At 69.4% G+C, this 115,343-nt stretch carries 91 protein-coding genes and 1 pseudogene (2 of these 92 cut by a window edge); 35 read left to right on the top strand and 57 right to left on the bottom strand.

Annotated features, from left to right (window positions below):
- The 22 genes from OHA72_RS10515 to OHA72_RS10620 all read right to left on the bottom strand — a co-directional run.
- Positions 1-55: the 5' end (the start) of a hypothetical protein gene (locus OHA72_RS10515; RefSeq protein WP_327007654.1), read on the bottom strand. 1,460 nt of this gene lie to the left of the window's left edge; 55 of the gene's 1,515 nt are visible here — the first part of the coding sequence; it begins with the start codon at positions 53-55; the stop codon falls past the left edge of the window.
- On the bottom strand, positions 52-615 hold the full coding sequence (locus OHA72_RS10520; RefSeq protein WP_327007655.1) for a helix-turn-helix domain-containing protein: 564 nt from the start codon (positions 613-615) through the stop codon (positions 52-54). The genes OHA72_RS10515 and OHA72_RS10520 overlap by 4 nt, the downstream gene beginning before the upstream one ends.
- Entirely contained in the window at positions 612-1,340 is a 729-nt protein-coding gene (locus tag OHA72_RS10525) for a TnsA-like heteromeric transposase endonuclease subunit (protein ID WP_327007656.1), read from the bottom strand. Before OHA72_RS10525 ends, OHA72_RS10520 begins: the two co-directional genes overlap by 4 nt.
- Positions 1,341-1,804: 464 nt before the next feature.
- A complete protein-coding gene (locus tag OHA72_RS10530) occupies positions 1,805-2,911 on the bottom strand; it encodes a M23 family metallopeptidase (RefSeq protein WP_327007657.1) in 1,107 nt (368 codons plus the stop codon).
- A 274-nt stretch (positions 2,912-3,185) separates the two neighbouring features.
- Entirely contained in the window at positions 3,186-4,076 is an 891-nt protein-coding gene (locus OHA72_RS10535; protein ID WP_327007658.1) for a hypothetical protein, read from the bottom strand.
- 141 nt (positions 4,077-4,217) lie between these two features.
- Positions 4,218-5,819 carry a hypothetical protein gene (locus tag OHA72_RS10540; RefSeq protein ID WP_327007659.1) on the bottom strand — a complete coding sequence of 534 codons (1,602 nt, stop codon included), beginning with the start codon at positions 5,817-5,819 and terminating at the stop codon, positions 4,218-4,220.
- Between the two features lie 370 nt (positions 5,820-6,189).
- Positions 6,190-6,663 carry a hypothetical protein gene (locus OHA72_RS10545; protein WP_327007660.1) on the bottom strand — a complete coding sequence of 158 codons (474 nt, stop codon included), beginning with the start codon at positions 6,661-6,663 and terminating at the stop codon, positions 6,190-6,192.
- Entirely contained in the window at positions 6,660-7,361 is a 702-nt protein-coding gene (locus OHA72_RS10550) for a hypothetical protein (RefSeq protein ID WP_327007661.1), read from the bottom strand. Before OHA72_RS10550 ends, OHA72_RS10545 begins: the two co-directional genes overlap by 4 nt.
- A gap of 53 nt (positions 7,362-7,414) precedes the next feature.
- Complete coding sequence (locus OHA72_RS10555; protein WP_327007662.1) at positions 7,415-8,086, bottom strand: GGDEF domain-containing protein; 672 nt, start codon at positions 8,084-8,086, stop codon at positions 7,415-7,417.
- Positions 8,087-8,175: 89 nt separating this feature from the next.
- Entirely contained in the window at positions 8,176-9,195 is a 1,020-nt protein-coding gene (locus OHA72_RS10560) for a winged helix-turn-helix domain-containing protein (RefSeq protein WP_327007663.1), read from the bottom strand.
- Positions 9,196-9,720: 525 nt separating this feature from the next.
- On the bottom strand, positions 9,721-10,098 hold the full coding sequence (locus OHA72_RS10565) for a histone-like nucleoid-structuring protein Lsr2 (RefSeq protein WP_327007664.1): 378 nt from the start codon (positions 10,096-10,098) through the stop codon (positions 9,721-9,723).
- A gap of 100 nt (positions 10,099-10,198) precedes the next feature.
- On the bottom strand, positions 10,199-10,819 hold the full coding sequence (locus OHA72_RS10570) for an RNA polymerase sigma factor (RefSeq protein ID WP_327007665.1): 621 nt from the start codon (positions 10,817-10,819) through the stop codon (positions 10,199-10,201).
- Positions 10,820-11,103: 284 nt separating this feature from the next.
- Positions 11,104-12,285, bottom strand: a complete 1,182-nt coding sequence (locus OHA72_RS10575; protein ID WP_327007666.1) for a hypothetical protein — start codon at positions 12,283-12,285, stop codon at positions 11,104-11,106.
- Between the two features lie 170 nt (positions 12,286-12,455).
- Positions 12,456-12,914, bottom strand: a complete 459-nt coding sequence (locus OHA72_RS10580) for a hypothetical protein (protein ID WP_327007667.1) — start codon at positions 12,912-12,914, stop codon at positions 12,456-12,458.
- 231 nt (positions 12,915-13,145) lie between these two features.
- Complete coding sequence (locus OHA72_RS10585; protein WP_327007668.1) at positions 13,146-13,970, bottom strand: hypothetical protein; 825 nt, start codon at positions 13,968-13,970, stop codon at positions 13,146-13,148.
- Positions 13,971-14,597: 627 nt separating this feature from the next.
- Complete coding sequence (locus tag OHA72_RS10590; RefSeq protein ID WP_327007669.1) at positions 14,598-15,488, bottom strand: replication-relaxation family protein; 891 nt, start codon at positions 15,486-15,488, stop codon at positions 14,598-14,600.
- A 493-nt stretch (positions 15,489-15,981) separates the two neighbouring features.
- On the bottom strand, positions 15,982-18,534 hold the full coding sequence (locus tag OHA72_RS10595; RefSeq protein WP_442788710.1) for a helicase HerA domain-containing protein: 2,553 nt from the start codon (positions 18,532-18,534) through the stop codon (positions 15,982-15,984).
- 71 nt (positions 18,535-18,605) lie between these two features.
- On the bottom strand, positions 18,606-20,402 hold the full coding sequence (locus OHA72_RS10600; protein ID WP_327007670.1) for a VirB4 family type IV secretion system protein: 1,797 nt from the start codon (positions 20,400-20,402) through the stop codon (positions 18,606-18,608).
- The gene (locus OHA72_RS10605) at positions 20,399-21,331 is read right to left on the bottom strand and encodes a PrgI family protein (RefSeq protein WP_327011525.1); all 933 of its coding nucleotides are present in this window, start codon (positions 21,329-21,331) and stop codon (positions 20,399-20,401) included. Before OHA72_RS10605 ends, OHA72_RS10600 begins: the two co-directional genes overlap by 4 nt.
- Positions 21,332-21,363: 32 nt before the next feature.
- Complete coding sequence (locus OHA72_RS10610; RefSeq protein WP_327007671.1) at positions 21,364-22,293, bottom strand: TrbL/VirB6 family protein; 930 nt, start codon at positions 22,291-22,293, stop codon at positions 21,364-21,366.
- A gap of 7 nt (positions 22,294-22,300) precedes the next feature.
- Positions 22,301-22,630 (bottom strand): pilin, encoded by a 330-nt coding sequence (locus tag OHA72_RS10615; protein WP_442788711.1) that lies wholly within the window; start codon positions 22,628-22,630, stop codon positions 22,301-22,303.
- An 865-nt stretch (positions 22,631-23,495) separates the two neighbouring features.
- Positions 23,496-24,551, bottom strand: coding sequence for a hypothetical protein (locus tag OHA72_RS10620; protein WP_327007673.1), 1,056 nt, complete (start codon positions 24,549-24,551; stop codon positions 23,496-23,498).
- Between the two features lie 1,358 nt (positions 24,552-25,909).
- Between OHA72_RS10620 and OHA72_RS10625 the strand changes: the two genes are divergently transcribed.
- The 5 genes from OHA72_RS10625 (at position 25,910) to OHA72_RS64600 (ending at position 29,936) form a co-directional block, all read left to right on the top strand.
- Positions 25,910-26,938, top strand: a complete 1,029-nt coding sequence (locus OHA72_RS10625; RefSeq protein WP_327007674.1) for a hypothetical protein — start codon at positions 25,910-25,912, stop codon at positions 26,936-26,938.
- On the top strand, positions 26,931-28,034 hold the full coding sequence (locus OHA72_RS10630) for a TRM11 family SAM-dependent methyltransferase (protein WP_327007675.1): 1,104 nt from the start codon (positions 26,931-26,933) through the stop codon (positions 28,032-28,034). Before OHA72_RS10625 ends, OHA72_RS10630 begins: the two co-directional genes overlap by 8 nt.
- Positions 28,031-28,783 carry a hypothetical protein gene (locus OHA72_RS10635; RefSeq protein WP_327007676.1) on the top strand — a complete coding sequence of 251 codons (753 nt, stop codon included), beginning with the start codon at positions 28,031-28,033 and terminating at the stop codon, positions 28,781-28,783. Before OHA72_RS10630 ends, OHA72_RS10635 begins: the two co-directional genes overlap by 4 nt.
- A gap of 119 nt (positions 28,784-28,902) precedes the next feature.
- The gene (locus OHA72_RS10640; RefSeq protein ID WP_327007677.1) at positions 28,903-29,346 is read left to right on the top strand and encodes a DNA cytosine methyltransferase; all 444 of its coding nucleotides are present in this window, start codon (positions 28,903-28,905) and stop codon (positions 29,344-29,346) included.
- Positions 29,347-29,753: 407 nt separating this feature from the next.
- On the top strand, positions 29,754-29,936 hold the full coding sequence (locus tag OHA72_RS64600) for an LIM domain-containing protein (RefSeq protein WP_442788555.1): 183 nt from the start codon (positions 29,754-29,756) through the stop codon (positions 29,934-29,936).
- A 1-nt stretch (position 29,937) separates the two neighbouring features.
- Here OHA72_RS64600 and OHA72_RS10645 read toward each other — a convergent pair whose 3' ends face one another.
- The 4 genes from OHA72_RS10645 to OHA72_RS10660 all read right to left on the bottom strand — a co-directional run bounded on the left by OHA72_RS10645 (position 29,938) and on the right by OHA72_RS10660 (position 34,951).
- On the bottom strand, positions 29,938-30,444 hold the full coding sequence (locus tag OHA72_RS10645) for an NUDIX domain-containing protein (RefSeq protein WP_327007678.1): 507 nt from the start codon (positions 30,442-30,444) through the stop codon (positions 29,938-29,940).
- Between the two features lie 70 nt (positions 30,445-30,514).
- A complete protein-coding gene (locus OHA72_RS10650; RefSeq protein ID WP_327007679.1) occupies positions 30,515-31,036 on the bottom strand; it encodes a DUF6262 family protein in 522 nt (173 codons plus the stop codon).
- Between the two features lie 117 nt (positions 31,037-31,153).
- Positions 31,154-33,667, bottom strand: coding sequence for a tyrosine-type recombinase/integrase (locus tag OHA72_RS10655; protein ID WP_327007680.1), 2,514 nt, complete (start codon positions 33,665-33,667; stop codon positions 31,154-31,156).
- A gap of 87 nt (positions 33,668-33,754) precedes the next feature.
- Positions 33,755-34,951: a tyrosine-type recombinase/integrase gene (locus OHA72_RS10660; RefSeq protein ID WP_327007681.1), complete on the bottom strand. Its 1,197-nt coding sequence runs from the start codon at positions 34,949-34,951 to the stop codon at positions 33,755-33,757.
- A 96-nt stretch (positions 34,952-35,047) separates the two neighbouring features.
- Here OHA72_RS10660 and OHA72_RS10665 point away from each other — a divergent pair, with 96 nt between their 5' ends.
- From OHA72_RS10665 to OHA72_RS10720, 12 genes are all read left to right on the top strand, one after another.
- Positions 35,048-35,251, top strand: coding sequence for a DNA cytosine methyltransferase (locus OHA72_RS10665; protein ID WP_327007682.1), 204 nt, complete (start codon positions 35,048-35,050; stop codon positions 35,249-35,251).
- A gap of 88 nt (positions 35,252-35,339) precedes the next feature.
- Positions 35,340-35,975, top strand: coding sequence for a hypothetical protein (locus OHA72_RS10670; RefSeq protein ID WP_327007683.1), 636 nt, complete (start codon positions 35,340-35,342; stop codon positions 35,973-35,975).
- A 157-nt stretch (positions 35,976-36,132) separates the two neighbouring features.
- Complete coding sequence (locus tag OHA72_RS10675) at positions 36,133-37,176, top strand: DNA-methyltransferase (protein WP_327007684.1); 1,044 nt, start codon at positions 36,133-36,135, stop codon at positions 37,174-37,176.
- Positions 37,173-38,339 (top strand): XF1762 family protein, encoded by a 1,167-nt coding sequence (locus tag OHA72_RS10680; protein ID WP_327007685.1) that lies wholly within the window; start codon positions 37,173-37,175, stop codon positions 38,337-38,339. Before OHA72_RS10675 ends, OHA72_RS10680 begins: the two co-directional genes overlap by 4 nt.
- Positions 38,340-38,665: 326 nt before the next feature.
- Complete coding sequence (locus OHA72_RS10685) at positions 38,666-39,985, top strand: NucA/NucB deoxyribonuclease domain-containing protein (RefSeq protein ID WP_327007686.1); 1,320 nt, start codon at positions 38,666-38,668, stop codon at positions 39,983-39,985.
- 503 nt (positions 39,986-40,488) lie between these two features.
- Positions 40,489-40,689 (top strand): hypothetical protein, encoded by a 201-nt coding sequence (locus OHA72_RS10690; RefSeq protein WP_327007687.1) that lies wholly within the window; start codon positions 40,489-40,491, stop codon positions 40,687-40,689.
- A gap of 855 nt (positions 40,690-41,544) precedes the next feature.
- Positions 41,545-41,901, top strand: coding sequence for a hypothetical protein (locus OHA72_RS10695; RefSeq protein WP_327007688.1), 357 nt, complete (start codon positions 41,545-41,547; stop codon positions 41,899-41,901).
- 101 nt (positions 41,902-42,002) lie between these two features.
- On the top strand, positions 42,003-42,527 hold the full coding sequence (locus OHA72_RS10700) for a hypothetical protein (protein WP_327007689.1): 525 nt from the start codon (positions 42,003-42,005) through the stop codon (positions 42,525-42,527).
- Positions 42,528-42,844: 317 nt separating this feature from the next.
- Entirely contained in the window at positions 42,845-43,354 is a 510-nt protein-coding gene (locus tag OHA72_RS10705) for a VUT family protein (protein ID WP_327007690.1), read from the top strand.
- Positions 43,314-44,000 (top strand): hypothetical protein, encoded by a 687-nt coding sequence (locus OHA72_RS10710; protein ID WP_327007691.1) that lies wholly within the window; start codon positions 43,314-43,316, stop codon positions 43,998-44,000. Before OHA72_RS10705 ends, OHA72_RS10710 begins: the two co-directional genes overlap by 41 nt.
- Positions 43,997-44,377: a helix-turn-helix transcriptional regulator gene (locus OHA72_RS10715; protein ID WP_327007692.1), complete on the top strand. Its 381-nt coding sequence runs from the start codon at positions 43,997-43,999 to the stop codon at positions 44,375-44,377. Before OHA72_RS10710 ends, OHA72_RS10715 begins: the two co-directional genes overlap by 4 nt.
- Positions 44,374-45,846, top strand: coding sequence for a tyrosine-type recombinase/integrase (locus OHA72_RS10720; protein ID WP_327007693.1), 1,473 nt, complete (start codon positions 44,374-44,376; stop codon positions 45,844-45,846). Before OHA72_RS10715 ends, OHA72_RS10720 begins: the two co-directional genes overlap by 4 nt.
- Before the next feature lie 368 nt (positions 45,847-46,214).
- Here OHA72_RS10720 and OHA72_RS10725 read toward each other — a convergent pair whose 3' ends face one another.
- Positions 46,215-46,751: a peptidase inhibitor family I36 protein gene (locus tag OHA72_RS10725; protein ID WP_327007694.1), complete on the bottom strand. Its 537-nt coding sequence runs from the start codon at positions 46,749-46,751 to the stop codon at positions 46,215-46,217.
- Between the two features lie 379 nt (positions 46,752-47,130).
- Here OHA72_RS10725 and OHA72_RS10730 point away from each other — a divergent pair, with 379 nt between their 5' ends.
- Both OHA72_RS10730 and OHA72_RS10735 read left to right on the top strand, forming a co-directional pair.
- A complete protein-coding gene (locus OHA72_RS10730; RefSeq protein ID WP_327007695.1) occupies positions 47,131-47,754 on the top strand; it encodes an RNA polymerase sigma factor in 624 nt (207 codons plus the stop codon).
- Complete coding sequence (locus OHA72_RS10735; RefSeq protein WP_327007696.1) at positions 47,751-48,848, top strand: CU044_5270 family protein; 1,098 nt, start codon at positions 47,751-47,753, stop codon at positions 48,846-48,848. Before OHA72_RS10730 ends, OHA72_RS10735 begins: the two co-directional genes overlap by 4 nt.
- Before the next feature lie 2,087 nt (positions 48,849-50,935).
- On the opposite strand, the gene OHA72_RS10740 is transcribed toward OHA72_RS10735, so the two are convergent.
- The 19 genes from OHA72_RS10740 to OHA72_RS10830 form a co-directional block, all read right to left on the bottom strand.
- Positions 50,936-51,619: a hypothetical protein gene (locus tag OHA72_RS10740; protein ID WP_327007697.1), complete on the bottom strand. Its 684-nt coding sequence runs from the start codon at positions 51,617-51,619 to the stop codon at positions 50,936-50,938.
- Positions 51,620-52,430: 811 nt separating this feature from the next.
- Complete coding sequence (locus OHA72_RS10745) at positions 52,431-53,018, bottom strand: hypothetical protein (RefSeq protein WP_327007698.1); 588 nt, start codon at positions 53,016-53,018, stop codon at positions 52,431-52,433.
- On the bottom strand, positions 53,015-53,527 hold the full coding sequence (locus OHA72_RS10750) for an S-adenosylmethionine decarboxylase family protein (RefSeq protein WP_327007699.1): 513 nt from the start codon (positions 53,525-53,527) through the stop codon (positions 53,015-53,017). The genes OHA72_RS10745 and OHA72_RS10750 overlap by 4 nt, the downstream gene beginning before the upstream one ends.
- Entirely contained in the window at positions 53,524-54,174 is a 651-nt protein-coding gene (locus OHA72_RS10755) for a hypothetical protein (protein WP_327007700.1), read from the bottom strand. Before OHA72_RS10755 ends, OHA72_RS10750 begins: the two co-directional genes overlap by 4 nt.
- A complete protein-coding gene (locus OHA72_RS10760) occupies positions 54,171-54,731 on the bottom strand; it encodes a hypothetical protein (RefSeq protein WP_327007701.1) in 561 nt (186 codons plus the stop codon). The genes OHA72_RS10755 and OHA72_RS10760 overlap by 4 nt, the downstream gene beginning before the upstream one ends.
- Positions 54,731-55,198 carry a helix-turn-helix domain-containing protein gene (locus OHA72_RS10765; RefSeq protein WP_327007702.1) on the bottom strand — a complete coding sequence of 156 codons (468 nt, stop codon included), beginning with the start codon at positions 55,196-55,198 and terminating at the stop codon, positions 54,731-54,733. Before OHA72_RS10765 ends, OHA72_RS10760 begins: the two co-directional genes overlap by 1 nt.
- Before the next feature lie 395 nt (positions 55,199-55,593).
- Positions 55,594-56,604 (bottom strand): SAM-dependent methyltransferase, encoded by a 1,011-nt coding sequence (locus OHA72_RS10770; protein ID WP_327007703.1) that lies wholly within the window; start codon positions 56,602-56,604, stop codon positions 55,594-55,596.
- A 406-nt stretch (positions 56,605-57,010) separates the two neighbouring features.
- On the bottom strand, positions 57,011-58,324 hold the full coding sequence (locus OHA72_RS10775) for a fibronectin type III domain-containing protein (RefSeq protein WP_327007704.1): 1,314 nt from the start codon (positions 58,322-58,324) through the stop codon (positions 57,011-57,013).
- The gene (locus tag OHA72_RS10780) at positions 58,312-58,989 is read right to left on the bottom strand and encodes a hypothetical protein (RefSeq protein ID WP_327007705.1); all 678 of its coding nucleotides are present in this window, start codon (positions 58,987-58,989) and stop codon (positions 58,312-58,314) included. Before OHA72_RS10780 ends, OHA72_RS10775 begins: the two co-directional genes overlap by 13 nt.
- 59 nt (positions 58,990-59,048) lie before the next feature.
- Positions 59,049-59,942, bottom strand: coding sequence for a hypothetical protein (locus OHA72_RS10785; RefSeq protein ID WP_327007706.1), 894 nt, complete (start codon positions 59,940-59,942; stop codon positions 59,049-59,051).
- A gap of 89 nt (positions 59,943-60,031) precedes the next feature.
- Positions 60,032-60,691, bottom strand: coding sequence for an ABC transporter ATP-binding protein (locus OHA72_RS10790; protein WP_327007707.1), 660 nt, complete (start codon positions 60,689-60,691; stop codon positions 60,032-60,034).
- Positions 60,685-61,473, bottom strand: coding sequence for an ABC transporter ATP-binding protein (locus tag OHA72_RS10795; RefSeq protein WP_327007708.1), 789 nt, complete (start codon positions 61,471-61,473; stop codon positions 60,685-60,687). Before OHA72_RS10795 ends, OHA72_RS10790 begins: the two co-directional genes overlap by 7 nt.
- Positions 61,470-62,465, bottom strand: a complete 996-nt coding sequence (locus tag OHA72_RS10800; protein ID WP_327007709.1) for a branched-chain amino acid ABC transporter permease — start codon at positions 62,463-62,465, stop codon at positions 61,470-61,472. Before OHA72_RS10800 ends, OHA72_RS10795 begins: the two co-directional genes overlap by 4 nt.
- 131 nt (positions 62,466-62,596) lie before the next feature.
- On the bottom strand, positions 62,597-63,487 hold the full coding sequence (locus OHA72_RS10805; RefSeq protein WP_327007710.1) for an ABC transporter permease subunit: 891 nt from the start codon (positions 63,485-63,487) through the stop codon (positions 62,597-62,599).
- 131 nt (positions 63,488-63,618) lie between these two features.
- On the bottom strand, positions 63,619-64,416 hold the full coding sequence (locus OHA72_RS10810) for a class I SAM-dependent methyltransferase (RefSeq protein ID WP_327007711.1): 798 nt from the start codon (positions 64,414-64,416) through the stop codon (positions 63,619-63,621).
- Between the two features lie 98 nt (positions 64,417-64,514).
- Positions 64,515-65,732: an ABC transporter substrate-binding protein gene (locus OHA72_RS10815; RefSeq protein ID WP_327007712.1), complete on the bottom strand. Its 1,218-nt coding sequence runs from the start codon at positions 65,730-65,732 to the stop codon at positions 64,515-64,517.
- A 59-nt stretch (positions 65,733-65,791) separates the two neighbouring features.
- On the bottom strand, positions 65,792-66,256 hold the full coding sequence (locus OHA72_RS10820; protein WP_327007713.1) for a roadblock/LC7 domain-containing protein: 465 nt from the start codon (positions 66,254-66,256) through the stop codon (positions 65,792-65,794).
- The gene (locus OHA72_RS10825; protein WP_327007714.1) at positions 66,253-68,589 is read right to left on the bottom strand and encodes a sensor histidine kinase; all 2,337 of its coding nucleotides are present in this window, start codon (positions 68,587-68,589) and stop codon (positions 66,253-66,255) included. The genes OHA72_RS10820 and OHA72_RS10825 overlap by 4 nt, the downstream gene beginning before the upstream one ends.
- Before the next feature lie 434 nt (positions 68,590-69,023).
- Positions 69,024-69,227 carry a hypothetical protein gene (locus tag OHA72_RS10830; protein ID WP_327007715.1) on the bottom strand — a complete coding sequence of 68 codons (204 nt, stop codon included), beginning with the start codon at positions 69,225-69,227 and terminating at the stop codon, positions 69,024-69,026.
- 907 nt (positions 69,228-70,134) lie between these two features.
- Between OHA72_RS10830 and OHA72_RS10835 the strand changes: the two genes are divergently transcribed.
- From OHA72_RS10835 to OHA72_RS10845, 3 genes are all read left to right on the top strand, one after another.
- Positions 70,135-71,514 carry a tetratricopeptide repeat protein gene (locus tag OHA72_RS10835; protein ID WP_327007716.1) on the top strand — a complete coding sequence of 460 codons (1,380 nt, stop codon included), beginning with the start codon at positions 70,135-70,137 and terminating at the stop codon, positions 71,512-71,514.
- The gene (locus OHA72_RS10840; RefSeq protein ID WP_327007717.1) at positions 71,514-72,491 is read left to right on the top strand and encodes a phosphotransferase; all 978 of its coding nucleotides are present in this window, start codon (positions 71,514-71,516) and stop codon (positions 72,489-72,491) included. Before OHA72_RS10835 ends, OHA72_RS10840 begins: the two co-directional genes overlap by 1 nt.
- Positions 72,492-72,879: 388 nt before the next feature.
- Positions 72,880-74,277 (top strand): helix-turn-helix domain-containing protein, encoded by a 1,398-nt coding sequence (locus tag OHA72_RS10845; protein WP_327007718.1) that lies wholly within the window; start codon positions 72,880-72,882, stop codon positions 74,275-74,277.
- Positions 74,278-74,281: 4 nt separating this feature from the next.
- Here the strand turns inward: OHA72_RS10845 and cutA are convergent, their stop codons facing one another.
- From cutA to OHA72_RS10865, 4 genes are all read right to left on the bottom strand, one after another.
- Positions 74,282-74,641, bottom strand: coding sequence for a divalent-cation tolerance protein CutA (gene cutA / locus OHA72_RS10850; protein WP_327007719.1), 360 nt, complete (start codon positions 74,639-74,641; stop codon positions 74,282-74,284).
- Between the two features lie 155 nt (positions 74,642-74,796).
- Positions 74,797-75,846: an integrase core domain-containing protein gene (locus OHA72_RS10855; protein WP_327007720.1), complete on the bottom strand. Its 1,050-nt coding sequence runs from the start codon at positions 75,844-75,846 to the stop codon at positions 74,797-74,799.
- 65 nt (positions 75,847-75,911) lie between these two features.
- Positions 75,912-77,149 (bottom strand): IS3 family transposase gene (locus OHA72_RS10860; protein ID WP_442788557.1). Its coding sequence is split into 2 segments (ribosomal slippage): positions 75,912-76,867 and positions 76,867-77,149, totalling 1,239 coding nucleotides; the frame shifts between segments, so codons are not numbered across the junction.
- A 125-nt stretch (positions 77,150-77,274) separates the two neighbouring features.
- Positions 77,275-77,895, bottom strand: a complete 621-nt coding sequence (locus OHA72_RS10865; protein ID WP_327007721.1) for a hypothetical protein — start codon at positions 77,893-77,895, stop codon at positions 77,275-77,277.
- 174 nt (positions 77,896-78,069) lie between these two features.
- On the opposite strand from OHA72_RS10865, the gene OHA72_RS10870 reads away from it, so the two are divergent.
- Both OHA72_RS10870 and OHA72_RS10875 read left to right on the top strand, forming a co-directional pair.
- The gene (locus OHA72_RS10870) at positions 78,070-89,880 is read left to right on the top strand and encodes a LamG-like jellyroll fold domain-containing protein (protein ID WP_327007722.1); all 11,811 of its coding nucleotides are present in this window, start codon (positions 78,070-78,072) and stop codon (positions 89,878-89,880) included.
- A gap of 816 nt (positions 89,881-90,696) precedes the next feature.
- On the top strand, positions 90,697-91,419 hold the full coding sequence (locus tag OHA72_RS10875; protein WP_327011526.1) for a transposase family protein: 723 nt from the start codon (positions 90,697-90,699) through the stop codon (positions 91,417-91,419).
- Here OHA72_RS10875 and OHA72_RS10880 read toward each other — a convergent pair.
- The 3 genes and pseudogenes from OHA72_RS10880 to OHA72_RS10890 form a co-directional block, all read right to left on the bottom strand.
- Positions 91,416-91,844: pseudogene (locus tag OHA72_RS10880) on the bottom strand (transposase); the annotation flags it as partial. The gene OHA72_RS10875 and the pseudogene OHA72_RS10880 sit on opposite strands and share 4 nt — an antisense overlap.
- Positions 91,808-91,981 carry a helix-turn-helix domain-containing protein gene (locus OHA72_RS10885; protein WP_327007723.1) on the bottom strand — a complete coding sequence of 58 codons (174 nt, stop codon included), beginning with the start codon at positions 91,979-91,981 and terminating at the stop codon, positions 91,808-91,810. The pseudogene OHA72_RS10880 and the gene OHA72_RS10885, both read right to left, overlap by 37 nt.
- A gap of 74 nt (positions 91,982-92,055) precedes the next feature.
- Entirely contained in the window at positions 92,056-92,445 is a 390-nt protein-coding gene (locus tag OHA72_RS10890; protein WP_327007724.1) for an integrase core domain-containing protein, read from the bottom strand.
- 177 nt (positions 92,446-92,622) lie between these two features.
- Between OHA72_RS10890 and OHA72_RS10895 the strand changes: the two genes are divergently transcribed.
- Complete coding sequence (locus OHA72_RS10895) at positions 92,623-93,834, top strand: ISAs1 family transposase (protein WP_327007725.1); 1,212 nt, start codon at positions 92,623-92,625, stop codon at positions 93,832-93,834.
- 1,699 nt (positions 93,835-95,533) lie between these two features.
- Here the strand turns inward: OHA72_RS10895 and OHA72_RS10900 are convergent.
- A complete protein-coding gene (locus tag OHA72_RS10900) occupies positions 95,534-96,445 on the bottom strand; it encodes a DUF5677 domain-containing protein (RefSeq protein WP_327007726.1) in 912 nt (303 codons plus the stop codon).
- A 276-nt stretch (positions 96,446-96,721) separates the two neighbouring features.
- Here OHA72_RS10900 and OHA72_RS10905 point away from each other — a divergent pair, with 276 nt between their 5' ends.
- From OHA72_RS10905 to OHA72_RS10915, 3 genes are all read left to right on the top strand, one after another.
- Positions 96,722-97,807 (top strand): integrase core domain-containing protein, encoded by a 1,086-nt coding sequence (locus tag OHA72_RS10905; protein WP_327007727.1) that lies wholly within the window; start codon positions 96,722-96,724, stop codon positions 97,805-97,807.
- A 26-nt stretch (positions 97,808-97,833) separates the two neighbouring features.
- On the top strand, positions 97,834-101,823 hold the full coding sequence (locus OHA72_RS10910; RefSeq protein ID WP_327007728.1) for a LamG-like jellyroll fold domain-containing protein: 3,990 nt from the start codon (positions 97,834-97,836) through the stop codon (positions 101,821-101,823).
- 554 nt (positions 101,824-102,377) lie between these two features.
- Positions 102,378-103,523: a polymorphic toxin-type HINT domain-containing protein gene (locus tag OHA72_RS10915; protein ID WP_327011527.1), complete on the top strand. Its 1,146-nt coding sequence runs from the start codon at positions 102,378-102,380 to the stop codon at positions 103,521-103,523.
- A 483-nt stretch (positions 103,524-104,006) separates the two neighbouring features.
- On the opposite strand, the gene OHA72_RS10920 is transcribed toward OHA72_RS10915, so the two are convergent.
- Complete coding sequence (locus tag OHA72_RS10920; protein ID WP_327006042.1) at positions 104,007-105,095, bottom strand: IS630 family transposase; 1,089 nt, start codon at positions 105,093-105,095, stop codon at positions 104,007-104,009.
- Positions 105,096-105,257: 162 nt separating this feature from the next.
- The gene (locus OHA72_RS10925) at positions 105,258-106,037 is read right to left on the bottom strand and encodes an IS701 family transposase (protein WP_442788558.1); all 780 of its coding nucleotides are present in this window, start codon (positions 106,035-106,037) and stop codon (positions 105,258-105,260) included.
- A gap of 57 nt (positions 106,038-106,094) precedes the next feature.
- On the opposite strand from OHA72_RS10925, the gene OHA72_RS64605 reads away from it, so the two are divergent.
- A complete protein-coding gene (locus OHA72_RS64605; protein ID WP_442788559.1) occupies positions 106,095-107,537 on the top strand; it encodes a hypothetical protein in 1,443 nt (480 codons plus the stop codon).
- Between the two features lie 67 nt (positions 107,538-107,604).
- On the opposite strand, the gene OHA72_RS10945 is transcribed toward OHA72_RS64605, so the two are convergent.
- On the bottom strand, positions 107,605-108,723 hold the full coding sequence (locus OHA72_RS10945; RefSeq protein ID WP_327007732.1) for a hypothetical protein: 1,119 nt from the start codon (positions 108,721-108,723) through the stop codon (positions 107,605-107,607).
- A 56-nt stretch (positions 108,724-108,779) separates the two neighbouring features.
- Between OHA72_RS10945 and OHA72_RS10950 the strand changes: the two genes are divergently transcribed.
- The 6 genes from OHA72_RS10950 to OHA72_RS10970 form a co-directional block, all read left to right on the top strand.
- On the top strand, positions 108,780-108,983 hold the full coding sequence (locus tag OHA72_RS10950) for a hypothetical protein (protein ID WP_327007733.1): 204 nt from the start codon (positions 108,780-108,782) through the stop codon (positions 108,981-108,983).
- 76 nt (positions 108,984-109,059) lie between these two features.
- Positions 109,060-109,785: a hypothetical protein gene (locus tag OHA72_RS10955; RefSeq protein WP_327007734.1), complete on the top strand. Its 726-nt coding sequence runs from the start codon at positions 109,060-109,062 to the stop codon at positions 109,783-109,785.
- An 18-nt stretch (positions 109,786-109,803) separates the two neighbouring features.
- A complete protein-coding gene (locus OHA72_RS10960) occupies positions 109,804-110,460 on the top strand; it encodes a hypothetical protein (RefSeq protein ID WP_327007735.1) in 657 nt (218 codons plus the stop codon).
- Between the two features lie 1,334 nt (positions 110,461-111,794).
- Positions 111,795-113,390: a reverse transcriptase/maturase family protein gene (locus OHA72_RS10965; RefSeq protein ID WP_327007736.1), complete on the top strand. Its 1,596-nt coding sequence runs from the start codon at positions 111,795-111,797 to the stop codon at positions 113,388-113,390.
- A 76-nt stretch (positions 113,391-113,466) separates the two neighbouring features.
- Positions 113,467-113,544, top strand: a complete 78-nt coding sequence (locus OHA72_RS64610; protein WP_442788712.1) for a hypothetical protein — start codon at positions 113,467-113,469, stop codon at positions 113,542-113,544.
- Between the two features lie 319 nt (positions 113,545-113,863).
- A protein-coding gene (locus tag OHA72_RS10970) for a reverse transcriptase/maturase family protein (RefSeq protein WP_327007737.1) crosses the window boundary here: on the top strand, positions 113,864-115,343 show its 5' portion. The gene runs 143 nt beyond the window's last position; 1,480 of the gene's 1,623 nt are visible here — the first part of the coding sequence; it begins with the start codon at positions 113,864-113,866; its stop codon lies off the right edge, out of view.

Below are 115,343 nucleotides of genomic sequence, written 5' to 3' on the forward strand. Positions count from 1 at the left end.
CGTACTCACGGTCGAGGCGAGCCACGATCCGCTGCAGCACCAGCTTCCTGGTCACCGTGGGGCGTCAGTGAGCTCATCGAGCAGCGCCCGCGCCGTGTCCAGCCACCGCGTGTCGACCGCCGGCAACGGGCCGTGCCGTTGCTGTTGGAGCAACGCGGCCTCACCACCGTGCTGATACTGGCGGACCCATTTGCGCACCGCTGACTCCGACACCCCGGCCTCGGCCGCCTTGTGCGCATAGTGGCGCATCATCGCCACGCCCGGCGCATACTCCGGCCGCGGTTCACCAGGCAACGCCAGGTCCTCATGCCCCGACCGGTATCCGGTCAGAACCTCCCGCACGTGCGCCGCCCGCGAGTTCGCATGTTCCAGCGACCCGGCACTGGCCAACGACAGACCGATCGCGGCCGGCTCACGCTCTGGGACCACCCTGGCGTCCAGCAACTGCGTGCGCCGGCGGTCGGTCAGCAACTCGGCCACCGACAGCGAACTGACCCGGCCCGTCCCGTCGCGCAGGACCGCGTGCGTGTCGTTCAGTCCGACAATCTCCACGACGTCGCCATCGACCCGCAACCGGCTGCCGATCCCCAACCGCACCAGCAACGAGTCCGTCACAGCGTCCCCCGCACCAGCGTCGCACCGGCCAACGGACGAGACAGATCCGCAACAATCCTTCCGGACCACAGCAGATGCAGCAGATGCGGACGGACGGTCACCGGCTCCCACCGCGGCGACAGCCTCGACTCCAGCACCGCCAGCGGAACACCATCTGGCCCCGCCGCCGCCAGCAACGCATCGAGAACCGAACTGTCGAAGTGGTTCCGGCGCCGGAAGCCGGCCAGGAACGCGACGTTCGCCCACACCACCGGGTCCGGCTCGGACAGGACCTCGAAGCGCAGACCGTAGCCGGCCACCACACCACGGAAGGAGTCCAAACGCTCGGCAACCGCCGGAGCCGCAGCACGTCGCGCCGGCTTCACCTCAACCAATGTCAGCGATCCATCCGCCTGGACCAGACAGAAGTCTGGTATCCACTGACGCTCAACGCCCGGCGCCCCGGTCACCGACACCCTGAACGGCTGAGCGAACAGCCCGGTGACTTCCGAGTCGAAGTCCGCCAGCAGCAACCGGGACAGTTCAAGCCTCGACTCATACGGGATATGCGCGGCCATGGTTGCCGACCAGTACAACCCGGCATGTGCTTCTGGCCGCGCCACAACCCGAACCGACGAAACGGCACCGCCGCAGCAACCTGAGCCACCGTCACCCGCTCCAACGGCACCACCGAACAGGCCCCATCGGCCCAGCGCAACGAAGCCGCCGCCTCGTGCCCGTACCACTCGTCGGCTTGCACAAGACCACGATCAGCTTCCGCGGCGATCACGAGCCGATTCGATCAACTACACGCATCCCACAGAAGATCGATCACCCTGAGTGAACGTGAGTGATTCCGGAGAAGGTGTACCACTGCCAACCCCGTCCGCGGACGACTGCCAATTGCTACTTGGCTGATATCTCAACCCCGGAATTGATACGGCAACAGCGGAACCTACAGCTGGACCTGGTCGCCGGCCTTCGCCGGCGGTACGGCGGGCGCCGGCGGGTCGTCGCTGGTGTGGTGTTCTGGACGCGGGTTGGGCATGGATGTGTCCTCTCTGGTCTTGTCACGGGTGTGTGGCACGTAGCGCCGGACACGGGTACCGGGTCGGCGCGTGACACTCCGCCGGGCGAGGCGATACGGTGACGCGGCCGGGAGCTGACGCTGTGCGCGCCGAATGCCTCCGTCGCCAATTCGGGTTGTCCGCTATTGCTGGCCGTGCCCGAGCGGGGCGCCGACGGCGGCCATGAACGGCACGGGATCCGTGGCGCTGGCGGAGCTGTGGTCGTGGCCGCCGTCGGCGCTGAGATGCGTTTCGTAGTGGACGTGGGGGCCGGAGGAGTGGCCGCTGCTGCCGGTGACGCCGATGACGTCGCCGGCGGCGACGGGTTGGCCTTCGGTGACGGCGGGGTGGGTGAGCATGTGGCAGTAGCGGGTGACGACGCCGCCGGGGTGGTCGATGTCGACGTACCAGCCGCAGCCGCGGGTCAGTTCGGGGTTGCCGTCGCGGTCGCAGCCCCAGTCGGCGCCGGTGCGCACGTCGACGGCGTTGCACCGCACCCGGCTGACGACACCTGCGGAGGCGGCGTGGATCGGGGTGCCGCGGGCGGTGATGAGGTCGACGCCGTCGTGGGTGGGCCGGTCCGCGGTGCGGAACCCGGACCCGACGTGCGCGGCGACGGGCTGGGTCCAGCCTTCGGCGCTGAGGGTGATGTTGCAGGCGGCGAGCGCGCCGGTGAGACCGGTGAGGGTCTGCACGATGGTGACCGCGTCGGGTTCCCACTTCGCGTACGCGTCGGGGAAGGCGCTGACCTGCACCTTCTGCGCGGCCTCGGTCAACGGCATGCGCTGCCAGCCCTCGATCGTCAGCAGCTTGTCGTAGAACTTCCCGGCGGCGTGGGCGGGGTCCATCAGCTGTTCGACGCTGCCCCAGCCCTGCGACGGGCGCTGCTGGAACAGCCCGACGGAGTCCCGGTCGCCGTAGCGGATGTTGTTCAAGGACGATTCCTGCATCGCCGTGGCGACAGCGATCACCCACGCGCGGGCCGGGAGCTGCCGCTGCACGCCGACGGCGATGATCGCGGCGGCGTTACCGGCCTGGGTGGCGTCCCACTGCCCGATCGGCGGGAACACGCCGCCCGGGGCGGCGACCATGGCCGGCGGCTGAGTGGTACCGCCGTTGCTGCCGTTGGGCGGTGGAGCGCAACTGGCGGCGGCGCCGCCGCCGGTGAACAGCACACCGGTCAGGCCCGCGCAGACGAGGATGACCGCGCAGACGAGGCAGGCGATGAGCGCGAGGACGCGGCTGGTCATGACCGGACCGCCCGGCTCGGCGGGCCGGCGGTACCCCGGATCTGACCGGCCGGGCGGGTGGATGCGGTGTTCGTGTGGTCGAGGCGGTGCATCGCGATGGCGTCCTTCCAGACGGGTGCGGGCGGGGCACGCCGCGGCGCCCGCACCGTCCGGGGCTTCGACCCCTTGGGCCGTGCCCGTGGATGGCTGGGCGCCGCTGGCGTGCTACCGGCCGACGGCCGGTTGTGGTGATCGGGTTGCGGTGACTGGCGCCGGCGGTTGCGGTGCCCCGGGGTCAGTGGGTGAGGGGGTGCCGGCTGACCGGGTGGCCGTCGCCGGTGTGGACGGTGACGGTGCCGGCGCCGGGGTCGAGCAGGTACAGCCACGCGGTGTCGAGTTCGCTGAGGTGCGCCAGGGGAACGACGTCCGCCGGCTCCGGCTCCGGGGCCCTGCCGTCCGGCCCGGTCGCGGCGTAGGCGATGCCGACTCCGGCGATCGCCCGCCGCCCGGTGACGCCACGGCCGCCGGTGGTGGGGTCGAGACGGTCCCAGTCGTGGGCGAGCAGCCGGGCACCGATGTCGGCGCTGTCGTGGCCGGCGGTGGTGAAGATCCGGCGCAGGGTGGGCAGCATGGCGTGCGGGTGCCCGCCGTGTTCGACGGCGCGGACATGGACGAGATGCGGGCGGTGCGCGTCGGTCAGGCCGACGAGGCAGCCGCTGTCGAGATAGTGGACAGCGCCTCCAACGTGCCGGTCCGGGCCGGGTGTGCTCGTGGCGGCACTGTCGAGGGCGTCGATCGCGGCCCGGATCGCGGTGGCGAGGGTCGGCTGGTAGGCGATGTCGCCGTCGATGGTGCGCAGGACGGTGTCGGTGCCGTCGGTGCCACCAGTGGGGTCGGTGATGCCGATGGCCCAACCGTGCCCCGCATGCGGGGCGATCAGCTGCGCCTGCGCGGTCCCTTCCGGCGGAGTGAGCACCAGCAGGTACACGCCGCCGGCGGTGGGGGTGGCGTGCGCGGTCCACCCGGCGGGCAGCAGGTCGGCGGCGAGGTCGGCGGAGGCGATGGCGACCTCACGGGTCTCGTCGCTGATCCGGGTGCGCCGGGTGGTCGCGGTGGCGGCGCAGGCGCTGGTCCGGTGGTCGCTCGGGCGGTGGTGCGGGGCGTCGGTGCGGTTCTCGAACGACATGGAAGGTGTTCCTCCTGTGAGTCGGTTGCAGAGCGTGCCGTGGGTACGGAGTTGTCGGTCGGCGCTGATGACAGATGGGGGCGGCCGGTCCGCGAGGGGCGGGCCGGCCGCCGTCGTGGTGGCCGGTTCGGCAGGTCGCGGTCAGTCCGCGGAAGGCGCTGCGGTGCCGTCGCGGGGTGCGCCGTGACCGGGTCCCGGCGTCGGCTGGTGCCCGGTGTCGGCGGGGTACGCGCCGGCGGACCGGAGGTGCCGCCACGCGGTGCCGGTCCAGTACTGCCAGCTGACGCCGTACGGGTGCGCCGGCTGCTGGCGTAGGAGCTCGCGGACGTCACGGAACGCGGCGGGGCCGGCCGGTCTGGGAGTGACCCGCACGAAGGCGAGGATCGTGCCCGTGTCGTCGAGCAGCCGGACAAGGGTGTTCCCGGCCGCGATCTCGGTGTCGGTGGCGACGGCGAGCCGGTACTCGTCGGCGAGGGCGTCCAGGAGCGCCGCCTCGGTCATCGGCTTTCCGCAGTGACGGGCCGCGCCCACGTACGCCTGCCAATGCGCGCCGTCGAACGGGGCGCCGGTCCCGGCAAGGTGGGTGGGCCACAGCCCGCCGAGGATGGCCGCGATCAGCTCGCCGTTGTAGTGCAGTTCGGCGAAGAACGTCCCGCTCGGGCGGTGCCGCACGGCGGTGACCCGGTACGGGGGTGGCGCGACCATGGTGTACGGGGCGTGGGTGAGCAGCACCCATTCCTGCTGCCGGTCGGGTTCGGGCAGGTCCCCCGCGATGCGGTCGCAGTCGTACGGGTCGACCGCTTCCCAGCACCAGCTCCAGCCCATCACCACGTACCGGCCGTCGTCGGGTGCGATGCGCTCGACGTCGTCGGGGTCGCCGGAGACGCGGGTGGAGTCCACGACGATGACGTCGCCGTCGAACCGGACCTGGGCGAGGCTCTCGTCGACCTGTCGGTCCAGGTCGGCGGCGGCGACCCCGTCGGCGGTGAGGTGGCTGCGGTAGGTGTCGCGGTTCTGCTGCAGGTCCTCGACGATGGCGTCGGCGACGGCCCGGGTGCAGCGGAACACGGCCCACCCGTTCCAGGTGTCGATGAGCGTGCCGACGCAGCCGCGGCTGGTCCGCCATGCACCGTCGCCGTCGGTGTAGGAGCCCCAGTCGCCGGCGAACACGCCGACGCCGCCGAGGGTCAGATGGTCCGGGTGCAGGCCGGTGAGGTCGCGGTCGTCGCCGGTCGGGTGCAGTGTGCGCCGGCACGCCGCGGTGATCGCGTCGGTGACGGCGGTGTCGAACCCGTTCAGGTAGGCGGCCTCGGCCTGCTGCCACTGTTCGCCGGTGAGGCTGGCAGCGGCTGCCGCGTGCTCGCCGCTGCTGGTGCCGCGGTGGCAGGCGGCGAAGCTGGCGGCCCAGCCGGAGTTGGCCCCGGGCAGCGTGTCCTGGACGGCCGGTTCGCCGTCGGTGGTCCCGGCGAGGATCCTGCGGGCGGCCGGCCTGGGGTCGCCGGTGACTCTGCCGCCGATGGTGTCCTGGATCCACCATTTGGCCGCGTCGGCGCCGTCGGTGGCGCCGACGGTGCGCAGGGCGTCGAGCAGCTGCGGCCAGTCGAGCGTCGTGCTGGTCTCGGCTGCCTCGGGGTGATGGCTCCCTCCCGCGTCGGTGTCGGTGTCGGTGCCGGTGTCGTCCGGTGGGGTGTTCGGGCCGGTGGTTGGGGGTTGTATGGCGTGCTGGTCGTCGTGGTCGTGCATCGGTGCTCCACTTTCTGGTTCAGGGTTCGGTCACTGCCGGCCGGCGACCGACTGGCGGTGGTGCGGGCATGGCAAAGACCGCGCCGCCCGAGGTGGGTGGCGCGGCCGGCGTGGTTGGTAGAGGTCGGGTGGCCGGCGGGTCAGCGGGCCAGAACGGCGACCTTTTCGCCGTGCAGGAGCGGGGCGCCGTCGGGGCCTTTGATCTGGTGTCGCCGGTGGAGCGGAAGGTCGGGTCGTGCGGTGACGGTCCGGGTGTGCGTTGGACCGGATCGGGTAGGGGCCGCTGTCCGGTCCGGCGGCCTGGGAGCGGTGTTGTGCGGCCGGTTCCGGACGGCGACGGTGTCGATCGACGCTCGCCTTGCGGCGTAGGTCAAGTCGTCGCGGCGTCGTCCGGGTAGCCGTACCGGGCGGCGGTGTCCAGGGCCTCCTGGGCGTGGAGGAGCGTGGCGCTGCCGCTGATGGCGTCGATGAGCCAGACGGTGATGTTGTAGAGCGGGTTGTCGGTGTCCGGGATGTCCGCCGTGGCCGGCTCCGGCCGTACGAACCGCAGGGTCCGCGCGGCAGTGCACAGGTCGGACAGGGTCGAGTAGGTGGCCTGCCCGGCGGTGATCGCCGCTGCGCAGCGCTGCAGTGTGGCCCGGAGACCTTCGACGGCGCGCAGGCGGGCCTCGCGGTCCGGCACCGCCGCGGTGGACGTGCTGAGGGCGTCGGCCACGGCGGTGAGATCCTCGACGCAGAGACCGAGCCAGAACCCGACGTTGCCCACGGCGCTGTCCCGCGACCGGCGCAGCTGCCAGACGAGCATCCCGGCGGCGAGGTCGGCCGGCACGCGTGGCCTCATCATCCGCCACCGTCCATGGTGGACACGTCGCGCGGGCCGGTGCGGCCGGCGGCGGCGAGCAGCGCGGTCAGGCCTGGCAGTGTGGCCGGGCTGTCGTACGGGTCGGGCTCGTCGTCGACGATCACGGTTGCCGACGCGCCGGGGAGGCAGACGGCCTGGTAGGCGCGCCCGTCGACGTCCACGGCGTCGGCGCGGCGGACCGCGGTGACCGTGAACTGCTCGACGGTGCCGTCCCCGGGAGTGTCTGCGCAGGTTGCGGTGCCGGTGTGGATGTCGTCGTAGAGGACGGCGCAGGCGACCAGCCGCATCCCGGGCCCGGCGGTGGCGAGCAGGTCGGAGACGGCGTCGGAGACGCCGTGCAGGATGTCACCGTGCGGTGCTGTGGCTGCGGGTCGGTGCGGGTGCAGCGCGGCGGCGAGGTCGGGCAGCAGGTCGGGCAGGCCGCCACGGTGGGCGTCGAGCAGGTGTCGGTTGATGGCGACCGGGGCGCCGGTCATGCACCGGCTGTGCGGTCCTACGTCGAAGGCCGGGCCGTCGTGCAGCAGGAGCAGGTTGCAGACCGGTCGGTGGGAGGTACGTGTGCGGTGGTTGCCGGGGTGCGGGCCGGGCCGTCGGGTACGGGGAAGCGCGGGGATGTCAGGGGCTTCGGTGGCGGTGAGGAGCCAGCCGGTGAGGGCGTGGACGGTGTCGGTGGACAGCATGGAACTGCTCCAGAGGGCATCGGTGGTGGTGGGTCGAATCGGGCTGGGACGTGTCAGTGGCGGCGGTCCCGGCTGCGCCGCGGCGCGGCGTGCGGCTGCCCGGCGGTGCCGGCGACGCTGTGGGCGTCGGGAGTGGTGGGGTGGCGGCGCAGACCGCTGGGGTGGGTCTTGGCCCGGTACACGGCCTCGTCGGCCTCCCGCAGCAGCGCGCGGGCGGTGATCCCGAGCCGGCTGGTGGTGTAGCCGACGCTGGCGTGCACCGCGACGGTGGTACCGCCGTCCAGGACGACGGGCTCGGCGCCGACGGCGTCGGCTGCCGCCTGCGCGGCGGTGTGGACCTCGTCGGGGCCGCCGAGGGCGAGGACCGCGAACTCGTCGCCGGACAGCCGCGCGGCCAGCACTGCCGGCGTGGCCACCGCGTTGAGGCGGTGCGCGACGGCGGTGAGCAGGTCGTTGCCGGTCTCGTGGCCGTAGGTGTCGTTGACCGCTTTGAACCCGTCGAGGTCGAGCAGGATGACGCCGAACGGACGGCCCGCGGCGAGAGCGGCCTGCAGCGCGGTGAGGAAGGTCCGGCGGTTGGGCAGGCCGGTGGTGTCGTCATGGCCGGCCTGGAACCGGGCGGTTCGCAGCGCGCGGCGCAGCCGCCACAGCGGCAACGCGGCGAGCGTGAGCCCGGCCACCAGACCACCGGTCATGGCGAGGATGAGGTGCGAAGTCGGGGACACTGGGGAGGCTCCTTGTCGTTGAGGAGCACCGGGGCGGGCACGGTAGGGGGAACTTCCGGTGCCCGCCCCGGGCTGTGCGTCGCCGCCGGTCAGACGGACGTCAGCGCCGGCGGCGATTCGGCCGCAGCGGCGGTGCCGGTGTCGGCGGCGAGTTGGAAGCTCACCGGGTGCTCGGCCGCGAGGACGGCCGAGCCCTGGCGCTCCAGGCGTTGCCCGGACAGGACGACCGCGCCAGCGCTGGCCTTCGGCAGACCGGTCCCTTCATCGGCCTTGTCGATCAGCCGGCACAGTTCGCTGACCTTGAACTTCTGCTCCGGGTGCGCCTGGAGGATGGTCAGGATCGACCGGTCGAGTTCGCCCGGTGCGCGCCGCCGCGGGGGCTGACCCCCGGCCGGCGGAGCCGATTCGGCGGCGGCGGGATCGGCGGGATTGGCGGGTTCGCCGCCGGTGATGGTGTCCGCCTCGGCGTCGCCTGCATCGTTGGCTGCGTCGCCTGCATCGTTGGCTGCGGCTGCGGCTGCGGCTGCGGCTGCCGCAGCGGCTGCGCCGGTGGTCGAGGCCGCAGCGTCAGCGTTCGCGGTCGCCGGCGCGTGGACCGACATCGCGTCGTCAGCGGGCGAGACCTCGCCTGGTTCGCCGCTCGGGTCGTCGAGGGCGCCTTCCGGTGCCGTCGGAGTGGCCTGCCGGGCCTCATCGGTGTCGAAGGCCCGAGGCTCATCGTCCAGGACGTCAGGCCGGAGAACCGACGCCGACGCCGACGCTGGCTCGGGCTCGGGCTTCGCGGCGGTGCCGGCGTTCGTGGCGTCCGGGGCCGGGTTCTGCGTGGCGCGGTCCGTTTCGGTGCGGTCCGCGGCTGCCGCGTCGGTGAGGTACCACACGATCTGGCCATTGGCGGCCTTGCGGGAGTCTGTAAGCCCGGCGCTGTTGAGGTTGCGCAGCTTCTTCGTGGTCGTCGGGTAGGCGATGCCGGTGTGCTCGGCGAGGTTCCCGGCGGTGATGTCGCCGAGCTCGGCGAGGGCGTCCAGGATCTGCCGCGACTTGCTGTCCAGCGGAGGTGTGCCGGTGGTGGCCGGTTCGGTGGAGGTGCTGGGGTTGGTTCGGTTGGGCATGTCGGGCCCCGTTTCTCCTGCCGTGGCAGGGTTTCGTGGTGAGGCGTGCACTGATGCACGCTTGAGCGGCGGGTAAGGGCAAGTCGGTGCGCCCGGACCTCAGAGGCACGCCGACGGGCGCGGGCGGCTGTGCCGACCAGGGATAGATGGCGGTTCCCAGCGACAGATGGCGGGGCACCGGTCGCGGCGACATCAGGGGCTTGATCCCGCGCGACTCCCGCCAACTACCTCTGGGAACTGTCGCCAACTACGGCTGGCAACCGAGGCAAACGCCGAGGTCGACGTCAGCGAGCCGCCATCTACGGCTGGTTGTCACAGCGGCACCGTGCCGTCCACGCCCGCAGATGGATGGGCGGAGCAAGGCAGCAGTGGTAGACGTCGATGGCGGCGATGGTGTGGCCGCCGGAGCGGCCATGCCGCTGGACGCGGGTTGGGGAGGCCGTACGGACGGCCGCAGACGCCGATACCGGCCGGTCCACGGGGTGCGGACCGGCCAGTGTGTGGCGCGTACGTGCCGCGCGGGTGTTACTGCATGCCGGGTCGCGGTTGGGCGTGCCGGTCGGCGGCGTAAGCCCGGCGGACCCGGATCGGGATCGCGCCCCGGTTGCGGTGGGCGGGCAGGTTGAGGTGCTGCCAGTTCTCGGCCCACCAGGCACGCACCGCGGTGGCGTCACCGGTGCTGCTCGCGGCGGCAGCGGCGACGGCGCGGCTGGCGGCGTGCCGTTTCGGCAGCCGGCGGCCGGCGGCGGTGAACGGGGCCAGGGCGGCGCGGAGCCGGTCGATGTTGCCGGGCGTCAGGTCGATCTCGTAGGTGACGTCTTCGAGGGCGAAGGTGTAGTTGGCGACGCCGTCGGTGCTGTTGTCGAGGTCGTCGGTGACGATGTGCCGGATCAGTTTGGCCATGGTGCTGGTACTCCTCTGCGGGTTGCGGGACACGGGGGATGACCCCGCCGCCATGGCTGGCGGCGGGGTGGCGACAGGCGGTTGCGGGGGTGTCGACGGTTCAGGCGGTGCACAGTTCGTGCAGGCGGCGCAGCGCGCGGCCTTCGAGCCAGCGCATCGCGTCGATGGTGCGGCCCATCTGGGCGGCGACGGTCGTGCGTGGCTGCCCGTCGAGATAGCGCAGTTGCACGGCGCGGCGCTGGTCCGGGGTGAGCCGGGCCAGGGCCTGCGGGAACCGGGTGAGGGTGACGGCCGCGATCGTCCGGCCGGCGACCGGTCCGGGCCGGGCGCCGACGGCGGTGCCAGGGCTGGTGACGGTACGGTCGGTGTAGATGGTGCGGGCGGCGCGCAGGTACCGTCGCTGCGACCAGCTGTGGTTCGTCATCGCCCGGACGGCGAGGCGGCGCATCGACCCGCGCAGGTCCGGGTCGATGCGGTGCGGCTCGGTGAGTGCGAGGCAGTACGCCTCCTGCACGAAGTCCTCGATGAGGTCGCGGTCCCGGCGCCAGACCCGGGCGGCGACGAACCGGGTCAGGTCGACCGCAGCGGACTGGTACAGGTCGGTGAAGGCGTCGCGGTCGCCGGCGCGGAGCCGTGCGGCCAGGATGATGTCGGCGGCGGTGACCGGCCGCCGGAACCGGCGGATGTCACGGCCGGTGGCCGGGCTGTGCGTGGTGGCCATGAACGGATTCCTTTCGACAGCGACCCCTTCGGGGCCGGGAAAGCGGAATCCGGGCACGGCCGTACGGCCGTGCCCGGAGGATGCGCGCTGGTGCGCGGGTGGCCGGGCAGCGGCCAGGTCGTGCGGCTGTGCAGTCGTGCGACGGTGCGGGAGTGCAGTGCTGCGGTGATGCCTTCGCCGCGGATGGTCCGGGCGGTGGGCGAGCTGCTGGTGCGGCTCGCGGGATGTGCAGGTTCAGGCCGTCGTGCGCGGCGGCCGGTGAGCCGGCGTCAGGTCAGTCGACGTCAGGGCTGTCGTGGACGCGCCGGGTCGGCAGGGGTGAGGATGCGTACCGCGCTGTACAGCAACTCCTCTGCAACCGCGTAGAGCGGCACACCGTCCGCCGCCTCCGACGGTGTGGCGGCGTGCCAGGACGTCAGTCCCGTGATGGCTGTGACGGAGTGGTCACCGGCGGGGTCGAGCAGTTGCACGACCGCGCTGCTGTGCTCGGGCTGCGGCCCGCGCCACACCCGCACCCGCAGCAGCGACCCGGCCAGGCGGTACGTCCGGACGAGCTCGTAGCCGCTGGTGCCGTGGTCGGTGAACGTCTCGTCGACCAGCGTCGGCGTCTTGGTGTCGGCGTCGACATAGGCGTGGGTGGCGTCCGGCCGGAGCACCCGCCGGATCCAGGCGGGTGTGACCTTGGTCAGCGCGCGGCGGGGCACGCGCGGCCACTGGTAGCCGTCGCCGCCGAGGACCGCGATCGTGTAGTCGTCAAAGACATCGACGACCACCCACAGTTGCGCGCGTTGCTCGTCGTCCCAGCGGTCACCGTGCACGGTGACGATCTCACCCGCGGAGAGCGGGCTGGTGTCGTCGCGGTCGGGCTGGCCCGCGGCGTCGCGTCCGAGGACGGTGTTGGTGAGGTCCACGAGGTGGTTCAGCGCGCGCAGCGCTGCGTGGCCGATGCCGGACAAGGGATCGTCGGCCGTGACCGGCACCGGCATGCCGGGTTCGGTGACCCGGACAGTGCCGGACGGCCGGCTTGCGTCGGTGACCATGTGGTAGCGGTGGCCGTCCACGTCGGCGGCCACCAGGACCCGGGTCGGTGCGCTGGCGACGCCGCCGTCCGGACGGGAGCCAGGGTCGGGGTCGGTGGCGGGCTCGGCCGGGTCGTCGTACATGAGGGTGAAGCCGACGATGGTGAACAGCGGGTTCCGCTGGTGCTCAGGCAGCCATTGGGCGGCGGTGGCCAGCAGCAGGTCGCTGAACTCGGCCATGCCGACCAGGCCGGGCAACTGCCGGGCGCCGTCCCAGTGTCGCCACACCGACTCGTGGATGAGGTCGAACTCGAAGGCCCGCGGCCCGTTGGCCGGGCGGTACTCGCTGATGATCTGGAACTCGGGTGCGGACAGGGGTTTGCGGCTGCTGGTGGCGTACTGCGTGATGCCTGCGCTGAGGTTCGCGACGGTGTCGGGTGTGAGCATCGGCTGGTCCTTTCGTCAGATGGTGGCGGCCCGGCCGCGGGCAGCGGCCAGGCCGGGGGTGCAGTCGGGTGGTCCGCCATGCGGTGAGGTGCTGCGGCAAAGGGGAAAGGGCGGCCACTGCGCGGGCCGGGCTCGCGGGATGCCCCAGCCCGGGGCGCCGGGCGGTGCGGTCACCGGGCCTCGTGCTCCGGCCGGATGCCACCGGCGCCGGCAGCGCTGCCGGGTTGGCGGCATGCCACGCCGAGGATCGCGTGGCTCACGGACAGGTTGAGGGTGAACAGGTCGTGGTCGGTGGCGGCGGCGCGGAGCCGGCGCAGGACGGCGTCCGGGACGGGCACGCCGGTGAGGATCTCCTCGTCCAGGCCGGCGGCGGCGCGGGCGGCGGCCGGTAGGGCGCCGGGGCCGTAGCCGTCGGCGTAGACGACGAGGCTGCCGTGCGCCTGCGGCTGCCAGGCCGCCGCGGCGAGCGGCGGTTGGCCGTTGGACAGCAGGTAGATGCTGTCGGCGGCGGCCAGGAGCAGCGCCGGGCCGGTCGTGTCGCCGAAGTAGGGGTCGGCGTTGGTGTGGGCGGCTGCGGCGTGCTCGGCGAGGACGAGAACCGCGGCGAGCGGGAAGGTCAGTTGGTGCATGGTGGCCTTTCGGCGGTTGTGGAAGGGGGTGGGCCGGACCGACGGGTCGGCGGGTACGCACGTTGGGGTGGACCGCCCAACGTGGCGGTATGCCGTGTGCCGGTGTAGCTGTGGTGTGTGGTGGAGCCGATCGGGCAGCACACACTGCGAGGTCCCCCGGGTACAGGGATGTGGGCAGTGGGCTGTCCCGACCGGTTCCGGTGGGTGGTACTGGTAGTGCTGGTGGTGGGGTTAGAGGGCGACGGCGAGCAGCCGCTGGTCCTCGTCGAGGTTGGCGAGGTAGCGGTTGGCCTGCTCGAGGTAGGTCACCCGGTGGGCGAACGCGTCGCTGGCCGGTGCCAGTCGGGTGCCGTCGGCGGTGATGAGCGTGTCAGCGGTCAGCGCCGTGGTGGCGCTGTAGTGCTGGTAGGCCATCGGGCCGGCCTGGAACATCTCCAGTTCGCGGAGGTTCAGTTGGCCGGCGCCGTAGGTGACGGCGTTGTGCATCCGCATCGCGATGACGCGGGGCTGGTTGTTGTACCGGGCGATCGCGTCGTCCAGGGACAGTTTCGCCGGGTCGGCGATGTGCTGCTGCAGCAGCTGCGGCCACGGGGTGGCGGGGCGGGTGCCCTGCACGACGCGGGACCACATCTGGTAGCGGACACTGGCGCCGACGGCGGCGGCGTGGCGCATGCCGGCCAGGTCGAGCAGCTTCGCTGGGCCTCCGGCGCAGTAGACGGGCTGACCCTTGCGGGGGTCGACCAGCTGGCTGCGCTGCCAAACCCAGATGCTGGGCGTGGCCCAGAAGCGGGGCGACAGGGTGCCGGAGACACCGAAGTGCTTGTCGAGCTGACGGCTGACCAGCGCCTCGGCGGGCAGCTCTGCCGGAACGCAGACGATCATGGTGTGGACCGTCGGGACCAGCTGAGCGGTGCGGGCCGGCGTGGTGCTGGTGGAGCTGGCGTTCGTGGCCGGCGTGGTGCTGGTGGAGCTGGTGCTCGTGGCCGGGCTGGTGCTGGTGCTCGGGTTCGAGCGGTTGGTCTGGTTGGTGACTCGGTTGTTGCGGTTCTTGGCCATGAGGGGTCCTCCTTGGGTGTGGGCGCTTGAGGGCGCGCAGCAGTGACCGGCCCACCGGGTTCGTGGGTCGGCTGGGACGAGGTGTTGGGTTGTGGTGGCGCTCGGGTGCGGCGCCGTGGTGCTGGGAGTTGCGGTGGTGCTGGTGGTCTGGTGCGACCTGGGGTCGCCGCGCGGTGCGGGTACCGACCGGCCGGTGAGGGCGGGTGGGTGGCGGGCACCGGGTGGTGCGGCGGGTTGTCCCTCAGGTGGGACCGAACCGGGTGGAGAAATATGTGGGGGTTGTGTAGTGCCGTGAACGGTAGCGGCTGCCGCTCACAGCGCCCGCTGCCGCCGTGACCGGTGAAAAGCGGGCGTGACCTGCGCTGTGAGCGGGTTGTGAGCGGCTGGCCGCGTGGTGCGTGGTGTCGCGGTGAGACGACACCACGCTCACAAACGATCTTGTGGTGCGGCAGTCACCGACGGTGTCTGCGCCGTGAGCTGCGTTGACAGGTGCGGCAAGGACCTTGCCCGGAGTTGGTGAACGGGCGCCTGACCTGCACTGTGAGCGGATGTCCCGGCGCGGTGAGCGGATTTCGCAGCGGTCTCGGCGGCGTTGTCCGTAGCCGGTGTCCGCTCTGGCCGGGTGTGTCAGGAGTCTGCGGGTCGGCCGGGGTTGGTGCCGGAGTGGGGTCCGTGGTCGGACGGCAGTTCGTGCAGCCGGTAGCGGTGGCCCGGGTTCGACGGCAGGTCGGCGGCGAGGGTCCAGACGCGGCCGGCGGGGTCGGGGCCGTGCACGGCGGTGGCGATCGGCATCGGCGTGCGGACTCCGGTGAGCAGGCGCAGGAGGTTCGCCTCCCGTTCGGCGGTGGGCAGCCACAGCAGGACCGGGTAGCGGGGGCCGAACTCGGCGAGGCGGGCGTAGCCGCGCAGTTTCGCGACCACGCGGGGCAGGTTCTCGGTGCCGCGGTCGTGTTCGACGAAGAACCCGACGGCGGCGCCGTCGGCCTGCCAGATGCCGTGGCCGTCGGGGCGGATACCGGACTGGGCGTAGACGTCGGTGGCGTGCTGTTCGGACCACCAGCGCAGCAGCTGCGGCGGCCGCCCCTGGCTGGGCCGTTCGCCGTCGGCGGAGGCGGCGGGTTGTTCGGCGCTGGGCCGGCGGGCGGCGGCGATGAGGTCGATGAAGAACTGGTTGACGCCGAGCAGGTGTGCTGCGGTCGCGCTGGCGGCGATGCGCCGGGCCCGGTCCAGGGAGCTGCGGGGTGCCTTGGTGTGCCGGTTGTCGGGGTCGTTGTAGACGGTCGGGTACAGCTGCAGCCCGACCGGGCCGAGCGTGTACAGGTACGGCACGGAGGTGTGTGCGGCGTTGGCGTAGGCGAAGCGGTGCAGCACACCGAGCCGGTACAGGGTCGTCAGCCGCCGCTGCGCGGTGCGCCGGCCGTCGAAGAACGCCGCCGCGATCTGCGGTGCCGAGAGCAGGTAGTGCTCGGCGAGCAGGGCGAGGAGCGCGCGGTCGCGGGGCACGATACGCCGGAACACGGCGAGAGAGTCCGGGTCGGAGCCAGCGGAGCTCCCGACAGGGGCAGGACTACCGGGATACGACCGGGCAGCGGACGTCGTAGACCTGGAAGCGGAGGAGCCGGATGAGGCAGGGACAGAGGAGACGACGGACGGGGCGGGAACCGGCAGGCCGGACAGTGAGAGGGACGACAGAGAGGAGGAGGACGAGGAGGACAGGGAGTCGGAGTGAGCGGAGTTGAGCTGATCGGGAAACATGTGGGTCTGGTACTCCTGGGCAGGAAGGGATCCCCTCGTTCGGAGGGGTGTCTGGCGGGTGGAAGGAGCCGGATCGGGCGCTGTCAGGCGCACGTGCTGCACTGACAGCGCAGGTCAGGCATGGTGGCGAGGGTCGTGGCGGGACGTGGGAGCGACACCCGCGACGAGCAGGTCGGCGAGCGCCTCGCCGACGGGTCCTGACAGCGGTCACCGCACACAGCGCCGCGCTCCGGCCGCATACAGCTGTGACCGCCCTTCAGCGCCGGGACTGCCTCGGTCCCGAAGGGCGGCCACCTCGGGCGGCGTCTGACGTGCCGGACGCGGTCTCGGAGGACCTGCCGCCGGATTTGGTGGAGGATTTCGTCTGGGAGAGCCGGTCGACGAGGCTGTCGATGGCGCTGGTGTCCTGTTCGGGCACCGCCTTGGCGGCGGCTTCGCGGATGGCGGTCGCCTCCCCGACGACGGGTTTCGGCGGTCGGGTCTTCATCGTGAACGCCGGGGTCTGCCGCCCGTTCACGACGAGGCGGGCGACGGCGGTGTAGGCGTCCAGGTGGGACAGGTCGTGCTCGTCGAGTTCCGGCAGGGTGTGCCGGCCCAGCACCCGGGCGTCCTCCGGCGCGACCGTGAAGTAGATCTTGTTGCGGGCGTTGGAGCTGGCGGCGGCGAGGAGGTCTTTCGGGAACTGCGCCAGGTCCTGATGGGACAACACCAGGGATAGCCGGTACTTGCGGGCTTCGGCAAGCATGCTGTCGAGGCTGTTGGCGAGGGTCAGGAAGTTCTGCGCCTCGTCGATGATCAGGGTGGCGTCGCGGCGTTTGTCGGGGGCGATGGTGGCGCGGGCGGTCGTTGCCTGCCATACCTGCGCCAGGACGAGGGAGCCGAGCAGCCGGGTGGTGTCCTCTCCCAGCTGTCCTTTGGGGATGCGGACGAGGAGCGCGCCGCCGTCCAGGACCTTGCCCATGTCGAAGCTCGAGCGGGGGTACCGCATGGTGCGTTTGACGAAGTCCCGCAGCAGGAACGCCCGCAGCCGGGCGAGGACCGGGCCGATGACCTGCGAGCGCAGCGCCGGGTTGAGCTCGTCGTACCACTGCCAGAACCCGGACAGGCCGGCCGGGTCGTCAAGGTCGACGGTCATCGCCGAGCGGAACTGCGCGGAGTTCAGCAGCGGCGGGATGTGCTGCAGCGTCACGTTCGCGTGCCGCAGCAGGGTCAGGCAGGCGACCCGCATGACGTCGTCCATGCGTGGTCCCCAGGCTTTGGCGAAGATGTTGGCGAAGATGGAGACGATGTTGTCCACGACGAGGTCCGGGTCGTCGCCCTGCAGGGGGTTCAGCGTGGGTGGGTTCGGCTGGTCCGGGTCGAACAGAACCACCCGGTCGGCGACCGTGGCCGGGAGCCGGTCCAGGATGTCCAGGACCATGTCGCCGTGCGGGTCGATGACCACGGTCCCGCGCCCGGCGATGATGTCATCGACGGCCATGTTGACCAGCAGGGTCGTCTTGCCGGAGCCGGTCGACCCGACCACGTGCAGGTGGTAGCGAGCGTCGGCCACGGACAGGCCGACGCCGTGGCCGCCGACCTCGGCATCGCCGAGGACCTTCACGCCGCGGCCGCCGGACGGGACCGCGACCGGCGCGGGCATCGACTTGGCCCGGGCCCGGTCCAGGCCGGGAACGGCCAGGTCGCGCGGGAGGGCGGCGAGGGCAGCGAGTTCGTCGCCGGCGAGTAGGAACCCGGCGCCGAGCCGCCGTGCGGCGACAATGGCCACCGGCTGCGGCATCCGGGCGCGGTGGGCCAGGGTGTTGCGGGCGGCGTAGACGGCGAAGCTGGAGGCGATCGCGTCGGCGATTCCGCGGAGCCGGCCGGTCGGGTCGGCGCCGGGTCTGGTTCTCGTGGTGGCGAGGGCGTAGCGGATTCCGGCGGTCCACAGCGGTTGCGCGGTCTTGTCCAGGATCGCGCGGACGTCGCGTTCCACCTGTGGGTCGCGGCGCTGCGCTCCGCCGGCAGAGGTGCTGCGCCGGCTGGATGCTCCGGTCTGGAATGCCTCGAGCAGCCACAGGATCGGGCTAGCCGGGTTGATGCTCGGGGTTGCGGTCTTGCCGTCGCGGAGCCGTCCGGCCGCACGTTGGGCGCGACGGGCCCGGCGTGGTGCCGCCGGGCGGGTGAGGACCTGCACGACGGCGTGTTCGCCCGGCCGCAGCTGCGCGCCGGCGGCCATCAGAGCGCGCAGTGGGTCGGCGTCGAAGTCGGTGTTGAACGGCAGCCATTCGGCTGCCTGGGGCAGGAGGCGCCCGCCGACGGCGGGTGCCGCTTGCAGCGGGATCGGTGGTGGGGCGTCCTCCTCGGTGGTGGTCGCGGCGCTGGGCCAGGCGGCGCGGATCGCGGCCTCGACGGCGCCGGGCGGGACCGTGCCGGGCACCCACAGGGAGATCCGTAGTTCCCGGCCGGTCCACGTGTACTGCCACACCACGTGCGGCGCCCCGTGGATCAGCCGGCGCCGGCGGGACGGGGTGAGGGTGCCGTGCAGGTTCGCCCACAGCGCGGCGGCGGCGTGTTCGTCGACCTCCGGCGGAGGTGCGATGGTGACGAGGCGCGCGCCGGTGGCGTGGTGGGTGTGCCGCCACCCGTCCAGGAGGCTCCGGCCGGCGACGTAGCCGATGAGCACGGCGGCTGCGACGGCGAGCAGCCACGGCCGGTCGGCCGCCCAGCGGACGGCGTCGATGAGCCAGACGGCGACCGGTGACGGCGGTGGGGAAACGAAACCGGCGCCCGGCCCGGAGGGGCTGGGCGCCGGTGACAGCGCGGGAATCGGTGATACGGGCGGTGGGTGGCTGGGACCGGCGAGGATCCACGGTGTGGTCCCGCCGGGCTGCGGCGGGTTCACAGCAGGTCCTCCTCGTCGTCGAGGTCGAGCAGGTCCGCGGGTTTCGTGGTGGCGAGCAGGTGTTCGCTCGGAGACGCGATCGACTCGAACCCGGTGCGGTTGGTCCCGCAGATGAGCAGCCCGTGGCCGGTCCGGGCGGCGAGCAGCATCCGCCGCTCCCCAACGGTCAGACCGAATGCGTCACCAACGGCGTCGATCGCTTGCGGGGCCTGTTTGAGCAGGATCTGGGTGGCGGCGTTGGACACCACGGCCATGCCGAGGTCGGTGCCGAGGACGTCCGCGACGTCCTGGGTGATGACGGTCAGGCCGGCGTTGCGTTTCCGGCTCGCCTTGGACATGACGGCCAGGAACCGGGCGCCTTCGCCGTCGCGCATGAGCAGCCACGCCTCGTCGACGACGACGAGGCGCCGCACCGCGAGGCGGCGGCTGCCGGGTGCGTCGACGCTGCGCCAGATCGCGTCGAGGGCGAGGAGGGTGCCGACGGTGCGCAGTTCGTCGGGCAGGTGCCGCAGCGACCACACGACGAGGTGCCCGTCCGGGCGGGTGGTGGTCGGGCCGTTGAACAGGTCGGCGAACGACCCGTCGACCCACGGTGCGAGCCGCGCGGCGAGCTGGGTGGCCGCCGGGTCGTCGTCGCCGCGCAGTGCGGTGGCGAGATCTGCCAGCAGCGGGGCGGGGCGGTGATGGGTGGCCGGGTCGGCGGTGATCCCGGCGGTGCGGTAGGTGGCGAGGATCGCCCGGTCCAGGGCCGCGCGTTCGGTCGGCGGTGGCTGGTGACCGAGCAGGACCGCGATGAGGGTGTGCAGGAACAGACCCCGGCGGGTCAGCACATCGGGGCGGGTGTCCTCGACGGGCAGGTCCAGGGGGTTGATCTTCACGCCGGGTTGGCCGAGCCGTACGACGGTGCCGCCGACGGCGTCGGCAAGGCGCAGGTACTCGTCCTCGGGGTCGACGATGGACACCTGCACGCCCTGATACAGGTTGCGCAGGACGTCGAGTTTCACGAAGTAGCTCTTGCCGGCGCCGCTTCTGGCGAGGACGACGCTGTTGTGGTTCTCCTGCGCCCACCGGTCCCACCACACGATCCCGGAGCTGTCGGGGTTGATGCCGTATAGCACACCGCCGATGGTGGCGGGGTCGCCGGGCAGCGGCGCCGGTAGGTCCGAGGATGCGAGGGGGAACGCTGCGGCGAGTGCGGCGGTGTCCATGGTGCGCAGCATCTGCAGGCTGTCGGTGGCCAGGGGCAGGGTGGTGGTCCAGCCGGGCAGGTGCCGCCACGTCGCCGGCTGCACCTCGATCAGCGTCGACGCGGCGGCGGCCTTCACCTGCGCGCACGCGTCGAGGAGCTCCGGCTCGGTGCGGGCGTGCACGGTCAGGTACAGGCCGACTCTGAACAACTTGGCGGCGCCTCTGGCGAGGCGCTCGGCGAGGTCTGCGGCGTCATCTGCCGCGGCTTCGACGTAGGGGTCGGCGAGTTTGCCCTTCTCCGCATCAGCGCGCCGGGACGACTCGAACCGGGCCCGTTGGGTGCGCAGCCGCTTCGCCGCGATCGGCGCGGGCAGCGGGTCGATGTGCAGGGCGAGGTCGAGGCGGCCGGGCCACGACAGCAGCGGTTCGAGCCAGGCGGCCCCGACTTCGGCCGGGTAGCCGGTGACGACGAGGGTGGCGGCGTAGCCGTCCCCGACGCGCAGCATTCGTGGGGTGACCTCGACCGAGGCCGGGGCGACCGCCGCCGCCAGTCCCGCGGTCGGCGGGACGGCGGCCGGTGCCGTACGACGAGCGAACAGTGTCATGACGGTGGCTTTCTACGAGTTCGGGGCGGTGCCGGCTTCGGCGCCGCGGCGGTGATCACCGCGTCGGGGGCGGCGAGCCCACCGGGACGGGACGGCCGGTACGGGTCCGCGGCCGCGGCGAGGACGGCGGTGACGGCCGGACCGTCCAGGGCGCGGGTGGTGACGCCGTGCCCGGACAGTGCGCGGACGGTGTCATCGGCGCGGCGGCGCGCGGCGTGCTCGCCGCGTTCCCCAGCCCCGGCGCGGGTGACGATGAGGACCTGCCGGCGCAACGGGTCACGCCGCTCGGCGAGATCGGCGAGGAAGTCCGCGTGATCGGCGCACGCCGCGGCGAGGGCCGGGTCCGGCAGCCGGTCCGCGGCGCGGGCCAGGGTGCGGGCGGCGGAGACCAGGTCGACCGGCTGCGCGGACACCACGATCTGCGTCGGCGTCGACAGCGAGTTCAGCCACCGCCCGAACGTGTCGATCAGGGCGGCCTGCTCGTCGGTGGTGCGCAGGGCCAGATTGACGCTGGTAGCGGCGACCATCGCGGCCTTCGCGCCGGCGAGGCTGATCTGTCCGTCGTCGCCGATGGCGTCGGCGGGCAGCCGCAGCGGCGCTGGCAGCATCACCTTGGCGGCCGGTGCCTGCACCCAGTCCGGAACCTTGGCCGTGGTGTCGGTCGTGGACAGCGCCCGCGGGTTGCGGGAGTGCCGCAGCCCGGCGAGCATCCACACGTCCAGGGACAGCCCATCGCGGCGGCCGACGGCCAGGCCGAAGACGAGACCGCCGAGCACAACCGCGGCGCCGATGAGGACCGGGACCGGCAGGAGCGTGTGCAGGGCGTTCCACACGCCGTAGCCGACTACCGCGGCGACGGCGAGAATCGCCAGCTGCCGGAACGTCAGCCCGTAGACGACCTTGTCCGGGGCGTCGACATCGGCCGGCATCCGGGCGCGGACAGTGTCCTCGTCCCGCCGGTTCACCGGGCCACCGCCCGGGTCATCTTGCCCAGACCGGGAACGGCCCGGGACAGCTGCTGGACCACCACGACGCGGATGACGGCGCCGAGGACGTTCGGTTGCTTGCCGCCGCCCTGGGACACGAGGCGGCGCATCAGTCCGGGGACCTTCACGGTGGTCCAGAGCAGGACCATGATGACGAAGAGGTTCATGACGCCGCCGTCGCCGGGCAGCCCGAACGCGAACAGCATGTTGCTCTTGTCGGTGAGCATCCACTGCCCCGCGTAGAGGGTGAAGCCCTGCGCGACCGGTACGGCGAGGACGCCTGCGTAGGCGCGCCACCACATCCGGGCGACCGGGTCGGTCTGCGGCAGCGCGTGGCAGGCCAGGGCGATCGGTGCGACCGCGGTAAGTACCAGGACGACCACGAACCGGGTGATCATGCTCATCGCGGTGGAGCCGAGCAGGATCAGGATGATCACCGCGCAGACGCAGAACAGGATCCCGGACGTCTTGTCCTGCGCCGCGAGGACGTGGGTCTTGATCGCGGAGACCGCGGCCGGGCGGAGCTCGCCGTCGCCGCCGAGGTCGTCCTGGGTGAGGGCGGCGCCCAGCGCGTTGGCGAGTTCGATCATCTTGGCGCACCACAGCTGGCTGAAGTGCGCGGCGACGAACCCGACGATGCACCGGGGGGTGAGGTCCTTGGCGGTGTAGCGGGATCGTTCGTCGCCGCCGGCGGTCATGGTGAGCGCGCCGGCGGCGACGAAGAACAGGACGAAGACGAGGTCGACGACGAGGAGCGATCGGCCGGTCAGGGCCTGCACCTGCGGCAACTCTGTGACGTCAGGGGTGACCAGCAGCGCGTTGGTGATCGCGCCGATCAGGCCGTCGAAGCAGGCCAGGATCTGTTCGGCGAACCAGGTGAGGATGTTGTCCAGGAGTGAGCCCATGATCGTCTCAGCCCCCGACGATGCCCTTGACGACTTCGAGCAGGATCGGTGCGAGCACGGCGAGGCCGTAGCCGGTGAGCGCGTTCTTGAAGTAGCCGTTGGCCTTGTCGACCTGGGCCGGGTCACCGCCGGCGGTCGCCCGGAACAGCCCGCCCAGGACGAGGAACAGGGTGGCGATGGCGGCCAGGATGCCCATCACCCAGGCCTGCAGGTTGGCGATGACGACCGGCAACGCGTTCGCCGCCACGACGACGGGTGCGCCGGGATCGGCGGTTGCGGCCGACGGGACCGCCAGCAGGGCGGCGGTGACCGCTGAGGCGGCCAGTACCTGGGCGATCCGCCGGCCGCGCCGGCGGACAACGGGCGGGGGGTCGCTCGCCGCGGTGGTCGCCCTCGTGCCGGGCTCGAGGCCGGCGGCCGGGTTGGTGATCGGGTCGGTGATGGTGGTGTGCGGGTTGTGGGCACGCAGACGTGCCCGCGGGAAGCGGGACATGGTTGGGGTTCACCTCCGGCCCCGCACCGCGGGGCCGGTACCGGCGCCAAGGGGCGCGCGGTGTCGGCGGGCGGGGCGGGGCGAATGCTCGAGACAGCGGATGTGGCCGCCGCCGGGCGGGACCCCGATGGGCGAGTGCGGTCGCACAGGCCGCGAACGCGCTCGGGAGGAGCTCGTCCTCCCTCTACGGGTCGGCTGTGGGATGAGGTGTCAGCGCATCACGATGGCGCGGCACCCGAGGCGCGCGGCTGGCGCGGCACTCGCAGCGCGGGGTTCGCCCGGCGGCGGGCAGAACCACCCGGCACCCGTGGCCGTTGATAGCCGTAGCGGGAAGGCCGGGAAGTCCTGCATCCCCCTATCCGGGTTTGTGAGCCGTGGCGAACGCCCCCGCCACTCACAGCCACTCACAGCCACTCACAACCACTCACAGCCGCTCGCAGCCGCTCGCAGCCCACACACAACGGTTCACAGCCGCACACAGACCGGCTCACAGCGGCCTGTCCAGCGCACTCGGACCGGGTCGCGCTCACGGCCACCAGGTCGGATGCCGATCACGACCTGCCCGGTGCCTCGGCCCTCGTGTGCCGGCGACCGGCACCGCGAAGGCTGCTGGGACGCAGAGGGCAGCGAAAGGGCCGTGCCTCCGACATCAACGGTGTCGGAGGCACGGCCCTGGACGATGCGGGTCGTGCCGGCGCGTGGTTGTGGCTCAGGCAGCCGCCAGGTGTGGCGTGTGCGTGGTGCGGGCGGCCACTGCGGCGCGGGTCCGCTGCCGGTGGGTGGCCTGTTTCGCCAGTTCCTGTTCGGCTTCGGGTGAGGTGGCGCCGGTGAGCATGCCTTTGGCGAGGGCGGTGGTGATGCGGTCGTCGATGCGGTTCAGTCGCATCCGCAGGGCGTCGACGGTGACGTCGAGGCGGGCGGCGATCGGTTCGATCGCGCGTTTGCCGAGGCGGGTGTCGATGTAGGGCTCCTCGTCGCAGGCGTCGAGGAGGCCGAGCGCGACCGCGCGCTGGACGAGGAGGTCGGGGTGGTTCCACGGCCGGTGTGGGGTGCGGGGGCCGGGCGGGATGGCGTCGAGGTCGTCGACGAGGACGACGTGGCGCTGCTGGGCGACCAGGGCCAGCCCGGCGCGTTGCCCGGCCCGGCACAGCCGGGCGTACGGGGCCGGGCGGGTCACGTCGACGTGGTCGCGAAGCGCGGTGAGGAACCCGGTGAGGACCTCGGCGTCGACGTCGTCGGGGTCGCCGTGCCAGCCGCCAGCGACCAGGGTGGCGGCGTGGCGGACCAGGCCGGGCAGGGCCAGGGCGGTCGCGGCGACGACCCAGGCGGGGCCGTCGAGGCGGGCCCGGACGATCAGCTCCCGCCACACCGTGTCCAACGCGGCCCAGTCTCTTGGGTGTTCGGCCAGCCAGGTGCGTAGCACCGCCACGCTGACCACGCCGTCGGGCAGGCCGAGGTCGGGGTCCAGGCCGGTCAGGTCGATGCTCAGTGGGTCCGGTTCGGTGACCAGAGCGGTGAACGCGGTGTCGACGCACGCGAACGGCGAGGACGGCCACACCTCGTCATCGGCGCCGCTGGCGGCGTCGGCCTGGCCCGGGTCGGTTGGTCCGCGACCGGGTACGGCACGGGCCGTGCTGATGACCGCTGGACGGGGTTCGACAGCGGCGCCGTCCGTGTCCTGAGGCGTGTCACGGGCGGTGTCATCGGTGCCGACACCGGCGTCCGGGCGGTTGGTGGTGTGGTCCAGGGTGATGGACACGGTCATGTCACAAGCTCCTATGACAGCGAAGATCGTGGATGGACATCGCGGGGTTGTCACGGCGATGTCCGCAGTTGTCATTGCGCCACGAGCCGCTCACAGGTCACTGACAGTGCTGGTCAGCGGCGCATCCGGACCGTCGGCGACACCGCCTGCCGCGATATTCTCCGGTCGTGTCACATGATCTGCGGCATCGACTGTGATCGTTGACATCGGTTGGTGTCACAGTCGTTGAGCTGGGCATTGACACCACGGCCACCCAAAGTCGTTGCGGCAGATGGACTGGCGGGCCCGCAACCACGGGCAGTGCCCAGGAGTCCGCTCGCAGCGCTTGTCGCCGCTCACAGCGGGCGCCGCGCGCACTCACAGCAACTCACAGCGCCCATCACGGGACGCCCAAGTGGCTGCGACACCATCATGCGGCACAGATGGCTGTCGATTGACATGCCGCGATGTCACAGAAGATCATCGATTGACATCCAGGCGTTGTCGCAAGATCATCGACCGACACGACAGTTGTGTCACAGAAGATCATCGATTGATATGCGTCGCGTGTCACAGAAGATCATCAATATTCTTCCACCCGCAGTCGGCGATCCCTCCGGATCACCCACACCACACCCACAGCGTCGCCGGCACCGCCTCCGACACCGACACCGGCACGGCCATCGACGGAATACCGCATCGCTGTCCACGCTCGCCGCGCACCCCTGGGCGACGCCGGCGATCACTCTCCCGCCGCGCCGGCACCTCCTTCCGGGTGGGAGCGGAGACCCCGGTCCGGTGAGCGGGCGTGTGGACCTCGACCGCCCGCAGTCGCTCACAGCCGGGGTTCGGCGGCTGGACCCGTCAACTCACGGCCGCTCACGGCGACCGCTGGTGTCCGTTGACACTGAACCTGGCCCACGGTCACCGCGCTGACCCCCCAGGGCGGACCAGATTGGATGGCCCACGTCGGTCCCAGCTGTGGCGGATTGCGTGACGTCCCCTGGTCTCGGGCATCAGCCGACTGGAGCCCTTGACCGGCGGTGGAGCATCTTCGGTGGCACAGACGGGCTTTGGGTCATCTTCGATGACAAGCGGGCCAGCATCGGTGTCAACGGACAGCTGGGGGCGGCTGTGAGCGGCTGTGAGCGGTTGTGAGCCGCTGTGAGTGGCCGGGTCTTGACTGCGGGTGCCGCTGCTGTGAGCGACCGACGCTCCCGCTCGGTGACGGTCCGTTGCTGTGAGCGTGCCGTGTGTGGCTGTGAGCGGTGTTCGGGGTGCTGTGAGCGGCTGTGAGCGGTGGGGGCGTTCGCCACGGCTCACAAACCCGGATAGGAGGGTGTCAGCGCTTCCCGGCGCGGCGCGGAGCCCACAGCCATATGAGCAAGCACCCGCCGCACCACCACCCCACCAACCCCAACCCCGACTCCGACCCGAACCTGGACGGGACGGCCGGCGCCTCCGGTGCCGATGATGCCGAGCGGCTGGTCGTCGACGTCGTCGCCGGGGACCCGCCGGTCCCGATCACCGTCTGGCGGACCGCCCGCACCAGCGGCGATCACGGCGCCAGCATCCCGGCCCGGCTGGCTCGGCGGCTCGTCGCCGCCTACAGCCGCCCCGGCGAGGCGGTCGTCGACCTCACCGACGACCACGCCCTCACCACCGCCGGCTCCACCGGCGGACGCCGGCACCACCGGGCCTGGTTCACCGACGTCGCCAGCCTCATCATCGGCCCCGCCACCAGCAGCCTCGACGACGATGACAGGACGCAGGCCGACGACGAGCTCGACACCGACCTCACCACCGCCGCCGACGGCGTCGAGCTGGACGTGTCCCTCGCGGACTGGTTCGGTGACGACCTCACCGACCCGCACCTCCCCCCGACCGGCCCGCCGGTCGTCCCGATCCCCGACGGGGTGTCCCTCGCCGGGCTGACCAGCCTCGTCGTCGCGACCTGGCCCCTGGACCCGGACGCGGTCCCCAACCGGATCCGGCTGGCATGGCTGCTCACCGCCTGCCGGGAGCTGCTGCGCCCAGGCGGCTGCCTCGTCCTCGTCGTCGCCGTGCCCGCCGGGCTGGCCCCGACACCGGAGGACTTCAGCCCGATCGCCACCGCCGCCGCCCAGGTCGGCCTCGGCTACCTGCAGCACATCGTCGCGGTCGCCGCCGACACCAGCGTCGACGGCCACGGCGATGGGCACGGTGACGCGTTCGTCTACCACCTCGACGACGAGGAACTCCTCGCCCTGTCCAAGACCCGCGCCGACAACGCCGGCGAGCAGTGGACCGTCGCGCACCTGCGGGTCCACGCCGACCTGCTCGTCTTCACCCCGGTCACCGGCACGGCGGGCCGTCGCCGCGGTGGTTCCCGCCGGTCCGGGCGCAGCGGGGAGGCCACCCATGGCTGAGTCCCGCACCGCTGTGGCCGCCGATCCGGACGAGCCCGGCCGCGCCGCCACCACCCCGACCACTTCCACCCACCCGACCGACAGCACCGACAGCACCAGCACCCGCCGGAACGGTCCCGGTGGCCGGCACCGCGCCTACGACGCCCGGCACCGCACCGCCGGCACCACCGACGCCGACGCCGACACCGACCCTGACCGACCCGCCCTGGCCGACGCCGCCCTGGCAGGACTGTCGGTGTGGGCGACCGCGCAGCAGACCGGCCCGGTCCAGCGCCGCGGCCGGTACGTGCCGGAATCGGTCCAGCATCCCGCGAGGATGCTCCCGGCGATCGCCGCGCACGCCATCGACGCCTACACCGACCCCGGTGACCTGGTCCTGGATCCGATGGCCGGGATCGGCACGACCCTCGTCGAGGCCGTGCACGCCGGACGGGACGCGCTCGGCGTCGAGTACGAGTCGCGGTGGTCCGACATCGCCGACGCCAACCTGCGCCACGCCCGCACCCAGGGCGCCACCGGCCGGGGCGGTGTCATCCGCGGCGACGCCACGGACATCCTGACCCTCGTGCCCGCCGCCCTCATCGGGCAGGTCGCCCTGGTGGTGACGTCACCCCCGTACGGGCCGACCGTTCACGGTCTCGTCACGACCGGCGACGAACTCGACATCCGCGACAACCGCTACAACGACGGCACCGACAAAGGCAACCTCGCCTACCGAGACCTCACCGGCCTCGCCGACGGGTTCGCGCAGATCCTGCGCGGCTGCGCGACGCTGCTGCGCCCCGGCGGGACCGTCGTGGTCACCGCCCGGCCCTGGCGCAAGAACGGCGAGCTCGTCGACCTGCCCTCCGCCGTGATCGGCGCCGGCGTCCGCGCCGGCCTGGTCCCGACGGAGCGGTGTGTGGCGCTGCTCGCCGCGGTCCGCGACGGGCAGCTCGTCGCCCGGCCCAGCTTCTTCCAGCTGCAGTCCGTGCGCAAGGCACGCGCCAGCGGCACCCCGATGCACCTCATCGCGCACGAGGACGTCCTCATCTTCACCAAACCGGCCGCACCGATCACACCGTCCACAATGGACGATGCCGGAGGCGGCGGATGACCGCACCCATCCACCGGTATCTCAGTCTCGGCGCCGGCGTCCAGAGTTCGGCCACGTTGCTGCTGGCCGCCCGCGGCGAGATCCCGACCTTCACCGCGGCGGTCGCCGACACAGGCTGGGAACCCACCGCCGTCTACCAGCACCTGCAACGCCTGGAGGGGATCGCCGCCGAGGCGGGCATCCCGATCGTACGGGTGTCGGCCGGGAATATCCGCGCCGACGCCCTCGACCCCAAACATCGCTTCACGTCCATGCCCCTGTTCACGCTCGGCCCGGACGGCGAACGCGGCATGGCCCGACGGCAATGCACCTCAGAACACAAGATCAAACCGATCAAGGCCGAGGTCCGCCGACGGCTCGGCTACCCGCACCCGCGGCGCGTACCGGTCGGCGTCGTCGCTGACATCGCGATCGGAATATCCGTCGACGAGATCCATCGAGCCCGCGACGCCGACGTCGGCTACATGCACAACGTCTTTCCGCTGCTCGAACTCGGCTGGCGGCGCAGTGACTGCGTCGCCTACCTCGAGCGGCACGGCCTGCCGGGAACACCCAAGTCAAGTTGTATCGGGTGCACGTTCCACGACGACGGCTTCTGGACCGCCCTGAAGACGGACAGTCCGGCGGAGTGGGCGGACGCGGTCGCGTTCGACGCCGCGATCCGGCACGGCTCCGCCCGGGCCAACGCCGACGGGCACCCGCTGCGCGGGCAGTTCTTCCTGCACCGCCAGCGGGTGCCCTTGGATTAGGTCGTCCTACGACCCCGGCCGGTCGACGAGAACGACGGTGACGTGCCGGGGTGCGGGCCGTGGACCTGCCCGCACCCCGACACCACCGCCACCGACCCTGCCCCGGTGCGGGAGGTGACGTGAGTGGCCACCCCACCGGCACCCGATCGGGCCGGCACACCGCCCCCGGACAATCCGGGGGCGGTGTGCCGAGGATCGGGTCGCTGTGCACCGGCTACGGCGGGCTCGACCTCGCCGTCGAATGGGTCCTCGGCGGCCGGCTCGCCTGGTACGCCGAAACCGACCCGCACGCCCGCACCGTCCTCACCCACCACTGGCCCGACGTGCCCAACCTCGGCGACATCCGCACCGTCGACTGGAGCGTCGTCGAACCCGTCGAGATCCTCACCGCCGGGTTCCCCTGCCAGGACATCTCCAACGCCGGGAAACGCGCCGGTATCACCGGCGAACACTCCAGCGTCTGGACCGCCGTCGCCGACGCCGTTCGCCACCTACGACCACCACTCGTCTTCGTGGAGTTTTCCGGCCGTCCCGGTGTTCATAACGCCTCTGAGCTGCGCTGATACGTAGCGTACATGTCCGCGACGGGTGCGGGCTGATGCCGGTTCGGCGTGTCGCGTCGATGAAATCGATCGGCTCTGGGTCGGCTTGACCGGAGCGGACGCAGCCGCCGGGCCGATGAAGGCGACCGAGGTGTGGGCTGCCATAACGGTTTCGGGGTCTTGCGTTCGCCGAGCCCGTGGATCGAGAGCTAAGATCGCCCGCGTGGCATGCACCGTATGTGGACTCGGCGGGCACAACAGCCGCACCTGTCCGGGCGAGCACCCTGCTTGTCCCAACTGCGGCAGGCCCACAGCCAACATGAACGACTACTCCGAGCGCCACGACAGCGACTATTGCTCGCCGTTCACGTCCCCCGATTGTTGGGGCCGGAACGCTGCGGAGCCGGTGTGAGGGGAAGAGCGAGAACATGACAACGCTCACATGCGAGGGTTGCAAGGAGCCGATCGAGGACGACGGCAGTCACACCGAGTCCAACGGAGAGGACTGGCACGAAGCATGCTTCGAGGTCAGCGGTGGGTCGTCGTACTGCTGCGGAATGATGTACGAGGACGGCGAGGACACCTGCCTGAGTTGCGGCGAGCCTCTCTAGTCTAGAGGCCGAGTTGGACCGGCTGCGTTGGCGTGCCAGTGGTGAGAAGTGCCGTCAACGGTGTGGCGAGGTCGCGGGGCGAGAACAGCTCAGGGCCGGCGTAGTTGACGATCTCCGAGAGCTGCCACCAGCGAAAGGCGGCGAGGTTCTCGGCGCGGGCGAGTTGGTCATCGGTGAACTCGCCGCGGGGCTGGAAGTGGCTCGCGCGGATGAGGAAGTAATCATTGATGATGCCGTCGAAGCCGGGCGCGTGGTCGGCAGCGACGATTTCCTGGTGCCAGACATGCGGTGGGTCCACGGTGATCGCGAGACCGGTCTCTTCGCGGAGTTCGCGGCGCAAGGCCGTCAGCTGGTCCTCGCCGGGTTCGATGCCGCCGCCTGGTGCCGCCCACACGCCCGTCGCTTGGACCGGCACTGCTGGGTGAGGAGGGACGAACCGGCACAACAGTATGCGGTCGTCCTCGTCGAGCACGATCGCACGGACGGACCGGCGCAGGTTCGACGTCATGGGATGTCGAACGCGGCGGCGGGGCGAACGATGATCGACATATTCGGAGGCTATCAGCCCTGGCTCGGTTTTATGGCTTGCCGTTGGCGCTGTGCTGACCAACCTCGTTTCCCTGTCCCGGTTGTGGTTCGACGATGCGGGCTTCGAGGTCGGCGATGCGGCGGTCGGCGAACCGGTTGTTCTCGCGGGCGGCGGCCAGTTTGTCGGTGAGGCCACGGATCTCCGTCGCTTGGTCGCGAGTGGCGCGTTTGAGGGCGAGATTCTCGGTGGTCATGCGGATGTGATCGTCCTCGGTCCAGCCGGTGTTCAGGTCGCGGATCTGGCCGAGGAGTTCGGCGATCTGCTCGCGCTGACGCAGGATCTCGGCGTGGGCGGCCTTGAGGGCGTTCTCGCTGTTCAGTGCTCGCTCACGCCAGGAGGCTTCCAGCGCCTTGTGTTCGGCTTCGTGGCCCTCGGCCCGCCGACCGGCGGCCTTCGCGGCAGCCGCGATGATGATCCGCCGCGCTGCGGGATTGTCGTAGAGGAAGGTTCGGGACACCCCGGCTTGCCGGGCGACCGCGGCCATGGTGATCGGGGTCTTGTCCTTGAGCATGCGGTCGACGATCTCTTGTACTCCTGCGAGGCTGGCCTCGGTGCGGGCGCGGCGGGCGAGCAGTGCGTGGCGGGTCCGCTGGGGCGGAACTGCCGTGGTGGGCTGCGTCATTAGTCGTCAATCCTGTTCGGCGTTGGAAGCCTGGTGGCTTGCGGTCTGGGCCAGCTCGGTGGCGCGGAAGGCGGTGGACCAGATGCGGTGGAAGTAGTCCTGGGGCCGGCGGTAGTCCATAGCGAGGGCCTGTTCCAGCAGACCGAGGTCGGCCAGGGCCGTCTCCAGACCGTCGATGGCGCGGGCGGTGGGCTCGAACACCTGGTGCAGCCAGTCGGCGGTGGCGTCGTCGGGTGCGCGTTCGGCGAGGGACCGCCACTGTTCTCGTTTCCGCCGCCAATACAGCAGGTCGGCGCCGGAGAGCACGAACTTGTCGCAACCCTCGCAGTTCAGCTGCCAGGGGCACGCCTCGCCGCGCACGACGGGCTGGAAGGTGCAGAAGCCGCCCTCGGCGGGGGTGGATCTGCGTGACAGGTCGACGGCCATCGCGCGTAGTGCCGCCGGGTCCGCGCTGGGGTTCGGCGCGGACAGTAGCCTGCCGGGCTGCGCGGCGGCGGGGCCGGCGACCCACACGTGTTGCAGGATGTCGTCCAGTTCGCTGGAGGCGACCTCGGCGTAGTGCTCGGCCATGGCGAGCGAGACGTGGCCCAGGTACTTCTTGATGTGGTGCAGTCCGGCGCCGGCCCGCAGCAGGCTGGTGGCCAGGGTGTGCCGAGCCTGGTGCGGGACCGGGTGGCCGACGTCGAGGGTGTCGACCCAGTCCCGGAAGGCACGTCCGAAGACGGAGTAGCCAATGGACACCCGGCCGTCAGGGTTTCTTACCCGGGAGGGGAACAGCGCCATCCTCTGTCGTTCGGCGGGGGTGGCCGGGCGGCCGTGGCGTTCCTCGAACCCCGCCAGGGTCTTGTCTTGGCGTCGCCGCAGGGCCTCGTAGACCGTCTCCGGAATGCGGATGGCGGCGTCCAGGTGCCCGACCTTGGTCTGGTCGTGCCACAGCATGGGCACCCCGCCGTAACGGCCCAAACACTCCTGGCGCAACTCCAGGATCTCGCGGCAGCGGCGGCCCGTGGCGATTACCGTCTCCCAGATCTCACGGAATCCGTATCCGTAGGGGTCGTAGTCGGCGGCGAGGACGCGCAGGTTGTCGGGGTGGGTCAAGGCTCGGGCGACGTCATCGTCGAATGGCCGGCGCTTGGCCACGACGGCTTTGCCGCCGGCCGGCATGGCGACGATGAACTCCCGGTCCAGTCCGAGTTGCTCGGCCACCCCGTTGTCCATCGCCTTGCGCAGGATCATGCGGATGTTGTTGAACACGTAGTGGCGTGTGTTCTCGTTGACGACGGCCGGAGTCCCGTCCGAGTCGCGTAGTACCAGCGACGGCAGCCCGTCCGCGGCTCGGCGGCGCTGGTCGGCGACGAAGCGGAGCATGTCGTCGCGTTGTAGGGCCGAAGGCTCGTGCCCGCCGTCGGCTCGGGTGGCCTCCAGGAATGCCGAAAGCTCGATCAGGGCGCGGCGCCGGTAGTCCAGCGGGCTGCCGCTGCGGGGTGGAGACGCGCACTGCAAGAGCTCCACGATCTCCTCCCACAGCAGGTCGCGCAGCCACCGCTGGGTCACGCTGGTGAGGTCGTAGACGTTTCCCCGGCGGGCGACGTTGACCCCGAAGTGCTCGAAGCAGACGAAGCCCGCTTCCTTGGTGTTGGCGGGGGTCAGGTAGACCAGCTGCAACTCTCTACGTATTCCGCGCAACACCAGATCGGCCGGGCTCGAGCCGCCCGTGATGTCTTCGTCGAAGATGGAGGCGACGCCGCCGCGGGCCAGCGCGATGACTTCCCGCAGATGCCGGATCCGCCAGACCGCCCGGTTCGGCCTGCGCGCGTGGGCGATCAGCCCCCAACGGATCTCCGCGGCGACCAGCGGTGGAAGGCCTCGAAGGTCGAGCTGGCCGGGGCCGATGACCGTCTGGACCGCCGCGCACCACGCGGTGAACGCCTGACGGTCGACGAAGGTGACGGGAACAGGAAGCCCTCTGGCCTCGAAGCTGCGGAACACGGAGCCCGGCAGCTTCCCGCCGCCAGGAGAGCCGTCGTACCGGTAGCGGTTGCGATGCGGGGAACACAGGCCCAGCGCGTCGCAGGCCAGGCCACCGCACTTCGGCACCGCGCAGGCCGCGTAACCCGGGAGTGGTCGTTGGCGGGTGAGCCAGACGTCGAAGCCCAGGCCGGGATCGAACCGCCGTGCGGGGCGCCAGCTGTTGACGTGAGCACGGCACAGACCGAGGCGCGGATCGTGCGACGGGCGGCCGGGGCAGATCCGGCAGGGATCCGGAGTGGGGTTCTCCGGGCCCCTGGTCTGTGCGGGCGGTGCGGTCCTGACGAACTGGTGCAAGCTCGTGCCGCCGGCGTCACGGACTTTCCACCAGCGGGCCAGGTGCGATTCGCACAGCTCCCGCCGGTGTGCCCGCGTGCCGAGGCACACCGGCACCACGCACTGCCAGGCGTATGCCACATGGTCCGGCGGCAGCGTGATCAGGTCATCGCGCCAGAACACCTCCACGTCCGGTGCGCCGATCAGCGCGTTCAACAGCTCCAGTCTGTCTCGTCGTTCGCGCCGCCAAGCCGGATCAGGGACCGGGGACAGCAGTAGCAACGGTCTTTCGATCGTCATGCGTCACTCACCCCAGACCGTGCGCAGGGCTCGGTCGAACACCGGATCGTGGACGTCGGCATGGGCGTAGACCGCGTCGACCGTCGCCGTCGAGGCCCAGCCGCCGGCTTCCCTGGTGACCACCAGATTCCCGCCGGAGGCGTCCAGCACGGCGGTGGCGAACGAATGCCGGAACGCGTGCGGCTTGATACGGCCGAGGCCAGCCCGCTCCCCAGTACGCGCGATCATTCCTCGCACGCCCTCCGGGGTCCACGGCAGCCCCGCCCCCGGTCCGTGTTGCTGCACCAGCAGCACGCCGTGAGCGGCGCCCCGGGGGTACTCGCCGGTGATGTATGCGAAGTAGGAGTGGACCATCGCCGGGCTCACCCGCCTGATCAGGCCGCCGACCAGAACGCCGTCCTGGACGCTCCATGGGTGCTTGCGCTTGGCCCGCGCTCCGTTGGGCAGGCCGGGCCGGTGACACACGTGCAGATGCGGAGAGCGACATTGAGCGCAGGCCGCGCCCTCACGCAGGTGCAGGTCCACCAGATGCAGCCCGCACAACTCCCCGATCCGGAGACCTCCGTCGGCGAGCCAGTCGATCACCATCCTGTCTCGCGCCGAGGCCGCCGACTCCACCATCAACGCCCGAGCACCATCCGGCAGCATTTTCGGGTGGCGGCGCCGCATCGGCGCCGGTGCCAGTGGGTTGCCCGGCAGCACCGTCGTCAGGTGACCCAGCAACGCGCGGTCCCGATCCCGCTGGGACGGCAGGCGCTGCACGTCGAGGCGATCGCGTAGCCCGGTGTTGACGCCGGCGTCGGTGAGGCTGAGGTAGAAGCCCTTCAGACAGGCCGCAGCGCTGGAAAGGGCGCTGTTGCCGTAGGGCCGCTTGCCGACACGCCACGGCGAACCCAGTGGCATCGGCACCTTCGCGCCGACCGCGCCCATGTATCGCTGGAGGTCCCGAAACGACACCGATCCGAGTACCAGCCCCTCGCACTCCAGCCACCGCAAGTGATCGACCAGCAAGAAGGCGTAGGTGCGGTCCGTCCCCGCCCCGGCGTAGCGCGCCAGGAACCGCTCGGCCTCCGGATGCACCCGCCCGTCCGGACCAACGATGGTGAACGCGATCGTCCCGTCCCGGTGCCGCACCTCCTGAACCCGATACCCGCCGACCACCAGTCTCAGCACCACGATTCCTCCGAACTCAACCGACATCACGGACATCGCGAGGCCAGAGGGAAAACGAGCACCGGAACGAGCAAGGCACGGCCTTGCCGGACGTGGCGGACAGCCAAAACTCTGGCGGGAAAAGTGGAGAACGTCGCCGCGCTCCTCCGGCGAGGGTTCGACGTCGTGCACGCCGACCTGGCCGCGATCGGGTACGACACGCGCTGGGCATGCCTACGCGCATCCGACATCGGCGCCGCCCACCGCCGCGACCGGCTGTTCCTGCTGGCCGCCGACCAGCGCCGGCTCTGCGGCGGCACCGACCCTGCCGACACCGTGCGCCCGTGACGGCCGCGGCGTCGGCCACCAGTACGGACTCCCCGACCTCATCGAACCGGACGGCACCCGCCACCACCTGCTCCCCACACCAACCGCCGTGCCATACGGCACCAACCAGTCCCCATCCCTGGGGGCGGCGGTCAGGCCCAGCCTGGACAGCCTCGCCCGCGGCGCGCTACTGCCGACCCCCACGGTCGCGGACAGCCGCGCGTCAGCCAACGCCACCGCCGGCCGGACCGTCCCACTCATCGGGCACGCCGGCCGGACTCTGACCGACGCAGCGCGGCTCCTGCCGACACCTCGAGCCACCGACGGCGTCAAGGGCTGCCCCGGACAGCGCGGCTCACACGGCGACCTGACCCTGCCCTCCGCAGCCGTCCGCGTGGGTGACCGGCAGGCCGAGCCCATCGACATCGGCGATCCACTGTCCGGATACGGCACCCCGGACGAGACCAGGTGGGGCGCCTACGCCACCGCCGTCGCCCGCTGGGAGCTGCTCATCGGACGGCCCGTACCGGACCCCTCCCAGCCGGGCCGGCACGGCAAACCCGTCCTCGCCCCACTGTTCGTGGAATGGCTGATGGGACTGCCCGACCTTTGGGTCACCGACCCGCACCTCGCTCTGCCCCGCACCCGCGCCCTGCGGGTGCTGGGCAACGGGGTCGTGCCGCAGCAGGCCGCCGCCGCACTGTGCCTGCTCCTCGACCCCGCCCGCTGGGCGGTGCCCGCATGAGCGCTGTAAGCGATGCCAGCGGCGACCCGCTGAGCGGGTTCGAGTACCGGCGGGCCGGTCCAGTCCGGCTGTACCTCGGGCGACGCCCGCGACGTGCTCGCCGCGATGCCCGACGCCAGCGTCGACGCCGTGGTCACCTCACCGCCGTACTGGCGACTTGAGGGACTACGGCACCGGCCGCTGGCACGGCGGGGACCCCACCTGCGCACACCCCATCACCGTGCGGCGGCGGACACCGGACACCCGGTGCCCCGCCTGCACGGCGGTGTGGACCGACCAGCAGTACGGCCTCGAAGGCACCCTCGACGACTACGTGCACCGGCTCACCGCCGTGTTCGACGAAGCCCGCCGGGTCCTGACCCCGACCGGCACGTTGTGGCTCAACCTCGCCGACAGCTACGCCACCGGCCGCCGCACCGGCGCCGGTGGCGGGCTACCGGCGAAGAACCTCAACGGGGTGCCCTGGCGGGTCGCGTTCGCGCTGCAACGCTCCGGCTGGTGGCTCCGGAACGCGATCATCTGGGCCAAGAAAAATCCGATACCCGAATCGGTCCGTGACCGGCTCTCCGCCAGCTATGAGCTGCTGTTCCTGCTCACCAGGTCCCAGACATACTACTTCGATCTCGACCCGATCCGGGTGCCGCTCGCCCGGCCGGACGCCGCGGACGGCAGCCGTGTCTTCGGCAGCACCCGCAAGGGCCGCACCGGTGGCGTCGACGCCACCGCGCGCCGACGCGGCGGCACCTACGGCGGCAAGTACACCGCCGCCGACACCACCGACGACACCGCTGTCGAACCGAGAGCCGGAAGCGGCAACCTCAAACCGATCGGCCACGCCCACACCGCCGCCCACCACGGCGGCCGCAACCCCGGCGACGTCTGGCACATCGCCACCCGCCCCTACCGCGGTGCGCACGTCGCCCCGTTCCCGCTGGACCTACCACTGCGGGCGATCGCCGCCGGGTGCCCACCCGGCGGGGTCGTCCTGGACCCGTTCTCCGGCGCCGCCACCACCGGCCTCGCCGCACTGCACCTCGGCCGCGCCTACATCGGCGTCGACATCGCCGCCGACTTCCACGACGAAGCCCGGCTCGCCCCATACCTGCCCACCGACACCGACACCGACACCGGCCCGGGCCCGCACGACGCAGCACCGGCAGGACCGGCGGGACGGACGGGCACAGATGGAGGGCCGGGATGAGGCTGCGGACGGTGCCGGTCACGTTCGCCGAGGCGTGCGCGTTCATCGACTGGCACCGCCACCACCGCCCACCAGCCGGGCACAAGTACTCCATCGGCGTCGCCGACCAGGACAACCTCCTGGTCGGCGTCGCCGTCGTCGGCCGGCGGGTCGCCCGGCTCCTCGACGACGGCACCCGTAACGCGTGCTCGATGTTGTACGCCGCGGCCTGGACCGCGGCGAAAGCGCTCGGCTACCGCCGTCTCGTCACCTACACCCAGGCCGGGGTTCTCTCGCGTACTTCGGGCTGTTGTTCCCACTGGGCGGATAGCCCGTCTGTTCGCCGGTCACCGAGCCCGCCACGATCGCGGTGGCCTTCCCCGACACGTTGTCCCCCTTGTCCGTCGGCGATCCAGGAGTACGCCGGGCACGACGGCCACGCCGACCTGCTCTGCCAATGCATCGACGGCGAGCTACCCACCTACTCCACAGCAGCGCGAATCGCGGATTGTCTATGGTGGACGGGCGGCTGTTCTCACCACCTGTTCACAATCTCACCACCTGTTCACAACGGAGGCGCACCGGAGATGCCGACTCGCGAGGCCGAGAAGTATCAGCGGATGCTGGACGAGCACGAATGGCTGAAGACAGGAATCTGCTTCACTGTCATCCGCCCGAATGAGCGGCTGCCGCGGTTCGAGTCGACAGTGCACTCACTCGGCGGCATACCCGCGAGCGTCATGCCGAGGGATCTGCGGACCGACAGCCGGGCGGGCAACGGGCTCGAGCGCTACTTCTACGCGGAAACGGAAGACGCCGCCGCGTTGCTCGAGGTCAACGGGTTCCAGGGATCGAGGCACACTGTGCTGCGCGTGCTCAGCCAGGACGCGGTCGTCTCCTCGGCCTATTGGAACGTCAACTCCGTCAACGCGCTCTGCCATGCCGCCAACGGCGCACTCCTGTCGTGGTTCGACGCTCAATTTCCTGAGCAGCGGGCCGGCGAGGACCCCTCAGCGTTCCCGCAGCACCTGAGTGACTTGCTCGAGACCCAGGCAACACCGACCGGCGTCGGCAACTGGCAGGCATCGTCGCTTGCGACGATTGAGCTCGAAACGGGTGTCAAGTTCGACGAGGTGTGGCTCGACGCCGGCCTCCTGCGCAGCTTCGACGCCCCGCCGATGTGACTTCAACGGGTCGTCGCAGACGGCGAGGCCAGGGGCCCTCTCCCGCCCTGCGCCGCATGCCACCGTCGGCAGTTCACCGCGTACCAGAAAGCGGCCTGCGCCAGCAGGTCCCGTCACGCGGTTCCGCGCCGGTCGCAAGCAGACCCGACAGCCTGCCCTTCGAATACATTTGAAGGGCAGGCTGTTTACCATACATAGTCCGGTATATACAGCTTCGTTAGGCACCAAAATGTCCTATACGCGGTAACTTGCGCATCTTAGAATCTCCATCTATCGATGTGGAGGTCTGGGTGGTTAAGCGCAAGTTGGGTCTTATGAGCCTAGCCGTGTCCGCAGTGCTGGTAGCCACGCTGCCGGCCGTGGGACATGCGGCCGAGGAGCCGACCTGGAAGGCGTCGATCGAGATCGTCGAGCATCCAGGGAAGAAACCCAGGATGTCGGCGGACAATCCCGCCAAGGGTTGGCTCTCCAAGAAACCGGACGGTACCGGGGTTCGGCGATCGCTCGCCGATGACGTGGCGCAGGCAAAGAGGGCGAACCCCCACGTCTACCGGGGCAAGAGTGGCGGCGTGTCCGCGTTCGCGTACCCCGGAGAGGACTGGGTGACGCCCACGGAGTGCAGGGACTTCTGGGACGAGACCGAACCGGACGGGTTGTGGTACTTCAAGAACCACTACTCCGCCTGCAATGTCGAGCTGGCATACGTGCGGCACGAGCAGTGCAATCCCGGCTGCGTCGAGAAGGGGCGGTCGTACTTTCGGCTCACGACCATAGCCCGGGGTTCGCACACCACGCGCGCCATTGATGTCGACGTCTACTTCGACAAATGGGTGCACACGGGGATCCCGAACCTCAACGAGAAGCTCTACCTCAACATTTCGTGCGGCACCTACGCCAGCGACGGCGGCGCCTGCGACTCGGCGCCTGCGACCGGGGCGCTGAAGACGATCACCGAATGGAAGGCGACGTCCTACGCGCACTTCCTCGATCCGATGACGCCAGGAGACGGCGGCGGAGATTACCCGGATCACAAGATCTCGCACTTCTTCATCGAACGGACCCTCAGGGTCTTCTCGACCGGCGATGAGGCGCCGAGCTACGGCGTGCTCGGCCGTTGTGACAACGCGCCATACATTCAGGAGTCGCCCGTGGGCGGGTGCTCGTTCCCGTACACGGCAGGCATCCTGCAGTACGACTACAACGCTGCGGAGACGAAGCAGTCGGTGGAGTTCTTCTACGATGCGATGCACCACCTTGATCAGCTCATGCCGAACGTGAACGGCAGGTTCGTGCCAGGTGGCTACTACATCCAGCCGTTGACGGACTACTACGAACCACTCTCCCGACGCTGGAACTACAACCAAAGCCGCTACAAGGTGCAGCAGTACTGCATCTCACGGTACGGTGCGAACTACACAACCGGCCCCAACGGCGAGACCCGACAGTGCGACGAGTACCCCTTTGCGTCCACCGCCCAAGGCGCCAACTATGAGGACGTCTGGTCGCCGCAGACCTGGGCCGCCAAGCCCGTCAAAGCGGAACACAACAGCAAGACCGGCAGCATGCTGGCGGAGTTCTACAGCTACGACCGCATCCTGGACGACGACATCTTCTACGTCGACATCATCAACGCACCGAACGACTGATCCGCAGTGCCGGTTGCAACGCCCTGACCGCGGCGGCGGCTGTTGTCCGCCGCCGCTGCGGCCAGCCGGCCGGGTCGGGTTGGCAGTGCCTGCCACACCGCTGGGCGAGGGCCATGACCGGCTCCAACCCGGCACAAGACACCAGATTCGGATCATCAACCGATGCGCGGAGTCGTGCCGCGCCGTGCGGCAACCTCGCCCCGAAAGTGCCCTCTCGAACTGGACGATAGAAGCCTGAAGAACCTCTATCTTTCCAGCTCGCGAGGGCATCGCCGCGTCCGGGATGCCACAGTTGCTCAATCCCATCGGTGGATCAGGGCTCAGCGTGCGGCGCGGTTCCCTGTTGGGGCGGCTGGCGTCGTCGCGGCCCGCCCGTCGGCCCGATCTCGATCTCATGCAATGCAGGGACACCCCAAAACCGTTCCGTCCGGGCAGACAATTCAGGGTCTGGTCGGCTCGCGTCTTCGTTGGAACGGAGCGACATTACTGGTGGAGTTGCCGATTTGTTCTCTGAGGGCCTCGTTTTCGAGCGCCAGTTCGTTGATGACGGTGGCGTAGGTGCCGACGATCTGTTCCAGGCCTTCGCAGTGCTGGCGGAGCCGATCGAGTTCAGCCTTGAGTTGGTCGTGCGCGTTGATGGTCCTGCGGAACGCGGCAGGGGTGTTGCCGGCGGCTCTGGCCAGGTTCTGGAAGTGGTCGCGTAGATCGGTGTGACGCTGGGCGACGACCCAGTACTTGACGTCGGCTTCGATGGCGAGTTTGGACGACGGAGAGGTTGCCGGTGGAACGGCGCGGGGTTCCGGTGAGGAGGCGGTCTGCGGCGGCCAAGAGTGCGACGCGCTGAGGATCGGTTCCGTGGGTAGGCCAAGCGCTAGTGGCGGTTCCCATGGTCACTTCCCTTGAAGGACTCCGCGTCGTTCTCAGTCGCGCAGTCCCACGAACGCCCCAGCACATGCAAGAAATTCAGCCACAACCCCAGCGTGTAGGCGTACTTCCGCCATGTCACCGGCGACATCGCCCGCATCCGACGCGACGCGAAGAACCCGTTGACCCGCAAGTCCGGCCGACCATCCGGCCCAAGCAGGAACGGCTGATCATTCCGTCGACCGTCCACCCTCGCCCGATCCAGCACGTCACCACGCTCGCGCGCCAGCTCCCCGGACGGTCGCCACGGTCTCTCGAAGTCATACCGGAACACGGTCCATCGCCCAGGAACGTACGCGTATCGCATAAGCCGAACGGTACGGATCACGATCCGGCCAACAACAGTTGCGCGGGTAGAGACCCGGGGAGAGCGGCGCCAGTCTCCGCGCCGGCGGCTGGCACGTCGTCGCGCAGCGCCCGGCGTCACCCGGCTGGTCACGTCCCAGCCGGCCCCGCGCCGAGCACGGCACCGATCACATCGCCCGGCAGCGCTGGCACGCCCCGCCCTGACCGGAGTCCCGCAGCGCTCGCCATGCCATCACCGCACCGCCCCTTGTCCCGCCGCCAGTACCGCAGGCCGGTGGGGCCGGCACGACCGTGCCGGCCCCACCGGCCCGATCCCGAAGGAGCCGACCATGACCGGCAACACTCACCGCGCCATCTACGACGTGATGTGGGAGATCGACATCCGGCAGGTGCCCGACATCATCGCCGACGCACCCGGCCTCGCCGCCGACCCGACGCCGGGAGCACTGCTCATCGGCCGGGACCTGCGCGGCCGACCCGTCGCTGTCCTGCTGCACGCCGACACCTGGAGCCTCGTCATCGGTCCCGGCCGCGACGGCCATGCCGTGAGCAGCTTCGTGTTCATCGACGGCCACCGCAGCGGGTTCGACCTCGACCACCTGGTCTGGTCCTTCGACCACGACACCAGCGTCCACGGCGTCGAGTGGACCGACATGCTCGCCGCCGTCCTCGCCGCCGCGACCTGAACCGCCGGCCCCCGAACACTCCCTTGCGCCGCCTCGCAGCAGCGGCACCGGCACGCGCCAATGCGTGGTCCTAATTCCCTGTCACAGTTCTGGAGGCTGCCATGCCGAGCACCCGCGGCCGACTGCAACACCGCCCGTTCGCCGCGCTCACCGCGCTCGCCGACCACCACGACCGGGCCGTCCCGGCGCTGACCGCCGAGGCCGTCCGCGCGGAACTGCGCGCCCTCGTCAGCCGCGGCGCGCTGACCCGCCGCGACGGCGACGACGTCCTGTCCCGCCTCGGCCTGCACACCCAGCCCTACCGGTGGGTCGTCGGCGTCGCCGTACCCGTCACCACCCGCGTCCGCGCCCCCAACGACCGCTACGCCCACCAGGTCGGCACCGCCCACCTCATCGCCGCCCTCAGCCGCCTCCGCGACGGCTACCTCACCGGCCCCGACACCCCCACCACCCCGGTCGAACACCCCGCCGCCCGGAGCCTGCGCGGGCTGCGGACCACGCGCACCGACCCGCACCCCGGCTACCCGTCGGCGGCATCTACCGCATCCACGCCGACGCGCTGCTGGCCATCACCGTCACCGGCGACGACCCCGACACCGTTTGCGCCGACGCCCGCACCCGCCTGACCGCCGACCTCAACCGCCGCACCGACATCACCTGCGACATCCGGCGGATGCGGCGAACCGGCCTGCGCCGGCTCACCGACCTCGACCACACCGACGTCATCGCAGATACCAGCGGCGCCGGCTGACGACCGCGCCGCAGATCAGCAGACCCGCCGACCAGACATCCACACCAGCTCTCGCCAGTCCCGGCGAGGGCCGAACTGCCGTGCCCGAAAGGGGCCCACCCAGCCATGCCAGCCCGCAACCACCAGCCACCCCACCCGCAACCCGCGCCCGCGTCCCCGGACCGTCCACGCCGATCGCCGATCACCGCAGCCGTGCCGCCGGTCCTCGTGTTCATCACCGCCGTCGTGGCCGCCAACAGCCTCACCGCCCGCTACGGGCTCATTCCGGTCGGGTTCGGTCTCACCGCCGCCGCCGGGACCGCCGCCGCCGGCGTGACCCTGCTCGCCCGCGACTGGGTCCACCAGACGGCCGGACGGCCGACGGTCCTGGCCTGTATCGGTACCGGCGCCGTCTTCAGCGCCACACCCGCCGGGTCCCGCCTCGCCATTGCCTCCGCCGTCGCGTTCCTCGTTGCCGAACTCCTCGACCTCCTCGTCTACCAGCGACTCCGGGACCGGGGCATGCTCCGCGCCGCGCTCGCGTCCAACGCCGTCAGCATCCCCGTCGACTCGCTGCTGTTCCTCGCGCTGAGCGGATTCCCGGTCTGGGCCGCCCTGCCCGGACAGCTGTGGGTGAAGGCCCTCGCCACCATCGTCCCCGTCGCCGTGTTCGCCGCCGCCCGTGCGCTACTACGCCACCGCCTCCGGCCCGCTCGTTCGTGAGGCGATGCGCGCCGGCCGGCTCGGGATGATCGCCACCCCCGCGGCCGGGAACCGGGTCGAGGACGGCGTCGCGTGGATCGCCGACAACAACTCCTACACCGGTCGCTACCCCGGCGACGACCGCTACCTCACCTGGCTCACCGCCCGCGCGGTCCATCGTGGACAGTGCGCGTTCGCGACCGCACCCGACGTCGTCGGTGACGCGGTAGCGACGTGGGCGCGGTCCCGGCCGGTCCTGCCCCGCATCCGCGCCCTCGGCTACCCCGCCGCGCTCGTCGCCCAGGACGGCCTGGAACACCTCAACATCGACTGGAACCTCTTCGACGGACTGTTCCTGGGCGGATCCACCCCGTGGAAACTCGGACCGGCCGCCGCCCGGCTCGCCGCCCACGCCCACGGGCTCGGCCTCCATGTGCACGTCGGGCGGGTCAACAGCCTGCGGCGGCTGCGCTACGCCGCATCGATCGGCGCGCATTCCACGGACGGCACCTACCTCGCGTACGGACCCCGCCAGAACCTACCGAAACTGCTCGGCTGGCTCGAGCACCTCCACACCCTCCCAGCGCCCCAGCCGCCCCAGCCGCCCCAGCAGTCTCCGCCAAACGATCACGCTCAGCACATCTCCGATTGGAGCACCACACCGTGACCACCACCCCGCCCACCGCCGAAGCGGCCGGGCCACACCACATCACCGCGGACCGCATCGAGGTCTGGACCGAGGACACGGTTCGCGCGCTCGGCGTCGTCACCGACCTGCCCACCGCCGCCCGGATCTTCGGCCTCGGCCGGGCCCTGGCCTACCAGCTCGCCGCCGACGGCGACTTCCCCGTCCCGGTCCTGCGGGTCGGCAACCGCTACCGCGTGCCCGTCGCGGCGATCCTCACCGCACTGCACATCCCCGCCGCACCGGTCGCACCCGCCACCCCGGAAGGCGACTTGACCACGTCCGGACAGTCGAGCGTCGATCACCACGACGCAATCAGAAGCTCCGGCCCCCAGCATGACCGGGCCGTGCCGACATGAGGAGACGTGTGAACCCGGAAGGCTCCGTCTACAAACGCTGCACCTGCAAAGACGCCAACGGCAAGACACTCGGCAGCAAATGCCCGAAGCTGCGCCGGGCCGGCGGCGGGTGGCACCCCACCCACGGCAGCTGGGCCATGCAGATCGAACTCCCGGTCCGGACAAAGACGGAACGGCGGCCGTTCCGGCGCAGCGGCTTCGACGGCCGCGACGCCGCCACCGCACTCCTCGACCACATCCGCGCCCTGCTCAACCTCGCCGGCGACGACCCACACCTCGCCATCCAGATCAGCGACCTGATCTGGGGCACCGGCCGCCGCGAAGCCCTCCCGGACGTCGGCACCGTCACCGCCCGCATCCGCGCCGGAGTGTCCGCATCGGTACCGACCACCACCGCCCAATACCTCACCGACTGGATCGGCAACCGGCGCGGCCTGTCACCCAACACCATGCGCAGCTACAGCGACCACATCCGCCTCTACCTCATCCCGCACCTCGGCGACATCCCGATCCAGAACCTCAAGGACCGGCACATCACCGACATGTTCACCGACCTCGACGAACGCAACGCCGCCATCATCGCGGCCAAGGCCAGCCCCGACCCGGCCGTGCGGGCCACCGTGAAAGGGGTCCGGCCGATCGGCCCGGCCAGCATGCAACGGCTCCTCGCCACCCTGCGCAAAGCGCTCAACGACTGCGTGCGCAAAGCCAAACTCGTCCCGACCAACCCGGCGCTGAGCATCGAACTGCCGTCCGGGAAACCACCGACGCCGAAGGTCTGGACCACGAAGGCGGTCGCGCGCTGGCAGCAGACCGGGCAGCGGCCCAGCCCGGTCATGGTCTGGACCCCACCGCAGGCCGGGGCGTTCCTCGACTACGCCGAACGCCACGACATCATGCTCTACCCGCTGTTCCTGCTCATCCTGCACCGCGGCCTGCGCCGCGGCGAAGCCGTCGGACTGCGCGACTTCGACGTCGACCTCGACGACGCCGTCCTCACCGTCGCCGAACAGATCACCGCCGTCGGCTACGTGCCGATCGTCAAAGACGTCAAGAGCGACGCCGGGGAGCGGGTCATGCCGCTCGGCGCGTCGACGATCACCGTGCTGCGGGACTATCTGGCCCGCCGTGACCGGCTGCAGCAGGTGTCCGGTGACGACTGGCCCGACACCGGCCTGTTCTTCGTCCGGCCCGACGGCAATGCATGGCATCCGCAGAGGGTCAGCCAACGCTTCGACGACCTCGTGGAAGCCAGCGGTCTGCCACCGGTCCGGTTGCACGACCTGCGCCACTGCGCCGCCACGTACCTGCGTGCCGGCGGCGCCGACATCAAGGAAGTCCAGGAAACCCTCGGCCACGCCACCCAAGCGCTCACCTCCGACACCTACACCTCCGTCCTCCTGGAATTCCAGCGCGCCTACGCCGACACCGTCGGCGACCTCATCCCCCGCAACACCAAAGCCGCCTGACCGCCGTCCCGTCCCGCCACCGCAGGACCCGACACCGATTCCCGCACCGCCACGACGAAACCGGCCCCTCCCACGAACGGGGAGGGGCCGGTTTCGTCGTCGCCGATCCAGCACGCCGCATATCCGATCGGAGCAGTGATCCCACGGGGTCGATGTCATCATTGGGTGCGCCCTGCCGCCGCACCCACCGCTGGCCTATCCGGGACCGGCCGACTGACCCGCTGCCCGACGGCGGCCTGCACCCCATTTCCGACTCCGCCGTGCCGCTTTGCTGCGGCCGGCACGTCGGCCGTCGCATCGCGCACCGTGCGAGAACGGTCCGCTGGTGTGCCAAGATGCCGCGTCGGCGTCGCTGCCGTCGATGGCAGCTACGGTCCGCAGTTGGTGCGGTATACCTCGTCGGCGCGGTTGCGGCTGCCGCCGACGTCGGCGATGGAGCGGGCTTTGCCGCTGCTGCTGGCGCCGACGGCGAACAGTGCGCTGTAGGTGCTGTCGGTGTCGAAGAAGGTCACGTAGCCGGAGCCGAGGTTGTACGCGACGGATTCGGTTCGGTTCCGCCACCCCCAGCTGCCCAGGTCCTGCCAGCTGCAGTCGCTGAGCCGGCCGCGTGGATACCCAAAGTTGATCTTGTCGTAGAAGCAGAACCATCCGGACGGGCAGTCCGCGCCGGCAAGGCTCGCGGCGGGGCGAGCGACGGTGACGACGAACTTGCCGCCGCTGTAGCTGATGTCGGAAGGTCCGGTCTGGACGCCGCCCGGGTGCTCGGCGAGATACGCATCGACGAGATGCTGATTGGGACCGTCGCCTGGAGCGGCGACGGCGGGCGTGGAGGTGGTGGCCAGTGCTGCGCCGGCCAGCGCGATGATGGCAGCGGTGCGCAGGATTCGGATCGCGTGATGTGGCATGGGTACCCCCTTGAGTGTTGTCGACCGCAGCGCGCGGCGACCGGCCGTGACGATCCGCCACGATGAGCAGCTGATCGATTGCGCTGCGTTACCCCCGGGGTGAGCGTATGCGTCGCACGCTCTAGATCGACACATCGTTATCTGTAAATGAAAAGAATCAACGCGCCGCGTCGTCGAGCCCCTGACCTGCACTGTCGGGCGGGCATCCCGCCGACGCGGCGGCCGGCCTCCGCCGCGTTCTCGAGATTTGGGACGGGCGCGAAATTTGGCACTCATGTTTTGCTCGCTACGCACGGCGAGAGGGGTGGAAGCGACGCGAGGGCGGCGTGGTGTTTGACGGGGTGCGGGCATGGGCGTCGGTGGAGGGAGGGGTCGGTTGGTGGCCGCTGTGGATGTCGGTGCCGGTGGCGCGGGCGACGGTGATGCGGATGGACCCGATGTGCCGTCCGATGATCCCGAGGCGTACGCGCAGTGGCTGGCGACCGTCTTCGTCAAGAACAGTCCGTCGTTGATGCGGTACTTCATGAAGCGCGGGTTGTGCAGGGAGGACGCCAGGGATGCGGTGAACGCCCTGTTCGCACAGCTGTATCGACGGCCGGTGCACGGGGTTCGCAGCGTGAGCGGCCTGCTCTGGGCGGCGGCGAAGTTCAAGATCGCTGATCACCACCGTCAACGTGCGCGGCGCCAGTCGGTGTCCATCGACGCCGATGAGCGGGTGCTGGACCAGGTGTCCGGGATGGGCGCAGTCGGGATGTCCCTGGAGGACAGGGTCGCGATGCGCGATGCCGTCCGCCGGACGCTGTCGTTGCCGCAGATGCAGATGATCCACGCGAAGGTCGTGCTGGGTCTCAGCGACGCGGAAGCCGCGGAGCGCTACGGGACCAGTGTCCACATGGTGCGGTGGCACCGATCCGAGGGCTTGCAGCTGCTGCGAAAGGTCTACGACGTGCAGCGGCGCTCGTCGGGTCGCGGCACAGGTGATCACGGAAGGGGCGGTACATGACGGGGCATCCTGACCCGGAGAACGCCGAGCCGGTGGCCGGGCCGCACCGTCCGGATGCGACCGATCCCGCTGGGCCGGCCGATCCGGACGAGTTGGACGATGACGAGTTGCTGGCGCTGGCGGCCCTGCTGCTGGACCCCTTGCCGGATCCACCGGTGCCGCCGCTGGGTCTCAGCCGCGAACACTTCCTGGCCCTGGCCAGCGATATCCGGCGTGAGCGGGCTCGACCGCGTCGCCGTGCACGGGGGCTGGCCTCGGTCACGGCGTTCGTCGCCGTGCTGGCCACCGTGGGTTTGGTCGTCATCATCGGGATCGCCCACCGCAACGGCGGTGTCAGCCAGGACCCGAGCGCGTCGGCGGCGCCCGTGCCGGCGCCGGCACCGCTCAGGCTGGCTGCGCCGCAGCCGGCGGCGGGCCGGCTGGCCGAGCTGGCCGAGCGGGCTCGGCAGGCGGCCCCCGTACCAGGCATCGGCTCCTACACCTACGTGCGGACCCGGCAGTGGACCAGCCCGCCCGGCGGCGGGGCAGCGCCCGTCACCGACGAGCAGACCTGGTGGGGTCCCGACATGTCCGGGCAGCACCGCTCCTGCCCGGTATCGGGCTTCACCGCGTCCCGCCCACCCGTGAGTTGCGGGATCAGGGAGGCGGTCGTGCCGGCGTCGGCACCGATCATGCTGCAAGCACCCTCCGAGGATCCCGCCCTGCTGGCGGTGCAACTCGCGCATGCCGGTGCACTGCCAGACACGTCGGAGCAGGCGCAGGTCTTCTTCGACCGGGTCGTGGCCCTCATGCGCACCACGGCGTTGACCCCGGCGCAGCGCGCGGCGGCCCTGCGCATCCTGGCCGACACGCCCGGCATCGTGCACCGCGGAGAAGTCGCCGACCCGATGGGACGCCGCGGGCTCGCGGTCACCGTCGACCCGGCACAACGTGCGATGCCCGCCACCGTCGCCGTGTTCGACATGGACAGTGGCCAGCTGCTCGCCGTCGAACGACTGACGCAGCCGTCCGGCGCGACCGGCGCCGTCGACACCTTCGAGTTGACCGAGGCGGTGATGCTGCTCGAAATCCGACGTACGGACCAACCGACGTGACGCCCATCTGGCCGACCTGACGCGACCGGAGTGCTGCCCGCTCGGTGCGATCCCAAATGCATGTTCGCAGGGGTTGCGCAGCAAACGCTGATATCCGCTGCCCAGAAATCAACATGCATGCACGTGCCGACGCGAAAATCGCCGTCGGCAACGTCATGCTGCCCACCTTTCGAATCACAATGGGTAGCGGCGTACACCCGAACGGCCCTACGGCCCTCCGCCGTCGCCTGCCTCGCAAAATGGCAGCTCAACGAACCCCCGGAAAGCGAACTTCATTCATTCATCCAACGGTGCACGCGCGATATGCAAGTTGCAGACCGCTGTTGACGCGGACAGTGACGAAGGTCTTCCGTGAAGGGGATCTCGTGCAGTACGGTTGCACCGTTTCTAGACTGCCCCTATCGAACTGGCGTGCCCACGCTGCCAGCACCTACGAATCTGAATCATCTTCTTGAAATATCGCGGACGAAGAACCGAGGACACTCTATGAACCGTCGAGTCGCGCGATCGTGTGCCGAACCGCCCGCCGCCGCTGGACACCTGTCATGGTTCACGTCTGCCCAGCAAGCCGGATGGCCACAGCGAAATCCGCGAATCGCGACCTCGCTACGACCCTCGGCGCGCAGCCCCCGACAACACTGACCCTGCCAGGTCGGCACGCGGCGAACCCGCACCCTCGGCCTCAGGCGGGCCGGCCACCATACCGAGCACTGCTCGCTGCCAGTTTCCGCCGCTCACCAAAGACCCCCGGCGTCGGGCCGGAGGACTCCGTGTCGGAGTGTGCGAGGAAGGACCCTCGTGAGTCGGCGAAAACGCAAAAGGCACCACCGGCCCCCCGGACGCATGGTCCAAGTCCACCGCAAAGGGCGGGTGTGTCGAACCCGGCGGTCCAAGTATTTCAGGACCGCGATCGCCATCGTGACGACATTCGCGACCGCTGCTGAAGCCCTGTCGCTGCTGCCGTTCCTCGATGGCGATCTGCGAAACACGGCCCTCGCCATGGCAGCCACAGCAAGGGCCATGCTCCACCTCGCGAAATCAACGCGGTACCGTCCAAAGTAAGCGTTGATCCGCGCCTCCGGGTGGTGGCCACTACGGTCACCACCCGGTGGTCTCTGTGGGTCGAAACGACTCACCCCATGAGAGAGGCATCGCCGTTCGGAATGCCAGGCAGTCGACCCCTGCCACCTGACATCACCGGCCCGCGTGTCAGATTTCCGACTCGCGTGCGTGCCACTGTGCCGGTTCGTCACGGATGCGTCAAGACACGCTAACGAAAACAGTATCCGCACTCAGCGCATATCGATGTCAACCAGTCGGGGCCCAATCACCCTCAGGTAGTCCGCCCGCCGCCCCGATCGGGCGGCGGCCGGTAACCGGTACGACCGATGGCCAGCCCACAGGTCACACCTCGCCGCGGACAACCCACGTCACGGCCAACGGCATTGCATGCGCCCGAGATGCGGGCCAGAAGCAGCCATGCCACCACCGGCGCGGCCCGTTGAGGAACGAGGACCCCGGCCAGGGCCGGCGCCCATCGAACCTGCCGATCACCAAACGACGCAGCGGCAGTGCGCACGCCAGCCCGAGCTTCATCGCCCGTTGACGTGCGGGCCGCAACGGACTAGGTAGCAGGCTCACGCTGATGGTGAGGCCGTCGTCCGGGACGGGACGGTGCCGCGCCGGTTGGCGTAGCAGAGCAGCCACAGCTCGGTGTGTCGTGTTCCAACGGCCCGACGATGTCCCCCGGTCTGGCCGCCTTGGCAGTGGACAGGTCGATCGTGTAGTCGACGCCGTCCTACGCGAAGCACCCAGTTTCGTCCGCGCGGGCCTCCGTCGAGGTCGTCGTCGAGCACCTGGATGGTGCGTATCGTCATGTGGCTGCCCTATCGTGTCGCGGTTCAGCGCCGGTCGTGTGGGCCCACCCGATGGAGCGCTTCGTACTGCAGCGCCAGGGGTTCCTCCGCCGTGGCAATGGAATGGGTGGGTTGTTGGGCGGCGTGTGGTGCGGCGTGGTGAGCGGTCGGGCACCACGCGCTCGGGAAGCGGCGGGGTCTGGGCTGGTTCGAGTGTGAGCGGGCGCGAGCTTATGTCGTGCACGTGACGGCCGGGGTGCGGGTGTCCGGGGTGTAGGTGCTGGCCACAAAGAGTACGAAGATCTCGTACTCGTCGGTCGGCTGCGGGGGCGTGGTCGCGTCCGGGCGGCGGTGGGCGCGGCTGTGGCTGGACAGCAATTGCCCGGCGAGCGCATCGAAGATGAGGGTTTTCGTGACGGTGAACGGCGCAGCTGGTTGGTAGGTCCACATGACGGCGAACCCGGCCCGGCCGGTCCGGTCGGTGACACCGGTCTGGACGGTGATGCCGGGGACGCGGGCGAGCATCCGTAGGACTCCTTGACGGGTGGTTTGTGGCACGAACCGGTCGCTGTAGAAGTCGGCGACCTGCCCGAAGACATCAGGTACGACCTTTGGCGGGAGCGGCTCCTGCAGGATTTGCCGGCGAACGGCGTCGGGGTCGCTGGACAGCGGCCCGTCGAACGGCCCGAGGGCCTCGTCGGACTCGTCGGTCTCCGGCGGGCAGCCGCGGGCATCGTTGATCACGACGGTGCGGCTGACCCCGCGGCCGGTGGTCCAGAACCGGATGTGCCGGCCGGGTCCGGTCTCGGCCGGGACGGTCGGGTCGGCGGGGAACGACTCCCATACGCGCGTCTCGACGTATTCGAACATGGCCTTCGGCGGGTCGGCCGGACCGTTGCCGATGCCGACGGCCATACGTTCCAAGACTGTGCCCGGGTCGGCTCCCGAGCTCACCGTCGGCGTCGGCACCGCAGTCGACACACTGTCCGGCCGTTCGGACGTCGACACCGAAACCTGGCCGCTCGGCCGGGCGGCAGCGACACCGACAGCGAGAACGGCAGGGATGGACAGCGCCGCGGCGGCAACGGCGAGCCGTCGCCGGACAGGATGGACAGCATGAGCCTGCTGCGAGGTGGAGGTCACGAGATCCTTCAATCGAGGGTGGACAGGTAGGGCATGCAGGGTGGCGGTGGGCATGCCCGTCGATGCGACAACAGACGGCTCGGCAGCGGGTCCGGCAGTAGGCCCGGCCCTGTGGCGTTGGCGTTGGCCGGCGCGCGGGGAGACACCTGGGGCCTGGGTCCGGTCCAGCAGCAGCGCGACAGTTGAGTCGCCGTCGGGGGTGCCACTCGTGGGTAAGCAGTTCGCTGGTGGAGGAGTCGACGACGACGTCGCCGGTGGCGTTGGCGCTGGTCAATGTGAATCCCCAGCCGGGCCGGTGCTGCAGGTCGGTGCGGGGGATACCGGGCACCGGTGCGCTGATCGATGATCACCGTGAGCAGGTCCGGGCCGGCGACGGTCAGCATCACCGGCGCTGCCGGACCACCCCGGGTGCGCACACTCATCGGGCCCCGATCCTCAGTGGCCGGTGCGGCGGCCGCTGTCGGCGGCCCGTGCCGGTGCATGGGTGCCGTGGAGCCGCTCGGGTCGCCGGGCGGAGGGCGGCCGGCGGGCAGCGGCCAGGCCGGGGTCACCACGACCTCGGTCAGCGTCTCGCTGGCCGGGTTCACCCGGTCCGGTCACCGTCCGCGTCGCTCGCGGCTGAGGGCAGGTCGGCGGGTGGTGGAGGCGTGGCGGGCAGTTCGTTGCAGACGTCGGCGAGGCGCAGCAGCGCGGCAGCGGCCACAAACCATGCCTCTGCCCCGTCCAGACGCAGCAGTTCCCCAGCCAGGCGGTTGAACCGGTCCGTGTCGGTGTCCGACCCCCTGGTCTGCATCACATCAACCAGCAGCAACCGACTCACCGTCGCATCGGCGTCATCCAGGATGACCCCGGTCACGACCTCGCCGACCACCTGCTTCCACCGCATCGACGCCCGCGGATCGTCAGGCCGGTCCTCGACCCGGACGTCATCCACCGCAACGCCGGCGGTGCCGCCGGCCTCGGCCCAGCCGGGCACCGCGGCCACGACCACCGACGCCAACGCCGCGTGCAGCGCCCCACTGTCCAGCACCGACTGCAGGGCCTCGTCCAGCGACGCCGCCGCATGCTCGGCGGGCACGTGCCGGCACCGCGCCCACGACGCCTGGCCGACCGTGAGCGCCACGTCCAACACCGCCCGCAACGACGCGCCCTCGGACTTGGCACCGGTCATGACACCTCGACCCCCGCCCCAGCATCAGTCCCAGCTGCAGCGGGGGTGGGGGTGGGGGTGGTTGCCGGGTTCGGGCCGCGGTGCAGCACCTGGGCGGTGTACCGGCCGGCCCGGAAGTAGGCCGCGATGAACTGTGCCGCTGCGTCGACGTCAAAGTCCTTGCACGAGAACACGTTGATGAACGCCCGTCCGGTGTTCTCGGCGAAGTGGGCGGTGATGCTCGACGTGGTGATGAGCTGCACCAGCGAGTACCCGGCGGCTTCCGGGTTGTCCAACGCGAACCGTTTGCACACCGGCCGTCCGTAGCGTCGCATCCCGATCTCCTGGACCAGGGCCTCGGCGAATCGGCGGATCACCCGCCGGTTGCTGATCCGCTCCCGGTCGCAGCCGTCCAGATCGAGGACCAGCTCGACGCCCCACGGCGCACCTACGGTCCCCGCAGGAGTCCCGGTTGCGGGCCGGGTTGTGGTTCCGGGTGTGGTCTGTTCGGCGGTGTCCGGTGTGGTCATGACTGTCGCTCCCCGTTCGTCGCGTCACCGCGGGGCGTCGCGGCCAGCGGTGGCAGTGGCATGGTCAGGGCGTAGCTGCCCCAGTCGCCGCCGTTGGCCCGGCGGAGCCGGCCGAGCATGCCGTCGGCGGTGAGCCGCCGCGGCTGTGACCGCAGCGTGCTCGGCCGCACGTGCGCGCCGGCCAGCACCGTACGGACGGCTGCGGCATCCAGCTCGACGATCAGCCCGCCCGGAACTCGCGCATGTCGCACCAGCGCGGCGGCGATCGTGTACACCGCCCCGGCCGATCGGTGGCACAGCACCCACCGGGCCCAGACGCCGGCGTAGTCGTCCGCGTCTTCGACCAGATGCCCGACCGCCATGTCGAGCATCAACGCAAACTGGGCGTCGCCGACAGCCAGCTGAGGTTGCGGGTCGGCGCTGCCGGTGTGCAGCCATACCGTCCACGGCCACCGCTGCGTGGCCTCGGCCACCAGCTGCGGCGGCCCGCAACGGTCCAGCCACGCAGGGAACTGCCGCGGCTGCCCGGTCACTACTACACCTGTCGGGTCGACGGTGCCGGTCGGTTCCGCTCGCTGCGGCACGGCCCGCGCGGGGCAGTCGGTTGTCGTGAGCGACCGCGCCACGGTCTGGGTCTGCTCAGTCATGCTGTGCTCGCCGCGACGGTCGGGAACTCGTACAGCCAGTACTGCTGCTCGTCGATGCGTTGGGCGCGGACGTCGCCGGAGAGCCGGTGCAGCATGAGCCGTACCACGCGGGACATGTGGCGCACCTCGTCGGTGCGGGCGCAGAAGTCCAGCGCGATCAGACCGTCCCGCCCGGCGGCGGTGTGGTACATCGCGGTGACGAGTTCCCCGAACGCCGCCGCTGCCCGGCCGTCGGTCTGGGTGGCGACGAACCCGCAGTGCCAGATGCGGTGTTCGGCGTGGTGCTGCGGCCAGCGCCGATGGAAGTACGCCGGGGAGATCAGCGGCACGGCGTCCAGGTCGTTGGTGTAGATCGACAGGCCCCGCAGCGTGTCGTCGAGGTCCAGGCAGAGGTACTTCTGGACGCGCGGATCGTCCATCACGTCGTCGAACTCGCCGCGGTACATCAGGTGCCGCTGCACGGCGAGGGCGTCGAGTTCGCGGAACGCGTCGGAGTACAGCGCCCACGCCGCTTCGCGCAGATCACCGCCGAGGATGTCGTGGATTTTGATGGTCATCAGGTGCACCCAATCTTGGGGGTGGGCATGTCGGGGGTGGAGCTGTTCACCCGTGCCGCCGAGCTGGTCGCCGGGGGGTCGGCGACCAGCTCGGCGGGCACCGGGCCCGTCGGTCCGACGGTGCCGCTGAGCAGCCGTTGGACCAGCCGGGACGGTCGCTGCAGTTGGGTGGCCAGCTCATCGATGGTGGCGCCGGCCTCGTGTCTGGCGCGGAGCTGGGTGATCAGGTCACCGGCCCGGTCGGCCAGGACGGGTCCCAACACGTAGCGGCCGTCGCAGCGGGCGAGGTAGTGGTGGTAGACGAGCGTGGACACGTAGTGCAGGGCCGACGTCGACACCATGCCGACCGCCTCGGCGATGTCATGCGCGCTCAGCCCGTGCGGGCTACTGCCCACCAGGTCCAGGATCGTCACGACCCGGGCAACGGAGAGCAGCTGATCCGACGGTGGACCTGGCGCCGCACGCATCTGTGCAACACCCTTTCCAGGAGAACCGGTTGTTCACGCTGTGCTGTCCGGCGCCGGTCGTGACCGGGGCATCGTGCCGGCCAGCAGGGCTGGGATCTGCGTTTGGCAATGCCGACGAGCTGGGTGTGGCCGCGTCCGGGCCGGTCAATGCCCCCAGTTACGCCCGGGCGGGTTCGGCGCCGTCGGGGTGTTCCGCGCGTCCGCCCGATCCGGGTTGCGGAACAGCACCGCACGTGGAACATGCGGTGCAACACCGCTCGGGGTTGAGGTCGATCCGTTCTGGGTGGTCAAACCAGGTTCCTCTCCGGGCAGATGCGATGGTCGGATGGTGGCCGGTGCGGGTTGGTCAGGGTTGCCGGTCAGGTTGGAACGGCCGGCATTTCAGCCGCCGGAGCTCAGGGCTGCACCGGTCGGCCGTCGCCGACGACCGTGGCCGCGGTGCTTGCGGCGGTCGCGTGGGCGCGGAGTCCACCGACTGTGCCGCTCATGTTCAATGGCAGGGTCGTGGCAGCAGCACCGGCTCCGGCGCCTCCAGCTTCCAGAGCTGGTTTGCGTGCCACGACGCCGTAGCAGGCCACCTCGGCGTCGGATGGACGCGGCGGCGGTAGTCCGTCGGCTCGCCAGTGGGCGACGGACACCAGTCCCGGCTCGACGGGTTCAAGGCCGGTGGTGAACCGGTCGATCTGCTCGCCGGGGCGGGCGCAGAACGGGACGCTGTCGCCCTTGGACAGCGCGGCGAGACCGGCCCGCTGCTGCTCGGTCATGAAGTCGGTGGTGGCATGGCTGAGGACCAGGAAGCTGCCGGGCGGCAGCGCGGACAGCAGCGTCTGGACGACCTGCTGCGGCTGGTCCGCGTCGGTCAGGAAGTGCAGGACAGCGACGAGCAGCAGCGCGACGGGCTGACGCAGGTCCAGGACCGCGTGCAGGTCGGGGCTGGCCAGGATGCTGGCGGGATCGCGCAGGTCGGCGTCAATGTAGGCGGTGCGGCCTGGCGGTGTGGAGGTGAGCAGCGCCCGGGCGTGGACCAGCACGATCGGGTCGTTGTCGACGTACACGACCCGGCTGTGCGGGGCGATCCCTTGGGCGACCTCGTGGACGTTGTTCGCGGCGGGCAGCCCGGTCCCGATGTCCAGGAACTGGCGGATACCGGCGTCCGCGGCGAGATACCGCACGGCCCGGCCGAGGAACGCCCGGTTCTCCAGCACCCCGGTACGGACGTTCGGATGCGCGGCGGCGATCCGCTGCGCGGACAGGCGGTCAGCGGCGAAGTTGTCCTTCCCACCGAGCCAGAAATCGTAGCGGCGGGCCGGGTGCGCCACGCTCACGTCCACCGCCGGCGGCGCCGTGTCCTGCTCCCAGTCCCCGGCCGGGCCGTGCGAACTGCGCCCTGCTGCGGTTGCGTTCATCGGGGTGTCTCCGCCTGTGGCGTGCGTGGCCGCCAGCACGGCACGTGGGTGCCCGCATGCCACCAACTGCCGTCCGCGTGCTGCAGCGCCGGCAGCCAGCACGCCGCACCGCGGCATGCACCACCCAGCGCGGTCATCAGCGCGATGCTCGGGGCTGCTGGAGCGCCAAGACTCGCCAGGCATACCGGCCGTACCGGCCATACCGTTGTGGTCGCGGCGTCCGCCCGGCCAGCCCGGCCGGTCGGCGCGACCGCAGGCGGCGTGCCGGGCCCGCTCGACACTGGCGCAGATCTTGTCGGTGGCGACACCGCCGGTGTCAGGACAGGCCAATGGTGGCGGCTGAGGTGGCGGTCGTCTGCCGGCGGCAACGCGGCTGTGGCCGCTTTGATACTGCGGTTGATCGGCATCATCGGGGTTCTCCAGGTGCGAAACGGGCCGCGGCCGGCTCGGTGGTGCTGCAGGTCGGTGCTGCGGCGGCCAGGACGGTGGGGGTGTAGATCGTTGCCACGACGAGGCAGTACCGGGTGTCCGGCGTCAGCCCGGCGGTCCGGTACCTCGTCGCGGCGGCCTGCACGACCACAGGCGGCAGGGCCGGGCCGCCGGGCCGGGACAGCGAGACGGCGGTGGGTCGGGTGCCGCCGCTCGGGTCGGCCCACCTGACGGTGATCGAGGTGCTGGTCGTCGCCGTCACCCGAACATCTGCCGGCGGAGGCAACGAGACTGCGGCGGACGTTGCGGCCGCCGGTTGCGTGGCTCGGGCGGTCGGTGTGGTTGACACCGTCGAACCGTTCGGGGTGCCGGCTGGGGTGTCGGGCCGAGCGGTCAGGTAGATCAGGACGCCGGTCGCGGCGGCGACCGTCACAACAGCGAGCAGCGACGCCGCCCCGGTCAGCCGTCGACCGCCCACCCCGCTCCCGTCTCGGCTGCGGTGGGTAGGCGTAGCCGAGCGCAGCCGGCGGGCGGGGGCGGGGCGGGACACCGATGGGGTGCGCCGCAGGTGCAGGCGCCGGGTGAGCGGGTGCCGGCTGCCGAGCGTCACGGCAGCGGCGGGTAGCGCCACGTCGAGCAGCGCGTAGGCGCGGGTGACCGCGCCGAGGCGCAGCTGCAGATCGGTGGTCTCCTCGACGAGCCGCAGGAGGTCGTGATCGCCGAACCCGTCCCAGCCGGCGAGGTCCCGGATCACCCTGTCAAGCCCGGTCAGGGCGTCGTCGTACCGGCCGTGTTCGGCGTCGAGCAGGGCCAGCCCGGCCCGGGCGAACCGCACCGCCCGCCGAAGACCAGCGGGAGCGTGGCCGATGCGGGTCGCGGGCAGGCCCGTGACCCGCCGGTAGCAGTCGCCGGCCGCGGCGAGGGTCCGGGTGCTGCCCTGGCGCCGCAGCGCATCACCGAGCGCGACAGTGCCAAGTGCGGCGTCCTCGTCGGCCGGGCCGTACCGGACGGTCAGCTCGGCAGCCCCGGCGGCGAGGTGCTCGACGGCGGCGTCAAACTGGCCGAGGTCCAGCAATGTGCGGCCCAGATACCGGCGCGCGATGTCGAGGACCTGGCCGACGCCAAGGCCGGCGGGTTCGCCGGGCCGCGCCGTGTGCAGCAGCCGAGTGAACAGCTGCCGTGCCCGGTCGTACTCCTCGGCGGTGTACGCCTGCAGCCCGGCAGCAAGCAGACCGTCCAGGTCCGTCGCGTGATCGGTTGTCACCGGCACGCCGGCCGTCACGTCGCCCACCAGATCCGTCCGCCAGCCGCTGGCCGGACGGACGGTGTGGAGGGCGTGCTGGGTGTGGTGGGTGGCTGTGGTCTGCGGTGCATCGGCCACCACGGCGAGCCGTCCGGCAGGTGGCCGCGTGGGCCGGCTGTCCAGCCGTGCCGGGCAAGCAGCCACCGCAGTTCGATGGTGTACGCCGCCGTGCAGGCCGGCCGTTCCTGCTGATCCAGCACCCGGTGGTGCTGCCGCAACAGCTCGGCGGCCAGCTGCCCGGCGACCGGGCCGTCACCGGCCATGGCGAGGAGCACCAGCACCTCGCCCCTGGCCCCGTCCGGAACTGTGCTGCGCAGGACGCCTTCCAGCGCTGCCCACCGGGCTGCGTAGTGCGGGTCGACGGTTGAGCGGCGCAGCGCCGCCACCGGCGGGAGCGGTTCGGTTGCCCCGGCCCAGACCGCGATCCCGGACCGGTCCTCGGCCAGATACGCCGCGCCGTCGTGCTCCACGACGTACTCGATCAACAATGTCAGGTCTGCGACGACACGGTTGGCTGACTCGATGTCCGGGGCGAGCCACCCTGTCACCAGCGGCTGCCCGTCCAGCAGGACACCGGCGCTGTCGGCGCCGAGTCTCGCCCAGCCCGGGCCTGGCAGTACCGCACTGATCTGCGGCAGCGGGTTCGGGAACACTGCCCCGCTCCTGCCGGGACGGTGCGCGGCAGGCCGAGCCGCTGGGCGTCGTGACGCGTTCACCGCTGCGGCCTCCGTCCCGACGGTGCCGCGAGCTGCACCGGCCATCGCGGTGTCCCGCGGGGTGCCTGGCCCACAGGGCGTTGACACAGCCCGGCGTGCCGGTCGTCGAGGTCGGCACCGACCGCCCACGACACGGCCGGCAGTACTGCACTGTTGGAGGTCGGATCGGTGGGCATCGCGTACCAGGCGAACGCCTGCCGGGTGAGGCTGGCGGCATCATCGTGGTCGCCGCAAGCGTCCAGGAGTGCGGCCAGGTGCAGCAGCAGCGCGATGCTGGCGCGGTCGGCCGGTCCGTGCCGCCGGCACCACACCCGCCAGGTGCGGGTGAGACCGTCGATGGCGGCATCGCAGAAGCCCGCCGCGTGCCGGGTCAGCGCGAGGTCGACCCGCGCCGCGATGGTGGTGGCGGCCAGCAGACCATCGCGGCGGCCGAGCGCTGCGACGAGCTGCTGCCGCAGGGCGACCGCGGCGGTGTCCAGACCGTGCCCGGTGAGGACCTGGGCGAGGACACCGCCGGCGCGGATGGTGGCCTCGTGGTGTGCGCCGTGCAGTTGCCGGCTGCTGCGGTGCGCGTACCGCGCCCACCGCAGGGCTTCGCAGTCGGCGACCTCGCCGGGGTGCAGTGTGGCGGCGTAGAGCGTGGCGGCGGCGATCAGGTCGCTGTCCGGCGCGGCGGTGGCCGGTTCGGCGGCCAGCAGCGCTGCGCGCAGGAGTGCCACCGCGCGCTGCCGCTCGCCGGCGGCGAGTTCCCGTTCGGCCAGTGTCGTCAACGACCGCCGGGCGCACCGCGGCGCCGTCGTGGAGGCGGTCGCCGCGGCTGGATGCGGGACCTGCAGTGTGGGTCGTTGCGGCGTGGCGTCGCCGGACGCGGCGGGCCAGGGGTGGGACATCGGTCGGTGCCTTCCAGGCGGCGAAGAAACGGCGATGCGTGGTGTTGCGTCGAGCTGGGACCGGCAGCTGGTGCGGGGCGGCGAGCAGTTCATGACGGTCCTGTCCGCAGGCCGGGCGGGCCGGTCGCATGGGTCAGCGCACCGTCGTGCAGGACGTGGGCATCGGTGGTGGTGTGCGCGGCGGCCGGGTCAGGTGCGGTGCGCAGGATGGCGGTCCCGGCGGCGGCGAGGGTGGGGATCGTCGTGTCGATGTGGGCGGCGAGGCTGGCGGCGAGACCTTCGGTGGGCTCGTCGAGCAGCAGGACCGCTGGTTGGGTGAGCAGCGCCCGGGCGATGGCGAGCATCTGCTGTTCTCCGCCGGACAGGTGGCTGCCGCGGTGGCCGAGCCGGTCGGCCAGCGCCGGGAACAGCTCGAGGATCTGGTCGCGGGTGTACGGGCCGGGCCGGGCGGCGATGGTGAGGTGCTCGGCGACGGTGAGGGTGGCGAAGACCCGTCGGCCCTGCGGGACGAGGCCGAGCCCGGCGCGGGCCCTGCAGGCCGCCGAGTGCCTGGTGATGTCGCGGCCGTCCAGCATGATGCGGCCGGAGGTCGGTTGGTGCAGCCCGGCGATGGTGTGCACGAGGGTGCTCTTCCCGGCGCCGTTGACGCCCGCGACCGTGCAGACCTGGCCGGCGGTCAGGTGCAAGGAGAGGTTGTGCAAGACAGTGCCGCCGCCGTACCCAGCGGACAGGTGCTCGACGGTCAGCATCCGGGCACGCTCCGATCATGGCTCCGGTCGGGGCGCGGGTAGGCGGCGGCGACGTGCGGGTGCTGCCACAGCAGGGCTGGGGCGGCGGTGTGCAGGTGCCGGCCCTGATGCAGGACGGTGACCGTGCCGCACACGGCGGCGACCAGGTCGAGGTGGTGCTCGACGAGCAGCACCGTGACCTCGTGGGGCAGGGCGGTGAGCTGGCGGGTGAGCAGGTCACGGTCGGTGGCGGTGAGCCCGGCGGCGGGTTCATCGAGCAGCAGCAGCCGCGGCCGGCTGGCCAGGACGGCGGCGAGTTCCAGCAGTCGCCGCTGCCCGTGGGACAGGACTCCGGCCGTGGTGTGGGCGTGCCGGTCGAGGCCGACCGTATCCAGGGCTGTCATCGCCTGGGCGCGCAGGTGGCGGCGGAGTTTGCCCGGCCGGCCCGGGTAGCCGCAGGTGTGTGTCCAGCACGCGGCAACAATGTTGTCCACGACGGACAGGCTGGGCAGGACCGCGGGGGTCTGGTGGGTGCGGCCGATCCCGGCGCGGGCCCGGCGGTGCACCGGCCAGCCGGTGATCTCCCGGCCGTGGTAGCGGATCTGCCCGGCGTGTGGTTGCAGGGTGCCGGCGATGAGGTTGAGCAGGGTCGTCTTCCCGGCGCCGTTCGCGCCGATCAGGCCGTGCCGGGCGCCGAGTGTCACCTCCAGGCCCAGGCCGTCTACCGTGGTCAACGCCCCATACCGGTGGGTCAGTGCGGTGACGGTCACGATGGCCGGATTTGCTTGCGCCGCTGCGGTCACGACTGCTCCCTCGCTGCCGATGGCGCAGCGGCGACCCGACGCCGCTGGGGACGATGGAGGCGCTCAAGCACGGTGCGGGCACGGCTGGCGGCGTGACGGGCGGAGGTCAGGGCACCGCCGGGAAGGAGATAGACGCAGCACAGGAACAGGACACCGATCAAGGCCTGGGTGTGCCCGGCGAACGGGCCGCCGACCACGTCACGGACGCCGATGATGACGGTGACCCCGAAGAGGGTTCCGGTGATGCTGCGCCCGCCGACCGCCCCGGCGAGCAGCGCGATGACCGCGGTGTCGAACCCGGCGTCGGCGGGGGTCATCGCGTGCTGGACGGTGACGAGCAGGGCACCGCCGACACCGGCGAGCGCACCGGCGCCGAGATGCACGGCGTAGAGGTAGCGGGTGGTGCGGTGCCCGGATGCCTGCATGCGTGGTTCGTGGTCGCGGACGCCGTGCAGCAGCATCCCGGCCGGGCCGCGCAGCACCAGCCACACCGCCGTCAGGGCGAGGGCGGCGACGGTGAGGCAGTACCAGTACACGGCCCGGTCGGTGACGAGGTCACCGAGGCCGGGCAGCGGCCGGGTCGGCGGGAGGAACGACAGGCCGTTGGTGCCGCCGGTCACCGACGTCCACTGGTCCGCGGCGGTAACGGCGAGACTGCCGACCGCGACGGACACCATCAGATAAACCGTCCCGCGGGTGTGCACCAGCAGCAGGCCCATCACCGCACTGCACCCGGCTGCCGTCGCCGCGGCGGCAGCGACCTGGATGATCCCGACGGTGCCGAGCGTGCTGTGTGCGGCAAGGATCGCCGCGGTGTAGGCGCCGACCGCGAACGGGGCGGTCTGGCCGAGGGTGGGCAGGCCGGCGTGCCCGGTCAGCACCGACACCGACACCGCCAGCAGCGCGAGCGCGAGGACCCGAGCGGCGGTCGCGGTGGTGTACAGGTCAGCCCAATGCGGCAGACTGACAGCGGCACCGGCCAGCACGGCCACGGCGGTGCACCGTGCTGCGGCACGCCACCGCCCGCTCGTGGGCGGCTTCGTCGGCGAGGCCGGTCGCCGGTCGACCACCGTCGACGCGGCCGGGGCAGAACCAGGCTGGGTCATCGGCCGGTTGGGGGCGCTCATGCCGACCTCCGGAGCGTGAACCGGCGGCGGAGACGCGGGTGCGCGGCGACCGTGAGGATGACGGCGAGGGCGGTCATCAACGCGAACGGCGCGGCGGCGGGGGCGACGGCGACGCCGAGGGTTTGGATCTGCCCGACGGTGAGGGCGGCGAGGAACGTGCCGCGGATGTTGCCCAGCCCGCCGAGGACGACCACGACGAGGGACAGCAGCATGATGGTCGGTGCGGTGGCGGTGCCGGGGCCGATGATCGGCGCGCCGAGGACGCCACCGGTCGCGGCGAGAGCCCCGGCTGCGGCCAGGACCCCGATCTGGACCGTGGCGGGCCGGATGCCGAGGGTGGCCAGGATGGCCCGGTCATCGACGCAGGCCCGCACGACCGCGCCGGCTCTGGTGCGGTAGACGACCAGGTGCAGGCCCCCCGCGAGAGCGAGACCGGCGGCGATGAACACCAGCCGGTACGTCGGATAGGCCACCGACCCGAGCCGGATCGACCCGGCGAGGACGGTGGGCGGGGCGGCCGGCAGGTCATCGGCGCCGAACACGGCAACGAGGAGTTCCGCGCCGATGTAGGCGACGCCGAGGGTGAGCATGACCTGGGCCAGGTGGCCACGCCCGGCCAGGGGCAGCTGCGCGACGCCGAGCCCGGCGCCTGCCGCGGCGCCGATCAGCACGGCAACAGCGAGCGCGGTAGCGAACCCGCCGAGCGTCGTGCTCGTCGCGGTGGTGGTGAACGCGGCGGCGGTGTAGGCGCCGATGGCGTAGAAGGTGCCGTGCGCCAGGTTGAGCATGTCCGCGACCCCGAACGCGAGGGTCAGCCCGGCGGCGGCGGTGAACAGCAGCAGCCCGAACGCGACCCCGTCGACGGTGTTGATCAGGTACTCGGTCACTGGTCCCCTCCGTCCGGTGCGGTCGTGTCGTATCGGTTGGTGTGTGGGTGTGGCGAATTGGTGGTGCGCGGCCCGCGCTGACGCGGCAGGGCATCGAGGCGGCGCGGGCTGCGCACCGACGGCCGACCGGCCTACGCGGCGGCGGGTCGGCGGCCCAGGGTGGAGACGGTGAGGTTGCCCCGCAGGTGGGTGGCCGGGTCCATCAGCCCCTCCGACAGCACGGTGATGTCCGCTTCGGTGAACCCGTTGGCGAGGAAGTGGACTTTGAGGTGCTGCAGGTTCGACACCACCAGCAGCGCGCCCGGGGTGCCGCCGGCCCAGGAGCGGGCGGTGACGACGGTGTCGACGTCGACCAGACCAGCGGCGACCATCGCCCCGTGCACCTCGCCGGCCCAGTTCGGGTCGTGGCCCTTCCCGGCAAGGATCGTGCCGATCAGCACATCCTGGTACCGCTCAAATAGAGCGGCGGCGCGTGGATCGGCGGCGGTGAGCACACCGCGGCGGTAACCGGTCTCCCACTCGTCGATCAGCAGCGCACCGCCGGGGGCAAGGGTTGCGGCGATGCGGGGCAGCAGTTCATGCCGGGTCGGTACGTGGGTGAGGCACAGCCGGGAGAACACCAGGTCGAACGGCCCCTCCGGGACCGGGTCGTGGGCGATGTCGTGCCGCTGCACGGTGACGTTTGGCCGCGGCTGGATGTGGCGGGGGTTGACGTCGGTGGCCAGCACGTGACCGCCGGGCCCGACCCGGCTGCCCAGCCACCCGGCGATTGTGCCGGCGCCCGCACCGATCTCCCAGCAGCGGGCACCGGCCAGGTCGAGGTCCTCGATGGCACTGATCCGGGCGATGCTGCCCATGTCCAGGATCGCCGGCAGGTAGGTGTGCTGGTCCGCGGCGTGCGGGTTGTCGTTGTCGAACGCGTACGTCATGGCGGCAGGGGAAGGGGTACTCATGGTTGTCTCCAGGTGTTGAGTCAGCAGGGTGCGGAGGTCAGCGCTCACGGGTGCTGTGCCGGCGCTGCGCGGAGCTAGTCGTCCAGGACGGTGAGGTCGGACTCGGTGACGTTGGCGAGGGCGTTCGCGCCGTCCTGACGGACGGTGCGCAGATACCACTTCTGCGCCGGCACGTGCGACTTCGCCGAGAACTGCCAGGTGCCGCGTGGGGAGTCGATCTGCCCGAGGTTGCCGATCGCGTCGTTCACCGCAGCCGGAGTCGGGTTCGCACCGTTGGGACTGGCCGCGCCGATCGCCCGGTCCAGAACCGCGGCGGCATCCCACGAGATCATCGCGTTGTACGACGGTGCCTTCCCGAACTTCTGCTGGTAGGCGTCCACAAACGCACGGTTAGCAGCGTTGTCCAGGTCCACGGCGTACGGGGCAACGGTCTGCACACCCAACGCGGCCGGGCCCTGCGCGGTCAGGGTCTGGCCCTCGGTCAGCGCACCCGCCCCGTACAGCGGGATGTCGGTCAGCCCGAGTTCCTTGTACTGCTTGACGAATCCGATCGCGTCCTTGCCGGCGTAGAACGCGTACACCGCCTTCGCCCCGGAATTGCGGACCTTCGACAGGTACGGCACCCAGTTCGTGGTGCCCGGGTACGGGGTGTACGTCGCCTTGCCGTCGGTCAGTTCCCCGCCGAGCGCGGTGAACGCCGTGGTGAAGCCCTCGACCTGATCTTTGCCGCCCTGATAGTCCGGGCCGATCGCGAACACCGGACCGTCCACCTTGGACTTCACATACGCGGCGATCGCCTTACCGAACTGGGTGGAGATCCAGGACGTGTGCCACACCCAGGACACGTCCGGCAGCGTCGTGGGCCGCCCGCACGACCCGACCAGCGGGATGCGCGCCGGTGTGGTCTTCGACGCCACCGACTGCAACGCGGCGGCGTTGACCACCCCCGTCACCGCCAGGACCCGGTCCTGCTTGACCAGCTTCTCCGCCGCCGGACCCGCCGTCGCCGGGCCGTCGCCCTCATCAGCGACGACCAGGTCGGCCAGGTGACCGCCGAGCTTGCCGCCGTGGGTGTCCAGATACAGCTGGAACCCGGCGCGGAGTTCCTCGCCGATGGACTGCAGCGGCCCGGACAGCGCGGTCACCATCCCGATCTTCACCGGGGCGTTCGTGGTGCCGCTGTCGGTGTGCTGCGCACAGCCGGCAACCAGCAGCGTGAACGCGGCAGCCGTCGCTGTGATGCCGCGCCGGCTCCGGCGCCACCGTTGCCGGCCGTCTGGTTGAGCCCTCATAGGAACACTGCCCCTTCCACGTGTCTGATGCGTTGCCAAAGGTGTTGTCAGAGGTGACGTCAGCGGTGTGCACGGCTGCCGGGAACGCCGGCCGCCGGTGGGACGGACAGGGCGGCGCCCAGCTTCTTGACCAGTTCCGCGCAGGCGTACCCGACCGCGCCGATGTCCGGGTTCGCCGTCGTCAGCACGGCGAGCGAACCGGCTGCCGGGCCGGGGATCCCGATGATCAGCGCCATCCCGCCGACCATCGTGACCGCGGTATGGATCACCGCCTCACCAGCGAAGCTCCGGCACAACCCTGAGGTGAGGCTCGCCATCCCGGCGACCGTCGCGGCGAGCCGCTCCGCGTCAGCCGGATCGATACCGGCGGTGCGGGCCACCAACATCCCATCCGCGGACACCGCGACGGCATGCCGCACATCCCGCTGCGCGTTGAGCAGCCCATCCAGAACCCAGCCGAGCTCCGCCTGTCGGTCGGCCGGAGCTGGGATCAGCGCGGAAATGTCGGCATGAGCGGATGTCATCGCAGCACTCCGTTCGTCAAGGGAAGATGGGTCGTGTCGGTACCGGCACCGGTACCTGCTGGCCTGGTTCGACCAGATCCGGTCGGTACCGGACCGGTGTACGCAGCCCGCAGATCGGCCAGCGCCGCCGCGGAACCGCTGAGGGTCGCCGCCACCACGTTCGCGTCCAGGTGTCCGTGCTCGAGCTGCTGCCGGACCGCAGGTTCCACCGCCAGGCCCTGGTGCAGCGCGGCGCCCGGCCGCCGCCGCTGGTCCAGTCCATCCACAGACCTGCCCCGGGACGGTGCGATCGGATGCTCCCGCTGCCTTTGGGGCGGGACCGCCGTAGGGCCGGTGACCTGCGGGGCGGGCCAGGTCGGCGCCTCGGCCAACGCCGGCTGGGGGTGCGCCGCGGTGAGCTGCTCGGCGTAGACCGTCACCTCGGCGATCAACCCATCGGGCATCGGGCGGAGCACCACCTGCGCGCCGATCCACGCAGCGAGGGTGGCGACCACCGCCAGCCCGATCCGGTCCCGGCTGGTCGGCAGTTGCGGCCGGGCCAGCAACGCGTTGTAGGCGGCCAGGTCCGCCGGTTCGATCCCGACACCATGGTCCCGGATCTGCACCACGACCCGGTCGCCCATGCCCCACGCCTCCACCGTGACCGTCGCTCCCGGCGGCGAGTACGCGGTGGCGTTGTCCATCAGCTCGGCGAGTAGGTGTGCCAGGTGGTGCACCGCTTCGGCCTTGACCGCGACCTGCGGCACCTGCCCGGCCACCACGATCTGCTGATAGGCCCGGATCCGGCTCTGCCCGGCCTGCAGCACCTGACTCAGCGGCACCGGTTGCGCGTTCACCCGCGCCGGCGACACCCCGGACAACACCAGCAGGCCATCGGCGTACCGGTGGGTCATGGTCACCTCATGATCGACCTCGAACCAGCGTTGCAGCCGGTCTGGGTCAACCTCATCGCGTTCCACCAGGTCCACGATCTTGGTCAGTCGCTCACCCTGCTGCTGGACTCGGCGGGCCACCGCGACCGTGCGGGCCGTGTTGTCCGCCTGCAGCCGTGTCTGCTCACCGGCCAGCCGGACCGCCTCGCCGACCACCCCACGGAACGCCGCCGCCATCGCACCGATCTCATCGTTACCGTCCGCGACCACCAACTCCGTCGCCCGCGCACGGAACCGCTCCACCACACCGGCCAGATCCCGCCGCTGCGGATCCTCCAACGCGGCGACCGCCTCCGGCAGCAGCTTCGACACCTGATGCGAGCCCCGGCGTAGCGTCCGCAGCCGCCGCGACAGATGCCGGCCCACCGCGATCGTCACCAACGCCGCCAACAGCACCACGACCACCACGACCGCCACCACACCCATCGACCGGACCCGCGACGCCTGCCGCAGCTCCTCCGTCGCGGCCAGCACCACCCCATCCACCCGGCCCTGCACCGCCGCGATCAAATCGGTGCGGGCCTGCACCGCCGCCAGCCACGGCCCCACATCCACCCGCACCGGCGCCCCCGGCGCCGTCCCGGCGACCTGACCGGTGACCGACTCCGCGGCGACCACCGACGGGCCAGCGACCGTCGCGGCGTACCACCCCGCCCACGCCGGATCACCCAACGCCGTGAACAGGCCCAACGTCTCGACGTAGCCGGCCCGCGCCGCGAGCAGGTCCCGCTGCACCGCCGGGCTCAACGTGGCGAAGGACGCGGCTCGCAGCACCGACACCTGCTCCAGTGCCAGGGACTCCGCTGCCTGCGACAACGCCGCTGCCGCCCGGATCTGGTTCGCCACCACCGGCGACACCTCGGACACCGCCACCGCCTGCCGCAGATCCAACAGGCCCGCGACGACGATCCGGTAGGAGAACGCCGCCCCCGACACCGACGGGCCGGGCACCGCCACCACCCGCCGGCGCAACGCCTCCAACCCTGCGAGGTGCCCATCCACCCGGATCACCGCAGCACCGATCACCCCCGACGCCGTCACCGCGGCGCGCCGCTGCCGGTAGGCGACCAGCGCCTGATCGGTCGCAGCGACGGCGGCCGCGAACGTCGTCGTGGCCGGCTCGCCCCTGGCCGGCGACTGCAGCAACAACACCGCCGCGGCGCGTTCCTGCTGCACCGCCCGCACCACCGACGACCCCTCAGCCGCCAACGCCACCAGGTCACGGGCCTGCCCCACCCGCACCGCCGCCGACCACGACGACACCCCCACCGCCGCGCCTAGCCCGACCACCGTCAACAACGGCAGCAGCACCGCGATCGCGACCTTCGCCGAAATCCCGACATCCGCCAGCCGCCGCCGACCTGTTCGGACCGCCGCGTGCTGCGGACCCGACCCGCTCACCGCAGCACCCCACTTGTCGTCAGATCCGTCAGCGTCGTGAACCGCACCGGCCACGCACCATCCGCAGCCCGCAACGCCTGCTCGCCAAGCCGACTCCCCAGACACGGCAACGAACCAGCACAACCAGCCGCACACCGCCCACCACCGCCCACCCGGTGTTCGGCTTGCAGGCGCCGGCCAGCCTCCAACAGCAGCCGATCGCCCGGCACGGCCGTGGACGTGTCCACCGATGACCCCTCATCTCTCGCCAGGACAGGCTTCGAACTGGTCCGCCGGTCCCGCAGCCACCGTCGGCGATTCGACGACGGCCCACCAACGCCGCTCGGCTGATCGCTCACGACCGGCCTGCTTTCACCTCGGCGTTTGCCCGTTGGGCAGATACGAGCAGGTCATTTGGCGTGGCCCCCGCGCCGTCCGGCATTAACGGCGCCCGGTCATCGGCGCTGGTGGCAGGCACTTTTGCCGTTGCCGCCGTGTCCGACCACGTCCTGGATCAGCAGTGCCAAGTCCAGGATCAGCTGATTGGTCGAGGTGATGTCCGGGGCGAGCCACCGGGAGACGAACCGCGCAGCCGGCAGCTGGTCGCGGATGCTCTCCGCGCAGGCCAGCGCCCCGAACGGGCCTTCCAGCACCGACACGACCTGTAGTGAGGCGGTCATGACGGCCGCCCGTCAGGACCGTCATCGGCCGCGTCGCCCATCCGGACCCGCTACCGGCGCCCGGATTCCACACCGCGGTCCGGGCCGGCGGCATCTGGCGGCGCACTGGATGCCTCGGACCTGCGGCGACGTGTCGGCCGTACGGGGAAACCAGCGCGCTGCCGTCCGACCGGGTGGCGGACGCGTGCCGCCGCCGCGCCACGCAGCGACTCCGTTGACTTGCACCGGACTCAATCCGGTCGGTCACGGGCTGCCGCAGCTCAACTGGCCGAGCCATCCAGCTCTGGTCATGCGTCGACCGTCGACGTCGGGCAGCGCTGGCCGCCCGCCGACAACGCCGCCGGGAGTGCTGGTCCGAGGCGAGCGGGCCTGTTGCACACACCCACCCCGGACCCGTTGCACCCGCGATGAGCCGGAGGTCCTCGATCTTGACGGCCGACGTTCCGCTCTTTGCGCGGACAAGACTCATCGTGGTCAGACTCCTCCTCGGCGAACAGCCGGCTGTCGACTGCCGGGCAGGGTCAAGGTCAGCAACCACAGCTAATTCGATGACCCCCGATGTCGGGCACCAATGACAACCTGTAGCGACAGAACCCTGACATTGGGTCGCCAGTCCGCCGGACGAGCGGCTCGCGCCGGTGTGCCGTGCGATCCGACGGCGCGCGATCGCCTTACGCCGACGTGATGCCATAGGCGTTGAGCTGCGGCGGAGCATCCTGACGACCAACACATCGATGACCTTGCCGCAGCCGATGGCCACCGACGAGACCCCGATGAGCGGCCCACGATGCGTCGTCTCGCGGTGAGATGACCCGCTGACACGGGCTGCCGGTTCGGCAGCATCGCGGTTACCGTGCCGGTGCCAGCACGCCGAAAGGAGGGGTCCATGCGACGGACGGTTCGTCCGCAGTGGTGGGACGACGGTCGATACCGTGGCGAGCCGGTGCGGGTGCATCTCGCCCGCCACAACATCGCAGCGGTGTTCCACTTTCTCAAGGAACGCGGTTTCAGCTGGTCGGCGATTGCAGCCGCGACCGGGATCGGCGCCAGCCGTGTGTCAGAGATCGCCGCCGGCCGCCGGGTCGTCACCGACTACGCCGTGCTGGAACGCATCGCCGAAGGACTCGCCATCCCCCGCCACTACATGGGCCTGGCCATCGACGAGCCAGCCCGCGAACTCCGGTCGATGGAGCCCGCCAGATCAGCGCTGCCCAGTCGTGACCTCGTTGACCCGCACGAACTGCTCGGCGCGGTCGCCAGCATCGCCGTCGGGTCCATCCCCAACGATGTGCAGCGCTGGCTGCCGCAGGCGCCAGCGATGGTCGTGCCGGAAGTGGTCACCGCCGACGACGTAGCAACGGTGCGGGCCGTGACCGAATTCCACCGGCGCCTGGACGCCACAGCCGGTGGCGGCACCTGCCTGCAGTCCGCACGCGGCTATGTCGCGTGGGCCACGCAGCTGCTGAGGTCCGCTCAAATCCAGGACGCCATCGGCAACGAACTCCGCGGTGCGTTGGCCGAACTGCACAACCTTGTCGGCTGGGTCGCGCACGACCTCGGCCAGCATGACAACGCGCGCCGGCACCTCGTCCAGAGCCTGGTGCTGGCCCGCCAGGCCGACACGCTCCCGCTACTGGCCAACACCCTCTACCGGCTCGGCCGGGTCAGCCTGCACCAAAACCAGGCAGCTGACGCACTGCACCTGTTCGGCCTCGGACAGCTCGCCGCCCAACAAGCGCACTGCCCAGCCAGCACCGCGATCCTGCACGCGAACACCGCCTGGGCCTACGCCCTGCTCGGCGTCGACGCCCAGGTCACAGAGAGCCTCAACCGCGCCCGGATCGAAATCGACCGAGTCGACCCCGACACCGCCCCCGCATGGACCCGGTTCGCCCTCGCCGACGCCGACGCGCACGGCATCTCCGCCGTCGTCTACACCGCCCTGGCCAGCCATCCACAGCATCGCCGCTACGCCGCCCCGGCCACCGACCACGCCCTCCAAGCCGTCCAACTGCGCCGTCCGGAGGAGCGCCGGTCGTTCATCTTCGACGTCATCTCCGTCGCTGCGGCGAGTACCCTCACCGGTGACATCGCCACCGCCAGCCGGTACGCGGCGAAGGCGGTGACCCTGGTGGAGGACGGCATGCGATCAGCCCGAGTCAACGACCGCCTCGCCGCGGTGTGGCAGCTCGCCGCGCCACACGCCGCGCGCCACGATGAACTCGCCGAACTCGGCACCCGAATCGCGGCGTTGCAGGTGGCCTGATGCCCACCACGCTCAGCCCGGACGTGGCGCACGAACTACGCCGCCGCCTCGCCGACGTCTGCGCCCAGATCGGCATCGACCCAGACAACGCCACCCTGATCAAGTACACGATGAACGCCGTTTTCCTCGCTCCGCCGGTCGTGCTCCGCCTGGCCCGCGGCCCGCACACCACTGCGCTCGCCAGTAGGGTCGTCGCCATCGCATCCGCACTCGAAGACGCCGCCGCACCGACCATCCGGCTCGTTGACACAGTGAACTCCCAGCCCGTCCACAGCGACGACTGGGTCGCCACAATCTGGCAGCAGGTGCCGACCATCGCCACCGAACCCAAACCGGTCGACCTCGCCGCCCCATTACGTGCCATCCACGCCCTGAACCTGTTCGAAGCGCCGCTGGCAGCATGGTCGCCGGTGGAGAAGTTCCGTCGACGGATCAGCGCTGCCGCAGCGCTGCCCCCGGCCGCAGCCGAGGAACTGCGGCAATGGTCACAAGCTGACCTCCACCTTGACATCAAGGATCTCCTGGACGCGCTACGCCGCCGATGCGATCACCTCGAAACGCAGCTCACACAGGTGACCTGGCATCTGTCCAGCGGTGTCATCCACGGCGACGCCCACACCGGCAACGTACTGCTCCCTACCGCACCGCGCCGACCGAGCTCAACTCTGCCAGCCGTGCTGTGCGATCTCGACAGCGTCTGCCATGGCCCACGCGAATGGGACCTCGTCCCCACCGCGCACGGAGCGACCCGCTTCGGCCGATCCACGACCGAGTACCGCGCCTTCGTCGACGCCTACGGCTTCGACATCACCGCCTGGTCCGGCTGGCCCGTACTCCGCGATCTGCGAGACCTCCAGCTGGTCACCAGCACCATCGACAGCCTTACCGGACGCCCGGACGTAGCGCGCGAACTGGCCCACCGGCTGAGGACCTTGCTCGCCGGCGACACCAACGCCGTCTGGACCCGGTACAGGTGACTGACACCTGCACCGCCCGCCGGTGGGTTGCGCAAGGCCCTCAACATGACATCCTCAAGCCGAAGCGCATGCGACTACCCACCCCGGCGGACTCGAGCGACGAGCGAGCACGCCATCGTCAACTGGCCGCCAGTCGCGAGCGTCAACGGCACCCGCCACTGCGTGCCGATCCGTTGCGAGTTGACAACTCGACGATCCCAGGGCAGATCCATCGCGCAACACTAGACAAACATGGAGAAAAGTGGCACACAGGAAGAAACTCAGGCCATTGAGCCTTGCGATGGTGACAGAACCAAACTGCGCTCGGCACAATGAGTATCGTGATGTGCAGGGACCATTAGCGAAAGTCTCTGGACCAGGCGGCCACTGAAGGGCGATTCCGTCGGCGATGATTGACCCGGCAGCGATCAGTCAGGCGAAACAGGCACTCGGACGCAAGCTCGCCGACTGCCGAGAAGCGGCCGGCCTGAACCAGCACCAGCTCGCTCCGCTGATCCAATACACGCGCAGCACCATCGCCAACGCCGAGACCGGTCACTCCACCACCAGCCGCGCCTTCTGGCAGCGATGCGATGAGGCGCTCAGCGCCGACGGAGCCCTGCTCCGCAGCTATGACGAACTCAAGTCCCTCGCCCGCACCCAGCAGGCAGAACACGCCCGCGCACTGGAAGCCAAACGGGTCGCCAAATTCCACAACAGCCTGGAGCAGCAGCCTCCCGTCGACATCGATGCGCCGTCAGCGCTATCCGCCGACTCCTGGTCGAGTCCGACGGTGGCCGATACCGTTGACGACGTGAAGCGCCGCACGGCCTTGCTCGCGCCCGTGCTGTCACTGTTTGGCGCTGCCGGACTGGCGGAACCGTGGAGCCGGTTGGCATACGTTCTCGATCAGCCGGGTCAGCTGGATGAACTGACGCTGGAACATCTGGAAGGATCTACCGCGGAGCTGTATCGGCGTGAGCAACTCCTGCCCAGCCGCCGCCTCGTCACCCACCTGGACGCTCACGTGAGCCGCTTGGAACGCCTGCTGGGCAAGGCGCCCGACGCGTTCGCCCGACGCGTGGCTATGACGACCGGGGAGGCGCTGGCGTTGGCGGGCTGGGTTGCCTGGGACAGCAGGCAGATTCATCAAGCGGACATGTTGTACGGAAGTGCGATGGCCGCCGCTCGCCAAGCTTGCGATGGACCGCTCTATGCCTGTGTGCTCGCCTATCGTAGCTACGCAGCAGAAGCCAACGGCGATCTGCCCCATGCGCGGAAGCTGTTGGTCGAAGCCCAGAACTATGTTCGCGGCGAGCGGAGTGCAACTACGCGCGCATGGCTGGCCGCGAGGGAGGCCGAGGTCGATGCCGCCCTTGGCGACGAGACACCTGCTCTCCGCGCCTTGGACCGAGCGATGACGGCCTATGACTACGCTCGCCCGCATCGCGAGCGATCGTGGACGAGCTTCTTTACGCCAAGCCGACTGGGCGGCATGGCCGTCACCGCATACGCACGGCTCGGCCATCCCGAACTCGATGTCCTGACCGAGTCGGTGTTGGCCTCGCTGGCGCACGGTGAGCTTCACCGAAGGGCGATCGTCCTGGCTGATGTGGCGGCAGTCGCCATTCAGCGCGGCGATCACGATCGCGGCGCCGAACTCGGCCATGAAGCTCTGGATGAGGTCGCCACGCGCGAGACGCGTCTCATCGATGAGCGACTCAGCCGTCTTCGGAAAGCCACTCTCAGCAAGCGCCACATCCCGGCACTTGCGGAATTGGACGACCGGCTGGCCTCCTGCGCATAAGCGATCAGCGCGTCGTAGTTTCGGCGGTTATCCATTCCAGGTAAGGCTGGTACCCGGCCACAAACGGCAGACACACAATTCCCGGCACCTCGTAGTTGTGATGCTCTCGGATGAAGTCCTCCAGCGCCGAATACCGCGCACGTGTCGTCCTGAAGGTGACCTGCCACTCCTCGGCTGCCACGATCGTGCCACGCCACCAATAGGTGCTGCCCATCGATCCAACAACCTGGGCGGAGGCCGCCAATCTGGCCTCAACAGCACCACGGGCAAGCCCTTCGGCCTGGGTTCGGGAGTCCGTCGCAGTAACTACCTGGCAGTATTCAACATTCGACATCGTTGCCTCCACTGAATGCAGCTCAATCACTGTAGCCGCCTCACGGGCCGCGCCCACCACAGTCACGCGAGCGCCTGCTCGAACTTCGGCCTTACCTGCATAGCGGTAACAGCGCTTTACGTCTCCGCCGACACCGACACCGACAACCGGGCCAGCGCCTGTGGGGCTCGTAAATCGGGTTTGGGCTACGCGGCCTGCGTGTATTCGTTGATCAGCCCGCCGAGGATCGGGCGTCGTTGGACCCGGGCGGCGGTGAGGTCGACGACCTGCGGCGGCGGGTTCGGTGGTCGCTGGCCGAGTGATCGGTGTGGTCGGCGGCCGTTGTAATGCTCGGTGTACTCGGTCAGCACGCTCGCCAGGTGCCGTTCGCCGGCGATGAGCATCCGGTCGGTGCACTTCCGCCGTACGGTGCCGACCCAGCGCTCCGCGAAAGCGTTCGCCATCGGAGCCTGTGGCGGTGTTCGAATTACGTCGATACCCGCGGCGGTGAAGACCGTGTCGAAGGCCGTGGTGAACTTCGTGTCGCGATCGCGGAGCAGGAACCGGAGCCCGTCGGCCCGTTGGTCGAGATTCATGAGCAGATTCCTGGCCTGCTGCGCCACCCAGGCGCCGGTCGGGTGCGCGGTGACTCCGATGATGTGGACCTGGCGGGTGGCCAACTTGATGAAGAACAGCACGTAGATCCGCTTCAGGAGCACGGTGTCGACGGTGAAGAGGTCGCAGGCGAGGATCGTGTGGGCCTGGGCGGTGAGGAACTGTCGCCAGGTCGGTCCGGCTCGGCGTGGTGCTGGGTCGACGCCGGCGTGGTGCAGGATCTTCCAGACGGTGCTGGCCGCGATCTGGTAGCCCAGACCGGTCAGCTCGCCCTGCACTCGTCGATGGCCCCAGGTCCGGTTCTCCGCTGCCAGGCGGAGCACCAGCTCGCGGATCTCCCGGTCGACGGGTGGCCGGCCGGGTCGCGCGTGTGGGTAGGTCCAATGTCGGGCAATCAACTGCCGGTGCCAGCGCAGCAGGGTCGCCGGGGTGACGAAGAACGTCGCCCACCGTGGTCGGGGCAGCAGCCGCGACAACGCCGCCAACACCACCCGGTCAGCGGGCTGGAGATCGGGTCGGTGCACCTGTCGGCGCAGCACCGCCACCTGATGCCGCAACACCAGCAGTTCAACGTCCTTCGCGCCGCCGTCTCGGGCGAGCTGGGTCCGCATCTGCAGGAGCTGACGCAGGAGCAGGTACACCAGCGAGGCCCCTCCCTGCCAGGCTGTCGTGAGACTGTCAAGCCCCGGGTTTGATGGAGACGGAATTATCTGGTTTCCAGGGTTGTGGTGACCGAGTGGGTCATCGCGTGTAGGGCTTCGTGTTCGGTGGGTGGGACGTGTCCGAGTTTGCCGTGCAGCCTGCGGTTGTTGTACCAGTCGATGTACTCGACGGTGGCCATCTCCAGGTCGTCGAGCCCGCGCCACGGTCCCTTGTTGCGGACGAGTTCGGCCTTGTAGAGGGAGTTGAACGCCTCGGCCATGGCGTTGTCGTACGAGTCGCCCTTGGAGCCGACCGAGGCGACGGCGCCGGCCTCGGCGAGCCGTTGGGTGTAGCGGATCGCTCGATATTGCACGCCCCTGTCCGAGTGGTGGACCAGTTTTTGCAGGTCAGCGCCATGATTCTCGCGGCGCCAGATCGCCATCTTCAGCGCGTCGAGGGCCAGATCGGTGTAGAGCGACGTGGCGACCTGCCAGCCGACGACCATGCGGGAGTACACGTCGAGGACGAACGCGGCGTACACCCAGCCCACGCTGGTACGCACGTAGGTCAGGTCCGCGACCCACAGCTGGTTCGGGCCCGCCGCGGTGAAGTTCCGTTTGACCAGGTCACCGGGGCGGCTGGTCTCGGGTGCGGGCCGGGTTGTACGTGGCGACTTGTCGCGCAGCAGTCCGCGCAACCCAGCTGCGCGCATCAGCCGTTCGACGGTGCACCGGGCCACCGGGACGCTGCGGCGGTGTAGCTCGTGCCAGATCTTGCCGGCGCCGTAGACGTCGTAGTTCTCGGCGTGGATCTGCTCGATCATCGCGGTCAACTCCTCGTCGCGCTGCGATCGGACGCTGGCGGGCCGGGTCTTGGCGGCGTAGTAGGTTGACGGTGCGATCTGTGCCGGCGCGCCTTCAAGCGCCTGCAGGACCGGCTGGACACCGTGGTGTTCCTTCTGGGAGTCGACAAAGTCGACTTTCATCGCGACGGACGGTCCAGCTCCGCCGCGAAGAAACTCGCTGCGGACTTCAGGATCTGGTTCGCCCGCCGCAGCTCACGATTCTCTCGCTCGAGCGCAGCGATACGTTCAGCATCACCGCTACTGGCGGTGCCCGGCCGCGCGCCGGCATCGGTCTCGGCCTGCTTCACCCACGTCCGCAATGCCTCCGGATGGATCCCGAGCTGATCGGCGATCCGACGGATCGCGCCGACCGCGGACACCGGGTCCCGACGGGCCTCGACCGCCAACCGGGTCGCACGCTCACGCAGCTCATCGTTGTACTTCCTCGGTGCCGGCATAACAGTGAATCCTCCGGGTGTTCGATGTCTCCATCAAACCCGGGGCGGGACAGAGCGTTGTGGCATCGGTGTCGCGGTTGAACGACCGAAGCGCCTGCGGTTGTTCGTTGCGTCAGGTCGGTTCGTTAGCCCGCACCGGAGACGGCTGCGTGGGTGCCGGCTTTGATGGTCTGTGGTGTTGCGGCGTCGATGGTGGTGATCGGTTTGCCTTGGGTGTCGCCGCCGACGGCGAAGTGTTTGATGTTCGGGAATGCCTGGAGTCCGTCGGTCATGGCGGCGACGGGTATGGGGCCGGCGGCGATGATGACGGTGCATTTCTGGACGCCGAGGGTGTTGTAGTAGGTGGTGCCGTTGGCTGGTGTCTGCGGTCCGGTGATGGCCAGGTGTTGGACCTTGACGAGGGTCTGGACGGAGGCTTCCTGCATGCCGGCCCAGGCGGCGTTGGCGATGTCGCCGGTGATGCCCTGGTCGTCGGTGAGCAGGCAGGCGGTGGTCGCCTTGTACTGCCGTTCGCGCGGTGGCGGCGGTCCATCGTTCGGCCAGAGCAGCCAGGTGGCGCCGGTAACGAGGAGCAGAGTGCCGGCTGTCGCGGCGATGCGTTGGTTGCGGGTCCATGAGCGGATCGTGGCCGCGGTCCGGGCGAAGGCGTGTGCGATCACGGCGTGACCTCCCCGTCGGGCGCTGCTCGCGGCACGAACATAGCGCGTGTTGTCGATCTCCGATAGTCCTCTGCTGAAGATCGCCAATGGGCTAAAGCGGACCTTCGGGCATCAAGGTCGCCGATATTCGCGTGCGTCTTGTGTTTGCGTGGTGACGCACCGCAGACTGCTGGCGCCTGGTTAGGCAGCTTGGCTTCACGGGGGAGGCTGGCCGTGCGCGGTCGTCGTGCTGTGCCTGGATTCGGTCGGTCTGTTCGCCGGATGAGTGTCGTCACGGTCGTGGCGGTGGCGTTGAGTCTGGGGTTGCCGTCGGCGTTGGTGCCGGCCGGGCGCGGCCTGGTCGGCTGGTCGGCGCTGCGGGACTGGTTGGTGGCGGCACCGTCGTGGGCGAGGGAAGACCCGAAGGTGCCGCAGCAGCAGCGCGGCAAGGGCGTGGACGGCCATTACGTGACGGCGCCGATGGCGCGTAACGGCGAGTCGAAGCGTAAGGCGCCCGGCGAGCTCAAGCGTGACATCCCGTCGACCGGTGCGGTCGCCGGTAAGTCGACCGGTCCGGCCAAGAAGGGGTTCGACGCCGGCACCAGTAGGCGGCTCGCGTCGATGGCCGATGCGAAGGTCGACGTCTTCGAGAACACCGACGGGTCGTTCACCCGGCGTGTCTACAAGGATCCGGTGAACTTCAAGGCCGCTGACGGTTCCTGGCGGCCGATCGACACGGGGCTGCGCGCCGCGACCGGCAACCGGCTGGAGACGACGTCGACGAGCTTCAAGCTCAGCTTCGCCGCGGGCGCGGCGCGCAAGCTCGACACCGACGGTTCCGAGCTGCCCGGGCGGGCCGATGGCGCCGCCGCGGCCGCGGAGGAGGATCTGGCCCGGATCACCGTCGAGCCGGGGGTGGAGCTCGCCTACAGCCTGGCTGGGGCGCGGCTGAACAAGCCGACCGTCGAGCATGCCGTGGCCCGCTACGGAAACGTCCTGCCGGGTGTGGACCTGGAACTCGGCGCGAAGCCGACCGGCTCCAAGGAGAGCCTGATCCTGCGTTCGAAGGACGTGCCGACCGAGTACCTGTACCCGCTCAAGCTCCAGGGTCTCACCGCCCGGCTGAACACGGCCGGGGACGTCGAGTTCGTCACCGCCAACGGCAAGGTCGCGCTGACCACACCGCGCGGCTACCTGGAGGACTCGTCCAACAGCCACGCCGGCGGCGGCGAGACGTCCGACGGCGTCACCTACGACCTGGTGCAGACCGCCGGCGGCCCGGCGCTGAAGGTCAGCATCGACGGTGTCTGGCTGCGTGACCCCGCGCGGAAGTTCCCGGTCACGCTCGACCCCGACTACAACCTCGTCGACACCTACTTCGACACGTACGGCATCAGCACCTCGCCCGACAGCATCCGCAATCTGGAGCAGACCCTGGCGGTCGGGTCGTGGAACGGCACCGATAAGGCCCGCACCTTCATCAACTTCGACAACTTCCCGGCCACGCTCGCCGGCCGGAAGCTCGACTCGGCGCGGCTCTACCTGTTCATGACCTACCAGGGCGACGCCGACGGCAACCCGTGCGTCGCCCGACCGTACAACGTGTACCCGATCACGGGCGCCTGGAACGCCTCGACGCTGACCTGGAACAACGCGCCCGCCTACGACACGAACAAGCTGATGGGGACCGACTCGCCGAACAGCTCGCAGGCATGCACCAACTCCGGTCAGGTCCGCAATCAGGGTGTGTGGTCCGCGCCGTGGCTGAACTCGCAGTACATGATCGACTGGGCGGCGCTCGGCGGCGTCCACGGCCTGGCGGTGACGGCGTCGGAGACCGACACGGCGGCGTGGAAGCGATTCACCTCGTCCGACACCAGCCTGACCTGCCCGAGCTACTTCGGCAACACGTTGTGCACGCCGTTCATCGAGGTCAACTACACGGCCAACACGCCGCCGCAACTCGACGCGCGGTACCCGGCGAACAACACCTCGGTGAGCACGTTGACGCCGGAGTTCTCGGCGAAGGGCAGCGACCCGGACAACTACCCGAACCGGGGCCTGCGGTACAACTTCATGCTCCAGGACGACCAGGGTGCGCAGGTGGCCCAGTCGGGTTGGACGGACGGCTTCTGGAAGCCGCCGGCCGGCACCCTGAAATGGGGCAAGACCTACACGTACTACGTGCTGGTCGACGACCGCTCCTCGATCGGCCCGGCGAACCCGGTCCCGTTCGCGTTCAGCACGGCGGTGCCGCAGCAGCTGGTGAGCTCGTCCCTCGCGCAGAACGGCGGCAAGGGTTTCGAGGGTTCCGTCGGTAACTACACGACCCGTGACGTGGATGCGCAGGTGACGACGGTTGGGCCGGCGTTGTCGATCGCGCGGGAGTACAACAGCCTCGACACGCGGGCCGGCTCGGCGTTCGGGCAGGGCTGGTCGTCGCTGGTCGACATGCAGGTCCGTGAGGGCAACGACGCCGACGGCGCGTTGCAGACCGCGGCGATCCGGTACCCGAACGGTCAGGTGGTCACGTTCGGCCGGAACAACGACGGTACGTGGACGCCGCCGCCCGGTCGGTTCTCCATCTTCAAGGCGATCACCGGTGGCTACTCGCTGACCGACAAGGACTCCAGCACCTACGAGTTCATCCAGGCTCAGGGCCTCGGCGTGTACGGCCTGACGAAGATCACCGACGCCAACGGGCGGGCGCTCACGATGCGCTACGACGTCAACGGTCGCGTCGGCGTCATCCAGTCGCTCGGCACCGATCCCGGCGCCAACCTCGTCGCCAACCCGTCGGTCGAAGCCGCGGCCAACGCCACCACACCGACGGCGTGGCAGACGGGGGCATGGGGGACAAACGCGACCACCTTCAGCTACCCGAGCACCGGTCATGGCGGTACGCGCAGCGTGAAAGTCCAGACCACGAGCTACACCGACGGTGACGCCAAGTGGTACTTCACCCCGGTGCCGGTCACCCCGAACGCCACCTACACGTTCAGCGACTCCTACCAGGCCACGGTGAGCACGAGGCTCGTCGCGGACTTCACGACGACCGGCGGTGGGCACAGCTACGTCGAGCTGGCGACTGTGCCGGCCACGACCGGCACGGTCTGGGGTCAGACCGCGCAGACCCTGACCGCGCCGGCGAACGCCCAGAGCGTGACCGTCCTGCACCTGCTCGACCAGGTCGGCTCGCTGACCATCGACGATGTCAGTCTGACGCCCGGGACCCCGGCCACCATCAACCGCGTCGCCAACCCGTCGGTCGAAGCCGCGGCCAACGCCGCCACGCCGGAGGCGTGGCAGACGGGCGGGTGGGGGACGAACGCGACCACCTTCAGCTACCCCAACACCGGTCATGGCGGCACCCGCAGCGTCAAGGTGCAGACCACGAGCTACACCGACGGTGACGCCAAGTGGTACTTCACGCCGGTGCCGGTCACGCCGAACGCCACGTACACGTTCAGCGACTCCTACCAGGCCACGGTGAATACCAGGCTCGTCGCGGAGTTCGCGACGACGAGTGGTGGGCACAGCTACGTCGAGTTGGCGCCGGTGCCGGCCACGACCGGCGCCGCGTGGGGTCAGACCACGCAAACCCTCACCGCGCCGGCGGATGCCCAGAGCGTGACCGTCTTCCATCTGCTGGACCAGGTCGGTTCGCTGAGCATCGACGATGTCAGCCTGACGGCCGGCTCGCCGCGGCAGCTGACCCTGACCTGGGCCACACCGGCGGGTGCGACGGCTGCGCATGTGGCGACGGTGACCACCGACCCCACCGACCCGGCGGTGCCGTCCAGCACGCTGACGTGGAACTACACCTACACCGGCGATCAGCTGACCAAGGTGTGCCCGCCGGGCACCACCACCGACTGCGCCGGATACGAGTATCAGGCGGTGAACCAGCACAACGGTGCCGTGCTCAACACCGGCCCGTACTCGTTCTGGCGGTTCAACGACCCCATCAGCGGTGGGACCCAGGCGCGCAGCGGGGTGCTGTCCAACGACGGCATCGACAACGGCATCTACAGCAACGTCGCCCTCGAACAGCCCGCGGCGCTGCCGCTGTCGACGTCGAAGTCGGCCGGGTTCAACGGCACCACCTCCTCGGTGAAGCTGCCGGAGAAGCTGGCCACGGACAGCTCGTACCAGTCGATCAGCATGTGGTTCAAGACCACGGCGATCAACGGTGTGCTGTTCTCCTATCAGAAGGACCTCGTCACGCCGGGTGCGACCACGCCGGGGTACTACAACCCGGCGCTGTACGTCGACAACGTGGGCAAGCTGCGCGGTTCGCTGTGGAACGGCACCGTCAACACGATCGTGACCGCGAACCCGGTCAACGACGGGCAGTGGCACCACGCGGCCCTGGCCGGCAACGGCGGCAGCCAGTCGCTGTACCTCGACGGCGCACCCGTCGGCTCCATGGCCGGCGTCATCCAGTTGCACAACCTGGGCCAGGACAAGGTCTACATCGGCGCGGGGTTCCTCAGCAACGCCTGGCCCGCCAACACCCTCACCACCCCGACCGCCACGTTCTTCAACGGCTCGATCGCCGACGTCGCCTACTACAACAAGCCACTCACCCAGGACCTCGTCACAGCGCTGCACACCTCCGGCACGAACCCGTCCTCGGCGATGAGCAAGGTGACCAGCAACGCCGGCAGGGTCCGCGCCGTCATCGGCTACGACACCGTCTCCGGCCGCGTCAACCAGGTCACCGACGAAGCCGGCGGCCTCTGGCAGGTCGGCCAGCCGACGCTGAGCGGCTCCAGCCAGGTCTACGCATCCACGGTGCTTGGCTCGCAGCCGCGGGAGTACTTCCGGCTCAACGACACCAGCCTGCCGGCGCAGCCGAAGAATCAGGTCGCCGACGCGCTGCACGCCTGGTACAACAACGTCGGCTTCGACACGACCCAGCCGAACACGACCAGCCCGTTCAGCGACTCCTACGGCGCTGTGTTCGACGGCACCAGCTCCTACATCAGGTATGACAACGCCTACATCGTCGCGCCGCAGTATCAATCGTCGGCGATCGAGATGTGGTTCAAGACACCGGCCGGGTACTCGACCAGCTCGGTGCTCTACGCGTACCAGACGATGGCGGTCGACGGCTCCAGCCCGGCGACCCCGTCGTGGACGCCGGCGCTGTACATCGGCAACGACGGTAAACTCCGCGGCGGACTGTGGACCGGCAGTGTCTCGCCGATGACGTCGGCGACGAACGTCAACGACGGCAACTGGCACCACGTCGTGCTCTCCACCCACCTCGACCCGCTCGGTGCCGACAAGCAGACCCTCTACCTCGACAACGCACCCGTGGGCACGAAGGACGGCGAGGTCGAGTGGGTCGACTCCAGCCTGGCGTACATCGGCGCCGGCACGACGAGGTTCTGGCCCGGGGCTTCCGGCGACGTCAGCTACTTCAAGGGCAACATCAGCGAGTTCGCGTACTACGACCATGAGCTCAGCACGGCGCAGATCGACGCCCACTTCAAGGCGTCCAAGAGCGCCCTGGCCCCGCCGCCCGGTGCGACCGGCCCGGTCATCACGCCGGTCACCACCGTCACGGTCACCGACCCGGGCGGCAAGCCGGCGCGGAAGATGTACGACGTCGTCAACGGCAGCCGTCTGATCGCCAGCACCGACACGCTGGGCAACACAACCAGCTACGGCTACGACACCGGCGGCTTCGTCAACGTGGTCTACGACCCGCTCGGGCAGAAGACCGAGACCGCCAAGGACGTGCGCGGCAACACGGTGCGGACCACCACGTGCACCAACGAGACGATGTGGAGCCCGTGTCAGGACACGCTGTACACGTACTACCCGGACTCGACGAGCGCGACGCTGGCCCCGGACCCGCGCAACGACCAGGTGCTCTCGATCATCGGCAACCCAGGTTCCGGGCGAACCACCGACACCGCCGTCACCACGCTGGCCTACGACACCAGCGGCAACCGGCTGTCGGTCACGTCGCCGTCCGTGCCCGGCTTCCCCAACGGCCGCACGACGAGCACCACCTACACGACCGCCACCACGGCCGCGGTGGGCGGGGGCGTCACCCCGGCCGGGCTGCCGATGACGGTCACATCCGTCGGTGGCCGGTTGCAGAGGACGGAGTACAACGCGGCGGGCGACGCCGTCCGGGTCACCGATCCGGCTGGACTCGTCACCGAGTTCAGCTATGACGGGCTCGGCCGCGTCACGCAGCAGAAGGTCCTCGCCCCCGGCTACCCCGCCGGGCTGATCACCACCTACACCTACGACGCCGACGGCCAACTCGTGCAGACGACCGAGCCGAAGGTCACCAACGCGGTGACCGGCGCCCAGCACACCACCCGGACCACCGACATGTTCGACCCCGACGGCAACGTCACCTCCCGCACGGTGAGCGACCTCACCGGCGGCGACGCCTCCCGAGCGGTCACCAGCGACTACAACCCCTACGGGCAACTGGTGAAGAGCGTCGACCCGACCGGCGCGGTGACGCTGTACGGCTACGACGGCTACGGCCGGCAGAACAGCATGGTCGAATGCGACAGCAACCCGGCACCCGGCACGGCGTGCCCCACCGGTGACCGGCTGCAGGTCGTGACCCAGGTGTTCGACTCCGAAGGTCAGCTACTCACCAGCACCACCAGCGGCAAGGACGGCACATCGGTCCAGGAAACGTCGAACGCCTACTACGCCAACGGCGCGCTCGCCTCGAGCACCGACGCGGAGAACCGCACCACGAAGTACGACTACTTCGACAACGGCACCATCAAGCGCATCAGCCGCACCGACGGCACGAAGACGTACGTGGTGAAGGAGAACTGGTACGACGGCGCGGGAAACCCACAGAGCGTCACCGAAAACAACGGCGCCACCAAAACCGACTTCACCGTCGACAACACCGGCCGGCTCATCGCGCAGCGGGTGCGCAACGGCTTCGAAGAGCGCACCACGAACTACGTCTACGACGCCGACGACCGCGTCGTGCTGACCCGCAACACCGTCAACACCGACGAATGGTTCGGCACGCACCGCGTGGTGCGCGACGTGCGCAACACCTACGACGCCATGAACCGCATGACGTCCGAACGCCTCGCGGAGGACCCGAACGGCGGGCCGGTGGGCTGGTGGAGCCTCGACGGTGAGGTGCCGTCCAACCAATGGCAGAGCGCCACCGACGGGTCGGGCTCCAACCGGCACATGGACTCGTTCCGGGGCGGCACGCACCCCTCACTCAGCGGCGGATTCGCCACCCTCACCGACGACGACATGCAAACCACCGAGCAGGTCCTCGACACCACCCAGTCGTATTCGGTCTCGGCCTGGGTGAAGCTCAACAACCTCAACACCACCCACACCGCGGTCTCACAGACCGGCATGAACCGCGGAGCGTTCTACCTGCAGTACAACAAGGACTGGAACACGTGGGCGCTGCAGACACCGTCAGCCGACGTCACCGGACCGGTGTCCTACCCCAACGCCAGCTCGTCGACCGCGCCAGTAACCAACACGTGGGTCCACCTCGTCGGCGTGTTCGACGCCGCCACCAAGCGGCTGTCGATCTACGTCAACAACGCCCGCGGCACCGACGGCGTCAACCCCACCCCGATCGACTCGATGAACGGCCTGGAGATCGGCGGCTCCCACTGGGGTGACTTCGTCGACCACTTCCAAGGCTCGATCGACAACGTCCAGGTGTATCAACGGGCCCTCACCGACGCCGACGTCGGCACTCTGTGGGCCGGCGGCAACGGCCGGACCGGGCAGGTCACGGCGTCGTCGCCCGAACTGGTAACGACCTACACCGTCGACCAGCGCGGCCTGACCACCGACATGGTCGACCCCAACGGCAACACCACGTCATACATCCACGACGAAGACGGCAACCTCATCAAGACCCTGGCGCCCACCGTCACCACCGAGGCCTACGGCACCACGCCGCTGTCGGTCCGCCCGACGATCACCACCGGGTACAACGCCTTCGGCGAGCCCGTCGAGCAGCAGGACCCGCTCGGCAACGTCACGCAGGTGCGGATGGACGCGGCCGGTCGGCCGTGGAAGACCGTCGCCGCGTCGTACACCCCACCGGGCGGCGCGCCCATCGTGGATGCCAGCACCACCACGGTCTACGACAAGCTCGGCCGGGTCTCCTCCACAACTGACCCGCGGAACAAGACCACATGGTTCGAGTACGACACCCTCGGCGACGTTACCAAGGTGACCGGCCCGACCGGGAAGATCACCACCGCGAAGTACGACGGAGTCGGCGAGCTCATCGAGACGGTCGACCCGACCGGCGCCAAGGGCACAGCGACCTACGACTTCCTCGGGCGCAAGCTGACCAGCACGCAGATCGTGCGTCAGCCGACGCAGGTCGCCAATACCACGCTGTACGACTACGGCACCGGAACGTACGGCTCCGGCCCCGAGGCAGGGCCATGGCTGCGCAAGGTGACCACACCGGAGGGTGTCAGCACCGAGGCGACGTACAACAATCTGGGCGAGCCGATCACCGGCAAGGACGGCGCCGGCAACGTCACCAGCACCGCCTACGACGGTCTCGGCCGGCCGGTCCTGGTCACGAACCCGGACAACACCAAGACGGCGACCGTCTATGACGGTGCCGGACGGCCGGTGAAGGCGCAGCAGCTGGACGCGGCGGGCGCGGTGCAGACGACCCGGTCGGCGACGTACGACAACAACGGCAACCCGATCACGTCGACGGATCCGCGTGGACATACGACGACGTTGACGTATGACCCGTTGGGTCAGGTGGTGAACGAGTCGCAGCCGGTGACGGCGTCGACGGCGATCAGCACGTCGTTCGGGTACGACGCCGCGGGTCACCCGACCCGGTTCACCGACGGGCGGAGCAACGAATTCTGGACGACGTACAACACGTGGGGTCTGCCGGAATCGCAGATCGAACCCGCCACCACCGCCTACCCTGGCCTGGCGGACCGGACGTTCACCTCGGTGTACGACCTCGGCGGCAGGCTCGCGTCCAAGACGCTGCCCGGCGGTGTGCAGCTCAACTACACCTACGACGACCTGAACCAGGTGACCGGCCAGACCGGCACGGGTGCGGACGCGGCGACGGTGGCGCGGACGTTCGGGTACGACGACGCCGGCCGGATCACGTCACTGTCAGCACCCGGCGGCACGAACGCGATCACCTACGACGATCGTGGTCTGCCGTTGAGTATCACCGGGCTGGCGGACGCCACGTCGTACACGTACAACGGCGACGGCAAGCCGACCTCGCGTACGGACGCGGCCGGGGCGACGAACTTCACCTACGACACCGCCGGCCGTCTCGCGACGGTCGCGAACCCGACGACGAGCGTCAACCTCAGCGTCGCCTACAACACCCTCAGCCAGCCCTCGACGATCACGTACGGCGCGAACAGCAAGAAACGCACGTTCACGTACGACGCGTTGCACCGGCTCAAGACGGACACGGTCACGTCGTTCGACGGCACGGTCATCCAGGGTGCGATCGCCTACGACTACGACCCGAACAGCAACCTCACGTCGAAGGTGACGACCGGGTTCACGGGCGCGTCGAGCAACAGCTACGGGTACGACTTCGCGAACCGGCTCACCTCGTGGACGTCCGGGTCGACAACGACGAACTACGCCTACGACGCGTCCGGGAACCGGCTGCAGAACGGCGCGAAGACGTTCGCCTACGACCAGCGCAACCAGCTGCTGTCGCAGAGCGGCGGCACCTCCTACGCCTACACCGCCCGCGGCACGCTACGCCTGACCAGCGGACCCGGCGGGGTGCACAACACCACCGCCGACGCGTACGGGCAGGTCATCACGCAGCAGGCCGCCGGCGGCAACAGAACGTACAGCTACGATGCGGTCGGCCGGGCGGTCAAGGCCGGGTTCAAGTACAGCGGCCTGAGCAACACCCTCGCCGACGACGGCACCACCAAGTACACCCGCGGGCCGGGCGGAGAGCTGCTCGGCGCCGCCGACGGCGGCGGGGCGATCGCGCGGTACGTGTGGACGGACCTGCATACCGATGTTGTCGGGCAGTTCAGCGCGACGAGCTTCAGCCTGACCGGATCGGCCGCCTATGACCCGCTCGGGACGGTGCTGGCCAAGACCGGACTTGTCGGCAGCCTCGGCTACCAGTCCGAATACACCGAACAGGTCACCGGCCGGGTCAACATGCACGCCCGCTGGTACAACACCGACACCGGCCAGTTCGACACCCGCGACACCGCCGGCAACAGCCCGGTCCCGTCGTCGATCAACGCCAACCGGTACCAGTACGGCGACGGCAACCCGCTCACCACCACCGACCCGACCGGGCACTGGGGCTGGTCGTCGGTGAAGAACGCCTTCAAAGCGGTGGCGGCGCCGGTCGTCAACACCGTTGCCGCCGTCTACAACGCGGCCAGCACCGTCTACAACTACGTCGCATCCGGGCAGGCGTGGCAGGACGTCAAGAACGCCGCCAACTACGTTGCGGACAAGGCGAAGGCGGCCACGAAGGTCGTGGTCAACTCCACGAAGAAGTGGGTCAAGCAGAAGGTCCAGACGGTCAAGGACACCGTCAACGACGTCAAGAAGTGCATGTCCGGCGGCGTGACCAAATGTGTCAAGGACACCGTCAAGGCCGGCATCAAGTACGTCGACGAGACGGTGAAGAACACCGTCACGGCGTTCAAGGAAGACCCGTGGAAGTTCATCGCCACCGCGGCGGTCGGCATCGTGGCGGCCGTCGCGGTCGGTGCCCTGTGCGCGACGGGTGTGGGTTGCCTGATCCTGGCCGGTGCGGTGGCCGGTGCCCTGTCCTCCGGCGCCGGTTACATGATCGACGTCGGCCGGGGTGACGCCGAGTTCTCCTGGAGCGGCCTCGCCGACACCATGATCCAAGGCGGCCTCGACGGCGCCCTCAGCGCAGGAGTCGACAAGTTCACCGGCGGCGCCTCGAAGTACGCGGGCAAGGGCGCTCGCGCCGCCATGCCACGCGGGTTCGGCGGCGGCAGCCGGCCCGGCCTGCCCAGCGCAAGTCGCCCGGGTGGTGGCGGTCATCCCGCCGCCGGCCGACCCTCCTCATCTGGCAGCGGTGGCGGCGCGCCTCGAGCCGGCAGTAGTGGTGGCGGTGGCGGCTCGAGGCGGGCCGGCGGTGGTGGTGGCGGAACCGGCGCGGCGAACGATCGCAGGGACGGAGGCGCAGGTGGCGGCGGCTCTGGTTGCAGTTGTGCCTGCCCGGGGAAGAAGCACAGCTTCGATCCGTCGACGCTGGTGCTGCTGGCGAATGGATCGCTCAAGGCGATCAAGGACGTGGAACTGGGCGATGTGGTAGTCGCGACTGATCCGACGACCGGCGAGTCTGATACCAAGATCGTTGAAGCGCTGCACCGCAACGACGACACCGATCTGACGGAGCTGGTCGTCACCGTCGACCATGGCGCGGGCGGCGAGGCAGCTGTTGTCGAGACGACATGGCACCACCCGTTCTGGAACGACGACACCGACACTTGGGCCGACGCCCAGGACCTGAGGGCTGGCGACCACCTCCGCACTATCGACGGAGATCAAATCACCGTCGCGGCAGTCCGCAACTATGTCGGCGCTGCAGAGATGCGCGACCTGACTGTTGAGGACCTGCATACGTACTATGTCGTTGTTGGGGGCGAGCCGGTCCTTGTCCACAACGTTGACCTGAATGCGCTCAATGCTTGCCCTGGCACTTCTACCACCCACTATGCTCAAGTCGATGTATTCGATTCTCAAGGCGTTCGCGTGGACTCGTATCCCATTCGAAGCGGTCAGCAGACGCCTGCAGAGTCGGCCAGGGGCCCCCGTGGTGGGGAAACATTGAGTCATACGGAAAACAGGGTTGCTAGAATGTCGGGAGGAGTTCCAAGCTATGGCGCGAACGTAGTTTGGGACGACGAATTCTTCCTGGAAAGGCCGGTACCTGATGGAGGGTATGTAGTCATCGAGGGGACCAGGTCGCCGTGTTCGAGCTGCAGAGGCGCGATGAGTCGGGCTGCTGAAGATACGGGCGCTGTGTTCGCGTACGTGTGGGAGGAGAACGGTATGATGAATTGGTGGCAAACCCAATAGTGCTGGAATCGACGTAAGGATTGCGACCGTGGCAGTACCACGCCGAGTTGATCCGGTAGAGATAGTTGCGCGTGTGGGAAGCGTTTTTCCTGGGTTTGGGGGGAGTGAACGCGCCTATCAGGTTTGGGTGAACATGGTGCAGCGAGCTGGGTGGGTTGTTGTCGAAGAACCCGGCTATCGGCAAATTGTGGACGGCACCCAATGTGGAGTTGTATTGATAGAAGGCCTCTCGTACCGCGTCCATTATGGGTTGCGTGTCAGGACCGACCTAGCGGACGACTCTTCCGGCCACCTTTCCTGGAAGCCGGTACTTGCCTATGCGGCGTGGGCGGAGCCGGACTTGGCAACATATAGCCTTGATTGATGTTGATAGGCGGTTGGAGGATGGCTGAATCGTTAGCGGATGCGGTGGGCAACACCGTTGACCTTCGGACTGTCGGGGAAGTCAAGAACTGGGTCCGCCACGTACATCTACGACGCGTTGGGCCGGGCGGTGAAGCCCGGGACAGATCTTTCGCAATCTTGGAGTGATGGGAGGATATTGAGCTGATCTCAGCAGCGTAGGTGCATCGATTGGGGCGACACGCACATTTCTGTCCTGTTTGGACAGTGGGGTCGGGGGCGTGGAGTCCTCGGTAGAGAGGTCTCACCACAAGCGCCGCTCTACGGTGAGGACTCCACGTGATTGCCTATCGTGCCATGCTCGACGTGCCACGGGAACTGGTCCGCCACGTCGCCGGGCTGCTGCGCGCCGACCGGCGAGCCCGCGGTACCCGCACCGGAACCAGGGCGTTGACCTGCTGGTACCACGCCCTGATGGTTCTGGTCTGGTACCGCAAACGCGAAGACCTCACCCTGCTTGCCGCGGGATTCGGGGTGTCCCGGGCCACCGCCTACCGGTACCGCGACGAGGTCACCACGGTCCTGTCCGCCACTGCCCCGGACCTGCACGATGCGCTGCGCCGGGTCGCCGAGGAGGGATGGTCCCACGTGATCCTGGACGGCAAGGTCTTCACCACCGACCGCTGCGCCGGCACCACCACCAGCGTCAAAGGCAACACCATCGACGCGTGGTACTCCGGGAAACACCGAAGCTTCGGCGGCAACGTCCAAGCGGTCATGCGACCCGACGGGCTGCCGATCTGGACCTCACCGGTCTCGCCCGGACACCGCCACGACATGACCGTCGCCCACGAACACGACGCCCTCGCCGCCCTGTACTGGGCGGCATCCCAACTGGACCTGCCGACCCTCGCCGACTCCGGATATGAAGGTGCAGGTCAGGGCGTGTACACCCCGTTCAAGCAACCCTCTGACGGCAGGCCACTACAGAGCTTGAATGGTCAGGTTGTGTCGGGTTCGAGGGTGAGGCCGGTGTGGGTGAGGAAGTTGTCGAGGAGGTCGGTGCGGTACTGGATGCTCTTGAGCCGGTTCTTGATGATCGCCTGGAGGTGGTCGATTCCGTTGACGGCGAGGTTGCCGATGCTGCGTTTCAGGTGTGACCAGACCGCTTCGGTCGGGTTGAGGTCGGGGGCGTAGGCGGGGAGCCGGATGACGTGCAGCCAGTCCCGGGCGGCGATCAGTTCGCGCATCGCGGCGCTGATGTGGACGTTGAGGTTGTCCCAGACTGCCACGATCGGGGCGTCGAGTTGCTGGTGGGCGGCGTCGAGCAGGGCGATGTAGTCACGTTCGCTGAAGCTGCGTCGTTCGCCCTTGCGGTTGCGGTGCACGATCGTGCGGTAGATGAACCGGCTGCGCCGGCCGGGCCGGTAGCAGGTCAGCCCTGCGATCGACACCCGTCCGGATCCCTTACCGGACACCGGAATCACCGGAGTCCGCCCACGGCGGCCCCAGGTCCGCGCTTTCGGTGGGCGCAGCGTCTGACCGGCCTCGTCCTCAAAGCAGATCCACGCATCCCGCTGCGCCGCTACCGTTTTCCCGCCGGCCACGCCTCCCGCCGCCACGACGCGATCGTCTCCTCATCACGTTCCACCGCACGATGCTTCGGCACCTGCACAGAGAAACCGAGGCGGTGCAACACGTTCGCCGTGCCGCGCAGGGTGTAGCGGGTATGGAACATCCGGGCGATCAGGTCCGACACCCGCGCCAGTGTCCACCGTTGATCATCGCCGAACCCATGCACGGCGGGTGTGGGGCTCGTAAATCGGGTTTGGGCTACGCGGCCTGCGTGTATTCGTTGATCAGCCCGCCGAGGATCGGGCGTCGTTGGACCCGGGCGGCGGTGAGGTCGACGACCTGCGGCGGCGGGTTCGGTGGTCGCTGGCCGAGTGATCGGTGTGGTCGGCGGCCGTTGTAATGCTCGGTGTACTCGGTCAGCACGCTCGCCAGGTGCCGTTCGCCGGCGATGAGCATCCGGTCGGTGCACTTCCGCCGTACGGTGCCGACCCAGCGCTCCGCGAAAGCGTTCGCCATCGGAGCCTGTGGCGGTGTTCGAATTACGTCGATACCCGCGGCGGTGAAGACCGTGTCGAAGGCCGTGGTGAACTTCGTGTCGCGATCGCGGAGCAGGAACCGGAGCCCGTCGGCCCGTTGGTCGAGATTCATGAGCAGATTCCTGGCCTGCTGCGCCACCCAGGGCGATTGCGTAGTCGAGCGGCGAGGCGCTGAGCAGGGATTCGTGTGGTGAGGGAACGCTGTCCGGGCCGAGGAAGCGGGTGGGGCCGTATCGGTGATCATGGAGTTCTCGACGCCCCGTGACCACCGCAAGGACCCCACCCGCAGATGGCATCATTCCTCATCCCCGCACTGACTGTCACCGCACCGGGCATGGACTTCCTGCCCGCCTCGGTCACCGATCGTGAGCACGGCGGGCTGCTGCACGCCCTGGCCGCGGTCCCGGATCCGCGTGATCCGCGCGGGACCAGGTATCCCCTTGCCGGGCTGCTCACCGTCGCGGTCTGCGCGGTCCTCGCGGGCGCGTCGTCGTTCGCCGCGATCAGCGACTGGCTGCTCGACCTGGACGTGCAGGCCCGGGACCGACTCGGGTTCGGTCGCCGGATCCCTGCAGGCACAACGGTGTGGCGGCTGTTGACCCGCCTCGACGCCGGCCTGCTCGCCCAGATCCTGGCCGGCTGGCTGCGTACCCGTACCGGGCCGGCACCGGCACGTCCTCGCCGGTACCGCACCGTCATCGCCGTGGACGGCAAGACCCTGCGCGGTGCCCGCCGCCACGACGGCGGGCAGGTCCATCTCATCTCCGCCCTGGACACTGCCACCGGCATCGTCCTGGCCCAGGTCACCATCGCGGCGAAGAGCAACGAGATTCCCGCGTTCGCGCCGCTGCTCGACGCGGTCGAAGCCGTGCTCGGCGACCTGACCGGCGTCATCTTCGTTGCCGATGCCCTGCACACCCAGACCGAGCATGCCCGGCAGGTCGCCGCCCGCGGCGCGTACCTGCTCGTGCAGGTCAAGGCCAACCAGCCGACCCTGCACGCCCAACTCAAACGCCTGCCCTGGGCCCAGGTCCCGGCCGGGGACCGCACCCGCGACCGCGGTCACGGCCGCCGCGAGACCCGCACCGTCAAGGCGATCACCCTGCACACGCCCGGCGGGATCGCGTTCCCGCACGCCGAGCAAGCCGTCCGAGCCACCCGTACCCGTATCACCGCCGGGCGGACCAGCCGGGAAACCGCCTACCTGACCGTGTCGCTTCCCGCCGCCGATGCCCAACCCGCCGACCTGCAGGACTGGATCCGCCGCGCCTGGCACATCGAGAACCGTCTGCATCACGTGCGCGACGTGACATTCCGTGAAGACCTCCACCAGGCCCGGACCGGCGCCGGACCCGCCGTCATCGCCACCCTGCGTAACACCGCGATCGGCTACCACCGCATCCGCGGCGCGACCAACATCGCCCGGGCCAACCGGCGCGCCGACCGCCGCTCACACGACCTTATCAACGCCGTGACCAGCAGTTATCCCACAACGCAATGACCCTGGATACTGAGTTCAGGGCCCACTGAGGCAATGCGTCAGCCGAGAAGGCCGCCGCCGCGAAGAGTGCGCCGATACGCGTGCCCAGGCCAGCGCGGCATCAGCCACGGCGAATTCGGTCAGTTCAAGGCACTCGTGTCGGTGATCGCGTCCTTGATGGCCTCGCCGGCCGGCGCGAGGGCTGCGGTCATCCGCGGACAGGCAGCCACCATCCAACCCGGGAGACATCTCGACCTCCGCCAGGACGGCCGGGATCTCTACCACCTGGCGGCTGGGATGACCAACCTCTCGTCGGACGGACCGAACCACTAATCTGCAACTGGGATTCCCCGAAACACCGAGGTCAAGCTCGGCATTTCCGCAGTTGAGCCCAATAGAGTCGCGATCAAGCCGTGCAGGCTGGTCTCTTGCCGGGGGCACGTCACCGAACTGCAAAAGCGCAGCGCGACCGGCCGATCACTGATTGTGGCAGGCAGTTTCGCGTTCGAGTAGACGATCGAGGATGCCCCGGCTCAGCGGCCGGGGCATCCTCGCGTTGGCTTGACTTGGCCCCAGGCTGTTCGAAGATCAGGTTCAATCCGCCCTGGAACGCCACCCGGCCGAACTCCCAGGCCCCTGCGGCAACGCCGTGCGGCAGCTCCCCGGGCTGGGTCCTGGAGCGCATGCTCTGGCCGCACCGCGGTCACTCACACCAGAGACCATCAGCGTCCGCTGGGCGAGGCCGCCCTCTGTGGCCTCGCCCAGCCGCGCACCCCTGCCCCATCCCGCATGCCACGCCCCCAGCCTCGCCCCGGCCAGCCGATGATCACTGTTCTGGCCGGAATCGTCGTGCTGAGCGCGGTCACCGCCGCGCACCCGCCGGCGGGTGCGGACCGGCTCGCGCGGCCCGGTGAGCCGCCTGCTGCCCGGCGCCGCATGCGCCGAAGCGTCTGTGGCGCCGTTGGCGGTCTGGGCGCCGCGTCGCTATGGCTGCACCTGCCCGCCACCTCGGTCCCGGCGATGCTGACCACAACCGCATGACTCGTATTCCTGCAGGCCGCTGTGGCCGTCGCTGCCGGCCAGCCTCGGACGCTGCCGGCTGGGCTCGCCGACGCAGCTGTGCTCGGTGGCGGCTACCTCGCCGTCGCGTTGCTCACTCTCGCCGGGGTCGGCATGGGCGATGCACGGCTCCCCGCGCCGATCGGAGGCCTCACCACCATTGGCTGGGACACCGCCCTTACCACCCGCCACCCTGCCCTACCTCCTCGACCTGCCGCGCCCGCCGTGCCGCCACCGGCTGCGTCGCACCGCTCTACCGCACCGGTCATCGCCCGAATCATCGTCGCGCGTCCCACCCGGTTCACCGGCTGGTTCACCCGCACCGCAGCCCCGACCGTGAACCGGTGGCGCGGCAGCTGCCTACCGAAGCAGACACCGGGCGCCGCACTCACTGCGGCCTGACACGGCATCCACTGCAACCTCGGCACGAGGTTGCCCGCCGCGTCGCCTCCCACGGGCGGCGCGGCCGTCGCCCGCAGCGGCACCGCCGCTTGGAACCCCTCGCGCCCACCGGCTGCGAAGTCCTACGATGCCCCGTTCACGACCGCACCGCGCGGTCGATCGGGTCGACCGGCACGAAGCCTTGAGGACGAAAGGCGACCCTTTTGCGTCTCAGACGCACCCCCGTCCCCAAAACCATGAGCCAGGCGGGGGCGCACGCCTAACCGGCGACGCTCAGGGCACCGCGGCGCTGAACGCCACCGGTGGTGAGCCACCGCTCGTGCGTCTCGTCGGCCCGGAAGGCGAACCCCAGCGCAGCGGCCAGCGGCTCGTTGAACATCCGCTGATGCACGTCAGGCTGTCGGCGCAGATAGGTGATGGCCGTCGTCGTGAGCTGGATGGCAGCCGACAGAAGCGGCTGAGGGCGCGGCGGTACCGCCTGGAAGTTGGGCTCGAACCCGCCGTCGACCTGCACCAGGTGGTTGCGCAGCACGTCGTGCCAGGTGCCGTGTACGGCGCCGGACCCGGTACGAAACGCCGGATACGCCGTCGCGCCGAACGCCATCTCGATCCGGTCCAAGGCGGTCGGCCAGTTGATCTGGCGGCGGCCGGGAAGCTGCTCGAGGTCGATGCCCGCAGCCAGAGCGGTCTCGATGATGGAGGCGCGGATGCGGGCCTCGATCGGCAGTTCGGCACCGCCGTTGAGCGCCTGTTGGCGCTCGACGGCCTTCAGGAACTCGCGTTCGGCGATGAGACTGTCCTGCAGGAAGGCGACGTGCCGTGATCCGTGTTCGTCGTCCCCGCACAGGTACGACAGGTTCGCCAGCGTTTCGATAAGCTCCCGGATCAGGGCCAGCTGCTGGCGTCCTTTCAGCACGCACACGTCTGCGAGCAGGTCGGTGCACAACTTGCAGGCGCGGACAAGCAGGCCGCACCGGATCGCGGCATGCAGACCGAGCGGTTGCCCGGGCACGATTCCGGCCAGCGCGCTGGCCAGGCCGAGTGAACTCTTGAGAAGCTCGACGGCGGCATGCATGAACGGGTTCTCGTCGCCCGCGTCTCGCAACGCGCGCCAGTCGGGTTCGAATACCTGAACGTCGTCTACCGCGACGTGCCTCGACGTCCAATTCACGAATTGACGGTAGCCCTCGCCTCGGCGGCACGGACAGCCATTTACGGCCGACTCCTCCCGTGGACTCCTCGACGCCGGCGGCCCACGCGGATCTCTCCCGGTGCCGCAGGACGGTCACGCGCGGGTCATGCGTCCGCCCGATGCTCCCCGTGACGCCTGCGCGCCGAGCATGGCGCCTACCGGTAGCCGGCCCCTTGACCGCCGGCGCAACCTGTCGGGCTCGTAAATTCGGTTCGGTGGCTGTGACGTGCGACTTTGTGCGAGGTTCGCCCAACGATGGCGAGGACGATCCAGGCCATGGCGGCCTCGCTGGTGTACCTGCTCCTGCGTCAGCTCCTGCAGATGCGGACCCAGCTCGCCCGGGACGGCGGCGCGAAGGACGTTGAACTGCTGGTGTTGCGGCATCAGGTGGCGGTGCTGCGCCGACAGGTGCACCGACCCGATCTCCAGCCCGCTGACCGGGTGGTGTTGGCGGCGTTGTCGCGGCTGCTGCCCCGACCACGGTGGGCGACGTTCTTCGTCACCCCGGCGACCCTGCTGCGCTGGCACCGGCAGTTGATTGCCCGACATTGGACCTACCCACACGCGCGACCCGGCCGGCCACCCGTCGACCGGGAGATCCGCGAGCTGGTGCTCCGCCTGGCAGCGGAGAACCGGACCTGGGGCCATCGACGAGTGCAGGGCGAGCTGACCGGTCTGGGCTACCAGATCGCGGCCAGCACCGTCTGGAAGATCCTGCACCACGCCGGCGTCGACCCAGCACCACGCCGAGCCGGACCGACCTGGCGACAGTTCCTCACCGCCCAGGCCCACACGATCCTCGCCTGCGACCTCTTCACGGTCGACACCGTGCTCCTGAAGCGGATCTACGTGCTGTTCTTCATCGAGTTGGCCACCCGCCAGGTCCACATCATCGGAGTCACCGCGCACCCGACCGGCGCCTGGGTGGCGCAGCAGGCCAGGAATCTGCTCATGAGCCTCGACCAGGGAGCCGACAGACTTCGGTTCCTGCTCCGCGACCGGGACACGAAGTTCACCGCGGCGTTCGACACGGTCTTCACCGCCGCCGGGATCGACGTGCTCCGCACACCGCCACAAGCGCCGAGGGCGAACGCCTACGCGGAGCGCTGGGTCGGCACCGTACGACGCGAGTGCACCGACCGAATCCTCATCGTCGGCGAACGGCACCTGACAAGCGTGCTGACCGAGTACACCGAGCACTACAACGGCCACCGGCCGCATCGGGCACTCGACCAGCAACCACCGAACCCGCCGCCGCAGGTCGTCGACCTCACCGCCGCCCGCGTTCAACGACGCCCGATCCTGGGCGGACTGATCAACGAATACACGCAGGCCGCGTAGCCAACTCGACTTTACGAGCCCCACAGGTGCACACCACACGGACGACCGACGTCTTCGACGCCGACGACAACGTCACCTCCCGCACCGTGAGCGACCTCACCGACGGTGACAGCCCACGGACCGTGACCAGCGAGTACAACGCCTACGGCCAACTGGTGAAGAGCATTGATCCGGTCGGCGCGGTCACCCTGTACGGGTACGACGTCTACGGCCGGCAGAACAGCATGACCTCCTGTGACAGCAACCCAGCACCCGCAGCGTCCTGCCCCGCCGCTGACCGGCTCCAGGTGGTGAACCAGACCTTCGACTCCGAAGGGCATCTGCTCACCAGCAGCACCACCGGAAAAGACGGCACCGTCGTGCAGGAGACGTCCAACGCCTACTACGCCAACGGCACCCTGGCCACGACCACCGACGCGATGAACTGGGTCACCAGGTACGAGTACTACGACAACAACGCCGTCAAACGGATCACCAAATCCGACGGCGTCACAACCACGGTGCTGCGCGAGACCATCTACGACGAAGGCGGCAACCCGTCCAGCACCATCGAGAACAACGGCGCCACACAGACCGATTTCATGGTCGACAACGCCGGCCGGGTCCTCAAACAGTCGGTCCTCGTAGACGATGTCTCGCGCTCGACGAACTACGTCTATGACGCCGATGACCACGTCATCCGGACCCGCCACACTGTAGGCAACCCCGTGACGGCCGTCTCCGACACGCGCACCACGTACGACGCCATGAGCCGGGTCATCGACGAGTACGTCGCCAGCGAAGCCAGCGGCGGGCCGGTCGGTTGGTGGAACCTCAACGGACCGTCGCCGACCAACAGCTCCTACGTCGTCGCGGACTCCTCCGGCTCGCAACGCCACATCCCGACATCGTCGGAGTTCGGCGGGCCGACACTCAACAGCGAATACGCCACCTTCACCGGCACGCCCATGGCGACCAGCAGCGCGGTGGTCAACACCACCCAGTCCTACTCGGTGTCGGCGTGGGTGAAAGTCAACGCCCTGACCGGCTACCAGGCAGCGGTCGGCCAGAGCGGCAACATCACCACCTCGTTCCTCCTGCAGTACAACCAGGCCTACGGCAAATGGGTGTTCATCGCACCCAACGCCGACGTCGCAAACCCCAGCTCCCAGCGAGCCGCGACATCCGCAAACGCGCTGACAGCCAACACCTGGGTGCACCTCGTCGGCGTGTTCGACGCCAACACGAAGCGGATGTCGCTGTACTCCAACAACATCCGCGGCACCGACGGAACCAACCCGACACCGTTCAACTCCAACCCCGACTGGGGAACGTCGATCGGCGGTGCCTACACAGGCTCCGGCGTCAACGAGACATTCAACGGCTCCGTCGACAACGTCCAGGTCTTCCAACGGGCCCTGACAGACGCCGACGTCAACACGCTCTTCCAAAGCGGCCGCAACGGCACCGACACCGTCACCTCCACCGAACTGCACACCGCCTACACCGTCGACCAGCGCGGTCTGACCACAGCGATGATCGACCCGAACGGCAACACCACCAACTACGAATACGACGCCGACGGCAACCTCACCAAGACCCTCGCCCCGTCCGTCAGCACCGAGGTATACGGCACCACCGCCGTGCAGACCCGGCCGACGACCATCGTCGGCTACAACGCGTTCGGGGAACCGGTCGAGCAGCAGGACCCGCTCGGCAACGTCACCCAGGCGCGGTACGACGCGGCGGGCCGGCCCTGGAAGACGATCATGCCGTCGTACACGCCGCCGGGTGGCTCACCGATCGTCGACGCGAGCAGCACAGTCGTCTACGACAAGCTGGGCCGCACCACGTCGACGACGGATCCGCGGGGCAAGACGACGTCGTACGAGTACGACACGCTCGGCAACGTCACGAAGGTCACCGGACCAACCGGAAAGATCACGGCCGCGCAGTACAACGCGGTTGGCAACCTCACCGAGGCGACCGACCCGACCGGCGCGAAGACCACCGCGACATACGACTACCTGGGCCGGAAGCTGACCAGCACGCAGATCGTGCGGCAGCCGGCGCCGGTGTCCAACACCACCACATACGACTACGGCACCGGCGTCTACGGCAGCGGACCGTGGTTGCGGAAGGTCACCTCACCGGCCGGCGTGACCGCCGAGATGACGTACAACAACATCGGCGAGACGCTGACGCAGAAAGACGGCGCCGGCAACATCACCAGCACCGCCTACGACGGCCTCGGCCGGCCGGTCCTCGTCACGAACCCGGACAACACCAAGTCCACAACCGTCTACGACGGCGCCGGACGACCGGTGAAGACCCAACAGCTGGACGCAGCCGGTTCGGTGCTGACGACCAGGTCGGCGACGTACGACAACAACGGCAACCCGATCACCTCGACCGACCCGCGCGGGCACACGACGACGCTGACGTACGACCCGCTGGGTCAGGTCGTGAACGAGTCCCAACCGGTCACGGCGACGACGTCGATCAGCACGTCGTTCGGGTACGACGCGGCAGGTCACCCGACCCGGTTCACCGACGGACGCAACAACCAGTTCTGGACCACGTACAACACGTGGGGGTTGCCGGAATCGCAGATCGAACCCGCCACCACCGCATATCCGGGCCTGGCGGACCGGACGTTCACGTCGATATACGACCTGGGCGGCAGGCTCACGTCCCAGACACTGCCGGGCGGTGTCCAGACCAGCTACACCTACGACGACCTGAACCAGCTGACCGGACAGACCGGCACTGGCGCGGACGCGACGACGGTGGCGCGGACGTTCGGCTACGACGACGCCGGCCGGATCACCTCGCTGTCAGTGCCCGGCGGCACCAACGCGATCACCTACGACGACCGCGGCCTGCCATTGAGCATCACCGGCCCAGCCGACGTGACGTCGTACACCTACAACAGCGACGGCATGCCGACCTCCCGCACCGACGCAGCCGGCGCGACGAACTTCACCTACGACACCGCCGGCCGCCTGGACACGATCGCCAACCCGACGACGAACATCAACCTCAGCGTCGCCTACAACACGCTCAACCAGCCCAAGACCATCACGTACGGCGCCAGCAACAAGAAACGCACGTTCGAGTACGACACCCTGCACCGGCTCAAGACCGACACCGTCACCTCCTTCGACGGGTCGGTGATCCAGGGCGCGATCGCGTACGGGTACGACGAGAACAGCAACCTCACGTCGAAGGTGACAACCGGGTTCGCGGGCGCGTCCAGCAACACCTACGGCTACGACTTCGCCAACCGGCTCACGTCGTGGACGTCCGGGTCGACGGTCACCAACTACACCTACGACGCCTCGGGCAACCGGACCCAGAACGGCACGAAGACCTTCACCTACGACCAGCGCAACCAGCTGCTATCGCAGAACAGCACCACGTCCTACGCGTACACCGCCCGCGGCACGCTGCGGCTGACTAGCGGGCCAGGCGGTGTGCACAACACCACCGCCGACGCCTACGGACAGGTCATCACCCAGCAGTCCAGCGCCGGCACCACCACCTACGCCTACGACGCGCTCGGCCGGGCGATCAAGCCCGGGTTCAAGTACAGCGCGCTCAGCAACGACCTCGCCGACGACGGCACCACCAAATACACCCGCGACCCAGGCGGCGGCCTGCTCGCCGCCGGGACCGGCACCGGCGCGAACTCCAAATACGTCTGGACCGACCAGCACACCGACGTGGTCGGGCAGTTCACCGCGACCGGCTCCAGCCTGACCGGATCGACCAGCTACGACCCGCTCGGCGCAGTCCTCACCACGACGGGCATGGTCGGTGGCCTCGGCTACCAGTCCGAGTACACCTTGCCGGCCACCGGCCGGTCAACATGCACGCCCGCTGGTACAACACCGACACCGGCCAGTTCGACACCCGCGACACCGCCAACAACAGCCCGCTCCCTGCGTCGATCAACGCCAACCGCTACCAGTACGGCGACGGCAACCCCCTCACCACCACCGACCCGACCGGCCACTTCGGCTTCTCCTCGTTGAAGAAGGCCTGGAACACCACCACCGCAGCAGTCGCCAAGACATACAACTATGTGGCATCCGGCCAGGCGTACCAGGACGCGCACAAGGCCTGGAACTACGTCGTGGACAAGGCCAAAGCCGCGACAAAGGTCGTGGTCGAGTCCACCAAGACGTTCGTCAAGAAGAAGGTCCAGTCCGTCAAGGACAAGTACAACTCCGTCAAGAAGTGCATGTCCGGCGGTGTTTCGAAGTGTGTCAATGACACGTACAAGGCGGCGAAGAAGTACGCCGAAGACACCATCGACACAATCAAGAAAGACCCCTGGAAGTTCATCGCCACCGCCGCGGTCGGCATCGTGGCAGCGGTCGCGGTCGGCGCACTGTGCGCCACCGGCGTCGGCTGCCTGATCCTCGCCGGCGCCGTCGCCGGCGCCATGTCCGCCGGCACCGGCTACATGATCGACGTCAAACGCGGCGACGCTGAATTCTCCTGGAGCGGCCTCGCCGACACCATGATCCAAGGCGGCCTCGACGGCGCCCTCAGCGCCGGAGTCAGTAAATTCACCGGCGGCGCCATGAAATACGCGGGCAAAGCCGCTGGCAGCGTCGTCGGCGGCAGCGGCCTACCAAGAATCCTTGGTGGCGGCAGCCGTGCTGCTACGCCAGGTCCGGGCCGGAGCAGTGGCGGCGGTGGCAGTCCGGCCGCGGGTCGGCCCTCAGCGTCCAGCAGCCAGGGCGGGCACCGCGCCGATGGCGGCGGGTCCAACGAGCGCGGCGGGGGAGGCGGCGAAAGGCCTGGCAACAGGTCTGATGACAACGATTCGGACGGCAGCGCTTGCAGTACAACAGGTGAGACGCACAGTTTCGCGCCTGCCACTCTCGTCCTGCTGGCGGACGGGACCGCTAAGCCGATCGCAGAGGTCGCCATCGGCGACCAGGTCATTGCAACGGACCCACAGACCGGTGCGCTCGAAACCGAAACTGTCGAACAACTGCACCGTAATGACGACACCGACCTGACGGACCTCACCATCTCCGTCGACCGAGGTGGGATCGACGAAACCTCGGTCGTAAAGACGACCTGGCATCACCCGTTCTGGAACGAGTCCACAGACAGCTGGACTGACGCCCAAGACTTGAGACCCGGGAATCGTCTCCGCACCTCAGACGGCGCTATCGCTCTCGTTGTTGAAATACACAATTACGTGAGTGCCGCAGAAATGCGCGACCTGACGATTGCCGACGCTCACACGTACTATGTAGTCGTCGGCGAAGCGTCGGTTCTCGTACACAATTGCGGTGGTTCGAATCCGACTCATGCGGACAGGTGTCTTTGTGGAACCGGCGGGCCGGTTCGCTTGGCAATTGTTCCGAGAGAAGTGAGCTCCTTTGGTGATCTTGCTTTCCGGGGGCGTGTTGGCGACGGCCTGACACCAGATCACACCCCGCAGGTCGCTTCGCGGCGTCTTCCACATCGTAATGATTACGCAGCCGTGGCGTTGACAGATCCGGAGCATGCGCTGACTCGAGACTGGCGTTGGAGGGGGCGCGAAACCAGGCGTGATGATGCGCAGTTGTCTTTCCGTACAGTCGTGGCTCTGAAAATGTGGAATTACCGTATGATTGGCCAGCGATTGTACGGTGATCCTACCTACTTTAACGAATCGATCAAGGGCGTACTCGCCTACTACCGAACCAATTTTCCACACCTCGGGGTATGATGTAGGTCGGGGTTCCGCGTGGCTCTCCCTGTCGCGGAATCTCCAAGGTTTATGGCCGGCTGGCCTTGGAGCTTCCCGACATTGGCGTCGGCATGCTCGTCTATTTGACTTGGAAGAGGGTCCTAGATGATTCGGCCGGAAGTTCGTGAATTCATCAGCCTCGGGATACTTCCATCTGAGGATCTTGAGCCCGATGATGTTCTTGACGCTGCTCTCAGGCGTGCCGGAGAACTCCTGGATCGTATTGAGCGCCCCGTGACAGATGAGGAGGCGCATGCTTTGGCCGAGTGTTTCGGTGATGATGAAAGTTTCGGATTGGCCTGGACCCTGCTACATACCATTGAGACCGCGCCGAACGCGAGAACAAATCGTCCAGAGGGTACGGGGCGGTGGCGTGACAGGATTCTAGGTCTCTAGCGAACTGTGGTTCTGGAGAAGCAACGACTTCATCCGTAAGCTGCTGACCGGTGATCGCGCGATCCGCTAGTGTCCTGAGTCGTTAATTCGGCCGCAGTACGCGGCGAGTGTTTCGAGGATCTCGTCGGCGGTGCGGGTCCAGACGAACGGCTTCGGGTCGGTGTTCCACGCTTCGATCCAGGCGGTCACGTCGGCTTCGAGTGCGGCGACGCTGCGGTGCGTGGAGCGACGGAGCTTGCGGTTGGTGAGCTCGGCGAACCAGCGTTCGACGAGGTTGAGCCAGGACGAGTAGGTCGGTGTGAAGTGCAGGTGGAAGCGGGGGTGCTTGACCAGCCACTGCTGGATCTGGGGTGTCTTGTGCGTGCTGTAGTTGTCCAGGATCAGGTGAAGGTCCACATCGGACGGTGTGGCGTTGTCGATCGTCCTGAGGAACCGCAGGAACTCCTGATGCCGATGTCGTCGCTGGGTCTGCCCGATCACCTTGCCGGTCGCCAGGTCCAGAGCTGCGAACAGGCTCGTGGTGCCGTGCCGGACGTAGTCGTGGGTCTGCCGGGCGGGCGCGGCCGGCATCATCGGCAGCACCGGCGCCGTGCGGTCCAACGCCTGCATCTGGCTTTTCTCGTCCACCGCCAGGACCATCGCCCCGACCGGCGGGTCGAGGTACAACCCGACAATGTCGCGGACCTTCTCGATGAACTGCGGGTCCGTCGACAGCTTCCAATCGTCGACCAGGTGCGGCTTGAGCCCGAACGCACGCCAGATCCGCGACACCGCGGTCTGATTCAAGCCGACCGCCCTGGCCATCGATCGGGTCGACCAGTGACTGTCACCCCGCGGCGGCGCCTGCTCCAACGTCGCCACCACCACCGCCTCGACCGCATCATCAGTCAGCTTGCGCGGCGCTCCCGGCCGCGGCTCGTCCGACAAACCCTCCAAACGCCTGGCGATGAACCGGGACCGCCACTTCCCGACCATGTCCCGAGACACCCCAAGCCGCGCAGCAACAGCGGTGTTCGGCATGCCGTCCGCACACGCCAACACGATCCGCGACCGCATCGCCAACGCCTGCGATGACTTCGCCCGCCGCGTCCATCGCAACAACGTCTCACGCTCATCGTCGGACAACACCAACGACCCCTGCGCCTTCCCTGGCATACGCAAAGTGTAGGCGAATTAGTGACTCAGGACACTAGTACTCCAGCCGCACTTCATGGAGTCGGAGTCTTCGCTGGTAGTGGCTGGTTCGAGCCCTAAACTGATGGCGCAGGCGCCATCGTGACCATCGATCGATATGATCAACGGGCCGAGCGATCGCGATCAGGTGTGCCAGGAGACGTCGGACCTCGCCGAGGGTGAGGCGGATGAGGCCGTCCCGTTCAGGGTCGCCGCCCCCTTTTCGGCATGCGAGGCGGTGATGGCGAGGAACGCGTGGGCCACCATAACGAGAGTTATGTGGCGGTACCAGGCGTCGTATCGGCGGACCTGGTAGTGGTCGAGGCCGGTCTCGTTCTTCGATGTCTGGAAGCACTCCTCGATCGCCCAGCGGGTCCCGGCGACCCGGATCAACTCCTCGTCGTCGGTGCCGTCGGGGCCGTAGCAGAGGTAGTAGGCCAGTTCGGTGGGCTTGGCGATGCTGCGACGGACCAGCAGCCAGCGGGTGTGGCCGTGTTCGGCGGTGCCGGTGTCTGGCAGCGTGGCAACGGCCCAGTCGTAGACGCGTGGGCCCTTGACCCCGTCGCCACAACTGCGCCGCTTCCACGCGAGGGCGGGTGCAGCGGAGGCGAGGGCGTCGGCGCGGGCGCTGCCGTGCTCGGTCGGGATCTTCTGGTTCTTCGCCACGGCCAGGACATAGCCGATCCGGCGTTGCTGCAGCCAGAGCCGGAACTTGGCGTCCTTGCCGTAGGCCTCGTCCGCGGTCACCCACTTCGCCGGCAGGCCGGCGTCGATGGCACGGGCGAGCATCCGCAGGCCCAGTGCCGGCTTGGTCGCGAAGCGGACCTCGTCGTCGACACCCGCCTCCCGCCAGCGCGGCAGGTCGTCGCACCAGGTCCGAGGCAGGTACAGCTCCCGGGCCAGCAGCGCCCTGTACCGTGCCAATACTCATCGCACATGGCGTGAGCTGCTGTTTCGCGAAAGCGAGGCAGGATGGCAAGCGTGTTGGTGCGGGTGCTGCACCTGAGCGTTGTGCGGGTGTTCGGCTGGCTGCCGGAGGCCGTGCGGAGTGAGTCCGCGATGGCCGCGGAGCTGATGGTGTTGCGCCATGAGGTGGCGGTGTTACGCCGCCAGGTCGGTCGGCCGCGCCTGTCGTGGCCGGAACGGGCGGTGTTGTCCGCGCTGGTCCGGGCGCTGCCACGGGAGCTGTGGAAACATCGGATCGTCACCCCGGCCACGCTGCTGGCCTGGCACCGCCGGCTGGTCCGCCGGCACTGGACCTGCCCGAACCAGCCGGGACGACCACGGGTCAGCGACGACGTCCGTGACCTGGTCCTGCGGCTGGCCAGGGAGAACCCGGGATGGGGGCATCGACGGATCCAAGTTGAGCTCGTCGGGCTCGGTCACCGGGTCGGCGCCGGCACCATTCGCCGCATCCTCGCCGGTTCCCGGGTCGGGCCTGCCCCGCGTGAGATCGACACCAGTTGGCGGACGTTCCTGCGGGCCCAGGCGTCCGGGCTGCTGGCGACCGACTTCTTCCACATCGACACCATCACATTGCGGCGGTTGTACGTGCTGTTTGTCATGGAGATCAGCACGCGGCGGGTGCACATCCTCGGCGTCACCGCGCACCCGACCGCCGCCTGGACCACCCAGCAGGCCCGCAATCTGGTGATTGACCTCGGCGATCGGATCACCGTGTTTCGGTTCCTGGTCCGTGACCGCGACGCCAAGTTCGCAGGAACCTTCGACGCCGTGTTTCGCCGCCGAAGGCATCGACGTCGTGAAGATCCCTCCGCGCACACCTCGGGCAAACGCGTTCGCGGAGCGCTTCGTGCGCAGCGTCAGGGCCGAGTGCACGGACCGGGTCCTGATCTACAACGAGCAGCACGCCCGGACGGTGCTACACGACTACGAAGACCACTTCAACCGGCACCGGCCGCACCAGAGCCTGGACCAGCATCCACCCGACCACGACCCCAGCGTGATCGTCGCGATCAACAAGCCGATCCGGCGACGCCGCGTCCTGAGCGGCGCCATCAACGAGTATCACCGAGCTGCCTGATCCACCTGCAAATCCCCAGCTCACAGCCCGAAACACAGTTTTTGGCACCGCACAGGCCCGAAGCCGCCGTTCAGGTCCTGCTGCCCTACATGGTCGGTGCACCCGACAACGGATACGTTCGCGTGCGGCTGCCCGACGGAGAAGCCGACGTCTACGGTGTGGGCAACTCCAGCCTCATGGTGAACCACGCTGCAGGCGAACAGATCTGGGATCTCGTCGTCGCCGTCGCGACGGCCGCCGCATGGGTCATCATCCCTGTCGGATGCCCTACCTGCATCGTCGACGCCAGTCACGCCGACGAGCTTCCCGGCGAACTGCGCGCCAACCTCGTCCTGATCCACACCGGACCTCAGCTACTTCAGGCGATCCTCAACAGCTGAGGCGGCGCGCAAACTCAGCGGCATGAGCGCACACGTGATCAAGCGATGCACGCTCCCGCTGTCACGCTCACGCATAGGCCGGCGCCGGGGTCCGCATAGCCGCCCCGGCAAGGATGTCGCCTGCGGTGACCGCGGTGGTGACGCCCGGCGTGTCCGGCATCTGCGGCTCGGTGCTCCACCCGGCGACAACGGCCGCGGCCTCCAGCGTGGCGACGTCGTCCCGGGCGATCATCGCGCGGGCGAGCGCGAGCAGCACACCCTCCTGCGTGTCCTGGTGCCGGTCGACCATGGCCGCCACCTCCGCCGTGACCGGTCCGGCCGCCTCGGGGAACAGCGCCGCCAGCGCCGCCATCACCAGCCGGACCGCCTCGGGCTCCCGCGGCCATCGGGTCAGCAGCCGCGGCAGCTTGGCACCGACGGCCGCCCGCACCTGCGCCGTCCACGGCTGCGGCACAGGTTGCCGCCCAGTGGCCACGGCCCGCTCGGCAGAGCCGACGAGGCTGCCCTCCCAGCGCGACGCTGCCCACAGCAGGTCCAGCCACAGCTCGTGGCGACGGCCGACCGCGAGGGTGTCGCTCATGATCAGCCGGGCAAGAAACCGCATCGCCGGTACGGACGCCGAGTAGCAGTTCCCCTGGTGGAACAACTCGTCGCCGATCAACTCCCGGAGAACGTCCGACCAGTCGTCCGGCGCCGAGGCAAGCCTGCGGATCAGGCCCGGCACGTCGCCCGCCGGCCCGTACGCGTGCTCCAACTCCGTCCACGGCACGTCGTCGAGGTTGCGGAGGTCGACCGACGTCCCGGCCGGTGCCGGGCAGTGCATCGACAGCCGCGTCGAGCGCGGCGGGACCACCGGCAGTTGCCCGATGCCCGGCCGGGCCCCGGTGCGGCGCAGCAGGATCGGATGCGCCGGTACGGCGTCGAGCCGACCGGCGTCGCACGGCCCGCTGCCCGCCCACCAACCCCCGTGCTGCCGGGCCAGCCGCCGAGCCAACCGTCCGGCCGCAGCGATGCTGGCGAACCCGTCCGCATCCATCGCGTACGGGCCGGCGTCAACCGCCTCGACGAGCCACCGCTGCTGCTGCGGCCGACCGGCGACGATCGCGAACCCAGCCGCGGACAGCGCCTGCGCCAGCCCGTCCGCGGCGGCCTCGCCGAGCACCACGAACCGGTGCTGACCGGCCATCGCCGACCACCCCGCCACCTACTGCATCCCTTCGCCGGTACACGATGATGGTCATCATGGTGCAGAACCTCGGCCGGGTACTCAACGAAATGCCGGACCTCTACGACCAGGTCCGGCCCGACTACCCCAACACGTTGTTCGCCGACCTCGCCGCAATCACCGGCCCGGACGCCCGGTCGGCGGTGCTCGAGGTGCGGGCTGCGCCACCGGACAGGCGACCCGACGGCTACGCCTCCCAATCCGCTCACCTCGCTGTCTGACCCCGACGGCCAGGGCCTACTCCGCCAAGGTCACGTGTACGCAATTCGGCAGTTCAGGGGTCAATCACGCTTCGCGTTGGCGCTGGTCGCGGCGCGAGGGCGCTGGTGGTGCTGGCAGTCGGCAGCGGATGATCTGTCCATGGGCACCCATACCTCCCGCGAGCCGGCGGACTTCGTGATCGGCGATCCGGATGCTCCCTGGGCTCTGCGGCTGTGGCGTTGGTGGTGGCTGTTCCCGCCGGTCGGTCTGGCGTGGTGGCTGATCTCGCCGCTGTTGGCGGTGGGCACGATGGCGTCGCTGTATGGGCTCGGCCTCAGCGCGCGAGGGCTGGCGCCGTACATGCTCGGCTCGCGACACGGCCTGGTCTTCGTGCCGCAGAGCGAGCGGGCTGCCTGGCATGAGGCCCGGCAGTCGATCGGGCGCATCCGTGCGGCGTGGCCGGCCCTCGGTGCAATGGCCGACCCCACCCAGATCGGCCCGGCACTCGACCGGGCCCGGTGGAGCTTCGCCGTGCTGCTGTTCCGGCGGGTTGAGGTGACCCGGGCGCTGAAGGAACTGGAGGAGGCCGTGCGCGGCTTGGGGCACTGCGCAGGCTCGCCGAGATCTCCGGCGAGCATGCGCATCAGCAACACCGCGCCGAGCAGGTCCGCAGCGTGCTGCGCCGGGCGCAGCGAGCCGACGACGGCGACGCGAGCGCACCGGACGCGGTCGCCGAGGTCGCCGAGCGGACCGCGGCTGTACTCGCTGCATACCGCGAGCTGTCCGCGCTACCGCGACCGGACGCGGCGCCGGGAAACCTGACGGCCGGTACGTCATGAGGTGCGCAAGACGTCCGGTGACCAGCCCGTGGTCATCCGCCGTTCCGTGTCGGCGGGCGGACTCAAGGCTCGGGGATCATCTGTGGCAATGAAGGAGTACCGGCAGCGGCGCATTGACCTGCCATCGGTGATCATCATGGCGGGGGCCGTTGCCGCGATGACCTACGTCCTGGTGTTCGACCTGCGGTCCTGGCTCCACCTGCTGATGGCCGGCTCGATCTGCTACCCGTTCTTCACGATGGGGTACTTCATGGGACCGTCTGCTTCTGTCGTGGTGGACGGCGGCTGGGTGGTCGTCCACAACTCGTTGAGGAGCCACACCGCCCTGCGTACAGAGATCGTCGGGGTGCGGGCGGTGGGGCGGGAACGCGTCTATCTGCAGACCGCCACCGGTTGGACCATCGAGGTCGAGGCCGTGCTGGCTGGGGACGCACGGCGTGATCAGGGCAGGTGGCGGTGGCGGAAGACGCTGCGGCAGACCGAGCGGCTCATGAAGGTGATCCGCAGGCAGACCGGCCCCGCCGCCGGTGTGGCGGTGGCGGTGGCGTCGAAGCGCAGGCTCGTCCATTGGACGCTGCTCGTGATCGCGGCGCTTTGGTTCGCGACCGGGGTCGTGCTGGTGTGGAGCGGTGTTGTCGAATCGTCGCCTGCGAGGTGACGGCACGGCCGGGTGACCGCCTGCCGCACCCGTAGCGATGCGCACAGCACACAAGCCCGCCGGTCGGGTGTCGGTGGTGACGGGCAGGTGGACGATCACCGCGGTGCCGGTCCGGGTGCTGTGCGCTCCTCGGCGCCGTTCGACGCGGCAGGAACCGGCGACCGAGGTGCAACGCCCGGGCGGCTACCTCGTTGCCGCCGGCATACCTGGCTCGCAGACGCTGCCCACCGACCCAGGACCGCCTGGCTTCGTCGGTGAGAACCAGGCCCCTACTCGGCTGGACGCGCACCGTCGCATGGTGAGGAAGCGGGCGCGCATCACAGCCGTGATCGGACGCACTGACATCGGCAGATCCGCTGCGCCGCGAGGCGTCCTGTTGTATCCCCAGCGCAGCTGGGAGGAACTCGGAGGGAGGTTCCTGGGTCTGATGGCTGACCTGGATCCGAAAGGTGAAGGGGACAAGAGCATGCCAGGAAAGCAGTGGTCGCGCCCAGGCGTCAGGGGCGGTGCGCTGCGGGACCCGCGGAATATGGCGAGAGCTGGATTGCCCGAAGCCCAATCTCCAGACGATGCAAGCCGACATCCACCGGCAAGACGCCCGAAGCCGGTGCCGTGCCCTGCGCTGGTGTTCCGGATTCGCCGGCGCAACCTTCGGGGCACAGGGCGATGCCCAGTGAGGGCATTCAAGGAGATGAGTGGGCCGCCTACGTTCCGCTGTCACGTACACCAGGGACGAACGCGGGATCGCCTACGGGACGCGAGTCCTATGGCGACGGAGGCCTCGTAGTAGTCGGTGCGCCATGAGGTGCACTGGTGTATCGCCCGTGCAGCGGGCAGAGACGGGAGGAGATGTCTCTGGATCTGATGGCTGACCCGGCCCTGAAAGGGTAGTCGGGGACAACAGCATGCCAGGAAACCGGCAGTTCATGCCCAGGCGTATGGGGTGGCGTGCCGGGGGATCCGCGCGACATGGTGAAAGCCATACTGCCTGAAGCCTAGTCTCCAGAAGGTGCAATACGGAACCTACCGGAAAGACGCCTGAAACCGGTACCGGCCCCTGCGGCGAGTTGGCGACTAACTCGCTGCAATCCTCTTGGGGTGCTGGAGCGATGCCCTGTCAGGGCATTCAAGGAGACGGACGGGACGCCTAAATCGCGCTCGACACGTACAGCAGTGATGAACATGGGATCGCCTACGGGACGCGAGTCCTATGGCGACGGAGTGCCCACAGTAGTCGGCGGGGTAACGTCCGCCCAATCTGGAGACCGCTAATGACGGTCCACAGGGCGAAGGGGCACAGGCGATGAACGGGAAGCAACCATGAGGGATGCGTAATGCAGGAAGCCGTAGTGGTACTTGACGTTCTCCGCGAGCGCGGCAGGAAGGGCCTGCCGTTCACGCAACTGTACCGGCAGATGTTCAACAAGGAGTTGTACCTGTTGGCGTACGGGAACATCTACTCCAACCAGGGGGCGATGACACCCGGGGCCAGCGCGGAAACCGCTGATGGCATGTCCGAGGACAAGATCGACCAGATCGTCGAGGCGATGCGGCACGAACGGTACCGGTTCTCCCCGGCCCGCCGCGTCTATATCCCGAAAAAGAATGGGAAGCTACGGCCTCTGGGCATGCCGTCATGGTCCGACAAGCTGGTTGGTGAAGTGGTTCGCCTGCTCCTTGAGGCGATGTACGAGCCACGGTTCTCCGACCGGTCCCACGGGTTCCGGAAAGGGCGAGGGTGTCATACCGCACTGCGGGAGATAAACAACACCTGGAGCGGGATAACGTGGTTCATCGAGGGTGACATCTCCGACTGTTTCGGGAGCTTTGATCATGATATTCTTCTCGGAATACTGGCGGAGAAGATCCAGGACCAACGGTTCCTGCGGCTTATTCGAAACATGCTCAAAGCCGGGTACCTGCAAGACTGGGAATACCACGACACGCTCAGCGGATGCCCGCAGGGCGGCGTGGTTTCACCAATCCTTTCGAACGTTTACCTGGACAAGTTCGACACATTTGTTGAGCAGAAACTGATCCCGCAGTACACGCGGGGAGCGCTTCGGGCCGCCAATCCCGCCTACCGGCAGATAGACGCTCTGCTCAGGAGGGCACGGCGACGCGGGGACCGGGCACAGGCCCGGCACCTGATGAAGCAGATGCGCATGCTCCCCTCCACCGACCCGATGGACCCGGGCTACCGCCGCCTGCGCTATGCGAGGTACGCGGATGATCATCTGCTGGGGTTCACCGGGCCGAGGGCCGAAGCCGAGCAGATCAAGGCCAGGCTGGCGGAGTTCCTCCGGGAGACCCTCGGACTCGAACTCAACGACAGCAAGACCCTGATCAGCCACGCCCGCACCCAGCCGGCGCGGTTCCTCGGCTACGACATCATCGTCCAGCACTCCAGCACGAAGATCACCAGAAACCGGAGATCGGTCAATGGCAGGATCGCGCTGCGGGTGCCGCCGGACGTGGTCAAGGCCCAGTGCGCCCGCTACCGGCAGCACGGCAAACCGTCGCGCCGGACCCGGCTGCAAAACCAGGACGACTACGACATCGTCCGGGTCTACGCAGCCGAATACCGTGGCGTCGTCAACTACTACCTACTCGCCCAGGACGTCTGGCGGCTCGGCACGCTGCGCTGGCACGCCGAGACGTCCATGCTGAAAACCCTGGCTGCCAAGCACAAGTCCACCGTCACGAAGATGGCCGCCCGTTTCCGGGCGAAGGCCACCACCAGCGACGGGCTGCGGACCTGCTTCGAGGCCAGACGGAAACGGCTGGGCAAGCCGGACCTGGTTGCACGATTCGGCGGGATCATCCTGCGGCAAGACCGGCGGGCGGTCATCAACGACCCTGCCCCGGTCCCGGTCCGTGTTCCCGTAAGGAATCTGCAGGAACTACTCGCTCAGCTCGAAGGTGGATGACCGGCGCCACGGTGGTTCTCCACCGATCGGGAAACCAGGACCGGACCAGCCCGCGTGGGCCACCGTCATGGCCAGGATGCGACGCAAGACGCTCATCGTCTGCGCACCCTGCCATGGCTGGATCCACGCAAACCCGGTCGCGAACGCGGCGTAATCGCTGGAGAGCCCGGTGCCTGGAAAGCGGGCACGCCGGGTTCGGAGGGAGGCTGCCCGGAAAAGGCCCAGATTCGCTGGGACCTCGTCGGGCAGCCCACCCTACCAGGAGTCACGACCTGCCAGGGGGTCGAAGGGGGCCAGGTGATCGGACACCACGATTCCGGGAGGTATGCGTAATGCAGAACGCCGAAACGGTACTGGATGTCCTGCGTGAGCGCGGTAGGCGTGGCCTGCCGTGTACCGAGCTGTATCGACAACTGTTCAACCCGGACCTGTACCTGATGGCCTACGGGCGCATCTACGCCAACCACGGCGCGATGACGCCCGGGGTCGACGGGGAGACCGCCGATGGCATGACCCTGGGCCGGATCGGGCGCATCATCGATGCGTTGCGCCACGAACGTTACCGGTTCATGCCCGCGCGCCGTGTCTACATTCCCAAGAAGGACGGGAAGAAGTTGCGGCCGTTGGGTCTGCCATCATGGGCGGACAAGCTCGTCGGTGAGGTGGTGCGGCTGCTGTTGGAGGCGTACTACGAACCGAGGTTCTCCGCCCGGTCACACGGTTTCCGTCCCGGTCGGGGGTGTCACACGGCGTTGACCGAGGTGGCGACCTGCTGGTCCGGGACAACCTGGTTCATCGAGGGTGATCTCGCCGACTGTTTCGGCAGCTTCGACCACGAGGTCATGCTGTCGATCCTGGCCGAGCACATCCACGACAACCGGTTCCTGCGGCTGCTGCGTAACATGCTGCACGCCGGGTACCTTGAGGACTGGGAGTTCAACGCCACCCTCTCCGGTGTTCCGCAGGGCGGGGTGGCTTCGCCGGTATTGAGTAACATCTATCTTGACCGACTGGACCAGTTTGTCGAAACACAGCTCATCCCCGAGTACACCCGAGGCGTGAGCCGGGCACACAACCCGGCCTACGGGCGGGTGAGAGCCGCGATCGAGCGCGCCCGGCGTCGCCGCGACGTCGAAGCAGTCCGCCAGCTGCGGCAGCAGCTGCGGACCCTGCCGCGGGGCAACCCCCGCGATCCCGACTTCCGGCGGCTCCGGTACACCAGATACGCCGACGATCACCTGCTGGGATTTACCGGACCACGACAGGAAGCCGAGTACATCAAGGCCCGGCTGGCGCAGTTCCTGCGCGATGACCTCAAGCTGGAACTCAACCAGGACAAGACGCTCATCACTCATGGGCGTACCGGCGCGGCGAGGTTCCTCGGCTACGAGATCACCGTCCAACACGCCGACCACAAGACCACCCGTGGTCACCGGTCGGCCAACGGGAAGGTCGCCTTGCGCGTCCCCCGGGACGTGATCACTGCCAAGAGCGCCGCGTTCATGAAACTCGGCAAACCCGAGTTGCGCCCCGAACTGCTGAACCACCCCGATCACGAGATCATCGGCAGGTACGGGGCACAGTGGCGCGGCTATCTGCAGTACTACCTGCCCGCGCAGGATGTGTGGAGGCTCAACCGGCTGCAATGGGTCATGTTGACCTCCATGCTCAAGACCCTGGCCGGCAAGCACCGCTCGACCGTGTCGAAGATGGCCGACAAGTACCAGGCCACCATCGACACCCCCGCAGGGCGACGGGTGTGCTTCCAAGCCACGGTCGAACGCGCCGACAGGAAACCGCGGGCCACACGGTTCGGCGGTATCCCCCTCAAACGGCAGAGGAAAGCGGTCCTCGACGACCGTCAACCCGCCCCACTGGCCGGCCGACGCAACGGCAGCGAACTACTCGCCCGCCTGCGCCGAGGCTGGTGCGAACTATGCGAGCAACGCGCCC

Source organism: Dactylosporangium sp. NBC_01737, from assembly GCF_035963215.1.
Taxonomy (GTDB): domain Bacteria; phylum Actinomycetota; class Actinomycetes; order Mycobacteriales; family Micromonosporaceae; genus Dactylosporangium.

Bases quoted from the DNA above. Each gene is read 5' to 3' on its own strand.
- OHA72_RS10700 (WP_327007689.1), top strand. From the start codon at position 42,003: ATGCCGAGCACCCGCGGCCGACTGCAACACCGCCCGTTCGCCGCGCTC.
- OHA72_RS10845 (WP_327007718.1), top strand. From the start codon at position 72,880: ATGATTGACCCGGCAGCGATCAGTCAGGCGAAACAGGCACTCGGACGC.
- OHA72_RS10840 (WP_327007717.1), top strand. From the start codon at position 71,514: ATGCCCACCACGCTCAGCCCGGACGTGGCGCACGAACTACGCCGCCGC.
- OHA72_RS10650 (WP_327007679.1), bottom strand. From the start codon at position 31,036: ATGCTCAAGGACAAGACCCCGATCACCATGGCCGCGGTCGCCCGGCAA.
- OHA72_RS10725 (WP_327007694.1), bottom strand. From the start codon at position 46,751: ATGCCACATCACGCGATCCGAATCCTGCGCACCGCTGCCATCATCGCG.
- OHA72_RS10895 (WP_327007725.1), top strand. From the start codon at position 92,623: ATGGCATCATTCCTCATCCCCGCACTGACTGTCACCGCACCGGGCATG.
- OHA72_RS10735 (WP_327007696.1), top strand. From the start codon at position 47,751: ATGACGGGGCATCCTGACCCGGAGAACGCCGAGCCGGTGGCCGGGCCG.
- OHA72_RS64600 (WP_442788555.1), top strand. From the start codon at position 29,754: ATGACAACGCTCACATGCGAGGGTTGCAAGGAGCCGATCGAGGACGAC.
- OHA72_RS10765 (WP_327007702.1), bottom strand. From the start codon at position 55,198: ATGCGTGCGGCGCCAGGTCCACCGTCGGATCAGCTGCTCTCCGTTGCC.
- OHA72_RS10945 (WP_327007732.1), bottom strand. From the start codon at position 108,723: ATGGCCGGTCAGCACCGGTTCGTGGTGCTCGGCGAGGCCGCCGCGGAC.
- OHA72_RS10540 (WP_327007659.1), bottom strand. From the start codon at position 5,819: ATGCACGACCACGACGACCAGCACGCCATACAACCCCCAACCACCGGC.
- OHA72_RS10870 (WP_327007722.1), top strand. From the start codon at position 78,070: ATGAGTGTCGTCACGGTCGTGGCGGTGGCGTTGAGTCTGGGGTTGCCG.
- OHA72_RS10950 (WP_327007733.1), top strand. From the start codon at position 108,780: ATGGTGCAGAACCTCGGCCGGGTACTCAACGAAATGCCGGACCTCTAC.
- OHA72_RS10575 (WP_327007666.1), bottom strand. From the start codon at position 12,285: ATGCTCACACCCGACACCGTCGCGAACCTCAGCGCAGGCATCACGCAG.
- OHA72_RS10915 (WP_327011527.1), top strand. From the start codon at position 102,378: ATGAAATACGCGGGCAAAGCCGCTGGCAGCGTCGTCGGCGGCAGCGGC.
- OHA72_RS10740 (WP_327007697.1), bottom strand. From the start codon at position 51,619: ATGGCCGTCGGCATCGGCAACGGTCCGGCCGACCCGCCGAAGGCCATG.
- OHA72_RS10815 (WP_327007712.1), bottom strand. From the start codon at position 65,732: ATGAGGGCTCAACCAGACGGCCGGCAACGGTGGCGCCGGAGCCGGCGC.
- OHA72_RS10565 (WP_327007664.1), bottom strand. From the start codon at position 10,098: ATGGCCAAACTGATCCGGCACATCGTCACCGACGACCTCGACAACAGC.
- OHA72_RS10660 (WP_327007681.1), bottom strand. From the start codon at position 34,951: ATGTCGGTTGAGTTCGGAGGAATCGTGGTGCTGAGACTGGTGGTCGGC.
- OHA72_RS10770 (WP_327007703.1), bottom strand. From the start codon at position 56,604: ATGAACGCAACCGCAGCAGGGCGCAGTTCGCACGGCCCGGCCGGGGAC.
- OHA72_RS10745 (WP_327007698.1), bottom strand. From the start codon at position 53,018: ATGACCGGTGCCAAGTCCGAGGGCGCGTCGTTGCGGGCGGTGTTGGAC.
- OHA72_RS10835 (WP_327007716.1), top strand. From the start codon at position 70,135: ATGCGACGGACGGTTCGTCCGCAGTGGTGGGACGACGGTCGATACCGT.
- OHA72_RS10905 (WP_327007727.1), top strand. From the start codon at position 96,722: ATGGCGAGGACGATCCAGGCCATGGCGGCCTCGCTGGTGTACCTGCTC.
- OHA72_RS10585 (WP_327007668.1), bottom strand. From the start codon at position 13,970: ATGGCCAAGAACCGCAACAACCGAGTCACCAACCAGACCAACCGCTCG.
- OHA72_RS10620 (WP_327007673.1), bottom strand. From the start codon at position 24,551: ATGACCGTGTCCATCACCCTGGACCACACCACCAACCGCCCGGACGCC.
- OHA72_RS10695 (WP_327007688.1), top strand. From the start codon at position 41,545: ATGACCGGCAACACTCACCGCGCCATCTACGACGTGATGTGGGAGATC.
- OHA72_RS10680 (WP_327007685.1), top strand. From the start codon at position 37,173: ATGAGGCTGCGGACGGTGCCGGTCACGTTCGCCGAGGCGTGCGCGTTC.
- OHA72_RS64610 (WP_442788712.1), top strand. From the start codon at position 113,467: ATGCGACGCAAGACGCTCATCGTCTGCGCACCCTGCCATGGCTGGATC.
- OHA72_RS10580 (WP_327007667.1), bottom strand. From the start codon at position 12,914: ATGCACCAACTGACCTTCCCGCTCGCCGCGGTTCTCGTCCTCGCCGAG.
- OHA72_RS10760 (WP_327007701.1), bottom strand. From the start codon at position 54,731: ATGACCATCAAAATCCACGACATCCTCGGCGGTGATCTGCGCGAAGCG.
- OHA72_RS10810 (WP_327007711.1), bottom strand. From the start codon at position 64,416: ATGACGTACGCGTTCGACAACGACAACCCGCACGCCGCGGACCAGCAC.
- OHA72_RS10610 (WP_327007671.1), bottom strand. From the start codon at position 22,293: ATGGGCTCACTCCTGGACAACATCCTCACCTGGTTCGCCGAACAGATC.
- OHA72_RS10785 (WP_327007706.1), bottom strand. From the start codon at position 59,942: ATGTCCCACCCCTGGCCCGCCGCGTCCGGCGACGCCACGCCGCAACGA.
- OHA72_RS10875 (WP_327011526.1), top strand. From the start codon at position 90,697: ATGGTTCTGGTCTGGTACCGCAAACGCGAAGACCTCACCCTGCTTGCC.
- OHA72_RS10645 (WP_327007678.1), bottom strand. From the start codon at position 30,444: ATGACGTCGAACCTGCGCCGGTCCGTCCGTGCGATCGTGCTCGACGAG.
- OHA72_RS10550 (WP_327007661.1), bottom strand. From the start codon at position 7,361: ATGCTGTCCACCGACACCGTCCACGCCCTCACCGGCTGGCTCCTCACC.
- OHA72_RS10755 (WP_327007700.1), bottom strand. From the start codon at position 54,174: ATGACTGAGCAGACCCAGACCGTGGCGCGGTCGCTCACGACAACCGAC.
- OHA72_RS10570 (WP_327007665.1), bottom strand. From the start codon at position 10,819: ATGGCCACCACGCACAGCCCGGCCACCGGCCGTGACATCCGCCGGTTC.
- OHA72_RS10535 (WP_327007658.1), bottom strand. From the start codon at position 4,076: ATGTCGTTCGAGAACCGCACCGACGCCCCGCACCACCGCCCGAGCGAC.
- OHA72_RS10920 (WP_327006042.1), bottom strand. From the start codon at position 105,095: ATGCCAGGGAAGGCGCAGGGGTCGTTGGTGTTGTCCGACGATGAGCGT.
- OHA72_RS10560 (WP_327007663.1), bottom strand. From the start codon at position 9,195: ATGCCCAACCGAACCAACCCCAGCACCTCCACCGAACCGGCCACCACC.
- OHA72_RS10600 (WP_327007670.1), bottom strand. From the start codon at position 20,402: ATGACACTGTTCGCTCGTCGTACGGCACCGGCCGCCGTCCCGCCGACC.
- OHA72_RS10545 (WP_327007660.1), bottom strand. From the start codon at position 6,663: ATGATGAGGCCACGCGTGCCGGCCGACCTCGCCGCCGGGATGCTCGTC.
- OHA72_RS10890 (WP_327007724.1), bottom strand. From the start codon at position 92,445: ATGAATCTCGACCAACGGGCCGACGGGCTCCGGTTCCTGCTCCGCGAT.
- OHA72_RS10630 (WP_327007675.1), top strand. From the start codon at position 26,931: ATGGCTGAGTCCCGCACCGCTGTGGCCGCCGATCCGGACGAGCCCGGC.
- OHA72_RS10605 (WP_327011525.1), bottom strand. From the start codon at position 21,331: ATGCCGGCCGATGTCGACGCCCCGGACAAGGTCGTCTACGGGCTGACG.
- OHA72_RS10635 (WP_327007676.1), top strand. From the start codon at position 28,031: ATGACCGCACCCATCCACCGGTATCTCAGTCTCGGCGCCGGCGTCCAG.
- OHA72_RS10820 (WP_327007713.1), bottom strand. From the start codon at position 66,256: ATGACATCCGCTCATGCCGACATTTCCGCGCTGATCCCAGCTCCGGCC.
- OHA72_RS10790 (WP_327007707.1), bottom strand. From the start codon at position 60,691: ATGCTGACCGTCGAGCACCTGTCCGCTGGGTACGGCGGCGGCACTGTC.
- OHA72_RS10625 (WP_327007674.1), top strand. From the start codon at position 25,910: ATGAGCAAGCACCCGCCGCACCACCACCCCACCAACCCCAACCCCGAC.
- OHA72_RS10720 (WP_327007693.1), top strand. From the start codon at position 44,374: ATGAGGAGACGTGTGAACCCGGAAGGCTCCGTCTACAAACGCTGCACC.
- OHA72_RS10965 (WP_327007736.1), top strand. From the start codon at position 111,795: ATGCAGGAAGCCGTAGTGGTACTTGACGTTCTCCGCGAGCGCGGCAGG.
- OHA72_RS10530 (WP_327007657.1), bottom strand. From the start codon at position 2,911: ATGACCAGCCGCGTCCTCGCGCTCATCGCCTGCCTCGTCTGCGCGGTC.
- OHA72_RS10750 (WP_327007699.1), bottom strand. From the start codon at position 53,527: ATGACCACACCGGACACCGCCGAACAGACCACACCCGGAACCACAACC.